Origin of the sequence: Aliiglaciecola lipolytica E3 (genome assembly GCF_000314975.1) — a bacterium.
Taxonomy (GTDB): Bacteria; Pseudomonadota; Gammaproteobacteria; order Enterobacterales; family Alteromonadaceae; genus Aliiglaciecola; species Aliiglaciecola lipolytica.
Map to the genome: position 1 here is coordinate 115,344 of NZ_BAEN01000049.1, position 104,090 is coordinate 219,433.

The 104,090-nt window shown below is 40.1% G+C and carries 96 protein-coding genes and 2 tRNA genes (1 of these 98 only partly in view); 77 read left to right on the forward strand and 21 right to left on the reverse strand.

Annotated features, from left to right (window positions below; translation table 11 throughout):
• The 15 genes from GLIP_RS12530 to GLIP_RS12600 all read left to right on the forward strand — a co-directional run.
• Nucleotides 1-289: the end of a LuxE/PaaK family acyltransferase gene (locus GLIP_RS12530; protein WP_008845009.1), read on the forward strand. The gene continues 797 nt to the left of window position 1, outside the view; only the last 289 of its 1,086 coding nucleotides appear in the window; its start codon lies off the left edge, out of view; the stop codon is at nucleotides 287-289.
• On the forward strand, nucleotides 289-1,461 hold the full coding sequence (locus GLIP_RS12535) for an acyl-CoA reductase (protein ID WP_008845010.1): 1,173 nt from the start codon (nucleotides 289-291) through the stop codon (nucleotides 1,459-1,461). Before GLIP_RS12530 ends, GLIP_RS12535 begins: the two co-directional genes overlap by 1 nt.
• 53 nt (nucleotides 1,462-1,514) lie before the next feature.
• Nucleotides 1,515-3,410, forward strand: a complete 1,896-nt coding sequence (locus GLIP_RS12540) for a sulfatase-like hydrolase/transferase (RefSeq protein ID WP_008845011.1) — start codon at nucleotides 1,515-1,517, stop codon at nucleotides 3,408-3,410.
• Complete coding sequence (locus GLIP_RS21460; RefSeq protein WP_052154981.1) at nucleotides 3,407-5,632, forward strand: glycosyltransferase; 2,226 nt, start codon at nucleotides 3,407-3,409, stop codon at nucleotides 5,630-5,632. The genes GLIP_RS12540 and GLIP_RS21460 overlap by 4 nt, the downstream gene beginning before the upstream one ends.
• The gene (locus GLIP_RS12550) at nucleotides 5,625-6,731 is read left to right on the forward strand and encodes a class I SAM-dependent methyltransferase (protein WP_040522809.1); all 1,107 of its coding nucleotides are present in this window, start codon (nucleotides 5,625-5,627) and stop codon (nucleotides 6,729-6,731) included. The genes GLIP_RS21460 and GLIP_RS12550 overlap by 8 nt, the downstream gene beginning before the upstream one ends.
• Nucleotides 6,697-7,941, forward strand: a complete 1,245-nt coding sequence (locus GLIP_RS12555; protein WP_153886330.1) for a glycosyltransferase family 2 protein — start codon at nucleotides 6,697-6,699, stop codon at nucleotides 7,939-7,941. The genes GLIP_RS12550 and GLIP_RS12555 overlap by 35 nt, the downstream gene beginning before the upstream one ends.
• Nucleotides 7,942-7,987: 46 nt before the next feature.
• Entirely contained in the window at nucleotides 7,988-8,524 is a 537-nt protein-coding gene (locus tag GLIP_RS12560) for an HAD hydrolase family protein (RefSeq protein ID WP_008845015.1), read from the forward strand.
• Between the two features lies 1 nt (nucleotide 8,525).
• Nucleotides 8,526-9,725 (forward strand): class II D-tagatose-bisphosphate aldolase non-catalytic subunit, encoded by a 1,200-nt coding sequence (locus GLIP_RS12565; protein ID WP_008845016.1) that lies wholly within the window; start codon nucleotides 8,526-8,528, stop codon nucleotides 9,723-9,725.
• The gene (locus tag GLIP_RS12570; protein ID WP_008845017.1) at nucleotides 9,691-10,035 is read left to right on the forward strand and encodes a cupin domain-containing protein; all 345 of its coding nucleotides are present in this window, start codon (nucleotides 9,691-9,693) and stop codon (nucleotides 10,033-10,035) included. Before GLIP_RS12565 ends, GLIP_RS12570 begins: the two co-directional genes overlap by 35 nt.
• Nucleotides 10,035-11,159, forward strand: a complete 1,125-nt coding sequence (locus GLIP_RS12575; protein ID WP_008845018.1) for a class I SAM-dependent methyltransferase — start codon at nucleotides 10,035-10,037, stop codon at nucleotides 11,157-11,159. The genes GLIP_RS12570 and GLIP_RS12575 overlap by 1 nt, the downstream gene beginning before the upstream one ends.
• 10 nt (nucleotides 11,160-11,169) lie before the next feature.
• Entirely contained in the window at nucleotides 11,170-12,741 is a 1,572-nt protein-coding gene (locus GLIP_RS12580; protein WP_008845019.1) for a phosphotransferase, read from the forward strand.
• Nucleotides 12,734-13,534, forward strand: a complete 801-nt coding sequence (locus GLIP_RS21465) for a glycosyltransferase family 2 protein (protein ID WP_008845020.1) — start codon at nucleotides 12,734-12,736, stop codon at nucleotides 13,532-13,534. Before GLIP_RS12580 ends, GLIP_RS21465 begins: the two co-directional genes overlap by 8 nt.
• 28 nt (nucleotides 13,535-13,562) lie before the next feature.
• Entirely contained in the window at nucleotides 13,563-15,113 is a 1,551-nt protein-coding gene (asnB, locus tag GLIP_RS12590) for an asparagine synthase (glutamine-hydrolyzing) (RefSeq protein WP_161602053.1), read from the forward strand.
• A gap of 85 nt (nucleotides 15,114-15,198) precedes the next feature.
• Nucleotides 15,199-15,621 (forward strand): adenylyltransferase/cytidyltransferase family protein, encoded by a 423-nt coding sequence (locus tag GLIP_RS12595; protein WP_040522812.1) that lies wholly within the window; start codon nucleotides 15,199-15,201, stop codon nucleotides 15,619-15,621.
• A 2-nt stretch (nucleotides 15,622-15,623) separates the two neighbouring features.
• Entirely contained in the window at nucleotides 15,624-16,760 is a 1,137-nt protein-coding gene (locus tag GLIP_RS12600; RefSeq protein WP_008845023.1) for a CDP-glycerol glycerophosphotransferase family protein, read from the forward strand.
• Between the two features lie 9 nt (nucleotides 16,761-16,769).
• Here the strand turns inward: GLIP_RS12600 and GLIP_RS12605 are convergent, their stop codons facing one another.
• Nucleotides 16,770-20,309 (reverse strand): 6-hydroxymethylpterin diphosphokinase MptE-like protein, encoded by a 3,540-nt coding sequence (locus tag GLIP_RS12605; protein ID WP_008845024.1) that lies wholly within the window; start codon nucleotides 20,307-20,309, stop codon nucleotides 16,770-16,772.
• A gap of 314 nt (nucleotides 20,310-20,623) precedes the next feature.
• Between GLIP_RS12605 and GLIP_RS12615 the strand changes: the two genes are divergently transcribed.
• The 19 genes from GLIP_RS12615 (at nucleotide 20,624) to flhB (ending at nucleotide 39,776) form a co-directional block, all read left to right on the forward strand.
• Nucleotides 20,624-21,424, forward strand: a complete 801-nt coding sequence (locus GLIP_RS12615; RefSeq protein ID WP_008845026.1) for a flagellin N-terminal helical domain-containing protein — start codon at nucleotides 20,624-20,626, stop codon at nucleotides 21,422-21,424.
• Between the two features lie 344 nt (nucleotides 21,425-21,768).
• Nucleotides 21,769-23,235: a sigma-54 dependent transcriptional regulator gene (locus tag GLIP_RS12620; RefSeq protein WP_040522817.1), complete on the forward strand. Its 1,467-nt coding sequence runs from the start codon at nucleotides 21,769-21,771 to the stop codon at nucleotides 23,233-23,235.
• A gap of 169 nt (nucleotides 23,236-23,404) precedes the next feature.
• Nucleotides 23,405-24,583: a sensor histidine kinase gene (locus GLIP_RS12625; protein WP_008845028.1), complete on the forward strand. Its 1,179-nt coding sequence runs from the start codon at nucleotides 23,405-23,407 to the stop codon at nucleotides 24,581-24,583.
• Nucleotides 24,580-25,923, forward strand: coding sequence for a sigma-54-dependent transcriptional regulator (locus GLIP_RS12630; RefSeq protein ID WP_008845029.1), 1,344 nt, complete (start codon nucleotides 24,580-24,582; stop codon nucleotides 25,921-25,923). The genes GLIP_RS12625 and GLIP_RS12630 overlap by 4 nt, the downstream gene beginning before the upstream one ends.
• Before the next feature lie 265 nt (nucleotides 25,924-26,188).
• A complete protein-coding gene (gene fliE / locus GLIP_RS12635) occupies nucleotides 26,189-26,518 on the forward strand; it encodes a flagellar hook-basal body complex protein FliE (protein WP_008845030.1) in 330 nt (109 codons plus the stop codon).
• 19 nt (nucleotides 26,519-26,537) lie between these two features.
• Nucleotides 26,538-28,241, forward strand: coding sequence for a flagellar basal-body MS-ring/collar protein FliF (gene fliF, locus GLIP_RS12640; RefSeq protein WP_008845031.1), 1,704 nt, complete (start codon nucleotides 26,538-26,540; stop codon nucleotides 28,239-28,241).
• Nucleotides 28,242-28,249: 8 nt separating this feature from the next.
• Nucleotides 28,250-29,287: a flagellar motor switch protein FliG gene (gene fliG / locus GLIP_RS12645; protein WP_008845032.1), complete on the forward strand. Its 1,038-nt coding sequence runs from the start codon at nucleotides 28,250-28,252 to the stop codon at nucleotides 29,285-29,287.
• A gap of 28 nt (nucleotides 29,288-29,315) precedes the next feature.
• The gene (gene fliH / locus GLIP_RS12650) at nucleotides 29,316-30,110 is read left to right on the forward strand and encodes a flagellar assembly protein FliH (protein WP_008845033.1); all 795 of its coding nucleotides are present in this window, start codon (nucleotides 29,316-29,318) and stop codon (nucleotides 30,108-30,110) included.
• Between the two features lie 2 nt (nucleotides 30,111-30,112).
• Nucleotides 30,113-31,447, forward strand: a complete 1,335-nt coding sequence (gene fliI, locus GLIP_RS12655; RefSeq protein WP_008845034.1) for a flagellar protein export ATPase FliI — start codon at nucleotides 30,113-30,115, stop codon at nucleotides 31,445-31,447.
• A complete protein-coding gene (gene fliJ, locus GLIP_RS12660) occupies nucleotides 31,447-31,899 on the forward strand; it encodes a flagellar export protein FliJ (protein ID WP_008845035.1) in 453 nt (150 codons plus the stop codon). Before fliI ends, fliJ begins: the two co-directional genes overlap by 1 nt.
• A gap of 106 nt (nucleotides 31,900-32,005) precedes the next feature.
• Entirely contained in the window at nucleotides 32,006-34,228 is a 2,223-nt protein-coding gene (locus tag GLIP_RS12665; protein WP_008845036.1) for a flagellar hook-length control protein FliK, read from the forward strand.
• Between the two features lie 94 nt (nucleotides 34,229-34,322).
• Complete coding sequence (fliL, locus tag GLIP_RS12670) at nucleotides 34,323-34,844, forward strand: flagellar basal body-associated protein FliL (RefSeq protein WP_008845037.1); 522 nt, start codon at nucleotides 34,323-34,325, stop codon at nucleotides 34,842-34,844.
• 31 nt (nucleotides 34,845-34,875) lie between these two features.
• Nucleotides 34,876-35,934, forward strand: a complete 1,059-nt coding sequence (gene fliM / locus GLIP_RS12675; protein ID WP_008845038.1) for a flagellar motor switch protein FliM — start codon at nucleotides 34,876-34,878, stop codon at nucleotides 35,932-35,934.
• Between the two features lie 27 nt (nucleotides 35,935-35,961).
• Complete coding sequence (gene fliN / locus GLIP_RS12680) at nucleotides 35,962-36,381, forward strand: flagellar motor switch protein FliN (RefSeq protein ID WP_008845039.1); 420 nt, start codon at nucleotides 35,962-35,964, stop codon at nucleotides 36,379-36,381.
• Nucleotides 36,341-36,829 (forward strand): flagellar biosynthetic protein FliO, encoded by a 489-nt coding sequence (fliO, locus tag GLIP_RS12685; protein ID WP_193362858.1) that lies wholly within the window; start codon nucleotides 36,341-36,343, stop codon nucleotides 36,827-36,829. Before fliN ends, fliO begins: the two co-directional genes overlap by 41 nt.
• On the forward strand, nucleotides 36,822-37,571 hold the full coding sequence (fliP, locus tag GLIP_RS12690; protein WP_008845041.1) for a flagellar type III secretion system pore protein FliP: 750 nt from the start codon (nucleotides 36,822-36,824) through the stop codon (nucleotides 37,569-37,571). The genes fliO and fliP overlap by 8 nt, the downstream gene beginning before the upstream one ends.
• A 10-nt stretch (nucleotides 37,572-37,581) precedes the next feature.
• A complete protein-coding gene (fliQ, locus tag GLIP_RS12695) occupies nucleotides 37,582-37,851 on the forward strand; it encodes a flagellar biosynthesis protein FliQ (RefSeq protein ID WP_008845042.1) in 270 nt (89 codons plus the stop codon).
• Nucleotides 37,852-37,856: 5 nt separating this feature from the next.
• Nucleotides 37,857-38,639 carry a flagellar biosynthetic protein FliR gene (fliR, locus tag GLIP_RS12700; RefSeq protein WP_008845043.1) on the forward strand — a complete coding sequence of 261 codons (783 nt, stop codon included), beginning with the start codon at nucleotides 37,857-37,859 and terminating at the stop codon, nucleotides 38,637-38,639.
• A gap of 12 nt (nucleotides 38,640-38,651) precedes the next feature.
• A complete protein-coding gene (gene flhB / locus GLIP_RS12705) occupies nucleotides 38,652-39,776 on the forward strand; it encodes a flagellar biosynthesis protein FlhB (RefSeq protein ID WP_008845044.1) in 1,125 nt (374 codons plus the stop codon).
• A gap of 20 nt (nucleotides 39,777-39,796) precedes the next feature.
• Here the strand turns inward: flhB and GLIP_RS12710 are convergent, their stop codons facing one another.
• Genes GLIP_RS12710 through GLIP_RS12720 form a run of 3 tightly spaced genes read right to left on the reverse strand, consistent with a single transcriptional unit; the run spans nucleotide 39,797 to nucleotide 41,435 of the window.
• Nucleotides 39,797-40,654, reverse strand: coding sequence for a PA4780 family RIO1-like protein kinase (locus GLIP_RS12710; protein ID WP_008845045.1), 858 nt, complete (start codon nucleotides 40,652-40,654; stop codon nucleotides 39,797-39,799).
• A 45-nt stretch (nucleotides 40,655-40,699) separates the two neighbouring features.
• Nucleotides 40,700-40,894, reverse strand: a complete 195-nt coding sequence (locus tag GLIP_RS12715) for a YwbE family protein (RefSeq protein ID WP_008845046.1) — start codon at nucleotides 40,892-40,894, stop codon at nucleotides 40,700-40,702.
• A 22-nt stretch (nucleotides 40,895-40,916) separates the two neighbouring features.
• Nucleotides 40,917-41,435: a protein tyrosine phosphatase family protein gene (locus GLIP_RS12720; RefSeq protein ID WP_008845047.1), complete on the reverse strand. Its 519-nt coding sequence runs from the start codon at nucleotides 41,433-41,435 to the stop codon at nucleotides 40,917-40,919.
• A 163-nt stretch (nucleotides 41,436-41,598) separates the two neighbouring features.
• Between GLIP_RS12720 and GLIP_RS12725 the strand changes: the two genes are divergently transcribed.
• On the forward strand, nucleotides 41,599-42,105 hold the full coding sequence (locus GLIP_RS12725; RefSeq protein WP_008845049.1) for a DUF3087 domain-containing protein: 507 nt from the start codon (nucleotides 41,599-41,601) through the stop codon (nucleotides 42,103-42,105).
• Nucleotides 42,106-42,155: 50 nt separating this feature from the next.
• On the opposite strand, the gene GLIP_RS12730 is transcribed toward GLIP_RS12725, so the two are convergent.
• The 9 genes from GLIP_RS12730 to GLIP_RS12770 form a co-directional block, all read right to left on the reverse strand.
• Nucleotides 42,156-42,869: a DUF3379 family protein gene (locus GLIP_RS12730; protein WP_008845050.1), complete on the reverse strand. Its 714-nt coding sequence runs from the start codon at nucleotides 42,867-42,869 to the stop codon at nucleotides 42,156-42,158.
• A complete protein-coding gene (locus GLIP_RS12735; RefSeq protein WP_008845051.1) occupies nucleotides 42,862-43,419 on the reverse strand; it encodes a sigma-70 family RNA polymerase sigma factor in 558 nt (185 codons plus the stop codon). Before GLIP_RS12735 ends, GLIP_RS12730 begins: the two co-directional genes overlap by 8 nt.
• A gap of 164 nt (nucleotides 43,420-43,583) precedes the next feature.
• Complete coding sequence (locus GLIP_RS12740; RefSeq protein WP_008845052.1) at nucleotides 43,584-45,434, reverse strand: DUF885 domain-containing protein; 1,851 nt, start codon at nucleotides 45,432-45,434, stop codon at nucleotides 43,584-43,586.
• Between the two features lie 18 nt (nucleotides 45,435-45,452).
• Nucleotides 45,453-47,195, reverse strand: coding sequence for a BatD family protein (locus GLIP_RS12745; RefSeq protein ID WP_040522822.1), 1,743 nt, complete (start codon nucleotides 47,193-47,195; stop codon nucleotides 45,453-45,455).
• Nucleotides 47,195-49,066, reverse strand: a complete 1,872-nt coding sequence (locus tag GLIP_RS12750) for a vWA domain-containing protein (protein ID WP_008845054.1) — start codon at nucleotides 49,064-49,066, stop codon at nucleotides 47,195-47,197. The genes GLIP_RS12745 and GLIP_RS12750 overlap by 1 nt, the downstream gene beginning before the upstream one ends.
• Nucleotides 49,063-50,067, reverse strand: coding sequence for a vWA domain-containing protein (locus GLIP_RS12755; RefSeq protein ID WP_008845055.1), 1,005 nt, complete (start codon nucleotides 50,065-50,067; stop codon nucleotides 49,063-49,065). Before GLIP_RS12755 ends, GLIP_RS12750 begins: the two co-directional genes overlap by 4 nt.
• Complete coding sequence (locus GLIP_RS21470; protein ID WP_008845056.1) at nucleotides 50,060-50,566, reverse strand: DUF4381 domain-containing protein; 507 nt, start codon at nucleotides 50,564-50,566, stop codon at nucleotides 50,060-50,062. Before GLIP_RS21470 ends, GLIP_RS12755 begins: the two co-directional genes overlap by 8 nt.
• Complete coding sequence (locus tag GLIP_RS12765) at nucleotides 50,563-51,510, reverse strand: DUF58 domain-containing protein (RefSeq protein ID WP_008845057.1); 948 nt, start codon at nucleotides 51,508-51,510, stop codon at nucleotides 50,563-50,565. The genes GLIP_RS21470 and GLIP_RS12765 overlap by 4 nt, the downstream gene beginning before the upstream one ends.
• A 9-nt stretch (nucleotides 51,511-51,519) precedes the next feature.
• Nucleotides 51,520-52,476 carry an AAA family ATPase gene (locus GLIP_RS12770; protein WP_008845058.1) on the reverse strand — a complete coding sequence of 319 codons (957 nt, stop codon included), beginning with the start codon at nucleotides 52,474-52,476 and terminating at the stop codon, nucleotides 51,520-51,522.
• 243 nt (nucleotides 52,477-52,719) lie between these two features.
• On the opposite strand from GLIP_RS12770, the gene fadI reads away from it, so the two are divergent.
• The 3 genes from fadI to GLIP_RS12785 all read left to right on the forward strand — a co-directional run bounded on the left by fadI (nucleotide 52,720) and on the right by GLIP_RS12785 (nucleotide 56,584).
• On the forward strand, nucleotides 52,720-54,030 hold the full coding sequence (gene fadI, locus GLIP_RS12775) for an acetyl-CoA C-acyltransferase FadI (protein ID WP_008845059.1): 1,311 nt from the start codon (nucleotides 52,720-52,722) through the stop codon (nucleotides 54,028-54,030).
• A 10-nt stretch (nucleotides 54,031-54,040) separates the two neighbouring features.
• The gene (gene fadJ, locus GLIP_RS12780) at nucleotides 54,041-56,194 is read left to right on the forward strand and encodes a fatty acid oxidation complex subunit alpha FadJ (protein ID WP_008845060.1); all 2,154 of its coding nucleotides are present in this window, start codon (nucleotides 54,041-54,043) and stop codon (nucleotides 56,192-56,194) included.
• A 192-nt stretch (nucleotides 56,195-56,386) separates the two neighbouring features.
• Complete coding sequence (locus GLIP_RS12785; protein WP_008845061.1) at nucleotides 56,387-56,584, forward strand: hypothetical protein; 198 nt, start codon at nucleotides 56,387-56,389, stop codon at nucleotides 56,582-56,584.
• 76 nt (nucleotides 56,585-56,660) lie between these two features.
• Here GLIP_RS12785 and GLIP_RS12790 read toward each other — a convergent pair whose 3' ends face one another.
• From GLIP_RS12790 to GLIP_RS12800, 3 genes are all read right to left on the reverse strand, one after another.
• Nucleotides 56,661-56,891 (reverse strand): hypothetical protein, encoded by a 231-nt coding sequence (locus GLIP_RS12790; protein WP_008845062.1) that lies wholly within the window; start codon nucleotides 56,889-56,891, stop codon nucleotides 56,661-56,663.
• A gap of 368 nt (nucleotides 56,892-57,259) precedes the next feature.
• On the reverse strand, nucleotides 57,260-61,804 hold the full coding sequence (locus GLIP_RS12795) for an EAL domain-containing protein (RefSeq protein WP_008845063.1): 4,545 nt from the start codon (nucleotides 61,802-61,804) through the stop codon (nucleotides 57,260-57,262).
• A gap of 260 nt (nucleotides 61,805-62,064) precedes the next feature.
• Nucleotides 62,065-64,824 (reverse strand): insulinase family protein, encoded by a 2,760-nt coding sequence (locus tag GLIP_RS12800; protein WP_008845064.1) that lies wholly within the window; start codon nucleotides 64,822-64,824, stop codon nucleotides 62,065-62,067.
• A gap of 352 nt (nucleotides 64,825-65,176) precedes the next feature.
• On the opposite strand from GLIP_RS12800, the gene sixA reads away from it, so the two are divergent.
• Nucleotides 65,177-65,656, forward strand: a complete 480-nt coding sequence (gene sixA / locus GLIP_RS12805) for a phosphohistidine phosphatase SixA (RefSeq protein ID WP_008845065.1) — start codon at nucleotides 65,177-65,179, stop codon at nucleotides 65,654-65,656.
• Nucleotides 65,657-65,751: 95 nt separating this feature from the next.
• Nucleotides 65,752-65,934, forward strand: a complete 183-nt coding sequence (locus GLIP_RS12810; protein WP_008845066.1) for a hypothetical protein — start codon at nucleotides 65,752-65,754, stop codon at nucleotides 65,932-65,934.
• A 65-nt stretch (nucleotides 65,935-65,999) separates the two neighbouring features.
• On the opposite strand, the gene GLIP_RS12815 is transcribed toward GLIP_RS12810, so the two are convergent.
• Nucleotides 66,000-67,298 (reverse strand): HlyC/CorC family transporter, encoded by a 1,299-nt coding sequence (locus tag GLIP_RS12815; protein WP_040522825.1) that lies wholly within the window; start codon nucleotides 67,296-67,298, stop codon nucleotides 66,000-66,002.
• Between the two features lie 79 nt (nucleotides 67,299-67,377).
• Entirely contained in the window at nucleotides 67,378-68,169 is a 792-nt protein-coding gene (locus GLIP_RS12820) for a cytochrome C assembly family protein (protein WP_008845068.1), read from the reverse strand.
• A 186-nt stretch (nucleotides 68,170-68,355) separates the two neighbouring features.
• On the opposite strand from GLIP_RS12820, the gene ffh reads away from it, so the two are divergent.
• The 15 genes from ffh (at nucleotide 68,356) to tyrA (ending at nucleotide 83,132) form a co-directional block, all read left to right on the forward strand.
• Complete coding sequence (gene ffh, locus GLIP_RS12825; protein WP_008845069.1) at nucleotides 68,356-69,759, forward strand: signal recognition particle protein; 1,404 nt, start codon at nucleotides 68,356-68,358, stop codon at nucleotides 69,757-69,759.
• Nucleotides 69,760-70,087: 328 nt separating this feature from the next.
• Nucleotides 70,088-70,648, forward strand: coding sequence for a CHRD domain-containing protein (locus GLIP_RS12830; protein ID WP_153886331.1), 561 nt, complete (start codon nucleotides 70,088-70,090; stop codon nucleotides 70,646-70,648).
• A 548-nt stretch (nucleotides 70,649-71,196) separates the two neighbouring features.
• Entirely contained in the window at nucleotides 71,197-73,368 is a 2,172-nt protein-coding gene (locus tag GLIP_RS21475; RefSeq protein WP_008845072.1) for a hypothetical protein, read from the forward strand.
• 228 nt (nucleotides 73,369-73,596) lie between these two features.
• Complete coding sequence (rpsP, locus tag GLIP_RS12840; protein ID WP_008845074.1) at nucleotides 73,597-73,848, forward strand: 30S ribosomal protein S16; 252 nt, start codon at nucleotides 73,597-73,599, stop codon at nucleotides 73,846-73,848.
• 23 nt (nucleotides 73,849-73,871) lie between these two features.
• Nucleotides 73,872-74,396, forward strand: a complete 525-nt coding sequence (gene rimM, locus GLIP_RS12845; protein WP_008845075.1) for a ribosome maturation factor RimM — start codon at nucleotides 73,872-73,874, stop codon at nucleotides 74,394-74,396.
• Entirely contained in the window at nucleotides 74,397-75,194 is a 798-nt protein-coding gene (gene trmD / locus GLIP_RS12850; protein WP_008845076.1) for a tRNA (guanosine(37)-N1)-methyltransferase TrmD, read from the forward strand.
• Nucleotides 75,195-75,213: 19 nt separating this feature from the next.
• Nucleotides 75,214-75,573, forward strand: a complete 360-nt coding sequence (rplS, locus tag GLIP_RS12855) for a 50S ribosomal protein L19 (protein WP_008845077.1) — start codon at nucleotides 75,214-75,216, stop codon at nucleotides 75,571-75,573.
• 266 nt (nucleotides 75,574-75,839) lie between these two features.
• Complete coding sequence (locus tag GLIP_RS12860) at nucleotides 75,840-76,514, forward strand: hypothetical protein (RefSeq protein WP_008845078.1); 675 nt, start codon at nucleotides 75,840-75,842, stop codon at nucleotides 76,512-76,514.
• Between the two features lie 313 nt (nucleotides 76,515-76,827).
• Nucleotides 76,828-77,454: an OmpA family protein gene (locus tag GLIP_RS12865; RefSeq protein ID WP_008845079.1), complete on the forward strand. Its 627-nt coding sequence runs from the start codon at nucleotides 76,828-76,830 to the stop codon at nucleotides 77,452-77,454.
• Between the two features lie 121 nt (nucleotides 77,455-77,575).
• Nucleotides 77,576-78,373, forward strand: a complete 798-nt coding sequence (locus tag GLIP_RS12870; RefSeq protein ID WP_008845080.1) for a Rossmann-like fold-containing protein — start codon at nucleotides 77,576-77,578, stop codon at nucleotides 78,371-78,373.
• A 104-nt stretch (nucleotides 78,374-78,477) separates the two neighbouring features.
• Nucleotides 78,478-79,047 carry a sugar O-acetyltransferase gene (locus GLIP_RS12875; protein ID WP_008845081.1) on the forward strand — a complete coding sequence of 190 codons (570 nt, stop codon included), beginning with the start codon at nucleotides 78,478-78,480 and terminating at the stop codon, nucleotides 79,045-79,047.
• Nucleotides 79,048-79,088: 41 nt separating this feature from the next.
• Nucleotides 79,089-79,829, forward strand: coding sequence for an enoyl-CoA hydratase-related protein (locus GLIP_RS12880; protein WP_008845082.1), 741 nt, complete (start codon nucleotides 79,089-79,091; stop codon nucleotides 79,827-79,829).
• A 96-nt stretch (nucleotides 79,830-79,925) separates the two neighbouring features.
• A complete protein-coding gene (locus tag GLIP_RS12885) occupies nucleotides 79,926-80,522 on the forward strand; it encodes a DNA-J related domain-containing protein (protein ID WP_052154982.1) in 597 nt (198 codons plus the stop codon).
• Nucleotides 80,523-80,881: 359 nt separating this feature from the next.
• Entirely contained in the window at nucleotides 80,882-81,973 is a 1,092-nt protein-coding gene (locus tag GLIP_RS12890) for a 3-deoxy-7-phosphoheptulonate synthase (protein WP_008845084.1), read from the forward strand.
• Between the two features lie 13 nt (nucleotides 81,974-81,986).
• Nucleotides 81,987-83,132, forward strand: coding sequence for a bifunctional chorismate mutase/prephenate dehydrogenase (tyrA, locus tag GLIP_RS12895; protein WP_008845085.1), 1,146 nt, complete (start codon nucleotides 81,987-81,989; stop codon nucleotides 83,130-83,132).
• A 60-nt stretch (nucleotides 83,133-83,192) separates the two neighbouring features.
• On the opposite strand, the gene pheA is transcribed toward tyrA, so the two are convergent.
• The 3 genes from pheA to yciH all read right to left on the reverse strand — a co-directional run bounded on the left by pheA (nucleotide 83,193) and on the right by yciH (nucleotide 85,660).
• Nucleotides 83,193-84,374 carry a prephenate dehydratase gene (pheA, locus tag GLIP_RS12900; protein ID WP_008845086.1) on the reverse strand — a complete coding sequence of 394 codons (1,182 nt, stop codon included), beginning with the start codon at nucleotides 84,372-84,374 and terminating at the stop codon, nucleotides 83,193-83,195.
• 133 nt (nucleotides 84,375-84,507) lie between these two features.
• Nucleotides 84,508-85,308 carry a response regulator gene (locus tag GLIP_RS12905; protein WP_008845087.1) on the reverse strand — a complete coding sequence of 267 codons (801 nt, stop codon included), beginning with the start codon at nucleotides 85,306-85,308 and terminating at the stop codon, nucleotides 84,508-84,510.
• A gap of 28 nt (nucleotides 85,309-85,336) precedes the next feature.
• Nucleotides 85,337-85,660 (reverse strand): stress response translation initiation inhibitor YciH, encoded by a 324-nt coding sequence (gene yciH, locus GLIP_RS12910; protein ID WP_008845088.1) that lies wholly within the window; start codon nucleotides 85,658-85,660, stop codon nucleotides 85,337-85,339.
• A 211-nt stretch (nucleotides 85,661-85,871) separates the two neighbouring features.
• Here yciH and GLIP_RS12915 point away from each other — a divergent pair, with 211 nt between their 5' ends.
• From GLIP_RS12915 to GLIP_RS13020, 22 genes are all read left to right on the forward strand, one after another.
• Nucleotides 85,872-86,177, forward strand: coding sequence for an STAS domain-containing protein (locus GLIP_RS12915; RefSeq protein WP_008845089.1), 306 nt, complete (start codon nucleotides 85,872-85,874; stop codon nucleotides 86,175-86,177).
• A gap of 13 nt (nucleotides 86,178-86,190) precedes the next feature.
• Complete coding sequence (locus tag GLIP_RS12920) at nucleotides 86,191-87,834, forward strand: ATP-binding SpoIIE family protein phosphatase (RefSeq protein ID WP_040522830.1); 1,644 nt, start codon at nucleotides 86,191-86,193, stop codon at nucleotides 87,832-87,834.
• Nucleotides 87,835-87,837: 3 nt separating this feature from the next.
• Nucleotides 87,838-88,290 carry a GNAT family N-acetyltransferase gene (locus GLIP_RS12925; protein WP_008845091.1) on the forward strand — a complete coding sequence of 151 codons (453 nt, stop codon included), beginning with the start codon at nucleotides 87,838-87,840 and terminating at the stop codon, nucleotides 88,288-88,290.
• Nucleotides 88,291-88,425: 135 nt separating this feature from the next.
• A complete protein-coding gene (locus GLIP_RS12930; protein ID WP_008845092.1) occupies nucleotides 88,426-88,878 on the forward strand; it encodes a tellurite resistance TerB family protein in 453 nt (150 codons plus the stop codon).
• 399 nt (nucleotides 88,879-89,277) lie between these two features.
• On the forward strand, nucleotides 89,278-89,541 hold the full coding sequence (locus GLIP_RS12935) for an EF-hand domain-containing protein (RefSeq protein ID WP_008845093.1): 264 nt from the start codon (nucleotides 89,278-89,280) through the stop codon (nucleotides 89,539-89,541).
• A 200-nt stretch (nucleotides 89,542-89,741) separates the two neighbouring features.
• Nucleotides 89,742-91,148, forward strand: coding sequence for a sensor histidine kinase (locus GLIP_RS12940; protein WP_040522904.1), 1,407 nt, complete (start codon nucleotides 89,742-89,744; stop codon nucleotides 91,146-91,148).
• Complete coding sequence (locus tag GLIP_RS12945; protein ID WP_008845095.1) at nucleotides 91,145-91,717, forward strand: hypothetical protein; 573 nt, start codon at nucleotides 91,145-91,147, stop codon at nucleotides 91,715-91,717. Before GLIP_RS12940 ends, GLIP_RS12945 begins: the two co-directional genes overlap by 4 nt.
• Nucleotides 91,714-93,069 carry a sigma 54-interacting transcriptional regulator gene (locus GLIP_RS12950; RefSeq protein WP_008845096.1) on the forward strand — a complete coding sequence of 452 codons (1,356 nt, stop codon included), beginning with the start codon at nucleotides 91,714-91,716 and terminating at the stop codon, nucleotides 93,067-93,069. Before GLIP_RS12945 ends, GLIP_RS12950 begins: the two co-directional genes overlap by 4 nt.
• A 250-nt stretch (nucleotides 93,070-93,319) precedes the next feature.
• Nucleotides 93,320-95,086, forward strand: a complete 1,767-nt coding sequence (aspS, locus tag GLIP_RS12955) for an aspartate--tRNA ligase (protein WP_008845097.1) — start codon at nucleotides 93,320-93,322, stop codon at nucleotides 95,084-95,086.
• Between the two features lies 1 nt (nucleotide 95,087).
• Complete coding sequence (gene nudB, locus GLIP_RS12960; protein ID WP_008845098.1) at nucleotides 95,088-95,543, forward strand: dihydroneopterin triphosphate diphosphatase; 456 nt, start codon at nucleotides 95,088-95,090, stop codon at nucleotides 95,541-95,543.
• Nucleotides 95,534-96,058: a crossover junction endodeoxyribonuclease RuvC gene (gene ruvC / locus GLIP_RS12965; RefSeq protein ID WP_008845099.1), complete on the forward strand. Its 525-nt coding sequence runs from the start codon at nucleotides 95,534-95,536 to the stop codon at nucleotides 96,056-96,058. Before nudB ends, ruvC begins: the two co-directional genes overlap by 10 nt.
• A 46-nt stretch (nucleotides 96,059-96,104) precedes the next feature.
• A complete protein-coding gene (gene ruvA, locus GLIP_RS12970) occupies nucleotides 96,105-96,728 on the forward strand; it encodes a Holliday junction branch migration protein RuvA (protein WP_008845100.1) in 624 nt (207 codons plus the stop codon).
• A gap of 93 nt (nucleotides 96,729-96,821) precedes the next feature.
• The gene (ruvB, locus tag GLIP_RS12975; RefSeq protein ID WP_008845101.1) at nucleotides 96,822-97,826 is read left to right on the forward strand and encodes a Holliday junction branch migration DNA helicase RuvB; all 1,005 of its coding nucleotides are present in this window, start codon (nucleotides 96,822-96,824) and stop codon (nucleotides 97,824-97,826) included.
• Nucleotides 97,827-98,337: 511 nt separating this feature from the next.
• Nucleotides 98,338-98,748, forward strand: a complete 411-nt coding sequence (gene ybgC / locus GLIP_RS12980) for a tol-pal system-associated acyl-CoA thioesterase (protein ID WP_008845102.1) — start codon at nucleotides 98,338-98,340, stop codon at nucleotides 98,746-98,748.
• Entirely contained in the window at nucleotides 98,738-99,427 is a 690-nt protein-coding gene (tolQ, locus tag GLIP_RS12985; protein ID WP_008845103.1) for a protein TolQ, read from the forward strand. The genes ybgC and tolQ overlap by 11 nt, the downstream gene beginning before the upstream one ends.
• 8 nt (nucleotides 99,428-99,435) lie before the next feature.
• Entirely contained in the window at nucleotides 99,436-99,858 is a 423-nt protein-coding gene (gene tolR, locus GLIP_RS12990; protein ID WP_040522905.1) for a protein TolR, read from the forward strand.
• Between the two features lie 7 nt (nucleotides 99,859-99,865).
• Nucleotides 99,866-100,732, forward strand: coding sequence for a cell envelope integrity protein TolA (gene tolA, locus GLIP_RS12995; RefSeq protein ID WP_008845105.1), 867 nt, complete (start codon nucleotides 99,866-99,868; stop codon nucleotides 100,730-100,732).
• Between the two features lie 3 nt (nucleotides 100,733-100,735).
• Nucleotides 100,736-102,091: a Tol-Pal system beta propeller repeat protein TolB gene (gene tolB, locus GLIP_RS13000; RefSeq protein WP_040522832.1), complete on the forward strand. Its 1,356-nt coding sequence runs from the start codon at nucleotides 100,736-100,738 to the stop codon at nucleotides 102,089-102,091.
• 49 nt (nucleotides 102,092-102,140) lie between these two features.
• Nucleotides 102,141-102,707, forward strand: coding sequence for a peptidoglycan-associated lipoprotein Pal (pal, locus tag GLIP_RS13005; protein WP_008845107.1), 567 nt, complete (start codon nucleotides 102,141-102,143; stop codon nucleotides 102,705-102,707).
• Between the two features lie 12 nt (nucleotides 102,708-102,719).
• Nucleotides 102,720-103,490, forward strand: a complete 771-nt coding sequence (ybgF, locus tag GLIP_RS13010) for a tol-pal system protein YbgF (protein ID WP_008845108.1) — start codon at nucleotides 102,720-102,722, stop codon at nucleotides 103,488-103,490.
• 225 nt (nucleotides 103,491-103,715) lie between these two features.
• Nucleotides 103,716-103,791, forward strand: a tRNA-Lys gene (locus tag GLIP_RS13015).
• Between the two features lie 94 nt (nucleotides 103,792-103,885).
• A tRNA-Lys gene (locus GLIP_RS13020) sits at nucleotides 103,886-103,961 on the forward strand.
• The last annotated feature ends 129 nt before the right edge of the window (nucleotides 103,962-104,090 follow it).

The following is a 104,090-nucleotide window of genomic DNA, read 5'->3' on the forward strand; positions in this document are numbered from 1 at the left end:
AGAATGCGAATATGGTCATTTACATGCGCCGGTTTTTGCAGACGTAATAATACGCGACCCTTTTACCCTGCATGAATGTGGGATAGGAAAGCAAGGAATAGTGCAGGTTCTATCGGCAATCCCAAGTAGCTACCCAGGGCATAGTTTATTAACTGAAGATTTAGGTGTAATCCTAGGAATCGACAACTGCCAATGTGGTCAAAAGGGAAAATATTTTGCTATTCAGGGTCGGTTACCTAAGACTGAAATACGCGGGTGCAGTGATACCCATGCAGCGGAGGTGCTTTAGTGTCTTTAGATTTGCTGGCTCCGCAAGAGGGTAGTTTAGATAAAGTGGGTGATAAAACACAACTCTTAGGTTGTTTTGACCCACAAGTTTTGACGTTTATTGAGGCGTTATCTAACAGCCTGCTAACAAGTAACACCGCAAAATATCATCCAGAATTGGTGGCGTTGGGTTTCTGGTTGCGCGCATCAAACATTAAAAATATGCAAAAAATGAAGCCATCTGGTTTGCTTAAACCGTTAGGTTGGGTTGTGCATTTTACACCTGCAAATGTGGATACCATGTTCATCTATAGTTGGATATGTTCGTTATTGATGGGAAATCACAATGTGATTCGCGTAGCCACAAAAACCAGTGCGTTAAAATCTTGTTTACTCGATATTCTTAAGCAACTTTTTGCTCGACCTGAATTTACCCTGTTAGGGCAGCATAATTTATTTGTGCATTATGATAAACACGCCCATTATTCCGCTACATTGAGTCTGCAAGCGGATGCCAGAGTTATATGGGGAGGGGATGAAAGTGTCAACGCTATCAGACAACTACCCTGTAAACCTCGTAATCGAGACATTAGTTTTGCTGATCGATATTCAGCTGCACTAGTTGCAGGGGAGTCGTGTACTCAGTCTCAGAATGTTGAACAATTAGCTGATCTCTTTTGGCGAGATACGAAACCATACAATCAGCAAGCCTGTTCTTCTCCTAAGGTCATTTTTTGGTTAGGTGAAACTCGCTATCTTCCTGATTTTCTAAACGCATTAGACAACTTGGCGTCAAAGCAAGCTAGCTCTATCACACACAAAAATAATCAACTGATCAATTTACAGTTAGTTAAGAGTCACCAGCAAAATAGCCAAACCTTATTAAATAACAGAATTTGTGCACTAGCGATTAGCTCGTTAGATTCTCAATTAATGGAATGGCATGCTGGAGAAAATGTGATTTATATTCGTCAAATTGACAACCTTGAATCCTTGCAAAATGAATCCTCAGAGAAGCTCCAAACCCTTTCTTATTGGGGCATTGATAAAGATCGACTATTAAAGCAAATAGGTTCTGAGTCGATATTAGGAATAGATAGAATTGTGCCACTTGGTCAAGCGTTAGACTTTGAACCAATTTGGGACAGTTATGATTTATTTAGCCAGTTGTCACGAACCATTAGGTTTAGTTGAGCCAAGGTTAATGTTCTAGCGCCTTTTAGTTAGCGCTAATTTGGAGATTCGTATTGATTGAGTGGGTTGATTTATTAGTAAAAGCACTGCTTTTTCTGATATCAAATCTGTCGTTATTATCGGTTTGCAAAACCTTGCGTGGAAAGCGTGGGGCACTTTATGTTGCAGTAAATTTAGATGATCTCATCATTGTAATGGCAGTTAGCGTATTTGTTGTGACTATGACTATGCTAGCGCCTGTGTGGGTGATGATGATAATTGCCGGTGTACTAGCGCTGTATTGCTTTTTGATTTGGCTTGATGCGTTATTGTTTGTGCAGTATCGAATTGAAATCAACCGACAAACCCTGTCGTGGTTTATTACCGGATCAAAAGGCTTGAGCAAAGGTGTGCCGCATTTAGCTGCAGGTTTGCAGAAACTTCCTTCTGCGATGTGGGTACCTCTGTTTTGGCCAGTGGTGATTTTTTCATTTGCGCTGAACTCAACAATAGAGTGGTTGGTTGTTAGTACCGTGTCAGCTTTTATGTTAGCAGTATTTAATCATAAAAATTGGCTGAAACGCGCTTTACTGGTCACATTTTGCATAGCCACTTTTGGTTTGTTTTATACCTCTCCCGAATTAACAGTGAATATTCTAATGTTCATTGGTTTTGTGGGTGTTGTGTTTACGTTATTATTAATAGCAATGCGAGTGCTATTTCAGTCTCAGCATCCATTTTTAACATCGCCTACCTTGCTAACCAATATTATGTTGGATGACACATTTGAAGCAGACGATGACATTGAAATTCAAGTGCAACATCAAGCCTTTGTAAATCCCGTATTAGAAAAGCCGAAAGCATCTGAGCTACATGGCAAGTTAGCAGGGGCTAATATCATCTTGATTACGGTGGAATCAATGGGGGCTTACGTTTCTCCCTATGCCAAGGATGCTGCACGCTCTCTGTTAGCCGAACGATTTGAAAATTCCTCATGGCTATCAAAGCAACATTTTTGCTTGTGTCCAAATACAACGGTTTCTACTAACCAAATGTATACAGGTAACTATTCGAATAATCCCTATAATAAAGTTGATTCACTTTACCCGGGTAGTCAGCCAAAACATATCGCACATTTAAAAAAAGCAGGTTACAAAACATTGTTTCTAGACAGTGCTGACATTGGCTTATATGACTATCACAAATTACTCAAACGAATTGGATTTGATAAGGTGTGGGGTACGGCAGACATTCCTGCGAATGGTCTAAAGGCAGATTATAGGCTATTAAATATGGTTGATGTTGTTGCCGAAGAAGTGCAACAACAACCATTTTTTTTGCATTTGATAAATGATCAAACGCATATGCCATATGAAGTGATAGATAAAAAACGTTTCAATCGCCACAAAGGCAAAGACGCGAAATCAACCTATTTAAATGCGTTAGAAGAAGTCGATTTTATCTTTAATCAGTTTCTAGACAAATTAGAAGCCAAAATTGATCTATCAAATACCATGATTGTATTTACTGGCGATCACGGTGAATCGTTTGGCGAGTATGGCTATAGTTTTCATAGTAACTCAGTGATTGAGCCGCAAATGCATGTGCCATTTATGTTGAATCATGCCAAGTTAGCCGCTAAAACAATCGAACATTCTTGTCATTTTGACTTATTTCCCACCTTTTTCGATTTATTAGGGATTGATGTTGATTATCCAACTTTAGGTACATCTATTGCTCATGACGATAGAGATTTTGCTTATTTTTTTCATTCAGCAACGCTAAAAGGCAACAGTCCAGCCAATTTTGGTTTCATGTTAAATGGCGAGATGCTGTGGATGGACAGATTATTTAATCAAGTAAATGGCATTTCACCTCAGCAACAAAAATTGAGTTTGCAAGGAGCGGAAAAACGTTACATTAAGAACTTGTTGTATAAAATGCTAGAAAGTCGGTCTATTTTGTCATGACGAAAACCAGCAATTCTACGTCCGATAAATACCCACTTCAGGTTTTGATGCCTTGCTATAACGCTGCTCTTTATTTATCTGAAGCGTTGGACTCGCTCATAAATCAAACTGAAAAACATTGGCAATTGCTAATTATTGATGATGGTTCTACTGATAATTCGTTGGAGTTAATTAAGCACTATGCCAGTGAAGACCCTCGAATAAAGTTTAGGACGCGGGAAAACCAAGGGCTGATCCGCACGCTCAATGAATTGGTTGAGTGGTCAACGGCGCCATTATTGGCAAGAATGGATGCGGATGACATCAGCACTATTGACAGGTTTGAGAAACAGCTAGCGTTTATGCAACGATATCCAGACGTTGATATGGTAGGCTGCTGGGCTGAGTTATTTGGTAATAAACAGGAAGTTTGGCATTTTCGTGAATCTGATAACAACACCAGAATTTTAAGCCTGTTTGGACACTGCTGTATGTTGCATGCATCCGTTATTTCAAAGCGCGCCGTTTTTGAAAATGTACCCTTTAATGTTGACTATCAGCATGTTGAAGATTTTATTTTCTTATCCGACATAATTGCAAAAACCAACTTTAAATTTGGTAATGTCAGACAAGTACTGTATCGCTATCGAATGCATCCTGACTCTGTAGTCCAACAATATCAAACCTTTCGGGAAAACCGATACAAACACACGGTTCTCAGACATTTGCAAGCTATAGGCTTAGATCTTGAAGAAACTGACTATCAAGCATATTGGCATTTCATCGAGGGTAATGAAGCGACCTATAGAGAGTTGCTAATAATGGGTAGGTTGTTAGCGTCAATTCGCAAACAACTAGAACATAAAATGCCAGATGAACACCATGAAATTGCATTGCGATGGCTAAAATATTGTGTCGCAAATGGGCATCCTGAATTGTATTTTCTATGTCGAGCGGACAATCTATGTTTTCTGCAGCAAAAAAATCAAACGTCACTCTTAGTTCCCACCACGCCGACAGATATTTGTAGTCTGGCTGATTTGAACGACAGTCCTTGGGTTATACTCGGCAGCGGCGGCTACGTTAAGTTGATCATTGAGAAGTGTGTACAATTGGGTATTCGTTTACCGGAATATATGCTCACATCATTACCTAACTCTGAAGGGGACTTTTTAGGTATACCTAGCATCGATGAGCAAAACTATAATTTTGCACTGAATCACACCTTGGTGTTTGGGAGTAATGTATATCAAATGTCTATGCTAAGTCGCATAGCGCATCGCTTGCATGACGAACAGGTAATTTATGATTGCAGTAGCGCTATGTGGAGCACTAAAAATAGCACTTATTTTAACACTGAAATTGACACTCACTCAGATGTGAAATTTGTGATTATTTTCGATATTAACCCAGCAGAACATATCGATAACTGGTTAAGCCATTTCGTCCAGAGTCTGGTAGAGAATGACGTTCAAATACTAATTCGTCATCCTCTTCAAGTGGTTTCAGATAATCTATTGGTGAAGGCCAGCCACGTTTTTATCTGGAATGGTGCGACCGCAATTTTTGATTGTTTAAAAATGCGATTGGCACAATTAGACGTTAATTTTGACTTTCTGGAGTGTGGCTTTTTCCCTCAGAAAAAATATTTCTACATCGACAGTCAAGGTATTAACAATCAAAGAGAGCTGGCGCAAAGTAAGTTACAATGGGTCGATGAAGATATACATCGTCAACGTCTAGCACTTCGAGCAGAGTTTTTTAGTGAATATCCTTCAAACGTTTCCGGTGACTTTATTTTCGTACCTTTGCAGTTAGCAAACGATTCTAATGTACAACGCAACAGTCGTTTTACTGATGGCATGCAAGCATTTATTGATTTTATTGAAGATCTTTATCCAAACGAAAAAATTATCGTTAAAAAACACCCAAAGGATCCTGAACAATACACTTCAAAAAGAGCAGAATTTAGCACTGAAGATAGCCGTTTACTGATTAGTTTAGCCAAACATGTACATGGAATTAACAGCACTGTGTTATTTGAAGCTGCTTTAGCTGGCAAAAGTGTGAGTGCAGAAGGAGAATGTTTACTAAATCATAAATATGCCGATAAAGATACGGTTGTAGCTGCCATCATTGCCACACAATATCCGGTGCATGGCCCATTTGGTGATGTTATTAGCAACTTAGCAATGAAAAATATGCAAAATACTAAGGTTAATTTTCAAGGTGTTTATGAATAAAGTTCACATTCAGAGAATCGCAAACGCGATGGCTTTTTTTAAGTGTAATGATCAATCTTTGAGCTGTTCTCCTTGGGAAATCAGTGAGCAGGTAGATTCGCTTGATGAACTTCATTGCGACCAGTCGTTCTGCACTTTAACGACAATGGAAGCAGACGCCACCTTGATCAATTGGTTTAAGGCACTTCGTGTTGGCGGCAAACTATACTTGAATCTGCTCGATAGCGATTATTATGCGCAACTATGGTTGAATGCGCAGTGGGATGAAAAAAGCTTACGTGATGAAAGTTCTGATGCCCGACAAGCGTTTGCTGGATTATTCGGCAGTCAGCAAGGCAGTAATCCAAAATTTGATGACTATTCAACAGATTATACTCATGTACATAAATCTGCTTACAATCGAAAACGGCTCACATTTTTGCTCGAAAGAGCAGGGTTTGTCGATGTAGAGATGATTGCTGATAAAGAAAAGTTGAAAGCAGTTGCGAGCAAGTCGATGAATGTCGGCGAGCGTCAAATTTCAACGAATTATGACAACATCCGTTTAGATCATAAGAATCGCTATCAATTTGCCTGTGATCAATTACAAGAGGAATCTCCTAATACTGTATTAGATTTAGCTTGTGGGATTGGCTACGGCACATTGATGTTGGCAAATGCCACAAATGCCAAGGTAACAGGTGTCGATATTGATCAAGGGGCAATTGATTACGCAAACTCGTATTATTCCAACTCGAATACGCAATTTTTACGTGAAGACGCAAGGCTTTTAACTCTGCCAGATGCAACGTTTGACGCAGTCGTCTCTTTTGAAACGATTGAACATGTTGAGTTTGATTTAGAATTGATAAGCAAGTTTTATCAACTTCTTAAGCCAGGGGGACGATTAATCTGTTCCACGCCTAATGAAGATGTGATGCCATATGATCCCGTAAACTTTAAATATCATATTAAGCATTACACGAACAACGAACTATTAGCATTGCTCAAATCTGCGGGTTTTCTAAATGTAGAACTATTTGCGCAACATGATCCAAACACTGGAGATGTCGTTATGGGTCAAGATGGAAGTTTTATCATTGCCGTTGCAACAAAATAACAGTCCAATATTTTCAATTGTCATTCCGGTTTTTAACCGCAGTGAATCTTTGTTTCGTGCACTGAATTCGGTAATGCAACAATCGTTGCAAGCATTTGAAGTGTTAGTAGTTGACGATGGGTCAAATGCTGATTTTGCCGATAAAATTAGAATAGTTGTTGAAGGGTTTCAAGACTCTCGAGTACATTTATTGCGACATGACGTTAACAAAAATGGCGCTGCAGCCCGTAATACTGGTATAAATGCCGCAAAGGGAAAGTATATTTGTTTTCTCGATTCTGATGACGTCTGGTTGCCTTCTAAATTAGCAAAAACGGTAAATTGTATTGACGCTAATGCACCTACAAAAACCTTTCTAATACATCATCAATATCAAAATAAACTAAATACAGTCTTGTCTTCTCCCATTCCTTTGAAAGCAAAACATACTTCGGAGTCGGTCACGCATTATTCGTTTGTTACCAATCAGGCTGGTGGTATTCAATCCAGTACGATTTGTGTGCCAACTGCATTAGCTAAGGAAATTCAATTTAATGAGACACTCAAAGGCCATCAAGATTGGGATTTCGTATTTAGATTAGCTGAAAAAACCAATGCATTTTGGTTTATAGAAGAACCTTTGACTATCCGCTATTGTGATTCCAATGATAGCGTAGCGAACAGTTTAGACTGGCAGTATTCATTGTGGTTTTATGGTCAATTATCTCGTTGTTTTGACTATCCATCTGCATACAATTATTTTCAACGTGTGATTCTAAAACGTGCCAAGTTCACCACAAGTTATACAAGGTTATTTTGTAACTCGTTGTATTTTAGATTATTAATTCGTCGTCCTGTTGATGTCATTAGGTTTACTTCCGTTTTTATAAAATCTGCTAATCAATACCAAAAGCGATTGCAGGGGTTGTTTAATAAGTTAGCAGAATTAGATGCAAGCCACATTTTAATCTGGGGAGCTAATGATTATGCAAAGTCGATCATTTTGCGCAAAAATAAGCGTTTTTCGGTGTTGAAAGTAATAGATTCAAAAGCGTCAAAATCAAATAATCAATTTTTAGGTGTAAACCTGTCGGCAATTCAGTCGATAAATAGCAAAGACATAGATAAGGTTCAAGCAATTGTGTTGGCAACAGACAGACATGCGGCAAGCATGACAAGTGAATTAACAGAACACTTTTCTGCTGCAGAACATAAGGTTATCCCATTTTGATGTGGATTAAATCTTCGCTTGAGTCTATGTAACAGGAAAAGTAAGTATGGGTTTAACACCATTATTAGACGCTCCATCGGTTTTTATTCTTGATGTAGATGGAGTGATGACCGACGGAAAATTCTATTATTCCGTCGATGGTAAAGTGATGAAAGTGTTTGGCGCGGATGATAGTGATGCGTTGAGCTTATTAACTGAGTTTATCGAAATACAATTTGTAACCGGTGATAAGCGTGGCTTTGATATCAGTAAAGCAAGAATTCAGGATGACATGAAGTATCCATTGAGTTTGGTAAGTACTACCAAGCGAGCGCAATGGATAGCTGAGCGTTGGGATAGTAGCAAGGTCATCTATATGGGAGATGGAATCTTCGATCACTACGTGTTTAGTCAAGTCGCTTATTCAATTGCTCCAGCAAATGCTGATAGTAATTGTTTAAAAAAGGCCGACTTTATTACGCAGAGAACAGGTGCAGAACGCGCAGTTGCAGAAGCGTGCTTGCATATCTTAGCGAAATTTTTTACAGCCTATGAACCAAATTTGCCACCTAAAAATAGTGCTGGCGAAATGAGTGGGGGATAATATGAATTTTAAAAAACAAAGCAAAAATCAGTATACCTTGTTGTGTAGTGGACCAATGAGTAAAAACTGCATTGATGCTAGTCTCAATATTTCAAAAGAACTCAATATACCCCAGGTCTTAATCGCTAGCAGAAGGCAAATTGATTCGGCTGAATTTGGCGGCGGTTACGTGGCTCAATTTGATACTGAAACTTTTAGTCGTTATGTCAAAGATCAAAACGTGACAAACGTTTTCTTAGCCAGAGATCATGGTGGGCCCTGGCAAAGTGAAGTGGAACAGAAATCCAATTTAAATTTATCAGAATCGATGGCAAGTGCTAAGCGCTCGTTTGAGGCTGATATTGATGCGGGTTTTGACTTCATCCATATTGATCCTAGCATCCCAATCCAAAATGAAGATTTGACTTTTAATAAGATCTTGGAGCGCTTATTTGAACTGTATGAGCATTGTTATAACTACGCTCAAAAAACAAAGAAAAATATTCAGTTCGAATTAGGCACAGAAGAACAGAATGGTTATGCGCAAAACCTAGATGAATTTGAATGTTTTCTAAATGAAACTGAAAAGTTCTGTAAAAAGAATAGTATTATTAAGCCAACTTTTGTTGTTGCTCAAACCGGTACTAAAGTGATGGAAACGCGCAATGTTGGGGTCTTCGACAATGGAGACTATAAAGCCCAATTACATTGCATACAGCATATCAAGGATTCGATTCAAATTTGTAATCGTTATGGTATCTGGTTGAAAGAACATAATACTGACTATCTATCAAATGAGGCTTTGAGTTTACGGCCATCATTGGGTGTGCATGCGTCAAACGTAGCACCAGAATTTGGAGTGGTAGAGACGCGAGGTTTATTATATCTAATGGAGAAATTTGGATTCGAAGACGAATTGAATACTTTCTCGCAAGTCGCATTGGATTCTAATAAGTGGAATAAATGGATGCTTCCTGAAACCCAAGCGACCGATTTAGATAAAGTCAGTATATGTGGCCATTACGTTTTTAGTGATCCTCAGATTATTGAAATTCAACAGAAACTTACATTTGCACTACGTAAATATAATATTGATTTAAATGCTTTTTTGATCAATTTAGTGAAGCAATCAATGATGCGTTATGTGCAGTTATTTAATATGAAACCAGTCAGCAGGGGTGCTAATAATGTCTTTAACTGTGATAGAAAAGCCTTGGGGTAAAGAGGAACTTCTTGAACATAACAGTAAATATATGTTCAAGCGGTTAACTATGTTGAAAGGTCACGCATGTAGCCTGCAATATCACGAAGTAAAAACCGAATCCGTTTATGTGTTATCTGGTGTCCTAAAATTATTTTTGGGAGACAATGAGCATGAACTGGAAGAGCGCCTTATGCATCACGGAGATTTTATTACTCTACACCCATTTAAAGTTCATCGAATGGAAGCGATTGAAGATGCGGTCTATCTTGAAGCGTCTACACCAGAGCTAGAAGATGTCGTACGACTTCAGGATCGTTATCAGCGCTAATGAGCATCACATCACGCCCCGAGAGTTTAATCACAGGAAACTGTGACTTAGAGCCTTTAATTAGTCTTAAAGGCTTTCCAGTATTTATTGGTTGCACAAATCAGCCTGCAGAATCTGATATCAAAGCAGATATGAATTGGTCCATTTGCCCGCAAAGCGGGTGTATTCAGCTTACAGAACTCTTACCTGAAGAGTTGGTTTATGCTGAGTATCACTCTGAAGCTGTGGGAGGGGTGTGGCAAGACCATCATGATGAATTTGTCGACTTTTGTGCGAAATACAACTTAACCAATGTACTTGAAATTGGTGGTTCAAACGGCGCGATTGCGAAACGCTACATAGATAAAGTCGGTTCGGTTGGCTGGACGATTGTGGAGCCAAACCCTGGCTTTGCTGGCAATGACGACATTCAGGTTATCAAAGGATTCTTTGATAAGAACATGTTAAATAATCAATACCAGCACGTGGTACATTCGCACGTACTTGAACACACCCTTTATCCACAAGACTTTCTCAAACATATAAATCAGTTTTTGCAAAAAGATGGATTTCATATATTTTCAGTTCCCCATTTATTTGCTTACCTAAAAAATAAGTTTAGTAATACCATCAATTTTGAACATACGTTTTTACTAACCGAGTACTTGGTAGACTACATACTTGAAAAAAATGGCTTTGAAATTATCGAGAAACGCTATTTTCAAGAACACAGTATTTTTTATGCTACTCGCAAAAAGCAGCTACCCACAGAGCTTAAGCTAATCAATAATAAGGTTTACTATAAGCAGCTATTCATTGATTTAATTGATTTTTATAAATTAGAAGTACAACGACTCAATGAGTTAATTGAGTCAATTGATGCCCCTGTATACTTATTTGGTGCGCATATTTTTTCGCAATTTTTAATTTATTTTGGACTCGATGAAAGCAAAGTCGTTGGTATTTTGGATAATTCCGCGCAAAAAAAAGACAAACGATTATATGGAACCAACTGCATAGTGGCATCGCCGCATGCAATTGAAAATTTGCCCAAGGTAGCTGTGATTGTGAAAGCGGGCCAATATCAACGGGAAGTGGTTGAACAATTGTGTAAAATCAATTCCAATACGACGATTTGGGAGTAAGGGGTAACTCATGTCATTCAGAGTTTTTATTCCAACGGCTGGAATTGGTAGCCGACTTAAAGGGTTATCAAAACACATTAATAAAGCGCTAGTGACGATTGCTGATAAGCCAGCCATTTCTCATATTGTTGAGAAATTTCCAATCGACGTGGAAATAGTCGTAGCACTAGGTTACAAGGCTGATTCGGTCAGAGAATTTCTTACTCTGGCTTATCCTGAACGTACATTCTTGTTTCGCCACGTCTCAAAATACGAAGGCGAGGGAAGTGGTTTAGGACTGACTTTATTGGAATGCCAAGATTTATTGCAATGCCCGTTTGTGTTTTGCTCCAACGATACGCTTGTTACCAATGATATCCCGGTCCCCGACAAGAATTGGATGGGCTATTTTAACGCTCAAGACAACAGCCAATATCGCTCTTTACGTATTCGCACAGGGGTTATTGAAGAAATATGTGCAAAGGGAGCTGAAGGCGACGTTAAAACTTATATTGGTTTAGCTGGTATTAAAGATTTTGAACAGTTCTGGCAGGCGATGGTCAGTGATAATTCGGGAAGCGCAATCAATATAGGTGAAAGTTTTGGACTTCGTCACTTATTACCTAAAAAGATTTTTCCGATTGAATTTGACTGGCATGATACCGGAAACTTGCCCGCACTTGAGGTAACTCGTCGCAACTTTAAACGCAAAGTAGACGCCAATATTCTTGAGAAAGAAGAAGAAGCGATTTGGTTTGTAAATGGCAAAGTTATTAAGTTTTCAGTTGATCACCAATTTATCCGCGACAGAGTTTTAAGAGCGCAAACTTTAGTTGGATTTGTGCCAGAAATAAAAGCCTCCACTGACAATATGTATGTGTATGACTTAATCGATGCCGAAGTCATTTCAAAACATCCTTCGCCAACCCAGTTTAATCGACTTTTAGATTGGCTAGTGGACTTTTGGACCCCCGTGTCACTTGATGAGCATGAGCAGTCTAAATTTAACCAACAGTGTATGGGGTTTTATCGAGACAAAACAAAAGAACGTGTGAACCAATACTTTTCCCGATTTGAGCAAATCGACCAAGCCGAAACCATTAATGATTTACGCTTACCAGACGTAATGAGCATGTTAGATATAGTAGATTGGGATTCTCTTGCTCAAGGCTCCGCTTGTCGTTTTCACGGCGATCTGCATTTTGAAAATATTTTGGTAAATAAAAATAGTGATATTCCATTTACATTGATTGATTGGCGACAAAATTTTGCTGGGAACATGATTTTTGGTGATATCTATTATGATTTCGCCAAATTGAATCACGGTTTGATTATGTGCCATGAGTTGGTCGACAAGAACATGTTCAACGTCAGACAATATGCAGATAATATTCAGATGGATTTCATGCGCAAGCACACCTTGGTAGAGTGTGAAAAGTTATTCGAAAATTGGTTGACTGAAAATGGATACGACTATAAAAAAGTTCAGTTATTAACCGCGTTAATCTTCTTAAATATCGCTGCGCTTCATCATCATCCATACAGTTTGTTATTGTTTTACCTGGGCAAACAAATGCTGCATGAGAGCTTGTTAAATGCCTGATTCTAAAACGCTAATTACTATTCCGGTATATAATGCAGAGGACTATATCGCAAGGACATTGGATAGCTGTATTTCACAATCCATCGCGACCTCAATAATTGTTGTTGATAATAATTCAACAGATAGCTCTGCAAAGATCGTGAAAGACTATCAAGATAAATATAAACAAATATCCTTAGTTGAGAATGGCAGTAATTTGGGACGTGTTGGTAATTGGAACCGCTGCCTTGATCTATTTGAACAAAGTGATGCCGAATATTTAAAGTTTGTTTTCGCCGGAGATACGTTGCTGCCACATTGTATTGAGCAGGTAGAAGCCGTATTTGAAAAGGAACCAGGATTAGCAATTGTTGCTTGGCCTTATGTATTTATTGATGCATATAAACAGACTTCTAGGACGCCAAGAATACTGAATGAGGATATTCGCCTCAATTTTAGTCAATTGGTTGAACGTAGTATGTACCCTTCGCAGTTTGCTGGCGCGATTATTTGTCATACGTTTGCGCGTTTTGCAATTCAAGGTGAACGATTTAACGACGTTTTTTTGGGGATGGCAGAATTCACTAACAAAGTCCCTTTGAAGGGCGACTTTTATCACATTAATACGCCATTAAGTGAATTCCATTTGGATTGTCACAGCTCTTATCCTAAACAGTTTGAATATTTATTTGTGTTAGAACGTGCCTACACTAAGGCCATTGGTCTCGAAAATGTCAAAAATAAGATAGATCAAGCTGATTACCTTCGACTTAAGCAAGATTTATTTGAACAACTAACCAAGGCATTTAAGTAGAATGTGTGGGGTCTTAGTTTCAAAAGGCGTGACGCTAAGCCAGACGCAATTTTCTTCAGCGTTGAATGAATTAAATTACCGGGGACCCGATGCCCAAGCTAGCTGTCAAGTTAACGATGTTTGGTTGGGACACACGCGTTTAAAAATTCAAGATTTGAACGACCAATCAAATCAACCTTTTTATTCCAAATGCAAACGTTATGTTATTGTTTTTAATGGCGAAATATATAACTTTAAAGAGTTAAAACTCGCTCATGCATTAACCACAGAAACCACATCTGACACGGAAGTGTTATTGCTACTTTATATGAAGTTGAAGGAAGGCATGTTGCCTTTATTAAACGGCATGTTTGCACTAATAATCTTCGATGTTGTTACTGGTGATCTCTTTGCAGCCAGAGATCGTTTAGGGATAAAACCTCTTTTTTATTCTACTACTGGAAAAGGAATTACGTTTAGCTCCGAACCGTCTGCGATTCTTGCGCTAGGTCAAGCTAGTAACCAAATCGATGACATTGGACTAAGACAATATCAAAAACTACGTACTTTCTTTAATAATCACACAATTTATCGCGACGTCAGCTCTTTCCCGGCAGGCCACTATTGGCTAAATGGAAAGTTTCAAGGTTATTGGTCTTTGCCAGAAACAGAACAAATGCCTCCTTCGGATGAGGAGCTGCGCGAATTGTTGGTCTCTGCGGTTGATTATCGTTGCATTTCCGATGTGCCGGTTGGCAGCTTTCTCAGTGGTGGCTTGGATAGTACGATCATTGCAGGACTAGCAAACAAAGTCAGTACCTATACCGTGGGTACAGCAGACAACAATGAATTCGAATGGGGACAAATGGCGGCAGAGTTTCAACACAGCCAGTTGCATTGTGTTGAGCTAAAAAATAGTGAGTTTGCTCCGCTTTGGCACTCGATGTTAAAACAACGAAAAGAACCCTTATCGGTGCCCAATGAAGTTCTGATCTACGCAATGAGTCGAGAACTGAAGAAGAAGATTACCGTGGTGCTAAGTGGTGAAGGTGCTGATGAACTATTTTTTGGTTATGATCGGATTTTTCGTTGGGCTCATGAAAATGTATGGAATATCAGAGAGTTTGATAATTTGTATAGCTACGGCTCACATCAAGACGATGAGATTATAGACTATGCAATGCAGCCGTTTGCGCACCATAAAACGAATATCAGTCGAATAGCCGCTTTTTTTCAAATCGCTCACCTGCATGGCCTACTAAGACGACTAGACTTCGCCACCATGTTTTGTGGCGTTGAAGCAAGAGTACCGTTTGTTGATCATAGATTAATTGAAAGAATGGCTGGTGTTTCATTTAATTATCGAATGGCCGATAACATTGTTAAAGCACCCTTAAAACGCGTGTTTAAGGACGTTGTACCGAAAGGTATTATCGATAGAAAAAAAGTTGGTTTTCCTGTTTCGTTAGCGCAAGTGATGAATGTTGGATCGAGCGAAAAGCCTATGGACTCGTGGTTGCGTGAAAACCTAAATATGCTGAAGCTTGCAGGTGACTTAACTTACTTGAAAAATGAACAGGTTAGTAAGATAGGCGAGTAATAAATATTTCACCTAAGCTATGGTGGTAAGTACTGCTTTAAATTAAGCAGCAAGTATTGAATTAGACTGAGCTGGAGAGTGAACATTGATTGTTGGATATACTACGGGTGTTTTTGACTTATTCCATGTTGGGCATTTAAACATTATTAAGAGTGCTAAAGGAATGTGTGACCGACTGATCGTGGGGGTAACAACCGATGAATTAGTAAGTCAGTATAAGGATAAAAAAACCGTTATACCCTATGAAGAAAGAAGTGAGATTATTCGCAACATTCAAGGTGTAGATTGTGTTGTCCCCCAATCTAATATGGACAAATTTGAAGCTTGGCAGAAGTATCAATTTGATGTTTTGATAGTGGGTGACGATTGGTATCGTTCAGATAAGTGGAATGCTATTGAAGAGAAGTTGCGATCTGTAAACGTGAGAGTTTTTTATTTACCTTACACTAAAGGGACTTCATCTACCAAAATTAATCAAATCTTAGATCAACATCGGATACCACTGTAAACATGTCGTTAGAACTGGAAATTGGGAAAAGAGATGTCTGGATATTCGGAAGTCGTAAAGGCCAGTTTTACGACGACAACAGTAAATACTTGTTCCAATATATTCTAAAATACAAACCTGAGATTTATCCCGTATGGGTGACCAAAAATCCTGCCGTATTCGAAAAACTTAATTATGAAAATCTGCCAGTTGCCTTGGCTGGAACACCCAGATCTGATGCAATTATGTCTTTGGCTAAATGCGCCTTTATTAACATTATTCAACTAGATGTTGATAAAACTAAATTAAAAAAAGAAACTCAAGTTGTACAGCTATGGCATGGTACCCCCATGAAATTTAACGATATTTCCCAGTTCAAAGAACGTTACGATTTAGTTAGCTTAGCCTCTACTCTTTTCCTTAATGAACAAGCTTTGGGCCCGCACCACCTGTTTGATTTTCAAGTTACTGGGTATCCGCGTAATGATTTTTTGCTTAACGATGATCTCCCCAGTTTTGTAGATAAACAAACCCTAGAAAAGCTGCGAAATAAAAAAGTAATTTCGTTTTTACCCACCTACAATGAAGAAAAAGATGAAACCAAATCGGGGGACAAACGCGGCAAGTCTTACGCAATTTGGCAAGGGTTAGATTTAACTAAACTAAATCAAATTCTTGAGCAAAATAATGCAATTTTTGTTATCAAATTACATCCGTTGCAAAGTCCAAGCGGCTGTGAAGTTCAACAAGCCCTTGAGCATTGTAATAATGTGTTGATCATTGATCCGCTCGATCCGTTTGCGGATGTTTATCAGTACCTTAAATATACCGACGTGATGATCACAGATTACTCAAGTGTACTGTTTGATTATTTATTGCTAAACAAACCGGTGATTTTTTCATGTTTTGATTTAGATACATTTATCCTTAAACGCAACCTTCGATTTGACTACAATCAGATTACACCAGGTAAAAAAACATCTAACTGGTCTGAAGTTTTGGAGCAAATTCAACATATATTTGAATATGGCGGCGATGGATTTGATAAGCAAAGACAAGAGGTCTGTAAAACGTTTAATTTCTATCAAGATAGCCAAAGTTGCGAGCGTATTTATCAGTTAGCTAAAAAGCTGCCAATAGATTCAAGCAAAAATCTTTAACGACGATTATTAGCCATTGTCCTGCAAAATCAAAGATAACGTCTGGTTATCTTTTTCAATCAATTCATCGAGTTGTTCTTGAGAAACGGTTTTAAACACTAAATCATTTAACCTCAATTGACTCAAAACCCTTCTTCCTCGAGACCCACCTGCGGAGAAATTTCCTAATTGTTGGGCATTGTCCAGGGGAAAAGCGCAAATATACAAGGTATGCGCGAAACTAATATATTCATTACATGGAATATCTATCTTTGTTTGGTCAAATATAGCAGGTTCAGAGGTCCAGAATTTAGGCAATATAAACGAGCAATTATGCGCGTTAAATGCTGATCTTACAGCCAAAGTAACCACAAACCTAACACCTTGGAATACGCTATTACCACTAAAGTGAGGTACAATAAGCTGCGTAATATTCTGTTCAGTTTTCAGTTCATTATTTATTTTTTCATTGACTATTATTGTACTTTTAGTCCCTATGAGTGGGGCATAGTTGATGCTTTCTTTTAGATTATAAATGCAGTAAGCAGGTTGCTCTTGTATTTCATCTATCTCATCTGGTGTAATGATTTGCGTATTTTTAACCCATGGATATGCGTTTTTTAATAAATAAAGTAAACAAAGGTTAAAATCAGAAGAGTCGCTCACGACGACTAAATTTTCACCTCTATAATTCGCTTTAAACGTCATCATTTCACGTTTTAAGATACTGTAAGAAGTACTGTCGAAATCGCGATCATAGTCTTCTGATAACTTTGATTTCAATTTGCCTATCGTAGTTAGCCATTTATTTTTTATTTCTGTACAGGCTTCATGAACATTATCCTGATCGGTTTGAATACTCATGAATTTAGTAAAAACGGCATTTACATAGTTGGTCGTGCCATATAAATAATAGAAAAGTAGTGACTTTCCACTCTGATATGACGCAAAAAGCATCTCTTTTTGCTTATTGATAATATATTTAACGTCTTCCTTATTGCGCAGTTCTGCGCTATTTAACTTTTCGATAGCGCCTAACTCATTCATTAGATTTTTATGCGAGTAAGTCTTTTCATAGTTCTCGATGAAGTCACTTATCTGCGCATTAGAAAAAGACCGCGTTTTTACTTCTAATAAAGCCGCTTGTTTTTGACTTTCGGTTGATACAATTAATATGTTGTCTACACGTAGAGGAATTGCACCTTCGATTTTCGCTCCATCACTACAGTTATAAAAGTTTTGCTGTTTAGGCTTCTTATAGATGACTTGTTCTATGATCTGACGCGACACTTTAAATTCATGTTTTGTATTAACAACTGAACGAAAATTTCCCGGAACAACCAAGGAGGTATTATTGTTTGTTGTATAATCCGTAATTTCTTCGCCATCATCTTGATAATATCCAGAGGACAATGAATGATGATGTTTTACATTGATAAAACCGAGATCGACCCCTAATAAATAAAGGTTGCTAAAACCAAGATTACTAAATAAGTCACACACAAAATTACTGACAGTTGGAAAAGCGTGTTGTAAAGATGAGAACTTTTTATTGCCTAAAACGCGCTGTGCAGATACGGTCGATGATTCGCCTTCTTTAAATGCAATTAAGGTATCTTTATATAAATTGCTTGTGTCTGGGTGGATGCCATTACACGAAATCAAGGTAATGTTTTTTAAGAATTCTACATCCCCCACCAAGGTAGCCCAGTCAAAGGTGCTTCGATTTTGCTCAATTTCGGCGTGAAAGTCTGGGGTAATTTTATGCCGATGCAGTGCTTGTAAAGCAGTACCACAACTCACAATTATAGCTTTGTCTTGCCATTCTTTAATTTCGTCAACAGAGCTGTCCAGAGAAGGTCCATTACCGATTATGAAAATTGGCACTTCTTTACTATCGTATGACAGCTTATTTGCTGGTTTGTGGGTTAAAATCGGATAGTTCCGACGCATCCCTTCTTTTGTATGCTCTATACCATAGAAAGCATGATCAAAATATTCACCCATGGAAATAACCACTTGCAGTTGTTCACGAAGTTGTGCAATTGCGGTATTTAACGATGCGTTATAGTAGCTTTGATAAAAATAAGTATCGTTTAAAATATAAGGTCCGATGGAATGAAACTGGTTTAATAAATCTCTAAATAAATTAGTACCGTCATCACCTATATTTAAGTAAATTCTGGCATTACTTTCTTCTACAATCGAAAAGATGGTTTCCCAATCTATCGCAAATAAAGAAGCGTAGAAAAAATCAGTGTTTGGTTCGCATAAAAAAAGCATCTCAACTGAGTGACGCTGGAGTAAGGTCTCGAGTTGATATCCAGCCCCTAAACCAAACAAAATAATAGACGCAATTTTATCTGGTAATTCACTGATCTCTTCTTCAGTTTCAATTAATAGCGCTTCGGTTTCTTTTACAAATTGATAATGCAGATAATGCGCAAGTTTTGTACCGGTATAGCCTAAAACCAAACCGTCTTTGTGTGGTTGCTCACTGAAATTGTCATAATTAAAAATGCAGTCTTGAAGTGGATGTTCACTATACCAAGGGGTAAGGGAATCTTTCTTTATCAGGTTAATCTCACCTTGACTATTCTCAACTGGGAGCCATATTTTGGGCTGATAGTGTTCAAATTCTTTAAAAATATTAGGGTAGTACTTTTTCAGTGCGGCTAAGTTGTTAGTATATCTTTGTGAAGTTAGATCAACTTTTTTTACCTTATTTAGATCAACCGGTGGTGTCCAAGTGGGAAGGTAATGGTTGTAATCAGGCTGCATTGAAAAGCTAATTCCATGCTGAGTCACTTCCTGCCAAGATTTTTCAGTCAATTCTTTATGCAAACTATCAAAAACGGGATGATTATAGTGTTGATATAGGTAAAACCCTGAAATATCTACATGTTCACGCAATTCGGAAATATTATTGGTGAGGTCTCTGCCATCTTTTTCTAGCTGAATAAAGATTTGCGTCCCTTGGCTTTTCGCTAAACTAAAAATTTCATTCCAGTCCATCACTAGTACAGAACATTGAAAATATTGTGGTTCCGGTTCGTAGATGATCAAATTTTTAATTTTACAGGATTGTAATAGCTGCAAAATATGAAAACCTAAACCACACCCTAAAACCACCATACAATCGACTTCTTCACTAAGCTCAGAGAAGGATTGGCGGGTTTTAAAGCTGTTGGTTTGAGTGATATCTAATTTATCAAACTCAGAGCTTTCGATGGTTTGTGATAAGGGAGATGTTGCAGCAGAAAATGAAATATAAGTTGCATGCTGTTTGAATAACGCTAGTTGCTGCAAAACCTCTTGTTTAGGATGAAAGCCGTAAAGGGTTCTGCCAATGCCGTAATCAACAATATTAAATTCACCAAATTTATTACAAAAAATTGAGTGATTTTGTAAAGAAGCAGACTTTATGTATGTGACTAGAGAAGGAATATTGCGCGCAAAACTATTAATATTTTTATGTTGCATCTCGATAATAGTCGATGCCAGCTTCTTCTCTAGAAGCTTTTGTTTTTCTTCGTCTTTTTCTAGATGCAGTCGTATATTTTTAAGCATGATTGTTAATTTTGTTTTGTTCCGAATCTCGGTTTAATAGGATTTGCCATATTCCATCGATATTGATTAACTGACGCTAAATTTTTATTCGGCAACGGCAACTCTGTAAGGTGAGAGATTATTGTCATTTTAGTTGATTGTGACCTTTTGTTGCTGTCAGAGTCAATTGTGTTTGCTTCTAATATTGCTAGTCCGTCATTAATTAATACATAGTTATATCTATCCATACTTTTGTATTGTTGATTCTAATCACTGCTGCTTACTTTATATGCAGAGTTTTGCTAAACTATAAATTGGTATTGGAGGGTAAATTTATGATTAATCTTGATACAAGTAATAATTCATCAATTTTACAGCAGCTACAGCAAAAGCAAGAAACCTTGTTTGAAAAGCTTGCTTCTGGGAAACGCGTTAACAGTGCGGCCGATGATTCTGCTGCGCAACAAATTATTGACCGTTTAACGACGCAAGTTGAAGGCAACAGACAGGCAATTTCAAATGCTTATGATGGGGTGTCTTTATCTCAAGTGGCTGAAGGTGGCTTGTCAGGTATTAGCACCGACGTAAATCGAATTCGAGAGTTATCTGTGCAAGCCGGCAATGGGTTATTGAATGACTCAGATCGTGAAGCGTTACAATCAGAAATTGCACAATTGCAAAGTAATATTACCCAAACCATAGAGCAAACTAATTTTGGCGGCAAATCATTGTTGTCTGGTGACGGCAATATTGAGTTTCAGGTTGGTGCTAATTCGGGACAACGAATCGGAGTTCAAACTCAAGACGTTGGTGCACAACTCGACGATGTATTAAATATTGATGTGTCTACTTCAGCGGGAGCGCAAGAGGCGTTAGAAATTGCTGATAATGCGTTGGAGTTCGTGGGTGGTGCACAAGCTGAGTTGGGCGCGACACAGAACCAATTTGAAAGTGCAGCGCGTAATTTAAGCCAGTCAGATGTCAATCTTTCTGCAGCGCGAAGCAGGCTTCAAGATACTGACTTTGCGCAGGCTACCGCGGATAGTATTGCTTCAGGTATTCAAGGACAAGCTGCATTAACCGTGCAGGCTCAAGCAAATCAACAACAAGGGCAGGTTTTGTCGTTGCTAAGTTGAGTTTAAATGAGCACGCTTTAGTTACCTCGTTTAAATAGGAATCTTAAAAAAGCAGCTTAGGCTGCTTTTATTTTGTTCAATTTACTGATTTTATTCATAAAGGTGGATATTGATTGTTGCTATCCGGCAACGAATGTTTAAAATCATGTCAACAATTTAAAGCGTGTGAGTAATTCATTTTGTGCTTTGCTGACATGAGTAAAAATATACGCTAATCTTCTATAGGTTGACCGCTAGAAATTTGAACGTCACGGTCGTCTTTTAGGTTGGAAGTTTAGTGAATATTTTTCTGGAATCTACCACGCTTGATTAAAATCAATAACAATACCAAACTTGGGGAAGGGATGAGCACTATTCTGATTATCAGCGAGCATGCTTCGCGCGCCAATAATCTCAAAACGATCTTGTCTTTTTTAGGCGAACGTTGCGCAATTGTTCCGTTTTCTCAAGCTATATCATCGTTAAAAAAGCAAGATAGTTTTGAAGCTGTTATCATTGATTTTGAATCCCCAGAACTGACTGATGATGTCGTCAGTAAATTCCCAGCACAACCCTTTATTGTCATTGGAAATGCGCTTGTAGACGCAGAATTCAGAGCGAATATAATTGGTCAACTTGTTGAACCTGTTACCTACCCAGTTCTGACACAAATGTTACATCGCTGTCAGGAATATTTTCGAAAAAGGCCCGCCAAGAGTCCCAATTCAAGCAAAACTAAGTTGTTTCGAAGCTTGGTGGGAAAAAGTGATGAGATACAACACGTTCGTCATTTAATTGAACAAGTATCAGGTTCAGATGCAAATGTTTTAGTTCTAGGCGAGTCTGGAACGGGCAAAGAGGTTATTGCTCGTAACTTACATTTTTTATCAAATAGAAAAGATGGCCCCTTTATTCCAGTCAATTGCGGAGCAATCCCAGCTGAACTTTTAGAAAGTGAATTGTTTGGACATGAAAAAGGCGCTTTCACAGGCGCTATCAATTCTCGAAAAGGTCGTTTTGAACTGGCCGAAGGCGGGACTTTATTTCTTGATGAAATTGGTGATATGCCGTTGCAGATGCAAGTCAAATTATTACGTGTATTGCAAGAACGTCAATATGAAAGAGTTGGCGGTAACAAGCCTATCAAATGTGACGTCCGTATCGTTGCAGCAACTCACCGCGAATTGGAGAATATGATCACGGAAGGGACCTTTCGGGAAGACTTATATTATCGATTAAATGTATTTCCAATAGAAAGCCCGGCATTGCGAGAGCGTAAGGAAGATATTCCCCTGCTGTTGCAAGAACTCGTGTCTAGATTAGAGCAAGAAAATGAAAAGTCCCTGCGTTTTACTGAAAATGCGATTAATTCGCTTGTTGAACATTTGTGGCCAGGTAATGTCCGAGAATTGTCAAATTTGGTTGAAAGATTACTCATCTTGTATCCAAACCAAGTGGTAGATGTCAACGATTTACCTATTAAATATCAATATGTTAATGGCGACAATTTTGAGCCAGATTATCCAGAAGAGTTGTTAGAAAGGGAAGCGCTTATTGCTCTATTTAATGACACTAACGATGACTCGGAAAATGAAGATAATGACGAAAACAACGTCGAGGATCAATCTGATACTCGTGAATTAACGACTAATTCTGCACTGCCTTCAGATGGAATGAATTTAAAAGAGTATTTATCTGAACTGGAAATAAGCATGATAAACCAAGCGCTAGATCAGCAGGATGGTGTTGTTGCAAGAGCTGCAGAGATACTCGGAATGCGTCGTACCACACTAGTGGAAAAAATGCGCAAATATGGCATAGTCCGCGAGTAACAACGCTTTCGATAACTGTACGCAAATTAATCTTTTATCCGCTACTGTCATTTTGTTGACGTTCTTTATTATTAACTATAATTCCTAACCCGTTGATTATAAGAGTAAAATAATTGGCATGCGATATGCTAAATCCTTACTAGTAGTTTATTTTTGACGTGAGGACATTATGGCGCTCAGTAGTGCATTGAACGTATCGTATGAAAGCGATCTAACCGAAGTTAACCATTCTTCTTCGTCAATAAACGAAGAGTACAATGCCTCATCTCGGCTGGCGCAGCCTCTTCACAAAACAACCACCGAAGTGTCAAAACAAGAATTTGAACAATTAAAAAGTCAAGCAACGCGGTTAGAGCATTTATTGCAAGTTATGCCAGCAGGCGTCGTTGTAATAAATGGGCGAGGGCAGGTGAAACAGGCCAATGCGTTAGCCAAAGCACTTTTGGGTGAACCTTTAGAAGGTCAGGCATGGCGTAAAATTATCGCTCGCTCGTTTAAACCACAAGCCGATGATGGACATGAAGTGTCATTACATGACGGTCGTAAAGTGAAATTATCAATTACCCCATTAACGGCCGAGCCTGGTCAATTAATCGTCTTGACCGACCTCACTGAAACCAGACAACTTCAGCAACGTATTAGTCATATGCAACGGCTTTCTTCTTTAGGTAAAACGGTTGCATCTATTGTGCATCAAATCAGAACACCGTTATCCGCAGCTGTGTTATACGCTTCCAATTTAGCAAGTAATCAACTTAGTGATGCTGCTCGCGAACGGTTTGGTGAAAAACTAATGCTGCGCTTAAAAGATTTAGAAAGCCAAGTAAACGATATGTTGTTGTTTGCTAAAAGTGGCGAAGAACAAGTGGTGCAAAATCTTTGTGTAGCTGAATTGATGGAAGAATTAATTCAGTCTTCAGAAAATATGCTGCAGCAGTCAAATACTCAACTTACCCTGTTAGAAGTCGATCCAGCGATTACCATTTTAGGTAACAAACCAGCGCTTTTAGGGGCATTGCAAAACATAATTCACAATGCCATACAGGTGCAGCCGGAAAATTGTGAAATTACCGTTAGCTGTTTGAGTGAAAACCAAAAAGTTATATTGCACATACAAGACAATGGTCCTGGTGTTGATATGGATAATGCAAATAGAATTTTTGAACCCTTTTTTACGTCAAAAAGTCATGGTACAGGGTTGGGACTATCAGTGGTCGCTACTGTTGCCAAATCTCATGGCGGCTCAGTGACCGTTACGAATATGCCAGGCAAAGGAGCATGCTTTACGATCATGCTCCCAATTATTAATTCGAATAAATCTAAACCGGCTTTGGGAGATAAATCGTGAGTCAAACCAGCATACTAATTGTAGAAGATGATGCAGGCTTAAGAGAAGCGTTAGTCGATACATTGCTGCTTGGAGGTTATGAAGTCATTGAAGCAAACTCTGCCGAGCAAGCCATGATAAAGCTCAGTTCACATAAAGTTGATTTAGTGGTGAGCGACATTCAAATGGGAGAAATGAGTGGGTTGACTTTATTGCGTAGTATTAAACATAAATACCCCAACTTACCTACCTTGCTAATGACCGCATATGCAACTATTGACGATGCAGTTCAAGCTATGCGAGATGGTGCGACCGATTATTTGTCTAAACCTTTTAGCCCGGAAGTCTTGCTCAATTTGGTCGGTCGATACGCTCCGGCGCAAATGGTCGAGTCGCGAGATCCAATAGCAGCAGATCCATTGAGCATAAATTTACTTAATCTTGCCAAAAAAGTGGCAGGTTCCGATGCAACTGTAATGGTGTTAGGGCCAAGCGGATCGGGCAAAGAAGTGTTAGCACGCTACATACACGACCAATCAAGTCGTAAAGATCAGCCATTTGTAGCAATTAACTGTGCCGCAATACCCGAAAATATGCTTGAAGCAACTCTATTTGGTTATGAAAAGGGCGCCTTCACAGGCGCACTTCAAGCATCTCCAGGTAAGTTCGAACTGGCTCAGGGGGGCAGTATTTTACTGGATGAAATTACCGAAATGGATTTAGCATTGCAGGCTAAATTGTTGCGTGTATTGCAAGAAAAAGAAGTAGAAAGACTCGGTGGTCGTAAAACGATAGCACTTGATGTGCGAGTGATTGCAACTAGTAACCGAGATCTGAAACAAGTAGTCACTGACGGTAAATTCAGAGAAGATTTGTACTATCGCCTAAACGTATTCCCACTCATGTGGCATCCGTTAGATAAGCGTGCCGGCGATATAGTGCCATTAGCCGAGCACATGATAGAAAGGCACTATAGTGGTAAAAAACACGCACCTAACCTCACTGCTTCAGCGCGTAGTAAATTGATGCAACACCGTTGGCCGGGGAACGTTAGGGAACTTGAAAATGTTATTCAGCGCGCCCTAATTCTTTCCGATGGGGAAACGATTGACGCAAATGATCTTATGATTGAAATTGAAACTGGTCATTCGTTAGTTGCCGACACCTCTTTAACCAGCGAAGTAGATGACAGTAAGCTTGGCAGTGAACTTCGTCAGCAAGAACATCAAATTATTTTGGACACACTTCAGTCATGTAATGGAAGAAGAAAAGATGTCGCTGAACGATTAGGCATTAGCCCCAGAACATTGCGTTATAAATTGGCTCGAATGCGCGAAGTAGGCATTGAATTGCCAGCGTAAATCTGCTGAAAGCATAAACAAAAATAGCCGTAGAAATACGGCTATTTTTTTGTCATTTAAAAATCAATTTATGCCAAACAAAAGACAAAAACGATGAATGAGTTTGCCCGTCAATAAAATGACTAAATTTGTATCTAATTGAATAATAAGACTATTAAAGTTTGGCATTGAGATTGCTTAGTGGAACCATACACCTAAAAAATTAACGCTTTGTTGTATTTTTTGACTATTGCAAAGCGTATGGATTGCACCACTGGAGCAACACATGGAAATCAAAGCACAATCTTTATATCAAGAAATGCAAGCGATGGCTGCAGGTGCGCAAATGGATATAGCGCCACTTGCACAGCAATCAAATCTCAACCCCTCTTCGCAGAATTTTGCTGAGATGCTAGGGCAAGCAATCAATACAGTTAATGACATGCAATTAGATGCCAAAGATCAGCAAATCAAATTTGAGATGGGCGATCCTAATATGAGTTTGGCGGATGTTATGTTAGCAAAGGAAAAGTCCGGAATTGCTTTTGAAGCGACTGTTCAGGTGCGAAATAAAGTCATGGAAGCGTATAAGCAAATCATGAACATGCCAGTTTAAATAAGCGAGAGGATAATTCGTGGCCGAGGCAACAAGTACCGAACTTGCAATTAGTGATAACGACAATTATTCAGATTCTACCGAGTTAGAGCAAAAATCTGGGTTTATGGACGCGTTAGGTAGTGTCGATATCATGCGTCAGATCACCATTGTGATTGCATTAGTGATTTGCATCGCCATAGCTATATTTATCGTAATTTGGGCACAAGAGCCTACGTATCGTCCATTGGGAAAAATGGAAACGCAGGAGCTCATTGAGACCCTTGATTATCTTGATCAGAATTATCCCGATTATATTTTGGAAGGAAATGTAGTCAAAGTACTGGAAAGCGACTACAAAGCGATCAAGCTTAACATGACCCGTCAGGGACTTTCTTCCTCATCTGAAAACTCTGGAACCGACATTATCATGCAAGACATGGGGTTTGGGGTTTCTCAACGGGTTGAGAAAGAGCGTTTAAAACATGCTCGCGAACAGCAAATAGCGCGTACTATAGAAGAAATAAATGGTGTAAAACGCGCGAAAGTCTTGCTTGCAATGCCGGTTGAAAACGTATTCGCAAGACGTGAGAAAAAAGCCAGCGCCACGGTTGTGGTTACATCAGGGCGCGGTGCGAGTCTTTCCAATGAAGAGGTCGATGCGATAATCGATATAGTCGGTTCTGCAGTACAAGGTATGGAACCCAGCCGCGTCACAGTAACTGACAGCAATGGTCGTCTGTTGAATTCTGGTTCTCAAGATGCAGCTTCCGCGCGTTCTCGCAAAGAATATGAATTAGAAAAGCAGCGTGAAAATGCGTATTTAGAAAAAATAGACTCTATTTTGATTCCAGTTCTAGGCTTAGGAAATTACACCGCGCAAGCTGATGTAACAATGGACTTTACCGCTGTTGAACAAACGCAACGCCGTTACAACCCCGATTTACCCGCGGTACGTAGTGAAATGCTAGTAGAAGAAAATAGTGTAGGTGGCGTCGTTGGCGGCATTCCGGGTGCGCTAACTAATCAGCCTCCACTAGATTCAAACATACCAGAAAATGCCACCGGAAGTAGTGCTCAAACCACCTTACCCGGTCGGAATTCCAAAGAAGAGACACGAAACTACGAGTTAGATACTACAATTAGTCATACTAAGCAGCAAACTGGCATTATTAAACGTCTTAGTGTATCGGTAGCGGTGGATTATATTACCCAAGTAGCTGAAGACGGCACAGAATCTATGTCCCCTAGAGCGCAACAAGAGTTGCTGAATATTCGCAGATTGTTGCAAGGTGGGATTGGCTTTGACGTGACGCGTGGAGATTCATTAGAAGTAGTGAGTATTCCGTTTAGCCGAGATAACGAATATGTTCCAGTTGTGGTGCCTTACTATAAAGAAGAGTGGTTTGCGCAAACTGTAAAGGTAGCCGCTGGTGCATTGATCATAATCGTGTTGATTTTCGCGCTAGTTAAGCCCATGCTGAGCCGTCTAATTAATCCTCAAGATACCACTGAAAGTGATGATTTCGATGTGGATAGCGCTTTGGACTTGGGTGATGAAACAATCAGTATGCTATCTCAGGAATTCGATGAAGGGCAGGTTGGGTTTGCTGCCGACGGTTCGTTAATGTTACCTGATTTACACAAAGATGAAGATGTATTAAAAGCGGTTCGCGCGTTAGTTGCTAATGAACCTGAGTTGTCAGCTCAGGTTGTGAAAGGCTGGTTGATGCAAGATGAATAGGACTGGACATGCCTGAAGAAGATATGAATGAATCCAGCGGTTATGACGTTGGAAAATTAGAGGGCGTTGATAAAGCTGCAATTTTGCTTTTAAGTTTGTCGGAAGAAGATGCCGCACAAATTCTAAAACATCTTGAGCCAAAACAAGTCCAAAAATTGGGTCAGGCGATGGCACAAATAGACGACATGACGCAACCCAAAATAACAGCGGTACATAAACATTTTATTGAAGAAATTCAAAATTACAGCACGATCGGCTTCCAGAGCCAAGATTTTGTTAAACGCGCACTGACTGCTGCACTTGGTGAAGATAAAGCGGCTAACTTAATTGATCAAATATTGATGGGAAGTGGAGCGAAAGGTTTAGATTCACTTAAATGGATGGACTCTAAGCAAGTTGCCAGCATTATTCGTAATGAGCACCCTCAAATTCAAACCATTGTTATGTCTTATTTAGATGCCGAGCAATCAGCAGAAATATTGTCGCAATTTCCTGAAAAAGTGCGTTTAGATCTTATGATGAGAGTGGCTAATCTTGAAGAAGTACAGCCAGCAGCATTGCAAGAATTAAACGAAATTATGGAAAAACAATTTGCGGGTCAAGCAGGTACTCAAGCGGCTAAAATGGGCGGCTTGAAATCTGCAGCTGATATCATGAATTACCTTGATACGAATATTGAAGGGCAATTGATGGATGCCATTCGTGAACAAGATGAGGAAATGAGTCAGCAAATCCAAGACTTGATGTTTGTGTTTGACAACCTTGCTGATGTCGACGATCGAGCAATTCAGGCAATACTGCGCGAAGTGCAGCAAGATTCATTACTCAAAGCGATCAAAGGCGCTGATGAAGAGCTGAAGAACAAAATCACTAAAAACATGTCAAAACGCGCAGCCGAAATGTTACTTGATGATCTGGAAGCCTTAGGACCTGTTCGTATCAGTGAAGTTGAAACTGCACAAAAAGAGATTCTTTCTGTTGCACGACGCTTGGCTGATTCCGGTGAAATTATGCTCGGTGGCGGTGGTGGAGAAGAGTTCCTGTAATGCTACATTTTGCTAAACGAGCCTGCTAGTGAACGATAAAGATGACAGCAAAAAAGAGTTAAGCGACGATGATATAGCGGCGTGGGAACTCCCGTTTTTGGAAGAAAGCTTAAATCTTGATAGCACCAAAACCAACGTGTTTAATCGACAAAGCACTTGGAAATACGAGCCCCCCGAAGAAGAAGAAAGCTTTTTACCGCCAACCGCTAAAGAAATTGAACAAATAAGGGAATCAGCCCATAAAGAAGGGTTTGAGCAGGGTAAGAAACAAGGTTTCGAGGCGGGTTATGCAGAAGGAAAAGAATTGGGTCTGCAAGAAGGTAAGGAGCAAGGTTTACTTGCTGGTCACGACGAAGGTTTGGCAAATGCGAAAGAGCAAGTCGATACTCAGACTGACGCGTTTAACGCATTAATGGAACAACTACACCAACCAGTGTCTCAAGTTGAAAATACATTACAGGCAGAACTGGTAAAGTTGGCAGTAGCTTTAGCAAAATCAGTTATTCGGGCTGAGGTTCAAACTAACTCTGAGATTTTGTTTAATGCGTTGAATGAAGCGCTAAAAGCGTTACCTATCCAAGAAGCCCAGTACCAAATTCATATGCATCCAGATGATATTGAGATGGTGAAGCAGCGTTTTACTGCTGAATACATCGATAAACAGGGATGGACGTTTGTAGAAAATCAAAATATGTCTCGAGGGGGCTGTGATATTAGCACGCGTAACAATGCCGTTGATGCTTCGGTAGAGCGAAGAGTCAAAGATGTCCTCAATAAGTTTCTGCTAGAGCAGGGGCTAAGCGATATTGAAAACGAGTCGTAGTTATGTCTCAGCAATTGTTAGATCGCATCAAGTCTTTACAAACTCAAGTTCCCAAAGCTCCAACTGTCGCATCAGGAAAATTAGTACGTGGGATTGGTTTGACACTAGAAGCGGTCGGTTGCCAAATGCCTGTGGGTAGCCAATGCTTAGTGCAAACTGTAGATGGCCAAATTGAAGCCGAAGTGGTTGGATTTGCCGAAGATATTACGTATTTAATGCCTACCGAAGCGGTGAAAGGTATTGTTCCTGGTTCTCGTGTTGAACCTTTAGATCGCGAACCCGGTTTACCAGTTGGCATGTCATTATTAGGACGTGTAGTGGATGGCAATGGACAACCACTAGATGGGCTAGGCGCGATTAAAGCTGAAAAACGTGTGCCGCTTAGTAAACCACCAATCAATCCTCTATCACGCAGACCTATTACCAGCCCTTTAGACGTTGGCGTGCGAGCAATCAATTCGATGATCACAGTTGGCGAAGGTCAGCGCATGGGCTTGTTTGCTGGTAGTGGTGTAGGTAAAAGCGTGTTATTGGGTATGATGACGCGCGGTACCTCAGCTGACGTGGTTGTGGTCGGTCTAGTGGGAGAGCGGGGACGAGAAGTAAAAGAATTTATTCAAGATATTTTAGGGGACGAGGAAAGACAAAAATCGGTTGTTGTGGCTTCACCTGCTGATACTTCTCCTTTGATGCGATTGAAGGGCTGTGAAACCGCAGTGGCAATTGCTGAATATTTTCGAGATAAAGGTTTAAACGTACTACTATTAATTGATTCGTTAACGCGTTATGCCATGGCGCAGCGTGAAATAGCTCTTGCGGTAGGTGAACCGCCAGCAACTAAAGGGTATCCACCTTCTGTTTTCGCTCGCTTGCCTGCATTGGTAGAACGCGCCGGGAATGGTAAAGATGGGCAAGGCTCAATTACTGCTTTTTATACCGTTTTAACCGAAGGTGACGATTTACAAGATCCGATTGCCGATTCCGCCCGTGCAATATTAGATGGACACATAGTGTTATCGAGAAATTTGGCAGAATCCGGACACTATCCAGCGATCGATATCGAAGCCTCGATTAGTCGTGTTATGCCCATGGTAGTAAGCGATGAACACCTAATGGCGAGTAGAAGAATTAAACAAGTGTATTCCAATTATCAGCAAAACAAAGATTTGATTAATATTGGCGCTTATACCAAAGGAACTGACCCGCGTATGGATTTGGCGATTGCCGCTGAACCAGTAATCAATACGTTTTTACAACAAGGAATGAAGCAAATTTTACCCTATGACGAGAGCCTAGAAGGCATGATGTCGCTAACCAAAGGCTTAGGTAACGGCTAATGGCAGAACGTCAGTTAGAGCTTGTGGCAAAGTGGGAAAAAGACAAAGAAGATCGCTTGGCCCGTGATTTTCAGCTAGCCCAGCAACATGTTGAAATGAACAAGCAAAAACTTTCCAGTTTAGAACGTTACCGATTAGATTATCTTCGGCAAACGCAGGCTAAAGACGCCGGTGCATTGAATATCGATAAGTTCAACAAACTGCAGTCTTTTATCGGTAAATTAGACAAAGCTTGTCAGCAACAAATGCAAGTTCATAACCAAGCCATTCTGGTCGCGGAACAGCGCAAAAATCTGTGGCTAGTCCAACAACGTAAGCGTAAAGCGGTAGAAATGCTTTTAGAGAAAAAGCGACAGGCACGCGAAATTAGAAATAATAAAATAGAGCAGCAGTTTATGGATGAACTTTCAACCCAACGTTTTATTCGTAAGCAACGTTCTACTCATAACTAATAAAACTCACAATCTTAGTATCTCCGACAGGTTGGAACAGTCTTTGCTGTGTTCAATCAAGATCATTGATTTAAACCATAAATTAATGCTGTAACGGGAATAAGAGATGCAACATATTGCCACCGCTAAATCAGAACTTGCCGCCTTGTTAACTAAGGTTAATGGCCATGCAAGCAACAATTTTAATCAACAAACTGATTTTCAATCATATTTTAAACAAGCTGATCAAGTTTATTCACAACCCGTTGAGCCGCCTAAAAACCATCCAGATCGAAACATCGAAAAGTCGGTTGATAATGCGTATGACAGGCAAGAGAGTCAGCGTGATAAAAGCAAAACGTTGCGTGATAGAAGCAAAGACAATCAAGCCGAGTTTGCCAAGCCCGTTGAGCAAAAGTCTGCCATACATTCGTCTGAAACTGATAAATCGGCTAAACCAATACAGCAAAGTGACAAAGCGCAAGCACCTCAATACAGTGATGAGGCAAAAGTAGCGGATACTGAAAATCAAATTGCAGATAAAAACGTTAGTAGTGAAACCAGTGAAAAGAAGAACGTAGAGAATGATGCACTTAAATCAGAAGAACAAATAGTCAAACACGCCGAGCAACAAAGTGAGTTTGAAAAAGCTGGCACCTCGGATAATCCAGAAAAAAGCCTTGAGAACGACCTTGTCTCGGCAACTCACATCATGATTGATGATCAAGTGGTAGATTCAGAAGCTACAGTGATAACTGATGAAACGCCACTGATTGACTGGCTAACATTGGTGGAAAAAAGTATAGCTAAGGCAACCAAAGGTGAAACGAGCTCAAATAAAGAGACTGCAAACGAAAATGTACCTGAGTTTTCTATCACAGAGGTTTTACTTGCAAATAAAAGTGATGTTAATTCAATCGAATCTGATCCAGAGTCATCAATCCTAGGCTCCAGTGAGCTTGAAAATATTGATATAAATGTATTGGTTTCTGAAAATCAACAATCAGAAGAATCTGCGCTCAACGGTACGCTTGCGGGGGATGTCAAAACGGATGAATTCATCGCACTTGAGTCTGCGACGACATTAAAATCTCTTAACAATCTGATTGCCGAGTTACAAACACTATTGGACGCTCAAAAACAAAAAGGCAGCGTCGACAATGCCGCTTCTCTTGACCAATTACTAAATCAGATATCTGATGTTTTAGGAGAATCTGATGCCGATGTAATGGCCAAACTGCGAGAGTCATTGAGATTAGAAACGAGCGCGTTAGAAGTTGCTCAATCGCAAGAGCTAGGCACCGTAACCGAAACGGATGTAGCGATCGCTGACGATTTGCGCTTGATGCTTGATTTGTTGATGTCGTCAGCCTCAAATACAAATAAACCAATATCAAATAGTGATACCACGATAAAGCCTAATATTGAGACTACTTCGCTAACGCCTGACAATATGGAGCTAGCTAAAACGGCAGTTAATATCGACCAAAGTGTGGCTGCATTGCTTGATTTGCCTAAAGATAAATTAGATGCGGCATTAGCTAACCTTGCCCAGCGCTTAGATTTGAAAACTGCGAATAATCAAAATTACGCAGGTGATGCAGGGGGTAAATCTGATTTTGTCAGTGCGCTAAAAAGTGGTATTGAAGAAATAAAAGCACAAATTAAACAAGGGCATCAGCCGGCAATTGATCTGTCTGCGCTGGTTAACGATGCAACTGCTAAAGTCAATTTAGTGCCTGTTGTGCCTCAAGTGTTAGATCAAACTATTACGCGATTTAATCAAACCTTAGAAATAACCAGTCAATTAAATGCAAAAGTAGAACAATTGCATGTTGCTTCGATAACCGAAAAGGCCTTGGTAAAAGAAAATAATAATCAAGCGCAACACCTGCAAAATAAACAGGGGCAACAGTTAGCGCAATTTGATAAAGCGGTGAATATCAATCGTCAAGAAGGCTTGCAACAACTATCTGAGAAAGTACGTTGGATGGTAAACCAAAATAACCTTCAGGCTGATATACGTTTAGATCCTCCTGAATTGGGGGCGATGAAAGTGCGCCTAAATATGTCTGGCGATACGGCAAGTGTTAATATAGTTGTTCAGTCTCAGCAAGCGCGCGACGTACTTGAACAAGCAACGCCTAGGCTAAAAGAACTGCTCGAGCAACAAGGCATTGAACTTGGGCAATCCTCAGTGCAGCAAGAACAAAGTGGCAATGCTGAACAACATGGCTCAGAATTTGTTAGTACGGAGGAGTCCGCTGATAATTTGACAACTGACGAGTCCGAAGTAATTGAGCAACGGATTTCGAACGGCAGGATCGGTGGTATTGATTATTTTGTTTGATACTTGCAATTTTGAGGTGTTTGCATTCACCCGTTACAGCAATTTGTTGATACAATCTAATTAACTAGTCACAAATTAATGAATTGAGAAGAAGATGGCAGAAGACGAATTACAAATGGAAGAGGGTGGCAAAGGCAAGATGATGATTATTATCATTGTTGCAGTTGTTCTCATTGGTGGTGGTGCGGCTGCTTATTTTTTGTTGGGCGGCAGTGACGACTCTACAGAAGAGGTGTCGACCCAAATGTCATCCGGCAGCGACGATAGTGGCGTTGCCATGAGCTCTAGCAATAAAGGCACTGCTTTGTATGTTGCTATGCCACGTCCATTTGTTTTTAACGTGCCAGGGCAAGGAAAAGACCGTTTAGCACAAATTAAAGTGCAGTTAATGGTTCGAGGAACCGATAACGAAGAACTGGCAAAGATGCATGTTCCCTTGATAGAAGGGACATTATTAAAAGTGTTTAGTAGTTCAAATGCAGATGATTTAGTCACTGAAGCCGGTAAAGTCTCGTTACGTGACCAAGCCGGAAGAGAAGTGCAAAAAGTATTGAAAGAAACAGTAGGAAGTGAAGTAGTTGAGCAGGTGTTATTCACCGGCTTTGTTATGCAATAACACTTAAGTGTTTATTTAAGCGAGCGAAACATTGAGCGATTTATTATCACAAGATGAAATTGACGCGCTACTCCATGGCGTTGATGATGTCGAAGAAGAGGACAATGAAGATCTCGAATCTGATGGTTCGATGATTGAGTATGACTTTTCTTCACAAGACCGCATAGTACGCGGCCGCATGCCTACGTTGGAAATCGTTAATGAACGATTTGCCAGACATATGCGGGTGAGCTTGTTTAACATGATGCGCCGATCTGCAGAGGTATCGATAAACGGTATTCAAATGATCAAGTTCGGTGAATATATTCATACACTTTTTGTTCCTACAAGTTTGAATATGGTTCGATTTAGACCCCTAAAAGGAACGGGGTTGATCACCATGGAAGCGCGTTTAGTCTTTATTTTAGTAGACAACTTTTTTGGTGGTGATGGCCGTTATCATGCCAAAATTGAAGGTCGCGAGTTTACACCAACAGAGCGTCGTATTACTCAAATGTTGTTGAAACTCATCTTCGAGGATTACAAAGAAGCTTGGGCACCGGTGATGGATGTTTCTTTTGAATATTTAGATTCAGAAGTTAACCCGGCAATGGCTAATATTGTTAGCCCTACGGAAGTGGTTGTTATTAGTTCGTTTCATATTGAACTCGACGGTGGAGGCGGGGACTTCCACGTATCATTACCCTATTCCATGCTAGAACCCATACGTGAGTTGTTAGATGCAGGTGTTCAAAGCGATAAAGAAGATACTGATTTACGTTGGAGTAAAGCGTTAAGAGATGAAATTCTTGATGTAAAAGTGTCAGTGTCAACGCATATGCTAGATATTGATGTGCCGTTACAAAGATTAATGGACTTCAAACCGGGTGATATCATTCCAATTGAGATGCCAGAAACGATCACAGTTTTAATTGAAGAACTGCCGACTTTCAGAGCGAAACTAGGCCGTTCTCGAGACAATATTGCGGTTAAAATTACCGAAAAAATTCCACGACCCACTTCAGTTAAATCTGAATTGCAATTATTAACGAAAGGCGGACGTCGTATAGACAGTGATGCTGAGCTTTCTGTGTTAGAGGAAGACTTATGAGCGTCTGCAAAAACGAGGTAAAGAACAATGAGTGAAGATGATGCAATGGACGACTGGGCTGCAGCAATGGCCGAACAAGCAGAAGAGGAAGAAGCTGCAGCAGGCGACAGTGGTGATCATGAATTAGATGTATCTGTAGCAGAGTTAGATGAGCTATCTGAAGATGCGCCAATTACCCAAAAAGAAAAGAAAAAACTAGATACGATTTTGGATATACCTGTAACTATTTCCATGGAAGTGGGGCGTAGCCATATTAGTATCCGTAATTTATTGCAGTTAAATCAAGGATCTGTAGTCGAATTAGATCGTGTTGCTGGCGAACCTCTCGATGTGTTAGTAAATGGCACGTTGATTGCTCATGGTGAGGTAGTAGTCGTCAACGATAAATTTGGTATTCGGTTAACGGATGTTATTAGTCAAATCGAGAGAATTAAAAAGCTTAGGTAATAAAAACTCATATAAAACATGGGTTTGGATACTTCTGAGCCCACTGTTTGTCCTTTCTAAAAGTGCTTTCGCACAAGTTGAAAGCCTTTCAAATCCCACTTCGATAGTGTCAATTTTTCTATCATTATTATTGGTAGTAGTAATTGTTGTTGTGTTAGCCATGCTGATGCGACGGTTTAATGTCACTGCTACCGGAAATGGTCAGCTAAATGTCGTAGCGTCGATGGTTGCGGGTACGCGAGAGCGGATAATGGTCATTGAGGTGGGTGAAGAGCAGCATTTAATTGGTGTGACCGCCACCAATATAAATCATTTAGCCAAACTGGAACAACCTCTACAAAAGCCCACAAACACTACCGGAGATAACTTTAAAGATAAGTTAACTCAAGCACTTGCGGGCAAAATCAAAACAGGATTAGATAAAGCCAAGGGGCAAAACAATGATTAGATTTTTACTGATTTTGTTGAGCGCCATTTTATTGGCTCCAACAGATGTGTTTGCAGCACCTGGCGTGGATGCGTTAACCGTAACAACGAATCCTGACGGCACTCAGGATTACACTATGACATTGCAAGTGCTGGCAATTATGACCGCATTGAGTCTATTACCTGCGTTTGTCATGATGATGACGTCTTTTACAAGGATCATTATCGTATTGTCGATTTTGCGCCAAGCGATCGGTCTCCAACAGTCACCGTCAAATCAAATATTGATTGGCGTTAGTCTTTTTCTTTCAATGTTTATTATGGCTCCGGTGTTTGAGCAAATTAACGAAAATGCGTTACAGCCATATTTAAATGAAGAAATGACCTCAATTGAAGCTTACGAACAAGCTAAGATACCCATGCGCGCTTTTATGCTCTCACAAACACGGGTCAAAGATTTAGAGACGTTTGTACAACTAGGTGACATGGTGGGTGAGTTTGACGATCCTTCTGAAGTACCAATGAACGTATTAATACCTGCTTTTGTAACCAGTGAACTGAAGACTGCGTTTCAAATTGGCTTTATGTTATTTATCCCATTTTTGATTTTAGATTTAGTGGTGGCTTCCATTCTTATGGCGATGGGGATGATGATGCTGTCTCCGATGATCGTTTCTTTACCCTTCAAACTCATGTTATTTGTGTTGGTGGATGGTTGGAATCTCATTTTTGGTACATTGGCCACAAGCTTTGGCTTAGGGTAGGGGGGCTTCCATGGCACCTGAGATATTCGTCGAAATTCTAAAAGAAGCCTTACAAATGGTAATTTTGTTGGTTTCGGCCATTATTTTACCTAGTTTGTTTGTGGGATTGATTGTAGCGGTATTCCAAGCTGCCACGTCTATCAATGAACAAACCATGAGCTTTCTGCCACGTTTGATTGTTACTTTGTTAGTACTCAGTTGGGGTGGGCATTGGTTGGTTCAAAAAATCATGGATTTCACCTTCACTATGGTTGAACGCATACCAGAAGTGATAGGTTAGCCATTTTGGAATTCGCAGCTTCAACCGTTACTCAATATATGGCAGATATGTTACTGCCATTTATGCGTATTTCAGGGTTGTTTGCTGCCATGGTAGGGATTAGTGCGAAAACGGTCCCCACACCAATAAGAGCATTGTTGACGCTTTTTTTGACACTAGTGATTATGCCAGTTGTTCCACCGGTCGATATCTCTGAAATATTTGCAGTAAGTACCTTTGTACTCGTTATCCAGCAGTTAATAATTGGTATCGCCATTGGGTTTATCTCAGCAATGGTGTTGGATACCTTTGTCATTGCAGGACAAGTGGTGGCGATGCAAACCGGGTTGGGGTTTGCGTCTATTGTTGATCCCGTTAACGGTATTAATGTCCCGGCTGTTGGCCAATTCTATTTGATCCTTGCAACATTGCTATTTTGGGCATTCGATGGTCACCTTTCAATGATAACCATGGTAGTGATGAGTTTCGAAGCATTTCCTATCGGAGAAGCTTGGTTTCAGCCTGAACAATTTAAAGAAATTGCGCACTGGGCTGGCTGGATGTTTGTTGCTGCAGTAACGCTTTCATTAGCGCCAATTGTTTCGCTTTTAATTGTAAACCTTGCGTTTGGTGTTATGACAAAAGCAGCCCCTCAATTGAATATATTTAGTATTGGTTTTTCCATCGCGCAAATCATGGGGCTGGTCATTATTTGGTTGACTATGGATAACTTCACCCATCATTTCGAATTGCAGTGGCACAGGGCTCAACAGCTAATGTGTGATTTATTACAAGTTTGCGGTAATTAAGGGACTTTTTGGATGGCTGATACACACGAAAAAACAGAAGACCCCACGGCCAAAAAAACCAGTGACTCCCGCAAGAAAGGACAGATAGCGCGATCGCGCGAGTTGTCTACAACCCTAGTATTGGTTGCAAGCGCGATAGCGTTTTTACTTATCGGTGAACGAATTGCTTCTGCTTTGTTTCAAATAATGCAACGGACATTTAACCTTTCCAGAGACGAAACCTACGACTTGACCCATATGTTTCAAGCATGGGGATATGCGTTTGAAATAATTAGTATTCCAGTGCTATTTTTTTTACTAATTGCCATGATTGCAGGTATTTACGGCAGTATTGCTTTAGGCGGATATAATTTTACCTGGCAATCCGCTGCGCCAAAAGCTAATAAAATAAACCCCTTGGCAGGTTTCAAACGCATGTTTGGGATTAATGGTTTAGTCGAATTATTAAAAGCTTTAGCTAAATTTATCGTGGTAGCAGGCACTGCATACATTGCATTTATTGTTTTTCAAGATGAAGCTTTACATTTAGATAGAGAAATCTACCCTCTCAACCTTTTTCACGCCATGGAATTAATCTCTTGGGCCTTTTTGTTTTTGTGTTGTGCCTTGATACCCATCGCTATATTTGATGTGCCTTATCAAACTTGGAAACACAACAAAGAAATGAAAATGACTAAACAAGAGGTTAAAGACGAGCGTAAAAATTCAGAAGGTGATCCTCAGGTTAAAAGTCGTATACGCAGACTACAATACCAAGCTGCAGCTAAACGTATGATGCAAGAAGTACCTAAAGCCGATGTCGTAGTGACTAACCCTACTCATTATGCGGTTGCATTAAAATATGATCAAAAAGGCACGACAGCGCCTATTTTGGTGGCGAAAGGGGCGGATGAGTTAGCGATGCATATCCGTAAAATTGCAGGGGCTCATGGCGTGCCGATTGTGTCGTCTCCACCGTTAGCTCGGGCAATATTCCATACCACTGAGCCTGAAAAAGAGATACCCGAAAAACTCTTTATGGCAGTGGCGCAGGTATTGGCTTATGTATACCAATTGAAAACGTTCAAGAGCGGAAAAGGCAAGCGTCCTTCACCATTGAAAAAAGATTTACCCATACCAGAGGATATGCGGTATTAAGTGCATCAAATAGAAGGGGACTATTCACCACTTTCAGCGGCGCGAATTCGTGCAAGACGTTCTTCTTCTTCAGCAAATGCTGCTTTAATTTCTTCAAGCACGGTATCTACGTTTGCGACACTGTCATCAAACTCGAAATGACCCGTCAAAATGGAGTCTGGTGTAAGTTCGCCGGCCTCAAATAAAGCCCACATTTCTTCTGCATAATGAGTATTGTTTAATTCAGGCGCAAACTCGGCGTAATAGTCCGTCATATTGCGCACATCTCGTTGCAACATTTTAAACGCATTATTGTTGGCCGCAGCGTTAACTGCTTGGGGTAAATCGATAATGACAGGGCCGTAATCATCAACCAGTACATTAAATTCAGATAAATCCCCGTGCACAATCCCAGCGCATAACATTAACATCACATACAACATGACCTGAGCGTGGTCTTCGAGAGCTTGTTCTTTAGACATGGAAACGTCATTTAAACGAGGGGCGACTTCACCGGTTTCGTTAGTCACCAGCTCCATCAGAAGCACACCGTCATAACATCCATAAGGTTGAGGTACTCTAACGCCAGCTTTAGAAAGTGTAAAAAGTGCGTCTACTTCTGCATTTTGCCATGCATCTTCTAATTGCTTTCGGCCAAAATTAGAACCTTTCTCCATCGCTCTTGCACGACGGCTATTTTTGACTTTGCGGCCTTCTTGATATTGCGCAGCTTTTTTAAAACTTCGCTTCATGGCTTCTTTATATACTTTTGCGCAGCGTATTTCACCTTGGCTTTTAACCACAAACACCGTGGCCTCTTTACCACTCATCAATTGGTAAAGTACTTCGTCAATTAGGCCGTCATCGACTAAAGGTTGCAAACGCTTTGGAATTTTCATGGCGCGTTTATACAGTACTTAGACGTTTTTTTAAATAACTTGTTTTCATGAATGAATTTCTTTTACTCGGCCGACTTGACCATCTTCCAAGCGTACTTTAATGCCATGGGGGTGTTTAGGTGAGTTGGTAAGTATATCTTTGACCACACCTTGGGTAAGATTACCGCTTCGCTGATCCTGTTTGAGTACGATTGATACTTTTGTACCAATTTTAATGTTTGCACGCGCAGTTCCGTCCACAATAATTTCCTTCATATTTAATTTAGTATTGGGCTAATACATCGTCTATAAAGCGCTGCCACGTTTCATTTGGTTGCCAAATTGCTAGCATTTCTTGCTTTGCTTTTTCTTCTGGCGTCTTGAGATGGGTTATCTGATATAAATACGTGAAAACCGCACCGCGCCAATTTAGACGACAGTGGGTTAAAATTACACCGTCACTTTGTTCATATTGTTGCATGATTGCAACGTAATCCTGAAAATTCTCTAGCGTGGGATTTTCCCATTCTACAGCAATGTTATGGTAGGTCAGTTGCATTGAATTCATTAAACTTCGTTGCTCACTTCTATCTCCTGGGATCAAATCAACCACTTTATTCACTCCCAGTGACTTTAGCTTTTCAAAGTGATTTTTGGTTGGCAGCCCCGAACTTACCATTTTGGAATTGTTCACCTGATAATTTTTTAGTCCAGGTAAAGGCGTATTTAACCCATGATCTGACGCTTGTGCGGTTGTGATAAGCGTTATCAAAGCGACGATAGAAAAAAGCATTTTAGGCATATGTTGCTATCCTTGCGACTATTTGGAAATTTAATATCTGGCAGACAGTATATGTGCTTACTCGCTTATTCTCAAAATAACCTGCATAAAGTTATCTTTTTAACACTGAGCAACTTAGTTACACTTGCAGATACTAAATTGAGAACGACTGTATTAGGAATTTATGCAACTTGAAGAAATAAATAAAGCGCGTTATCGCAAATGCCTAAATCGGGTTATTGTGGCCTGTATAATTGTATTAGTCGTCGGTAGTTTGAGTATTTCGCAATTGCTGATTATGCTGTTTCCCAATGAAAGTGGAAGTCATTTTTTCTGGAATCTGCTTGGTGTTGTTTTGACCTGTATTTGTATCGGTTGGGTACTGAACAAATACCGAACTCATCAGGCTATGACCGAAGTTGTTTATGTGTGGGAACTGAAACAAACATTGAATAGAATCAATCGAAAAATGCCAAAGCTAAAAGCTGCTGCAAACGAGGGCAATATTGATGCATTGCAAACTATTCATTTTTGCTATGCCGGCTCACGGCAACTTTGGCAACTTGATGACAATACCATCACCATGGATGAACTTGCGATTCAACAAGCTGAACTTGATAGTTTAGCTAAGCAATTTAATGTAGAACTAAATTCAAAAGATTTTAAAGAAGAAGTCTTGGCTCAGTTTTAAATCAAATGCGGATTTTAGGCATTAAAAATTGTTACTGAGCCAAGTTAAAACTATGCGCTAAACTGCATGGTTTTTAGTAATTTATCTTTCACTTTATCCACAGAGTTTACCTGTTCTCCTACTATGATTATGTCAGTTTGTTGGCTCTTAAACATTTTGCCGGCCAAATTACTTCCGGTAAAACTGCGCACAGTTCGCATATCATTGGAATGAGGAACAACAAATACTGTTACTTTGTCGCCATTTTCTGACTCCAATACCATATGAAAGCTTCTGATATTCTGAAAATTACAAAAATTAGCATAATAAATTCGGCCAATATCTTGGGTAAACTCTGCGCCCAAGTTTGCTAATTGAAAATTAACATTTTCCAATGAAAAGTCGCCATTAACATTTAACGCATAACCATTTGCCTCTTGTGTTACATGGGCAATGGCATGTTCACCTAAATCAATTTTAGCTGGCTGTTGGAATAGACTAAAACTCAACCCCACAATAAACGCGATAGATGCTGCGCTAGCCAAGTGAATTCGAGTTTTACGACGTTGAATTTTTTGGCTTTGTATAGACTGTTTTAGAATTAACTTCTCAGCTAGATTTTCAGGAACCCTAATGTTACTGGCTTTGATAATTGCATCATCTAATTCTTTAACTTCGCGCCAAAATTTTTGTTTTGCACTGTCTTTTTCGGCGGCTTGTTTAACGTCTTCATCAGCACAATTTGGGTTGGCGTAAATGGTACGACGGAATTGTAAATCATCCATTTTGGTAACCTCTGCTGTTATTTGATTTTTCCAAAGCGTCTTTTAATTGACTGCGAGCTCGGAATAACCGTGTCATTACTGTATTTTTGTTGAGATCCAATTGCTGTGCAATTTCGTCCCCACTGTATCCGAACATGACTTGTAGAATGAGTGGCTCTCGATACTCTTCGTTCAGCCCAGCCATTAGCTGCCTAAGTTCTTGATACTCAATTTCTAATTCGTTTGATAAGCTATCATCTTCCAACGACACGTCGTCCATATCCACCAAGTCAAATTGTTTACGTTCAAAACGACGCGCGTTTTCACGGCGCAATATAGTAATTAACCAAGATTTAGCTGCTTTTTGATCTTTTAATGAGTCCAGTGATTTCCAAGCACGCAGAAAAGTCTCCTGAACAATGTCTTCAGCAATCGCTTTATCTTTAACTAACCAATATGCGTAACGAAATATATCGCCATGAAGGTCATGAACTAATGCTTCGTATCGTTTTTGTTTTGCTATCACATCCTCAGAGACCGAGTCATTGGCCGATCGCTTTCGAAAAAACATAAGTACTTAAACCTTTTTTATTAACTTTATGATTAATATCAGAATTTATTTTAAGAAATTTTTACTATTGGCATACAGTTTAGACTAGAAAGTTCTTTGCTGGTGGTTTAAAAAATCCGGCGAGAGCCGGATTTTTTAGCATTTATGCACAATGAATAGAAATATCAGCGCTGGCTTTCTACCCAGTTTTCAATTTTACTTTGTAAGATATTTAAGGGCACTGGTCCATCTTTTAATACTTCATCATGAAAGCCGCGAATATCAAACTTGTCACCAAGTGACTGTTTTGCAAAATCACGTAGTTCCATAATTTTGAGTTTTCCAATCATGTAAGCAGTGGCTTGGCCAGGCATGGCAATGTAACGCTCTATTGCTTTTACGGAATCACCTTCCGGATTGGGTGTGTTAACAACTAAATATTCGATCGCCTCTTCACGACTCCATTTTTTAGCATGAATACCAGTATCGACAACCAGTCGACAAGCTCGCCAAAGCTCCATGGCTAAACGACCAAAATCTGAATAAGGGTCTACATAGAATCCCATATCTTTCGCTAATTCTTCTGAATATAAGCCCCATCCTTCAGTATAAGCAGTAAAAGATACATACTTTTGAAATTCAGGAATGCCATCTAGTTCTTGTGCGATGGCTCGTTGCATATGGTGTCCAGGGATCCCTTCGTGATAAGCCAACGCTTCCATTTGGTAAGTTGGCATATCTTTCATATCATACAAATTAGCGTAATAACTGCCGGGACGCGAGCCATCTTTCGAGGGACTTTGATAAAATGCTTTCCCCGCTGACTTTTCTCTAAACGGCTCGACTCGTTTTACGATCATGTCCGCTTTCGGTGTCAAACCAAAATACTCTGGAATTTTATTTTCCATTTCATCGATCAAAGCTTTAGCATCAGCAAGATATTGATTTCTGCCTTCATCATTATTGGGATAATAAAACTGGTCGCTATTGCGCATAAATTTGAAGAATTCTTGTAATGTGCCTTCAAATTTAACTTTATCCATAATTTCAAGCATTAAACCGTGAATACGCTCGACTTCTTTTAAACCTATGTCATGTACTTCCTGAGCTGTTAAATCAGTCGTGGTAAACCATGCTAAACGATTGTCATACCACTTATCACCATCAGGTAAACGCCAAACCCCATCTCCTTCAGGTGAAAGTTCACGTTGTATTTCGAGCTCAGCGATCAACGCTTGGTACGCTGGTAAAACTGATTCTTGCAGAGCGTCTCTGGCTCGTTTTTTCAGCCCACTGATTTCAGCGTTAGAAATTTCTAACTTTTCAAGTTTGCTTTGAAAATCCTGCCATATCGTTGAATCTTCTCCCGATTCGACAAAAGGGTTACCGCTGATAACATTTTGTGACGCTTGGATCATTTGGTCGTAAGACCATTTAGGCGGGAAAACGCCTAATTCTTGTCTTATTTTTAATTGCTCGATTACTTGTCCAAAAAGTTCGTCTACTTTGTCTAAACGGGAAATATACGCTTCCGCATCTTCAATACTGTCTACTCTATGGATGTTTACCATAAAGCTAGGTACTACCGTATGATAAGCTCGGAACTGATCCATAATGTAAGTGTGATGTCTGAACTTGTCGTTTTCTAACCTGCGTTGAATATCAACTTTGGCGATTTGCAGACTGATTTTTTCTTGTGGATTTAACTGACTTTGATCAAATGCTTCTAATGTTTGCAAACGTTGCTGAGAAATTTCAATATCTTGGTCAGTTGCAGAGTCAGAAATGTCATCCCATTTGTCATAATCCCACTTGTATCCTAAGTAACTTTGCGACAAAGGGGAGCGTTTAAGATCTTGTTCAAACATATCCGCGAAAAATGTCGCCAGTTTCTGCGACTCTGTTTGCTGTGCAGATTGCTCACTTTTTTGAAGTTGAGATTGGCTGTCTTTTTGAGTTTGTTTAGTTGGTTCTGAACAAGCAAGTAATGTAAGCGTTATAACGCTTAGGGGAACCAATAATTTAGAAGATTTCATGTCTTAATATTCCTGACGTTAATGCGCAACCCTTTGGGATGCATATAATGGCTGCAACGATGGTGGGTTGTTCTTATTTTTTATTATTTTTTGTCTAAAACGAATCAATAGCGCTAACAGAGTATCACTTTTCCAACTTTTGTCACCATGTGCATATTGACTGGCAAACATCAATTTTAATTCGGCTTGAAGTTCAGAATCTGCGATGTCATTTTCATCTAGTAAATTGACGCTGTCTTCTTCTGATAAGCATGCTTGCCAGTTAAGAAGTGCAGGGTAGATGTCATTTACTTTATTGCTACTTAATGCTTTTTTTAACGAATTCCAACTTTCAGACTCTGAACTGTCGACACTTACTTTGTCTGTCGTTGCTTTGGGATTCATTTTACTCGTGATTAACCAAACCAACAAAGTAACTAACCATAAAGCGAGTAAAATCCAACTACTTAAGCTCCAAAATGATGGTACCTCTATGGTTTTAATTGTAGGTGCTATTTGTCCACTCGTGTCGCTTTGTATATTAGTCGGGTTCTCTGTTTCTTGAATTGGATTCGGAATAATCGGAGCCGGATTGCTTTGACTACCAGGTGCTGCTGCAGCAACTTCAACACTGCGAGCAGGTAATTCGGCATATTCGGTTGTTTTTGTTTTGGTATTGAACCACGCCACTTTTACGGGCGGGAGTACAAATTGTCCTGCCCGATTAGGAATAATGGCAATGTTCTCCACTCGCTGCGCGATCACATTATCATCTCGTGTTACTGACGTCGTTGTAGGTTGATCAGGATAAACTTTAAAATCAGGGGGATATTGGCCCGCGATTTCCGGCAATTGTTGCTGTGAAACCCCAAGAACTGACAAAGTTAACGTGCGCGTAATAGGTTCCCCAACTTTCATTTCTGATAGTTCAGGTTGCCATTCTTCATTTAATTGCACAAATTCGCTAGGCAACCAATGCTCACTGTAATTGGCAGGAATCGGTTGTACGTCCAAAACGATGTCTGGCGCAACTCGGTTTATCGGTCTAGTTTGGTTAAAATAGCTAAAACTATTTTGACTACGGTCGATCACTTCAGCTTCAAATAACGGCCCTTTTATTGTGACTTGTCCACTCGATTGCGGAATGATCGCGTAATTTCTTTCTATAATTCGGTAGCGTTGACCATCAACAATTTCAGAATAATCCTTATCCTTACCGATTAAACTGATATCGGCATTTTCTAGCGAAGGTTCGGCCATACTGCCTCGTTGCAGATTGGTCGCTAGGTGTATTTTCACTTTATATTTAACCATTTGCTGAACAAAGGGTTGTCCGCTGTCTACTTCAGCAGTGATAAACGCTTCACGTGCTTTACTCTGACTTGCTGCCGATACTGGTACGATACGTACAGTGATAGGTTGGGTTGACTTATTTCCTACAGTAAATGCAGGAATCTGAAACGTACCTTGTTTACGTGGAATAAGTATTGTGGTCCAAGTAGTTGAACGGGTAGTGTCAAAATTAACAACTCTCGTTTGAGTACTGACTGACGTGCGACCGACAACAAAATTTTCTTCCAACTCAGATGGGTTAAATTCGTCACCTTTTGCACTACCAAAAGCGACTACGGTCAAGACGATAGATTCATCAGCCATCGCCGGATTTTTATCGACACTTGCTGTGACACTGTCTATTTGTGCACTCGCATTAAACATACTTAAACTGCTTATCAGCAATAACATAAATGGTAGTGGTCTGAATTTTATAAATTTAAATAACATTACCAATTCCTACTTGATTGAGTTGGTGTGCGTTGACGACGTCTTTGTTGATTCTCCAAGAGCATTTTACGTTTTAGCAAATATGATGGGTCATCTGGAACTCGGTTAAGTAGATTTTGCATTCGTTGCATTTCTTCTCGTTGTTCGTCAGTCATTGGCTCGTCTGTTTGTTGCATTTGCTCAACAGCTTGTTGTTGCTGCTCTTGTTGCTGTTCTTGTTCTTGTGACTGTTGCTGTTGTTCTTGCTGCTCTTGATTTTGTTCAGTTTCCTCGTTTTGTTCTGGATTATTTTGTTGTTGCTGCTGATCCTGCTCATTTTGCTCGTTATTTTGTTGTTCTTGGTCCTGATTTTGTTGCGATGGATCACTCTGTTGTTGTGAGTTTTGATCTTGAGAATTTTGTTGGTTTGACTGCGAATCTTCGGATTCTTGTTCTTGGTTCTCACCGTCTTGTTGTTCTTGATCTTGATTTTGATCTTGTTGTTGCTCTTGTTGCTGTTTCATTTGTTCTATTATTTGTTTGTTTTTCAGCGCTTCAGCGTGGTCAGGTTGCAGTTCTAATGCTTGTTCATAGGCTTGAATGGCCTTATCTAGTTCACCTAATTGCGCTAAGGCATTCCCCTGATTATATAAAGATTGTGCCCCTGGCACTTGTGAGAATGCGTCTAAAGCAGCCTGATAATTTCCTTGTTTATACAGTGCAGAGCCTTTCCACATGGGGGATTCGAAATGTGACGCCGCCTGTTCATATTGTTGTTTATTAAGCGCGTCTAACCCTTTTTGATCGCTATTTTTGAACCAGTCTTGCCAGCCCGCAGCCAGCGCTGGTTGCGGCACCATCGAACTTGTAAACACGACTACTACAAACATGGCTAAATAGCCTCGACGAAATGCTAAGGCAGCTATCGGTAACAATAGTAGCAATAAATAAGGACCAGCTTCTTGCCATTCATCACCAAATTGTTCGCTGTTATCTTTGTTGCTGTTTGTTTCTCTATTAATCAATTGTTGTCCGGTAAGATAAGTGATATCACTATCGTCAGCTGAAATTGCATAGAATCTGCCACCGCTTTTCCGCGCTAATCCGGATAACATTTGTGGATCCATTTTCGGTATCACGATCGCGCCACGGTTATCTTTTAAGAAATCCCCATCGAGTAACTGAATTGGTGCTCCTTCTGGTGTTCCTACACCTAAAATTGAAATCCGATAAGGAAGATTTTCGATAAAGGTATTTAATTCAGCTAGCTGCGACACTTCAACACCATCGGTGATCCAGAAAATTTCGCCTTCAAAAAATCCTGCATTTTGTAACAATTCTGCGGCTGTTTTGAGCCCTAAATAAGGTTCACTGCCGGATACCGGCATTATTTCTGGGGATAAACTGGGCAGTAAGGCAGTTAAATTTTGTGCATCAGAGCTTAACGGACTAATAGTAAATGCATCTCCTGCGTAGGCCACTAGCCCTACGTCACCTTCTGAAATTTCATTAATCAAATCAATGGCTTTATATTTCGCTCTGGTTAATCTATCTGGTGTTACATCCGTTGCACGCATCGACATTGACATATCGATTACCACCGCTTTTCCGGCGTTAAGCTGAAAAACAGGTTGGGGAAGTCGCTCCCATGTGGGGCCTGCTAATGCTGTCACCGCAATAATCCAACCTATCGCGACTAAACTTAATGGCGGTCTGCGTTTGCGACTACCTTGATCAGAAATGAGGTGTTGATATAAGTGACTTGCCACCACACTCTGCCATCCTGATTGACGTCGATGAATATTCATCAGCAATATCAGTAACAACAGCAGCGGAATAAGCGCAAAAAACCATTCAGGTCGAAGAAAATGAAAGGTATCTAGATTTATCATTTTGACCTCCCTGATAAACGCAACCTAAACCAAGATAACGAGCTGTTGATAGCAATCAATAAACTAGCAATAAGGGCTATTGCCAACGGAAAATAAAACAAAGCCTGTAACGGACGCATTTGTCGGCTTTCTCTTTCGATAGGCTCTAAAGCATCTAGAATCGTATAGATCTGTTGTAATGATTGGGTGTCTTTAGCTCTGAAGTATTGTCCACCGGTTGACTCAGCAAGTTCGGTCAGCATGTTTTCATCTAAGTCTCTAGATGGATTAGTTTGTCGTTGACCAAAAAAGCCTTGGGTGATCATCGAGTCTGCACCTACACCAATGGTATAAACGGTAACTTCATTGTTCACAGCTAACTCATTTGCTTGCGCAGGCGTAATATTTCCTGCTGTGTTTTGCCCATCAGTTAATAAAATAATCACCTTATTTGATTCTTCTCTACTGGCAAAACGTTTTATTGAAAGACCAATTGCATCGCCTATGGCAGTTTGTTCTCCTACAAGGCCAATTTGACTCTCTAACAATAATTGTTCAACGGTTTTTCTGTCGTAAGTGAGGGGAGCTTGCAAATAAGCGGTATCTGCAAACAAGATTAATCCCAATCTGTCGCCAACGCGTCTTTCTATAAAATCACTTAACACACTTTTTATCATGATTAAGCGGTTTACTCTCCGACCGTTTACGATCATATCTTCTTGATTCATGCTGCCTGATAAATCTACTGCAAGCATAAGATCACGGCCCTCTGAAGGAATATTTACCGGCTCACCTAACCATTGAGGACGCGCAGCTGCAATCACCAATGCAATCCACGCCAGTATAGCCAACACAAGGTTGAGACGGCTTGGACGGTTTTTTTTCACACTTTTGTGCATATTGGCTGTGAGTGCAGGTACACGTAACGCGGCGCCTTGTTGACGTTCTTTTTTAGGTATTAATAAAACAAAGAGTGGAAGCGGCAAGAAAAATAAAACCCACCACCAGGCAAACTCAAACATTCTCAGCCTCCACTTCAGTTACATGCTGTGTACTTACATTGCGTGGGGGTAGGGCTGATTTAATCCACAGCTTAGCTAATTGCATATTAGCTTCGGCGTTATTTGTTTGATTTTCTTGATATAAACTTTCAGTAAATTGTCGTATTTTTTGCTGGTAGCTTTGTTGCTGCTTTTTAGGTAATTGACTAGTCAGAAAGTCACACCATTGACTTCCATGTAAAGCGGCAACGTGTTCTTGTTCGAAATAACTTAATGCAGCGCGTTTTAGTACGATGTTAATTTGCGACGCTGCTTTAGGGTGATTAAGGTCGAGTTTACTTAACGCAAGCAAAGCGGCTTTTTTAGCTTTACGTTTTAATATGTAACTACGCACAAAATAGATAATACTGGCAATGGCTATCACCACCATTAAAGCGGAAACCCACCATCCCCATGCCAGCGGCCACATACTGACTTCTTGTGGGAGTTGAATATCGGCTAATTGATCTAACGGATTCACGCTATTCCTCGTCTTTGTTCTACCAATTGTTGTTCTAACGGGGTTGCGGCGCTAACCTGTAAAATTTGCGCTTTACATTGTTGTAAGGTGCGCGAGATTTGCGCAAATTGGTGTTGATGGGAATGTCGATATTGTTGTGACACTGTTTTTTCACCTAACATTAAGGTTTGCTGTTCAAATCCGTCGGTTACCTCAACCGCTTGAAAACCGCTGACTTTAGGTAACTCATGCTCAAACGGATCTGTGATGGAGTAGGCGATCACTTCGCTGTGTCTAGATATTCTGCTTAAATGTTGCTTAGCCGCTTCATTTAAATGCTGAAAATCGCTCAAGACAAAAACTAAACTCCCTGGGTGAACTAACCTTCTAAGGCGTGCACAAGCGTCGGAAAACTGAAAATTGCCTGGATACAAATCGTTAGGCTGATGTACTTCTATAAGTCCATGCAAAAAACCTAAAACCGCTTTTTGACGTGTTAAAGGCTTAAATTCTCGGTGTTGATGTTGGTTAAATACCAATCCGCCAATTCTATCCCCCCGGTTCTTAGCAGACCAAGCAATCAACGATGCCAGATGAGCCGCTTGTACGGATTTGTACAATAGCTGCGTACCAAAATGCATATTAGGCGATAGGTCTGCCAGAATAAAAATAGGGCGTTCTTTTTCTTCACGATACAGCTTGGTATGGGTTTTACCTGAACGCGCAGTCACGCGCCAATCGATTGCCCTGATATCATCGCCCGGTTGATAGTGCCGCGCTTCATCGAATTCCATGCCACGCCCTTTGGTCTTTGCCAAATAGCTTCCAGCCAATTTAGACTGAATGGTTTTGCGCGGTGCTAAATTTAACAGGCTTGTTTTTTTCTGATAATACAATAGCTGCTTAATGTTTAACGCAACACCGTCTGCGCTTAACCGATTCAACCACTTAGTTACATCTTGCATACAATCAGTCTATGGAACGGGAACAAGCGTTAAAATACGATCCAGCAGTTGATTCGCATCAACGCCTTCAGCCTCAGCTTCATAACTCAATAAAATTCTATGTCGTAAAACATTATGGAAAACAGCACGTATATTGTCTGGTCCTACAAAATCCCGTCCCATTAACCAAGCATGTGCTCTGGCACATTTGTCTAGCGCAATGGTCGCACGTGGACTTGCACCAAATTCAATCCAGTTGGCGAGTTGTGGGTCATATTTTTCAGGCGTTCGCGTGGCAATAATCAATTCCACAAGATAATTTTCCAGCGATTCAGCTAAATGAATTTGCAAGACTTCTTTGCGAGCAGCAAAAATATCAGCTTGAGTCATGATGTCGGCATTGACCTGTTGACTATTGATCGCTTCATCGCGGGTTAAGCGCAATATTTTCAATTCAGTTTCTGCGCCTGGATAATCAATTTCCAGGTGCATTAAGAAACGGTCAAGTTGTGCCTCGGGTAATGGGTAAGTCCCTTCTTGTTCAATCGGGTTTTGAGTAGCCATTACTAAAAATAGCTCGGACAACGGATAAGTCTTATTACCTACCGTTATTTGTTTTTCGGCCATGGCTTCTAGTAAAGCCGATTGCACTTTTGCCGGTGCTCTGTTGATTTCATCTGCTAACACTAAGTTATGAAAAAGGGGACCACGTTGAAATACAAACTCACCGGTTTCTGGGCGATAAATATCGGTGCCGGTTAAATCGGCCGGTAATAAGTCTGGGGTAAATTGAACGCGGTGAAAGTCGCCTTCAATACCTTGCGCTAACGCATTGACAGCACGTGTTTTAGCCAATCCTGGAGGCCCTTCAACAAGTAAATGACCATTTGCTAAAAGCGCAATCATAATGTTGTGGGTTAGGTTGTTTTGTCCAATTACCTGCGAGTCTAAATACGCTTGTAATCGTTTAAATTGTTCAACTGCCATTAATTTGTCCTAACTGCGATATTAAAGGTGTTTATCAGTGATTAGCGGGGTTACATAGTGACACATTCTTTTATATAAGGTTCCCTTTTAGAAATACAATGTTACAAATTGCTAATTCGTTATGAATGTATGCGAAAAGTTAATTTGTTAACTAGAATTTGAATTTTGCCTAACAGTCTGTACAATCAAAGCATAACATTACAGGTCAGACCACTCTGACGAGCTAAAATACGAGGACAAACAATGTCAGCAAAACAATCAGTTACTACCCGCAACGGCGATAGAATAGCTATCGTGGCGGGTTTACGAACACCTTTTGCAAAAATGGCGACGTATTTTCACGGCGTTCCAGCGGTCGATTTGGGTAAGTTAGTTGTTAACGAGATGATTACGCGCAACAACTTAGATCCAAATTTAGTTGAGCAATTAGTGTATGGGCAGGTTGTGCAGATGCCTGAAGCGCCAAACATCGCTCGCGAAATCGTGTTAGGCACTGGCATGAACGTACATACTGATGCTTATTCAGTTTCCAGAGCTTGTGCAACTAGTTTTCAAGCCACAGTGAATATTGCCGAATCAATGATGGCTGGAAATATAGCCGTCGGAATTGCCGGTGGCGCTGACTCTACGTCGGTTTCGCCGATTGGCGTGTCTAAACCTTTAGCTCGCGCATTGACAGATTTACAGAAAACGAAAACCCTTGGACAGAAGTGGAACGTTTTCAAAAAATTAAGATTTAAAGATCTATTGCCGGTTCCGCCTGCTGTTGCCGAATATTCTACTGGATTATCAATGGGGCAAACGGCTGAACAAATGGCTAAGACCCACAATATATCGCGTCAAGAACAAGACGAACTCGCTCACCGTTCGCATACATTAGCCGCAAAAAGCTGGAACGAAGGGCACTTGGCTAATGAAGTTATGACAGCCTATGCAGAACCTTATAAAGGTGCGTTGGAAAAAGATAATAACGTTCGATTTGACTCAACTTTAGCGGGCTACGCAAAACCTCGTCCGGTTTTTGATAAAAAGCACGGTACTGTTACCGCAGCCAATGCCACACCGCTTACTGATGGCGCTTCTGCAATTGTTATGATGACAGAAAGCCGTGCGAAAGAGCTTGGGTATACGCCACTTGGTTATATTCGCAGTTATGCATTTGCCGCCATTGATGTGTGGGAAGATATGTTAATGGGTCCCTCTTACGCAACGCCTATCGCGTTAGATAGAGCTGGCATGTCACTGAGCGATCTTACTTTAATCGAAATGCACGAAGCATTTGCTGCGCAAACATTGGCAAATATAAAAATGTTTGCCAGCGATAAATTTGCGCAAGAAAAATTGGGCCGAAGTAAAGCTACAGGCGAAATTGATATGGATAAGTTTAATCAAATGGGTAGCTCAATCGCATATGGACATCCATTTGCGGCCACGGGGACACGTATGATTACGCAAATGCTAAATGACTTGAATCGCAAAGGCGGAGGGACAGGTCTAGTGACAGCCTGTGCTGCTGGCGGTCTTGGTGCTGCTATGATCGTTGAAACTGAGTAAGGGGAATATCATGGAAAAAGCGAATAACGAAACTCAAACAACGGCAGAAAATAACGCCTTTACCTTAGATGTCCATGACAATGGCGTAGCAATCTTAAGCATGGATGTTCCTGGCGAATCGATGAATACCCTGAAAATGGAATTTGCAGAACAAATTTCGGCTATGTTGGATGAAATCGAAAGCAACAATAAGATAAAAGGGGTTGTTGTTATCAGCGGTAAAGATAGCTCTTTTGTTGCAGGCGCAGACATTAGTATGTTGGCGTCTTGTGAAACCGCGCAAGATGTAGAAGCGATTTCAACTGGCGGGCAACAAATTTTTCAACGAATAGAAAATATGCAAGCCCACTTTGTTGCTGCCATTCATGGTCCAGCCTTGGGGGGCGGTCTTGAACTCGCTTTGGCGTGTCATTCAAGAATATGTACGGACGATAAAAAGACCCAAATGGGTTTGCCTGAAGTTCAGCTAGGGTTGCTGCCAGGTAGCGGTGGAACACAAAGATTACCGCGATTGATTGGTATTCAGCAAGCTATGAAAATGATGCTCACTGGCTCACCAGTGCGCGCTAAACAAGCGCTAAAATATGGCATAGTTGATGACATGGTACCACGCTCTATATTAATGGATGTGGCTATCGAACTGGCGCAAAAACCTAAGCCGCAACCGAAACCTGTAAAGTTAAATCTAATGGGGCAGTTTTTAGAAAAAACGCCAATTGGTCGCAATACCATGTTCAAACAGGCTAGAAAACAGACCTTGAGTAAAACCAAAGGTAATTATCCTGCTCCAGAACTGATTATAGATTGTATCGAAACAGGAATTGATAAAGGCATTCAAGAAGGAATGTCAGTTGAAGCGAAGAACTTTGCTTATCTGGTTATGACACCTGAGTCTGAGCAATTACGTAATATCTTTTTCGCAACCACCGAAATGAAAAAAGAAACTGGCGTGACCGGTGTTGAACCAGGTCAACTGAAAAAGGTGGGTATTCTGGGTGGCGGTTTGATGGGCGGAGGTATTGCTTTTGTTACTGCAACTAAAGCTGGCTTGCCTGCCAGAATCAAAGACATTCGTTCTGAAGGGATCGCTAATGCAATGAAATATTCGTTTGATCTTTTAAACAAAAAGGTTAAGCGTCGATTTATTCCCAAATCTGAAATGCAGAAGCAAATGTCGCTATTGACTGGCAGTATTGATTACTCGGGATTTGGCGATGCTGATGTGGTTATTGAAGCTGTTTTCGAAGATTTAGAATTGAAGCAATCCATGGTTCATGACGTAGAAACCCATTGTAATGAAAATACTATCTTTGCGTCTAATACATCATCTATCCCGATTGGACAGATAGCTGAGAAGGCCGCACGACCAGAACAGGTTATCGGACTTCATTACTTCTCTCCAGTGGATAAAATGCCGCTTGCAGAAGTAATTGCCCACGACAAGACGTCTGATAAAACCATTTCTACGACGGTTGAATTAGCCCGCAAACAGGGGAAAACGCCTATCGTAGTCAAAGACGGGGCAGGGTTTTATGTCAACCGAATATTAGCGCCTTACATGAATGAAGCTGCAAATATTTTGTTGGCTGGCGAGCCTATAGAACATATAGATCGTTCTTTGGTGAAATTTGGTTTTCCGGTTGGACCGGTTAAATTGTTAGATGAAGTTGGCATTGACGTTGGGACTAAAATTATTCCAATCTTGATGGCTCAATTTGGTGAACGATTTAAATCCGCAGAAGCCTTCGATAAAGTGCTAGCTGATGATCGCAAAGGCAAAAAGAACAAACGCGGTTTTTATGCCTATTCTGGCAAGAACCCTGGTAAAGAAGTTGACGAAAGTGTCTATGAACTTTTGGATATTAAACCTGAGCAAAGTTTAAGTGGTGTGGAAATTTCTGAACGCTGCGTACTGCTTATGTTGAATGAAGCTGCTATGTGTCTTGATGAGGGAGTCATACGAAGCCCGAGAGATGGTGATATCGGCGCTATATTCGGTATCGGCTTTCCACCGTTTTTAGGGGGACCATTCCGTTATATAGATAAGTTAGGAGCAAAATATGTTGTTGAAAGATTGCAACATAACAGTACGAAGTTTGGAGATAAGTTTCTCCCAGCTCCTAAGTTGGTTGAAATGGCAGAAAAAGGCGAATCCTTTTATTAAGAGTTGATATTTACTACTGCAAAAATGTGGAGTCGTAAAGTTTCACTTTAATTAAATGCATAAAAAATGTAAATAAACTGTAAAAAACCGAGCTTGTCTCGGTTTTTTTATGTGAAACTCATGAAATCTCTAGTTTTGTTGCTGTGGTTGAGTATAATTTGCACGAAATTAATGAGCGGAAGGCGAGCATAAGTGATATTAGCATTGTTAAGTTGTTTGGTGTTTAGCGTATATTATTATGTTGAAGCATTTAAAAGTGCTTTACCTGCCAAAAAGTGGGCGGTGGCTGGTCTGTTTTTGGGGCCAATGGTTTTACCGATGTTTTCTATTTCTCAACGAGTGGCATTGCGCCAGGCGCGTGGGTTCAATAATTCATTTATATTTGTTTAAGATGAAAAAAAGAGAGGATATACCTCTCTCTTCAAATACTGTCCATGTCATCTATAAAAGTCCAACGCACTAGCACTTAAAAACCAATACCACCACCAGGCTTAAGCGCCTTGTTAGTGTCGAATCCGATACCACCGCCAGGCTTAAGTGCCTTGTTAGTGTCAAATCCAATACCGCCACCAGGCTTAAGTGCCTTGTTTGACGCAGTAGATACAGTTTTTTGCTGTTCTGCAGTATTTGCGCCGTCTAAAGTTGCGCTCGCAGGAGTTGTAGTTAGCATTAGTGCTACGGCATACGCTTTTAACATCTTTTGGTTCCTCTTAGGTACTTCATAATTTTATTTTAATTTTATGAATGACAATTTTTTGTCAATCAATACTGTATCTGCGAGGAGTATGCCAACTTTAGGAATTTGTTGAATAAATTTACCATTAAGTTTTTGAATAGCTTTTAAAAACTAAAAAATAGTATATTTATCAATTAGATATGCTTCACCCTATGCTTTAAGGTTTATTATTAAAAAATCTTGATAGTTTATTTGTGTCGCAATTAATCATTCGTCTATTTTCTGACGCATCTGTTGTGGTGGGGAAGCTAAAGGGAGTTAATATCTTTTAAATATAGCCAATACTGAAACGCAAACAGGATTAAACATCCAAACATATTATATTGAAATTAGTTAGCGCCAATTAGTTGACTAATATGAAGATTTTCTGTGAGTAAGCGTTCAAATTTAGTGGAGTTGAGGGGTTTGCTGTACAAATAACCCTGTAACATTTCGCAGTCATAGAGGCGTAATATTTCTAATTGCTTTTCTTGCTCTACGCCTTCTGCTACCACTTTTAGGCCGAGGTTGTGTGCAATATTAATAATTGCTGCGGTCATGTGTTTATCGACGCTGCTAGTTGCTATGTCGTCGATAAATGCTTTGTCGATTTTAAGTGTATTCAGCGGGAACTTCTTCAAATAAGCTAGTGATGAATATCCAGTACCAAAGTCATCCAACGCTAAGTGAATTCCTTTCTCACGCAATCGTTGCATCATTTGCAGCGCTTGATCAGGGTTCTGCATCAAGGTTCCTTCAGTGATTTCACACTCTAAATGCAACGGCGAGAGCCCAACTTTCTGTAAAATACGTGAAATGCGGTCATCCAGGTCTGGTAATTCGAATTGTCTCGCCGAAATATTTACCGCCACACGCCCAGTAAATAGTCCTTGAGAAACCCAGCGTTTAGTGTCTTCACAGGCTTTGCGTAATACTTGCTCACCGATATCAATAATCTGCCCGGTTTCCTCTGCCAGAGGAATAAACTGAGCTGGGCTAACTATGCCTTTTTCGGGGTGCTCAAAGCGCACTAGGGCTTCCATACTGACGAGTTTACCCGATGAAATGTCAACTTTGGGTTGATAAAATACAGTAAATAAATCGTCTTTAAGACCATAGCGGATCAGGTTTTCGATTTGTAGTTGACGAACGGCATTTTGGTTCATTTCGCCGCTAAAGAATTGATATTTGTTACCCCCAGCGTTTTTCGCGAAGTACATTGCCGTATCAGCATTTTTCAATAATTCCTGGGTGGATGTTCCATCTTCCGGATAGAATGCAATACCGACGCTCGCACCTAACACAAACTCTTGTTTATTGATTAGGAAAGGGTGAGCCATTTGATCTAAAATTCGCTGAGCATAATGGTTTATGCGCTGCATATCTTCTTCTCGATCGACCAGAATACTAAATTCGTCGCCACCTAAGCGGTAACATGTTGCATTTGTGCCGGTAATTTTTTGCAGTCTTTTACCTATGTGCTTAATTAAGATATCCCCGGTTTGATGTCCTAGAGAATCGTTAATTTTCTTGAAATTATCCATATCCAGACAGACTAATGCGTGGGGCACATCTTTTCTCACCAAGTTATTGTGGCTAGCTTGGAAAAAAGATCTATTCGGCATTTCAGTGAGTGGATCGGTGTTGGCTAATTTCAATAACTCTTTTTCAGTACTCTTACGTGATGTGATATCAGAAAACACGCCAACATAGTGAGTCGTTTTACCATCTTCACCATGGATAGCATCTACATTTAATTCCATCTCGTAACGCTCGCCATTTGCACGACGTGATTCAACTTCGCCATTCCAATTGCCTTTTTGGCGTAATGCTTTCTTCACTTCTTCTGTGAACGCTTCAGGGTATTGGTTAAACTTGAGGTAACTTGCTAACCCTTGCTCTCGTGTTTCTCCAGTGTATTCGCAGTAGGACTGATTAACTGAAATAAAACGGAAAGTGGTATCAGCAATAAAAACGCCATCGGAAATCGTTTCAATTGAGCGTTCGTAAAGCTTTAGCTGTTCTTCAGCTTGTTTTAAATGACTGATGTTTTTTAGTGTTCCAGTCATGCGTATGGGTTGGTCGTTGTTGTCACGTTTTACTATCATGCCGCGATCTAAAATCCATACCCATTCTCCGTTAAAGGTACGAGCCCGATAGGTAACCTGAAAAAAGTCTGACTTTTTATCGATATGAGTTTGTAGCGCTTCTTGTACGCGCAGCATATCGTTAGGATGAATGTTTGCTTGGTAAGAGCTATTAGAACGGATACCATCTTGAGGAAAGTCCATAGTTCCCCAGGTATTTGCACGATAGACTTGACCGCGGTAAACATCCCAATCCCATAGTTCGTCACCACTGCTCCACAGCGTTAACTTTAATCGCTCTTCACTTTCTTTAATGGCGTTTTGTACGGCAAGCTTGCGCTTGTATTGTCTTAACATTAATAACAACACAAGAATAGCTGACATGCCGTACAACAACATTGCTGGCGTATCTAACCAGAAAGGTGGGGATATTGCGATATTTAGCGTGGCAGATTCAGACCATGGACCTTCGTCTATGCGACCTTGAACTTCAAAAACATGGTTTCCGTAGGTCTCAATTGAAAACGAAGCAAACTGACTTTTGCTGTCATCGTTGCCTGTTTCAATCCAGGTATCTCGCCAACCCAATAATCTATATCGATAATTTAACTTATCTTCATGTAATGAATTGATATGATCAAATTCAATGGAAAACGGAATGTCTTGATAAGATAACGAGATGTTATTAGTTAATTCAATGGGCACTATCAATGGTGAGTTTTCAACGCCTACTAAAACAGGTTTGTTGTGGATTCTAAGACCTGTAATTTTGGGCGCAGGAAAAACCGATAAGGACTGAAATTCAGCGTTAATATTCTGGGCTTTTTGATTGAAATTATCTAATTTTTCTCGATTAAATACGTGGAACCCATTTGTTCCACCAAAAAATAGTAAGCCTTCTTTTGTCATCAAGGTCGCGCCTTGATTCAAATCATTATAATCCAGTGTCTTTCTGGGAATAAATTCAAGTAGTTTTCCCGTTTGTAAGGATATTTGCCAAATTTCTGATTGACTACCTTGCCAAACAGATGTCTGGTCTTGGGTATCTAAAACCGAATTGACAGTGAGTCCTCTGACATTGTAACCACGAGGGTGGATCTGCTCTATAGGTGCATATGTTTGTTTATCTAGCTTGAATATTCCATGTTTACCTGTGGATGCCCAAAATGCGTCATCGGTCTCATGAATATTAAAAACAACAGGTTGTGCCTCATCTAAATTATTCTGCAATAGGATATTTTTGAAATTTAAATAATTTTCGTCAGTAACAACAATGCCTGAATCGGTTTTAAGCCAAATGTTATTTTGACTATCAAATAAAAGTGGGGCAATCACCTGACTTTTTAAATTCTTGAAGGATATTTCACTGCTAGGTTGTTGAAGATCAGTTGCATTGACTTTGAAAAAGCGTTCTTCTCCGTCCTTTATCCAAAACTGTCCACTCATTGGTTGCAATTCAGTTATTGGGATACCGTCAAATAACGTTTTGACATGCGTTAAGGTCCCGTTATTGTGAGCGTATATATGAATACCGGTATCAGTTGCTAACCATAAACGTTTTTTCTCATCGACTTCCAAATCCCAAACTAAATTAGTCGAACCTTGTAAAAATCGTTTGAACTCGCCAGTTTTCGTATCGTAAAGACTAATTCCGCCACTTAATGCGGCTATCCAGATGGCATCGTTTCCATTATCAGCAAATGCCCAAACGCTATTATTTATACTTGATAAAGACTTGGCGTCTATAACTTTGAAATGTTTAATGATCGAAAAAGATTCATGGTACTGAAAGAGACCGGACGTATGCGTACCAAACCAAATTGAATTATTCTGGTCTTTATAAGCCTTTATAATAAATGGGTTAGATAAACCAACATAATGGCCGTTTTCTTTACTGATGGAAAATACAGAGTCTGCGGCGGGGTCAAAAATACTAATACCATTAGTGGTCGCCAACCAAATCTTATTATCTTCTTCAATAATAGATCGCACAACATTACTGACAATTTGTAAATTGTCTTGTCGAAATGCATCAAGTTGCATCTCTAATTGGTAATCTTCAGATAAAACAATGGCACCTTGCATTGTGCCTAACCAATACTGTTGGTCGATTTTAACTATATCAAAAACGGTTCTGGCATCTAAGTTGATATTCCAAGGGTTTTCATCGTTTAAGCTGTATAAATTATTGGTTTTAGGATCTAAACCAAAAATACCGTTTCCTTCAGTGCCCAACCAAATAATATCTTGTTCAACATAAATGGTTCTGACGATATCATTTAACTCTACAGCATTGTTAAATTCGACCTTAGTAAAATCATCCTGCTCAGGATTGTATTGATATAAATACTTATTCCCAGAAAAGAGAAGTTGGCCCTGAAGAGTTTCACCTATTGCCCAAAAGTTATTGGTTCCAATATTAGAGTTTTTAGCGCTATAAACTTGAAATTCGTCTTTTTCAGGTAGGTATTTGCCTATCGCCCCTAGAGTTGTAAACCACAAATTATCGTTCGAATCGATGAATAATTTGCGGAACATTTCGATAGGGAATTGTTTACCTTCGGGCATTCTTGGCGTGTATTGCTTAAATTCACTGCCATTAAAACGGTTTAGACCGTTTATAGTTGCGACCCAAATGTAGCCATTTTTGTCTTGAATGATATCTAAAACAGAACTTTGTGACAGGCCATCTTGCACAGACAAATGCTGCAAATCAATGTCCGCTACATTAGCGTAACTTTTTGAATTGAACAGACTTAATAACGCAAATAATGCGATTAGCCAGTTAGATCGATATAACTGTCTCAAATCGTATTTTCACTTATCAATAATGCATTTTGTTCTATTATTATTATTGTTTTCATAACAAGCAAAGATAACGTGTCGAATTAAGGTAGTTAATATGCCCAAATTAAGCGCGCTGTACAAGGTTTAGGTGTGTTGATTGTGTGGAAAATAACAATTTTTTACGTTTTCGTTCAATTATCGTTCTAAAAACCTTATGTTAATACGTTAACTTAAGTTATTTTACATTTTTATAACATGTGGGCTGCGTTAATTTACATCGTTTAAATTATAAAATTTGCCTTTGCCTTGAACTCGGCTAAGTCGAATATGTTTGTTCCTTTTGCAGGAATGTCATCAGGTCTGTTGCCAGCGCAATATAAGACTAACGTGCCAAAACTTAGGGAATCCGTTATTTGATTACAAAAGCTGATGATGTCATCAAAATTTAAGTTAATTAATGCGTTAGCTATGGCGGTTTGTAAATTAAACTCAAGATCTTTGTTACCAACAGCTAACCATAACCTTTGGGCTTTTGCGGTTAAATTAGTATCATTTCCTTCTAATTGTTTTGCCACACTCGCTCTTACGTGCGTCCACACTTCGCGATAGTCTTCAATGTCTGCCGTGATTTGAGTCAGGAAAGATTGAATTTCAGCTAATATTTGCTGTGAGCTAAAATTGGGGGATTGAGCGTAAAACACCATTCCAGGATGTTGATTCAACGGCAAATAACCACTACCTACAAGATAACCTAATTGTTTTTCGTTGCGAATTTCATGGAAAAAAGGTGAAGCCAATAACTGTTCCACTAAAATTGTTAGCGCGACATCTTTAATGTTTGCGCTGGGGGTTTGCAAATAGAGCACGACCGCAGAATCAGGATGCTGACTTATAACTTCATTTAAATAAAGTTCAGAATGTTTTAAATCTACAACTTCACGTTTAATAGGCGAGCTCGTTTGCGTGGGTTTAGGTAAGGCTTTTAATCTTTGCGCAAACCCATTTGCTTGCTCGATTGTCCAATTGCCAAAAACAAACGCTTCAATCGAGTAGTTTTCAAATAATTGTTGCCTTAACCAATACATATCTTCAATACGCGCATTTTCGATATGCGGCAATAATTCTAGAGGTGCATAGGTATGACGTTGAACTAGTCCCGAAAGACGTGCAAACAACCGGTTGATAGGTTTATTTAATAACGAGTTTTGTAGACTTTGTAGCTGTTTTTGTTTCACTTGTTCAAATAATGGCGTTAAGTCAATATCTGCCAATGTTTGTTTTACAATATTTTCACTAAGTGCTAATTGTTTCTGTGAAAAGCCATTTGTGTGAATTGTAAAACCACCTTGGTGAGCGTAAATATGGTAATGCAAGCCAGCTACCCCAGCATGATAAAACTGGTCATTTAGATGCTCAACCATTAACGCTACCCAAAGGCGCTTGTAGGCAGAAATTTTTGCACCTTGTGTTACGGCAGCACAATCAAAAGAAATAAAACAATCACCTTTGGGTTGTTCAAAATCCTTATCTTGAGCATACCAAACTCGTAAATGCTGGGTATCTATGATTTTAGCCGGAAGTAAAAATCGTTCGTCAACTTCGGCTATTGCGCAGTGTTCGGTGATATAAGGATTAGGAGACGGTAATTGAATGTCTTGAATAGGTTTAGGCGATGCTAAGGTATTCAACAAGTCCTTGTGAAGTGATTCGATCTGATAAGGAGTGTCGTACCACTTCGCTACTTTATTCGTGTTGACATCTTTGCTGATGAGCTTCAATCGCATATTTGCAGGTGTCATGTAACTTAAACACTGTTCAATGGGGGCAATTGAAAAATCCGTAATTAAATACTCCCCTGAGAGTATTTTTTCTTCATCATAAAAAAACATTTGATTGGCATATTGAGTTGCATCGTCAATTGGCTTTGCATTTTCAATATGTTCAAAAGCTAACTCACCCAATATTGCTTTTTCTTTGATTCGCCATGTTTCCAGCGCGTTTTCGCTGATGAGTTGAAGAAAGTAAAATAGGCTGTTCAACACGTCAGAAATATTGTCTTCACCGGCTTTAGTTAGTTGTAGATTAACATTGAAATCTTTAAATCCTTTACCATTTATACCACCGCCGGCGCTAAGGTTAGTTGCCCAATTTTCTCGTTTATAATGAGCCAAAAGGCTGCCATTCCCTTCATCGCCCAAAAGGTGGCTGATAAATTCTAATGGCTTCGAGGCGCAATTAAGCTGAGAGTCGGGTAGGGCAAAACTGACGATTAAACGTCGTGCATCTTTGATTGGTTTGATACTAATTTTTACGCCTAGCTGCTCAGGTAAATATAATGGTGCGGGGAAGGGTCTTATAAATTCATTGCCAGCCTGAAAGTGTGAAAAACTCGCTTCTACTTGGCTTTGTAGGTTTTCTATAGTTTGCGCGCTTATCACACATAATGCGATATTATTGGGCACATAATGTTTTTTGTGGAGTGATTTTAGAGCTTGTTGAATGTCTTCAATTGCATGTTCAGAAAATGTTTGCAGATTACCAACTGAGAATTGGCTAAAAGGATGTTGTGGATTGCAAGTTTCTTTATGTACCTGATATAAACGTCGTAAATCGTCATGAATCTTAAGCTTAAATTCCGCATCTATTGCGTTAATTTCTTTTTGAATGGCCTGTTCTGTAAACAGCGGATTAAAAAGCATGTCTGCAAACTGCGTTAACCCTTCCGCTAACTTCGAATGAACGACATCAAAATGATAATTGGAAAATTCGGTGCCTGTCCACGCGTTTACGCTACCGCCATGTGGAGATAGAAACTGATTTAAACTGTCTGCTTCTGGGAATGATTTACTGCCATTAAATAGCATGTGCTCGAGTAAATGAGATAATCCGTTGATATTATAAGGATCGTCAAAATGTCCCGCTTGAATGCATGCGGCCACTGCAGATTTTCGACAATCGGCGTCATTAATCAATAACACTCGCATACCGTTGGCCAGAGTGACATGTAAATAAGCGCGTTTGTCATTTTTGCTAAGCTGCAACTAAATCACCTATCTAAAAGTTTGATAACAAGCATAACGCATTAAATTATTTTTTAAATAAAGTAGATGATTTTGTTTGAGAAATAAATCTAATTAAGGTGAGTGAACTTTACTTAATCAGAAAAGACCTGCTTATTTGAGTATTTCAAAATTGCAGCTTGGTGTTAGGTAAATGTGTGAATAATTTACCCTTAACAACGCTTTAATCTAAGATAACTTATATTTCTCTAAAACAAATCGTTTTAATTCCTTTTCGGCTCTACAATATAGAAATGATTTCGGGCAATATTGAAATAAATTACGTTTCTAAAAACTAGCGGATTTAGAAACTCACCTAATAGTTGGACCAAATATGTACATTTTTGTGATGCGCCACGGTGAAGCAGCGCCATCATTGCAAAACGACCAGCAAAGGCCGTTGAATGAAAGTGGAGTTGCACAAGCACAACAATGTGGTCACTGGTTAGAATCGTTTTCAAAAAGATCTAAGAAACCAGTTAGCCACGCGATGGTCAGTCCTTATTTAAGAACACAGCAAACCTTTGAACATGTTAGCAAAATTACGAATATTGCTAATGTAAATGAAAACTCAGATATAGTGCCAAATGGAAACTGTCAGGTGATGCACTATTTCATCGATCAGTTTGCAGTCAAAAATAACGATTTAACAGGATTATTGTTGGTAAGTCATATGCCATTCGTTAGCTACTTCATCGACGAGATGTGCGATATCCATACTTCAAAAATATTTTCAACAGGAACAATTGTTTGTCTCGATTATAACGTTGATGAATCAAAAGGTTATATTTACGATTCATTTACTCCGGATTGAATTAGTCAAAAAAATCCGAAATTAGACGTCATTTATTGTTCGCTTTTCCTTTAGTTTTTGAGATTAAGACCGATAAAATTTTTGAGGGGAGGCCTATGTCTAGTAAAAGCTTACCTGCTTATTTAGAGCAGGCTCTAAAACAGCACGTGGAACAATCACAACTGACTCATGACGATGAGTTGGAAACTATTTACGTGCGCTTAGCAAAGCTTAATGAAAATGTAGAAAAAATGAAAAAAGCCATCCTCCTAAAGCGTGCACAACGCAGCCAACAATAACATTCGCAAACCAATTTAAGCACTAAGACGTGAGTGAAATCCAAGTAACTTAATCTCTTTTGATATTATACTTTTGTTGACTCTTCTTCCGGGGGAATACTGTAGTAGGCAGGTAAAATCCGTACTGTTTTCACCATGTTGTCTTTAATTTCAATAATCTCTATTGGATAGCCGTAAATTCTAACACTAATATTAGCATCCGGAATAAATTCTAAATGTTCTAATATCAGTCCGTTTAAGGTTTTAGGGCCTTCAGTTGGAAAATGCCAATCTAATTCTTTATTCAGTTCGCGAAGGTTTGCACTGCCATCAACCAATACACTGCCATCTTGTTGAACATTGGCTTCTTTAGAATGATCTGGCGCAATACTGGTAGTGAAATCACCGATAATTTCTTCAAGTATATCCTCAAGTGTGACTAAACCTTGGATATCTCCGTATTCGTCTACCACTAAGCCAATTCGTTCTTTGGCAGCTTGGAACTGATACATTAACGTGTGCAAAGGGGTAGACTCTGGAGTGTAATAAATCTCTCTTACAGCCCTTAGCAAACTGGCTTTAGTAAATTGGTCTTTCGACAACAATCGTAAAGCATCACGCATGTGCACAAACCCTACAGCATCGTCTATGCTATCTCTGTATAACAACACTCGTGTATGTTGCGCATTAACTAACTGGCGTTGAATGTCTTTCCATTCGTCGTTTATATCAATTGAAACAATTTCACTGCGTGGGATCATAATGTCTTCAGCGGTTACTTTTTCAAGATCAAGAATACCAACTAACATTTCCTGGTGTTTCTGGGGAATCAGTGCACCTGCTTCGTGTACGACGGTACGTAGCTCTTCTCTGCTCAAGTTTTTGCCATCGTTATTGACTGGATTAACGCGCAATACCATAAGCAATCCATTGCATATGCCATTGATTAAATACACTAAAGGATAAAGTAAGAACATCAAGGGCAATAAAACAATAGAACTTGGGAATGCAATTTTTTCGGGGTGAAGTGCTGCTACGGTTTTAGGCGTGACTTCCGCAAATATTAATATGACGAAAGTCAATCCGAAGTTAGCTATTGCTAGTCCCCAAACGTCACCAAATAAGCGTAAACACAAGATTGTTGCAACCGACGCAGCTGCAATATTCACCAGATTATTGCCAATTAGAATAAGTCCTATCAATCGATCTGGACGGTCTAATAATTTGGTAACTCGAAGCGCACCGCTATGGCCTTCATTTTCAAGATGTTTCAGGCGATATCTATTGATCGACATCATTCCTGTTTCAGAACTAGAGAAGTAGGCAGAAAGAAATATCAAAATGCCGAGCATCGTTATTAACGTACTCGTCGAGATGTCATCCAACTAAATGGTTCCTATATTGTGGTTCAGGTATGAATGTATGTGCATATGCTTCAGGATTCAAGTTGAAAATTCAATTACTTTAACTACCTAAGATAACTTCTTTTACAAAACGGCTTCCAAAATAAGCCAAGGTAAGTAAAAAAGCACCTATTAGGGTAGCCGTTATCACGGGTTTTCCACGCCACCCCCATTTCTGATGACCTACTGTTGTTGTTGCAAAAACAGCCCAAGCGATAACCGAAAGTAACGTTTTATGAGCTTGTTCGTTTGCGAGCATATTTTCTAAAAATACAAATCCACTAATTAAAGACAGCGTTAATAGTAACGTGCCGGTAAGAAGCAGTTTGAAAAAAATGGTTTCAACTGTCATTAGAGGCGGTAAAGATGAATGTAATATGGGCGATTTCTTTTGCTTCAAACGTTCGTTAATGTAAGCCAGTTGTAATGCATACAGTACTGCTATGATTAAACACCCATAAGCTAAAAGCGCTAAGGTAATGTGAATCACTAAGTCAGGCTGTAATTGTATCTGCATAATATGGACTTCAGGTATCAATGCACCTAGTAATACGATTAACGCCGAAAAACCAAAGACGACAGGCATTAATATCGCAGTGGCCAATGCAAACGAAGCCACTGTCATTGTGCAAGTTACCAGCCACGCAATAAGAGACGCCACATTAAGCATGCTCATATTAGTACCCGGTGCTTGATTTAACGCTTCGAAAAGCAAATATAAGTGGGTGGTGAGTGCGAAAAAGGCGGGTATCACCATCAATTTCGGATTAGGCCCTTTATGATGAAATAATCGTGACGTCACCCAACCTGCGGCAAACAGATATAAAACGATGCAGACAATTTGAATCAACACTTTTAAATGCCTTATGGTAATTGGTAATAATTCAGTTAGTTAGGGCTTAAAGCAGCTTAAGTCTACCGTACTAATGAGCACGACCCAAATAGTAACATTAAAAAATTCTTATTGAATAGTAAGGTTCTTATATTCAGATACATTAGGTATAATCCTGCGCTATTAGAAATAGGAAGCCATAGAATTATGTTTGAAAACCTCACAGAACGCTTAGGTAAGACGCTTAAAAATATAAGCGGCAAAGGCCGTCTATCCGAAGACAATATTAAAGAAACACTACGCGAAGTCAGAATGGCATTGTTGGAAGCTGACGTGGCATTACCCGTGGTGCGTGATTTTGTTGCTCAGGTAAAAGAGCGCGCAGTGGGGACCGAGGTTACTAAAAGTCTCAAACCCGGTCAGGTGTTTATCAAAATAGTTCAGTCAGAACTCGAATCCGTAATGGGCGCGGCAAATGAAAAGTTAAATTTAGCCGCGCAACCGCCAGCGGTAATTTTAATGGCTGGTTTGCAAGGTGCTGGTAAAACTACCAGTGTTGGTAAGCTCGCTAAATATTTAAAAGAACGCGAAAAGAAAAAAGTGTTGGTGGTGAGTGCCGATGTTTATCGTCCCGCTGCGATAAAACAACTGCAAACACTTGCAGAAGATTTAGATGTTGGCTTTTTTCCTTCTAGTTCTTTGCAACGTCCCATTGATATTGCCAACGGCGCAATTGATCATGCTAAAAAACAATTTTTTGATGTTTTGATTGTTGATACCGCAGGTCGCTTGCACGTCGACAACGAAATGATGGGGGAAATCAAAAACCTTCATGAAGCTGTTAAACCAGTAGAAACCCTATTTGTAGTGGATGCAATGACTGGTCAAGATGCGGCAAATACCGCTAAAGCATTCAACGAAGCCTTACCACTTACCGGTGTTATTTTAACTAAGGCAGACGGTGATGCTCGAGGCGGAGCAGCGTTATCTGTTCGTCATATTACCGGTAAACCGATTAAATTTATTGGTATGGGAGAAAAACTCGATGCCCTGGAGCCTTTCCATCCTGAGCGCATAGCGTCACGTATTTTAGGTATGGGTGATGTACTGAGTCTTATCGAAGAGGTAGAGCGAAAAGTCGATAAAGATAAAGCGCAAAAACTGGCAGCGAAAGTTCAAAAAGGCAAAGGTTTTGATCTTCAAGACTTTAAAGAGCAATTAGAGCAAATGCGTAATATGGGCGGCATGATGGGCATGATGGATAAATTGCCTGGCATGGGCAACATGACCGCTCAGATGAAAGAAAAAGCCAACGATAAGCAGTTCACCCAAATGGAAGCAATTATTAATTCTATGACACCCGGTGAACGTCAACGTCCAGATATTATTAAAGGCTCACGCAAGCGCCGTATTGCACAAGGGTCAGGTACACAAATTCAAGACGTAAACCGTTTGCTTAAACAATTTATGCAAATGCAAAAAATGATGAAGAAAATGTCAGGTGGCGGCATGAAGAAAATGATGCGCAATATGAAAGGTATGATGCCTCCTGGAGGTGGAATGGGAGGACCTGGTGGCGGTATGGGGGGAATGTTCCCACCTAAGCGATAGTTCACCATTACTATGTACTGAGCTGGAGTAGAGTCTCCAGCTCACTTCCTAAAGTCAACTCATTGATGTTATCTAAATAAGTCTATCTCAAAACAATTTATGTGTTTTAGTTGCAATTTTGGCTTAGTGCTTAGTTTTTGCTTACTCCTGAACGTCATAATTTAAAACGTCCTGCCTGTTTACACGCTCGTTAATCCAATAGTTAATAAAATGTGTCAGTAATTTTAACAATTAATTAATCTGCCGTTTACAAGTTGTTAATATGTAAGGTAAAAATATTTGGCTGGTTAATTGCTTAATATTTAATCGAATTCTAACAAGAGGTAATATGATGAAAATTAAGTTCATGAATAAGATCTTTTACGTGTTATTCCTTTCTGCGTTTTCTTTTTTAGCGAATGCGGGCTTCATGTTTTCTACAACCTTAAGCGGGGATCAGGAAGTCCCTCCAGTGGCAACAGCGGCCTCAGGGATGGCGATGGGAGAATTGACAGGTATGTCCGGTTCTTATGTATTTACTTATCAGATTGATTACATGGATTTAAGCTCACCTATAATTGATATTGCAGGTGGTGGCCATTTTCATAATGCCCCCATGGGTTCAAATGGAGGAGTTGTTCACTTATTCGATACTGATGTATTTGCATTTCTCGGCACCACCTCTGGCTCGATAATGGGCGATTGGCGTTTTGATGATGCCACAAATCCGCTTACTGATGCATTGGCTGAACAACTTATCGCAGGGAATATTTATATAAATTTACATACCCAAAATTTTACTGGTGGTGAGTTGCGTGGTCAATTAGCGGTTGTGCCAGAGCCGGCTAGTTGGTTTCTATTCGCCGCAGGAATTATGACGTTAATTGCTCGCCGTTTTAGAAAGGTGTGAATACGGGTGTGAATATCTTCAACAATTAACTAACTGTTATAACGCCGGAGAGGGAATTCCGGCACGCTTCTTATCCACCATAAATAATCAAAACGTCTGTTTTTGGTTATTCTAATCGCCAAATGCTTCAAACAACTTGACCAAGTTACTGTTACTTTCCTTTAGTCATCCGTTAATGTGCCAGCAACTATGGCAATTTAGTATTCAACCGAATAAATGCATGGGCGCAATCGCGCCTAACTATTTAAGGAGAAAACGGGTGGTTAGATTTTTCGGTATTAACTTGGTCGTGGCAAGTACGTTAAGTTAATTGTTATTCTTTGTTCAACTGATCTCTGCCCAGCAAGTTTTATCATATGTTTTGTTGGGACTAGCCACCAGCGTAATCTCTACCTGGCTTTATACCAAATTGAATCAAAGAGCAGAAAAGTCGCACAGTGAACCCGCTCAATAAAAGTTAAGCCGAAACAATCTTTGCATAGTTTATTGCATTTGTGACAATTTCACGGTAGCGTTTGATTTAGTTGACTATTTATCGAGCAAATGAAATGGAGTTCTGGCAGGAGCTTAAAAGACGGAATGTCGTGAAAGTGGCGATCGCTTACCTAACTTTAGGCTGGCTGATCGTGCAATTTACTGCCATTGCTGTACCCGCACTAAATCTTCCCATTAGTCTTAATAGTATCGTATTTTATATTATTAGTATTGGTTTCCCGATTGCCTTGTTTTTAGCGTGGGCATTTGAGTTAACGCCTGAAGGCGTCAAAAGCACGATCAATGTAAAACAAGACGAGTCTATTGCTAAAAACACTGGGCGAAAACTCGACTTTTTAATTATTGGCTTGCTGTCCATCATCATTATTTATTTGGTTGCAGCGAATTATATTTTCGATGGTAAAGAAGACCAGCAACAAACAACACAATCTATTGCAGTATTACCCTTTGTGAATATGTCATCTGACGCAGAGCAAGAGTATTTTTCTGATGGAATATCCGAAGAACTACTTAACTTACTAGCACAAATTCCAGAACTTCAAGTGGCAGGGCGTACGTCTTCTTTTGCGTTTAAAAATAAAAACGAAGACTTAAGGGAAATTGGCGATGCGCTAAACGTTAAGCACATTCTCGAGGGCAGTGTGCGTAAATCTGGAACAAAATTGCGCATTACGGCGCAGTTGATACAAGCCGATAACGGCTACCATTTATGGTCAGAAACTTACGATCGTGAATTGGCAGACGTGTTTAAAATTCAAGACGAAATAGCCCGCAATATTGTCGATGCGCTGAAAGTGAAATTAGGCGCTGACGATATTAAAGTACTTAATAATCAACCCACAACAAACCTTGACGCCCATGATGCCTATTTGCGTGCTTGGCCGCTTTATCATGAAAGAGATAGCAAGGGTTTGTTAACGGCTATTTCACTATTTAAACAAGCCACAAAACTTGATCCGCAGTTTGTGGAAGCCTGGGCAATGTTAGCGGATTCTTATGCAATGCTATATATCTATGGGGAGCAAGAAATTACAAAACAACAAGTTGCCGCTGAAATGGGACGCTGTTTTGTTAAGATCCTGCAAATAGGCAAAACCACTTGGCATGTGCACTCCGCGATTGGCGTTTATTATTCAACCTTTACGGAATATTCCGAAAATGAAAGTTACTTGCATGCGCTGGAGCAAGCACTAGCATTAAACCCTAATTCATCCTTAGTGTTAGCAAGATTGTATAACTCAGTTGAGGTAATGCCGCTAACCGAACTCACTTCGGAAATTGTTGACACTTCCTATGTGCGCGCGCAAAAAGCGTATCGGTTAGATCCGCTCTCTTGGGTGGTGACTGCTAATCTTGTTACGTCACTTATGGCTCAGGAAAAGTATGAAGAAACGGAACAACTGCAGCTAAACGGCAATAATAACATTGATATTGAGGAGTTCTTTTTAGTAAATGTGGATTTGTTAGGGCGAATAAGTGAGCGTCTAGCTATTGATTTGAAAACCAACTCTACTAATATGCGTAATCGCTTTTCAGTGCTTAGAAGGCTAGCGACTTTGCAGCTCTGGGAGTATAGCAATAGAATTCCTAAAGCAGGTATTCCCGATCAATACCTAACTTTCATTAATTTTCAGCAACAACTTAGTCAAAATGCGACTTTTGACATGCAGCGATATTATGAGCAAAGCCGTTGGGAAGTCGATTTAGACGGCTCGTCTATTGCCCGCGACTATTACATATTTTTAGCGCCACAACTAGATGTTGAGTTTATTCAAAAAAATAAACTGCATTTGCAAAATGCGGCTGACGCCTATTTTAAAAGTGGTGCGTATTCTTTCACTCTGAATTTGATTGGGATTGCAAATAGCTTTCGTATCAGTGGATTAGCCGATGAAGTTACGAAAATTAACGGTCAGCTAGAACAAATATTCGACGTCTGGGATGAACTAAATTTTTATCCCACCACTAGAGATACCTTCAAATCAATTTGGTTAGCAGAGCAAGGCAAAACAACTGAAGCGAATACATTATTGAAATCACTAGACATAATAGATTATTACGTGTTGGACAGTTTAAAATCTTTACCTTCTCGATACGCTATTACCGAGACACCCGCCTATAAATTAATAATTGAAAATTATAACGATTTACTTGATGTAGAAAGAGCCGAATTTGAACAGCGTTGGCAAGAGCTAGGCTTAGATATACTCCCAGAGGTTAATTAACCTGAACTTGGCTTATGCAAAGCCTGAAAGCGTTATTTAGTCCTTTTTCAGCTCTTTTACCTTAATCTCTCAACTAATTGTTTAATAAATAGCACTTTTATTCCTTTCTAGGTTGCATTCCAAAGCCATATCAGTATAATTCGGCGGCCTTGATTTTCGGTGTCTATGATATCGAATAACAAGGCAAACAAGTTAACAGTAACGCTATTACGAGTTTGAGGCATTTATATGGTTACTATTCGTTTACAGCGTGGTGGCGCTAAAAAGCGTCCATTTTATCAAGTAGTGGTTGCAGACAGTCGTCGTGCACGTAACGGCAAGTTCATTGAGAACATTGGCTTTTTCAACCCAACTGCACAAGGTCAAGCAGAGCGTTTGCGTTTAGATCTTGAGCGTGTTGAGCATTGGGTAGGACATGGTGCAACTTTGTCTGAGCGCGTTGCTCGCTTGGTAAAAGATGCAAAAGTCGTAGCTGCGTAAGCACTACAAAAATTGAGGTATAGATGAGTCTAGCGTCTGACACAATAGTGATTGGCAAAATCGGAGCACCTTATGGTGTAAAGGGTTGGGTTAAAATCACTACCTATACTGATGAAACACAAGGTGTGTTTGATTATTCACCATGGCTTTTGGGCGATGGTAAAAAAGAATACATTGTTGACCTCTGGCGAACGCACAATAAAGGCGTTGTCGCGAAACTAGTTGGGGTGGAGTCTCGGGATGATGCTGAAAGTATCAAGAATCTGGAGATTTTCATTAAAGCTGAACAGCTACCTGAACTGGCCGATGATGACTATTACTGGCGAGACCTAGTCGGCATGCAAGTGATAACCGAAAATGGTTATGACTTGGGTGTAGTGAAAGAACTGTTTGAAACTGGCGCGAATGACGTAATGTTAGTGAAAGCCAATTCAAATGATGCTTTTGGTCAAAAAGAACGCATGTTGCCATTCTTGCGCGAGCAAGTGATTAAAGTGGTTGATATGCAGGCGAAGACAATCAAGGTTGATTGGGATCCTGGGTTTTAAATGAACCCGCCAAAGCCAGAACAAGAATCAATTTCTTGTGAACAGCGTTGGTTTGGTGTGGTAAGTCTGTTTCCAGAAATGTTTGACAGTTTTACCCAGCAAGGCGTGACAGGACGAGCGGTGAAAAACCACTTGTTAACGGTAGAGTTCTTTAATCCAAGAGACTTTACCAATGACAAGCATCGAACTGTTGATGACCGCCCTTATGGTGGCGGGCCTGGAATGCTGATGATGGTTCAGCCTTTAACAGACGCAATACACGCTGCTAAGAAAGCAGCGGGTAAACAAACAAAGGTGATTTACCTTTCACCTCAGGGAAAGAAGTTAGACCAAGCCGGTGTGAAGGCATTGTCTGAAAATGACAGCCTGATATTTGTCGCCGGACGTTATGAAGGTATCGACGAGCGAGTCATACAATCACAGGTCGACGAAGAATGGTCGATTGGTGATTATGTGCTTAGCGGTGGAGAGCTTCCTGCGATGGTACTAATGGATGCGATATCGCGATTTGTGCCAGGTGTATTGGGGCATGAACTATCAGCAGAACAAGATTCGTTTACTGATGGTTTATTAGATTGTCCACATTATACTCGGCCAGAAAGCTTAGATGGTCGCAATGTTCCTGAAGTGTTATTAAGTGGAAATCACCAAAAAATTAGGCAGTGGCGGTTACAACAGTCGCTAGGGAGAACCTGGTTACGACGCCCTGAATTGTTAAATGACCTAGCTCTGACTGAGGAGCAAAAGCGACTTTTGGAAGCATTTCAAAAATCGTTTTCGCAGCAAGATGACAGTTAATCTAGGATGAGAGGATATGATGAGCAAAATCAATTTAGATATCATCAAGAAAATTGAACAAGAACAGTTAAAAACTGATCTTCCGTCTTTCGGGCCGGGTGACACAGTTGTTGTTAAAGTACGAGTTAAAGAAGGCGACAAAGAGCGTCTTCAGGCTTACGAAGGCGTTGTAATCGCTAAGCGTAACCGTGGCCTACACTCTGCATTCACTGTACGTAAGATCTCTAACGGCGAAGGCGTTGAACGTGTTTTTCAAACACACAGCCCTGCAGTTTCTTCTATTGAAGTTAAACGTCGTGGTGCGGTACGTCGAGCTAAGCTTTATTATCTTCGTGAGCGTTCAGGTAAATCTGCACGTATCAGAGAAAAGCTTAACTAAGATTTTAATTAATGCGTTATTGTTAACTTGTGAAAACCCGCGAAAGCGGGTTTTTTTATGGCAGTAAGAAAGTTTTATTTAGTGAAAAAATTCACTCGTCATGTGTCAAAATACTTAACAGTTTGTATGTTTATTGAACACTTGCGTACCGTAACTTATTGTAAATTATGTATTTTAATTTTGGTTTACTAATTGCTTGAAGTGTTTTTGTAGCAGCGCAGTGCCAAATGCTACTTTTTAAAAATATGTTTTTTAAGGAAAATCTCATGTTAAAAAAACTAAAAGGTTTAGCACTAGTAGGTGCTTTGACGACGAGTATGGGGGCTTTTGCCGTCCCTATAACTTATATCGGTGCAGATGATGCGGTTTCTTCATTTGCAGATATGGTTAATGCACAAGCGGCAGCGTCTGACTTTTTTGATGTTACAGGTCCAATCAATGTTTTTGACTTTGAATCTGCTATTCCTGCAAATTTAACCGTAACCGGCGGTTCAACAGTAAGCTCTAGTTGTGGTGCTGTATGTGGTTTTAATACCACTGCTGGTGGTTCTTTTTGGCGACAAGTGGTAGGTGGTTCAGTAACCTTCACCTTTTCCGATCCGGTAGATGCATTTGGATTTTATGTAAATGGTCTACAAACTGACTTAGTACCTCAACAAACAATAGAATATGTTGATGGCTCTTCAATCCAACAAATTATTGATATGCCTTCAGCAACTGGTGGTGGCGGCGCTTTCTTAGGTTTTGTTGACTTTGGACAATTGATCTCAAGTGTGACCTTTAATGCCACAAATGACGTTTTAGGGTTTGATGATCTGTATTTTGGACGTTCAGCGACTAATCCTGGTGATCCTAATGAGATTCCAGTTCCCGCTACTCTGTTTTTATTCGGTGCTGGTTTGCTGAGTTTAGGTTTTGCGGGACGTAAAGCTAAAAGCTAGTCTTTGAATTAATCTGTTAAATTAATCCTTCGTATTAAAAATCCGACAACGACTTTTGTCGGATTTTTTGAATCTTGATTATCCAACATTTGCACGTCATTTTGTAAAAACCACACATATAAGATTTATGCTAGTCGTTAACCAATAAACTTATTTTTCTTCAAACCTTTAAATCCATTAGGTTTAATAAGCATTACAAAGCCTATAAGTCTCTAGGCATGTTTCCTGCACGGCCATTACCAAGTTCTACATTTTAATTTATTAATTTGATGAAAAATGTACCGGTAACTCAATATATTATTTGGAGAAGTAAATGAAAAAATCAATAATTGCAGTTTCGTTATCCGCTTTGATTATGTCTGGCTGTGCAACTAACGCGAGTAATACTCAAAAAGGTGCTGGAATAGGTGCCGTGGTAGGCGCGATTGCGGGTAAAGGAACCGGAGATAACGACAAGAGCCGCTATGTATGGGGAGCTGCATTAGGTGCACTTGCCGGTGGTGCCATTGGCGCATACATGGATAAACAAGAAGAAGAATTCCGTGAAGAACTCGCTCAAAGTGGTGTGGAAGTGTACCGAGAAGGAGACAGTATTCGATTAGCCATTCCTGGCAACATTACCTTTGAAACGGCCAAGGCGTCAATCGTCACTGATTTTTATCCAGTACTGAATGATGTCGCCAAAGTCATTAATCGCTATGAAAAAACGCGTTTAAGCATTGAAGGTCACACAGATTCAGTAGGTGACGCAAACTATAATCAACAGTTATCCATGCAACGGGCCAATAGTGTGGCAGCTTACTTAGAATCAAACGGAGTGGCAGTGAATCGCTTACAAACGGTAGGTTATGGTGAGTCACAGCCGGTTGCCTCTAATGACTCTGCTAGTGGGCGACAGCAGAACCGCCGTGTAGAGCTGCGAATCATCCCTATAAAATAATTTAGTGTGATATTCGTGAGGTTGACAAAAATCGGTTTCATTTGAAGCCGATTTTTTTTGATGCGTTTATAATAGCGACTGATTAAAATAGGCTAATCAGCTAATAATAATTAGAGCATAAATGTATTTAAATAAAGAATGGAGAATACTGACTATTGGTGATGGTGATCTCTCTTTTTCCTGGTCTATTTTCAATGATATTGGTGCAAAGCATATTTCAGCATCAGTGTTAGACAGCATTCCCGAATTGACTGCTAAATATCAAGATAATCAGTTAGTAAATCTGCATGCTAATCAAATTACAGTATTTGATCAGTTAGATATTTTAAACCCAAGCAGCTTTTCTCCAACTTTGTCTAAGTCGTTTGACCTCGTTATTTTTCAGTTCCCCTTAATTCCTAGTTTTAGCAGTAAAGCAGAATTTGATTCAAAAGGTAAATTCGATAAGAACACATTAAACCGGCAATTGATTTGGAGTTTTTTATATCAATGTTTTGATTTTTTCTTAGATCCCAATGGACAACAACTGGCGTATATTACTTCTAAAGATGTTAAGCCTTATGCCCATTGGAATATCGAAAACCTTAATCCGTTTCCTACTAAGATTGCTTTTCTAGGTTGGATGCCATTCGCTCAAGCTAAATTTCCGAGCTATCAATTGCGCAATGTTGATCGAGACAAGGTGTTGAAGTCAACCGCTAGTAAAACCTACGTTTGGGGCAAGGCAAATCAAGATTATGCAGAGCTGAACCTCAAGCAAAGTCCTAAATTTTTGGCCAACCACTGTGACTTATGTGGCAAAGGTCCTTTTACCCAAGAGATTGATAGGCAAATACATCAAGCGTCATTTGCACATCAACGGTTAGCTAAATATGAGCGGCTCTGGCAAAATTTTTTGGACGATAATCATGTTCAATAATATTAAACTTATTCGCCAGCTTATGCCTATTTATCATTGCCAATGATTCGAACTCAAGAATCAATTCATTTACAGTAATTTTCAGATATACAAGGCGTATCTTTATGAGTGAGCTAGACGAAAAGCAGAAAATGTTAATTGGCATGGAATATTTTCCAAGCAATAAGCTGCTACAAACGCAGCGATTGCATGCAAAAACCCGATGCCACCAATTCAACCAATTAGCTCCCAAAGAATTTAAGCAAGGAATGAGATTGCTCAAGGCGTTATTTGGTAGCTGTTATAACTTTTGGATAGAACCACATTTTTATTGTGACTATGGTTTCAATATTCATTTGGGCAAAAATTTTTATGCAAATCACGGAACCGTTATCTTAGATGCAGCGCCAGTTACGATCGGAGATGATGTGCTTTTTGCGCCAGGTGTACTAATTTCAACAGCCACTCATCCGAAAAATCCGCAGAAGCGTAAAAAAGGCATTGAGACAGCTCATGCCATCACCATAGGTCATGGTGTATGGGTGGGAATGGGGGCTAAAATATTACCCGGAGTAACTATTGGCGATAACGCCATCATTGGGGCTGGGGCTGTGGTCAATAAAGATGTTTTACCTAACACCACTGTGGCCGGTGTTCCGGCTATGATAATTGATTCCAATAACCACTCTGACTAACAAGACTTTTGATAAACGCTAACCGTCAACGGAAATAACCTATGCAAGAAATTATCACTACTTTGGAAAATAATGTGCTAACGATTAAATTTAATCGGCCAGCACAAAAGAATGCCATTAATCAACAAATGTATAGTGAATTAGCCGAAGGTTTGAAACGCAGTCTCACAGATGATCAGATTCATTGTGTACTCATTTGTGCCCAAGGGGATACATTTACCGCCGGTAATGATTTAAATGACTTTTTGCAACCTAACGTAACGCAAGAATCGCCAGTGCAGCAGTTTTTACACGGCCTAACTGTAATGAATAAACCCTTGATTGCCGCTGTAAATGGCCAAGCAATAGGTATAGGGCTAACCATGCTGTTGCATTGTGATATTGTTCTAGCGGCAAAATCAGCCAGTTTTACTGCACCCTTTACTAAATTAGGCTTGGTGCCAGAAGCCGCTTCATCTATGTTACTTCCTAATATCGTAGGGCCCGCTGTAGCAAATGATATTTTGTTGGCAGGCAGAACGCTAAATAGCGCAGAAGCGCTAAGCTTTGGATTGGTATCTAGAGTTACCGATGATGAAAATCTTACCGAATTGGCTTTGCAGGTCAGTCAGCATGTGGCAAGTTTGCCTATCAATGCAATGATGAAAAGCAAACAGTTAATCCGTGGGGCGCAGCGGGACAGCATCAAAGCACAGATGGGCAAAGAAAATATTGAATTTGCTAATCAATTAGCATCAGATGAATTTAAACAAGCGGTTGCAGCTTATTTTAGCCGAGCTTAAAAACTGAAAACCGGTATTATTTAATATCCTTACGTTACAATACCGGTTTAATCAAAACACGAGTGATTACGTATTTTGCTACAGAACCTGAGTTTATTGAGCGCACTTGAAGATATTTTATTAACCGACAACGGTGCGAATATTGAATCTCAACCTATCAGTGAATATAGGCTGATCACTAAGCTCCAAAAGCCTCCTTATTCGTTGTTTGATAGCGAAGCACTGCGCGAACCATTAGCTATGTTTCGTTGCCATTTTGTGTTGTTTCATCATTTATATCAACTTCAAAATAGTTGGATTAAACAAGGCAAGGGCAAGTTAACTATTCATACGACAAAAATAGTACTTACCCCTTTAAAGCCCAGCCAACACGTTATTGAATTACCAGATCCACTGAGAGATTATTATCTTGATTGGCAAAACTTTGATAAAACGAATACACAGGATGTTGAAGATTTACTTGATAGCTTCTGGCAAAAGATGGCCTCGGATCCGCAGATCACTTCCCCTCAAGATAAACAATCGGCACTCTCAATTTTAGAGTTAACTGAACCATTTGAGCTAAAAACTTTAAAGCAAGCATATCGAGCGAAACAACACCAACACCACCCAGACAAAGGTGGAGATGCCGGCAAAAGCAAGCAGTTACAATGGGCTTATTATGTGTTGAAAAGAGAGTTTCACTCCCAATAACGATTTCACAAGATTACATTAAAGTTAGCTCGGATTAATTCAAAAAAATGTTATTTGTGCGTTCCCATAGGGTGCTTTTCTAGTTTGTATTTTATTGCTGCTTATTTGCGATAGTGACTTTTCTCGTTTTTCGGCATGAGTATCTTTTCAGCTAAACAAGGACTAACTATTTAATATAATCGTGTAGCAAACGAGCGAATACTGAGGTTTTTGAAAATACCGGTTGCACTGACCTATAAAGGCTGGTAAAAAGTCAAGCCTGTTTCGAAAATTGATATTTAATCATCTGTATTTAAAAGTTTACACTGTTTTTCTTTTTAAGTATTTCATTTATTAGCTGTAGGTAAACCAAGATAGTTATGCAAAAAGATTTAGTAAATAACGTACACGTTAGTGCCGAAGACGTGTTAGTCACACCAGAGCAATTAGCTCAAGAATTGCCAGTTAGTGCAAAAGCGTTAAAAGCGATTGAAGATTCACGCGCAATTATCAGTGACATTATTCATCGCCGAGATCATCGCTTGTTAGTCATCTCTGGACCTTGCTCTATTCATGACATTGAGTCAGCAAAAGAATATGCGTTAAAGTTGAAAGATTTGCATGAGTCATGCAAAGACACTTTGTATATCGTCATGCGTGTTTATTTTGAAAAACCGAGAACCACTGTCGGTTGGAAAGGTATGATAAATGATCCGGCACTGGACGGCTCATTTAATATTGAGGCGGGACTACGTAAAGCTCGCGAATTACTTATTTGGTTGGCCGATTTAGAAATCCCCTTAGCGACTGAAGCTCTAGATCCTATTAGTCCTCAGTATTTGGCCGAATTATTTAGCTGGTCTGCTATTGGAGCTAGAACCTCAGAATCGCAAACGCACCGTGAAATGGCAAGTGGCCTTTCTATGCCCGTTGGATTTAAAAATGGCACAGACGGCAGTCTTGGTATCGCCATTAATGCATTACAATCTGCTGCTTCTGGTCATAGTTTTATGGGGATCAATAAACAGGGTCAGGTGAGTGTAATTAAGACTCAAGGCAACCCTGATGGTCACATCATTCTGCGTGGTGGTAAACAACCTAACTATGATTCAGTGTGTGTCTCAGAATGTGAAATTGAATTACGAAATGCGAATTTACATGCAGGTTTGGTAGTTGATTGTAGTCATGCGAACTCGAGTAAAGATTACCGTCGCCAACCACTAGTAGCACAGAATGTCGTGAATCAGATTTTAGAGGGTAACCAATCGGTTATCGGTATAATGTTAGAAAGTCATTTGAATGCTGGTAATCAAAAAAGTGACGGTAAGCTGCCGAGTGAGCTAGACTACGGTGTTTCCATTACAGATGGTTGTATTAATTGGGAAGATACGGAAGAATTAATTAACCGTTCCAGAGAAAAGCTCATTACTGTATTGCCAATGAGATTAAATAAATTGAAAGATTCTGCTTAAAGGTACTATTAGCATGCCAGAAACTTCTATTTCGCTTGACGAATTGCGCGTTAAAATTGATCAACTAGATAGCCAATTGGTGGATATTCTAGCTCAGCGGGCGAAGTTAACTACACAAGTGGGTGAATTTAAAAGTCGTACTGGTATGCCTATTTATGTACCAAGCAGAGAAGCGGAACTAATTGAAAAGCGTCGTAGCGAAGCGGATGCTAAAGGTGTTCCGCCTAACTTAATCGAAGACCTATTGCGTAGAATAATGCGTGAGTCATACCAAACACAAAATAACCAATACCTATGTAAAGCCCCACAAATTAACAAGATTGTAGTGGTTGGCGGTGCAGGTGCCTTGGGACGTATTTTTGTTGATATGTTTACACGCAGTGGATACGCGGTGACAGTCTTGGAACAAAATGACTGGTTAAACGCTGCAGAAATATTAGCTGACAGTGAATTGGTACTGGTAGCTGTGCCGATTAAACTCACAGAAAAAATTATTTTCAAGTTGGGACCTTTGTTGCCCAAAGATTGTATTTTGGCGGATGTCACCAGTACCAAGTTAAAGCCTTTACAGGCAATGATGGAAAGCCATCCTGGCCCAGTGGTGGGACTACATCCTATGTTTGGCCCTGATGTACAAAGTTTGGTTAAACAAGTCGTGGTGGTGTGTGAAGGACGTCAGGCTGAGGCTTATCAGTGGCTCGTAGACCAAATTAAGATTTGGGGGGCAATTGTACATGAAAGCACGGCTAAAGAGCATGATGACGCCATGGCATTTATCCAAGTAATGCGTCACTTTAGTAGTTTTGTCTATGGTGCGCATTTAGCTGGCGAAGATCCTGAGCTGACTCAATTGGTGGCGTTTAGCTCTCCCATTTATCGCTTGGAGCTGGCGATGGTGGGGCGATTATTTGCACAGGATCCCGAGCTCTATGCAGATATTATATTTACTAATGCTGAGAGTATCGGTTTACTCAAACGATTCCGAGATCGTTTTGATGATGCACTTACATTGCTTGAAAATGGCGATAAAGGCGAGTTTGTTAAGCAGTTTTTTGCAATCGGTCATTGGTTTGGACCTTACGCCAAACAATGTTTGGTAAGTAGTAAGAAGTTGTTATTGAAAGCTGATGACGACCGAGTAATGAATATCGACGAATAGTGCTTTCACAGTTTCGCCTACAAAGGAGAAACTGTGTCTTTTGATCCCACAATGTCTTCTTTATTCGGCTAAAGCATTAACCGCGGCTACTTTTGTGGCATTTATTTCTTCATTAGGGTAACAGCCCAATACTTTAAAATAACGGGTTGTGGCAGCTAATTCCTCTAAGGCTTTTTGCATCGGTCCATCTTGTACATTGCCCTCAACATCGATATAAAACATTTCTTCCCAAGGATTGCCAGCTATGGGTCTAGATTCTAATTTAGTCATATTGATTTGATTGTTTTTGATGATCAATAGCGCATCAACCAATGCCCCGGGTTTTTGCACTGTAGACATCACTAAGGTGGTTTTTGCTGGCACTTGTAAAGGCACTTTAACTACATTTCTAGCCACCACAATAAAGCGACTGTGATTTTCTTTTTGATTGGCTAAGTTTGATTTGATTGCTGTTAAGCCATATAAACTACCACCGGCTTCGCTACCAATTGCAGCGACAGAATCACTATTGATTTGATTGACTGTTAACATGGCAGCAGAAGTACTCTCACAGGGCTTCACTTCTACGTTACCCAATTCAGCGAGAAAATGGCTACATTGAGCAAATACCTGCGGGTGAGCGTATAACGTACTTATTTTCGAAATATCGGTTTCTTTTGCCACTAACATCGCATGTTTAATTGGATGAGTTAGCTCACCAATAATTGACAAGCTGGTATGTTGCAATAAGTCGTATACTTCATTAATGCTACCAGAGGTGGTGTTTTCTATCGGTAATACAGCATAGTCTGCGTGGTTTGATTCTACTTTTTCAACGATTTCTGCAAAACTTGAACAACCTATTTCTAATACTTCGCCAGCGCGTCTAGAAAAATACTTTTGTGTAGCTAAATAGCTGTAAGATCCCTTGTCGCCTAAAAAGGCAACCCGATTCAAAGGTAAACTGCTTCCAGGATTCGCGCGCTCCGCCAACAATGCTTGTTGATTTAACACTGAATCTTCAATAATTACATGGAATATTTGAGTGACATAGTGCGGATCAAGACCATATTCTTGGCCCTTTTTAATCAATCGAATTAAAAGCTGCTCTTCGCGTTTATGATCTCTTACCGGAATTTGATTACGGATCTTAGTTTCTGCGACGCTATTGGTATACTGTTGGCGCTTAGCTAACAACTCCAACAACTCTGAGTCCAGTGCAGTAATTAGCACCCGTAATTCTTCTAATTCTAAAGTCGACATGTTCTTCACTTCAAATAAACTAAAAACACAAAACCTCCAGTCACTGGAGGTTTTGAACAATGTTTTCGAACTTATAAATTCAATGCAATGTTGTCAATCGCAAGTTGGTATTAGATATTGCAGAATTATATTTTTAGCTGCCTAACAAAGTCGCCAGAATCTTGCGTACTTCTTGCGCCTCGAAAGGTTTATCGCACAGAGCGTTAACGCCGGTTTGTTGAATATTTGCCATGTGTGCACTATCTGCCGCTTCAGAAGTCACCATAATAATGGGAATATGTGATGTATCGGGATTAAAGCGAATGTATTCAGAAAGTTCACGTCCGTCCATTTCTGGCATATTGTAATCAGTGACAACGAGGTCATATACGTTGTCTTTCAAGAATGTCAGTGCCATTGCGCCATTCTCAGCTTCTTGTATATTCTTTAACCCCATCCCTTCTAAAACTCGATGGATATGATTTCTTGCTAAGCGACTATCGTCCACTAATAGCACTCTAACGTCATTGATATCAAACAACTCTAAATCTAATTCTTCTGAATTAATTAAATCCAAAGTTGCGTTCAACGCTCGTGACAAATGAACAGGCTTAAATGGCTTGGGTAAAATCGCTGCAACACCAGCTTGTTTAAATTCTTCTAGTTTAGCCACGCGATTTTCGCTGCTGATAAGCATAAAGGGAATGGTGGCAGTTTCAGCGTCACTCTTAATATGTTTAAGCAGATCTAAACCGGTACCATCTTCAAAATACATGGCACTGACTACGACGTCACTACTATGGGATCTGAGTGCACTTTTTGCCTCGGCAAGGGTGGAGACCGAATCTACAGATCCTACGTTTTCTTTGATTAATAATGACGAAATTATTTTGCGCTGCGTATCCGAAGGTTCAATCAAAAGAATATTAACGTCGGTTAACGATATGTGGTTCATATACGATCCTGATTATGAGTGAGGGTGATTAACCGCCAGCTAGTTTGACTGTTAAACCTTTCTTTTCGAGAAGTAGTTTGATTTTATCGCGGTTATCACCTTGAATTTCAATTAGATCTTGTTTGACTGCACCACCTGTGCCACAACTTTTTTTCAGTTCTGAACACAAATTTTTCAAGCCATCCTGGGGTAAATCAATGCCATCTATAATGGTAACGCCTTTACCTTTTCTGCCTTTAGTTTCTCTGCGGATCCTAACAATACCATCACTTTTTTTGGTTTTCGTTGGGACGTTTTGTTGTGGCTCTATTCGCCCGACACCAGTGCTATATACAAGATTATTTTGCGACATAATTAAACTTATTCATGCTATCTAGACGCTTCAGTTTAGACAAATATTGCTAGCATTAAAACCAATACTCAAGGTTCTTCTCAGACAAATTTAGATAAAGATAACATAATGCCTAATTTTCAACCTAAGCTTGATAATAATAGTTGCCAAATCTTTTCGGTATGCCAAAGTAAGTAACTAATTGAACAATAACTAGTTGATGGAGAAATGAATGAGTTTGGAGACCCGTATCTCTGATGACCAAAATGTGCTGACAATCTACATGGAGGAAAAGTTTGACTTCGGTAAAGTACAAGAGTTTAGAGATGCATATTTACACATATCTGATTCGGTAAAAACAATCGTAGTTGATTTGAGTCATACGGAATACATGGATAGCTCAGCATTAGGCATGTTACTTAATATGCAAAAAATTATGGCTGAGAGAATTGAAACCTTTAAGATTGTAAATTGTCGTCCGCAAGTTGTGAAAATTCTAAAAATTTCACGTTTCGATAAAAAGTTCGATATGAGTTAGTAGAGCTAATACATTGCGTATTCTCATAGTTGACGATGAATCTTTAAATAGATTCTTGTTAGTTCACATGTTAGAAGAGGCTGGTTACACTGACTGTTTCGAAGCAGAAACGGGCAGGGAAGCCTTGCAGCTGGCTGAAAAAATCAAACCTGACTTGGTGCTCTTAGATGTCATCATGTCGGATATGGATGGTTATACCGTAGCGCCTTTATTAAAAAAAATGGCAGGTGACATTTATCTTCCGGTCATTTTTATAACTGCAAAAGACGATCAAACTGCACTGGTTAGATGCCTTGAAGTAGGCGGGGATGACTTTGCTACTAAGCCGTTCGACCGCATAATCCTGACGGCAAAGATTAGAGCTCATGCGCGCACAAGATTATTAAGTAAACGTGCCCACCAACAAAATACTGAGCTTAATTATTTTCGAAATGGGGTCGAACGAGAACACGCAATTGTTGAACATATTTTTGCCAATGCGCTTACCATAAATGATGCTACCAAACAGTTCTTTGACTATCGGTTGGCTCCCGCCAGCACCTTTAATGGTGATTTATTTCTCATCGAGCCTAGCCCATCAGGTGGCATGTATTTTTTGATGGGAGACTTTACAGGTCACGGACTGGCATCGGCTATCGGTGCTCTGCCGGTTGCTAGGGCATTTCAGGCGATGTCAAGAAAGGGTGTTTCAGTTTCTGAAATGTCTAAAACCATTAATAAAACCTTGCTAGCGTTATTGCCAGCGGACATGTTTTTCGCCGCGGTCGTCACGGAAATCTCGGCATCGGGCCATCAATTTGCCGTTTGGAATGGTGGTATGCCGGATTTATCGGTTATTGCACCTGATGGCACAGTCACAAAAAAATTCACTTCCTTGCATATGGCGCTAGGCATTCTCGAAGCAGATGAATTTGAAGAAAACGTTGAATATTTCGATGCAAAGCTAGGAGATCGTTTAATCGGTTATTCAGACGGGATAATCGAATTAACTAACGTCAAGGAACAAATGCTCGGTGAAGAAGCCGTGATGAGTTGGTTGGCATCTGATCCGACAATGACGGTAGAAGAAATTAGCCATCGAACTGAGAAATTTAGAGGCAATGCAGAGCAACTAGACGATATCACACTAATCAGTTATACCTGCCAAAGCCTATCTGAGTTAAAACCCGAATTTGCTACTACTCAGCTACCCTTTGAGATTGCGGTTGACTTAACGGCAGAGCATTTAACCGAGTTTGATCCCGTCTATGACATTGTAGTTATGGTATGCAGTCAATTAGGGCTACACAGCGTGCGTTCCGATTTATCTACAGTATTAAATGAGCTTTTTATCAATTCATTAGATCATGGAATTCTGAAATTAAATTCAGACATTAAAAAAACTACAGAAGGCTTTTTTGAGTATTTCGAATTACGCACCCAACGTTTGTCTGAACTGAATCAGGGGCGCATAACCATAAAGATTAGCTTTGAACCTAAACTTAAAGTGCTAACTATTCATGTTACCGACTCAGGCGTTGGTTTTGATTATGAAAGCATAAAATCAGGACATGACTCAGACGCTTATGGAAGAGGAATCCCATTGATTAGAGAGCTTTGTGAAAGCGTGAATTACTATGCTCAAGGTCGTTCTGTGTGTGTGACTATTAAGGTGTAAATAATGATAACAATTAGGCAAGCTTCAAAAAGCGATGTAAGCGCTTTGGTTGATTTCAATCAAGCAATGGCATTGGAAACAGAAGATAAAAAATTAAATAGTGACGTCCTCACCGCTGGAGTTTCTGCGTTAATACTTGATAAAACCAAAGGGTTTTATTTAGTTGCTGAGCAACAAAATGGAGAAATTGCAGGTAGCTTGATGGTGACTTTTGAATGGAGTGATTGGCGTAATAGTCAGTTTTGGTGGATTCAAAGCGTCTATGTACGTCCGCAAAATAGACGAACAGGTATTTATTCAATGCTGTATGAAAAGGTCAAAATGCTCGCCGAAGATACCCAAGGTGTTTGCGGATTCCGGTTATACGTGGAACATGACAATCAGGTGGCCCAGGAAACCTATAAAAAACTAGGTATGAAGGCTAGTCATTATTATATGTTTGAAACAGAAAATTAACCTAAGTTGGTAACTGGTAGAAATGCTTAATTTTGGTCAGCAAACCGAAATGCTAGGGTACTCAGCCCATAAGTCTTGATTTATTAATTAATGTAATCATAGTTTTAGCAAAGCATTAGCAACATTGGAGCAGATATGTTCAAAGCATTGAATGAATGGTTTCAACAAAATTTACAGCAACAATCCGATACTTCCGAAAAGCACACAGTTGAATTAGCAACCGGCGTATTGTTATTCGAGATCATGCGGGCTGATAATAAATTTGAAGCCGCAGAAAAAGAAGCGTATCAGACACTTCTGAAAAATCAATTTGACTTGTCTGAAAGTGAGTTAAATAGTCTGGTCGAACTGGCCTCTGAACAAGCAGAGCAAGCAGCAGATTTTCACCAATTTACACGAATAATTAATGCACATTGTGACGTGTCAGAAAAGTTACAGATATTAGAATCACTGTGGCAAGTGGCCTATGCCGATAAACATCTTGATGTCCAAGAAATTCATTTAATACGACGTATCTCCGATTTATTGCATATTCCGCATAGTCAGTTCATACAAAGTAAATTAAAAGTCATTGATAGCGCCTCTTGAAACCGCATAAATACTAGGTTGTCATTGATTGAAGACATGCTAACCTATTGAAAGTTATGGAAAATATATTGGCCTCCACAAGGGTGTTGCAAATAAGGAACGGTCGGCTGGCTGCTTCCTTACTGTTTATCATCAATTTCTCGTTAACATACTGAAAACGCTAGTTAAATTAACTCTGGCATAATTCATGTTATAGCAATGTGATGTAACTGTGATGGCTGTACTGGTTCCTACAGCTTATTAAGGATGATCACGGCGAAGATGATTTATGATAACGGTTTTGTTATTGGCTGCGATGGCGTTTGCAACTAACTATAAATCATTCTGAATGCGTTGACGCATTGCATGGCATGGAAGCCACTTCCTTTTTTGCTAAATTGTTCAAATGGAGATTGGTTTATGAAAACGTTTATTTCAATGGGATTAATGTTTGCAGCGGTGATTTTTTTGCAATCTATGCTCGGTACTTCGGCATACGCGCAAACCGATTTGATTGCTGAAATGGATTTAGATGAAGACGGTATGATAAGTATTCGAGAAGCCGTTGCTGACCCAAATTTGTTAGCTGCATTCGGCAAAATTGATACTAATGGTGATGGCAAAATAAGTTCTGATGAGCTGTTAGAAGCGAACTTATCCAGACAGATTGACAAAAAAGCCTAGATTATTGACACCCGTATTAACTAACTTTCCCGTTACGATTTTGCCTCAACATTCTGGTTTCTGTGGCTCTGAAGCCGTGTTACCTCCCCGTGAAACCGCTTGTTGAGGTTCTTTAATTAAATGACTTTATTTCTTTGGTTCCATTTACGCCATTGTCGTAGGATACTGCCAGTTTGAGCGATGTTTTTTGAGATATGAAAATGCAAATTGGTTCGTTGCGACAACTTACTTTAATCAGCTTTCTGATTGCACTGATCCCACTTGCTGTGTTGCTCTGGCACAGCCAAAGTACCCTGACCAAAATGGCGCAAATAGCGGCTAGTGAAGCACAGTTTTCAGTGACAATGGCGCGTCAAATTGGTGATATGGAAAACATCGCTATTGATGTCGAACGATTGATACGCCAATATCACGTACTCAAAAAACCTGAACTAAAACAACTTACCGATAATTATATTGATAGGCTTGAAGAAAAGTTAGTCAATGTATGTGCTGAATTGCCTAGCGAGTATGTGTGTTCAACATTGCAAAAACGTATCGCTTGGTTTGAAAACAATGGTCAAATCGAAGACAAACTATTGTTAGATGCACAACTCGCAGAATTTCGCCGCTCTATTGAAGATTTACAAAAACAAGTTGATTCTCTTTTAGACGAACGAATTAAACAGCAACAAGATTATGTCAACTCGGTACAACAAACCCAAGCCTGGTCAACCGCACTATTAGTGACGTTTTCATTGCTATTAATTATCTTCGCCAGTCAAATTATCCTTTCACCTGTGTCTAAAATTGAACGAATAATCAGTGATATTGCTAAGCAATCAGAATCCCTCCCTAAAATTTCTACTTCCGGACCAAAAGAATTGATTGAAGTAGAGCATAAATTACATTGGTTAGCTGAACGTTTAAATCAATTAGAACACCTTCGCCATGCGCTGTTACGTCATGCTTCTCATGAACTCAAAACCCCCTTGGCAAGTATCAAAGAAGGTTGTTCTTTATTGTCTGAGCAGGTAGTGGGAGCACTTAACGAGCAGCAAAAAGAAGTGATTAGTTTGTTAACTAGCAGTACAGAACGTTTGAATCTACTTATTGAACAATTACTTGACTACAATTTGCTATTGCAACAGGCTAAGCCCGTGTATGAAAAAACAGACACAAGTAGTTTGCTGAAAGCGGCATTGATTGACAATGCACTGGCAATACAACAAAACAAAAACGAAGTGAATGTAGATAATCAAGTGATAAATATTACGGTGGATCCAAATTTATATAGACGAATTATTGATAATCTTTTGTCTAATGCATTAGCCCATGGAACCATGGGGCGACCTATAGATATTAAGCTTTATAAACAAAGGGATATGTTGATTTTGGATGTGGCAAATCGAGGGCGAAAAATACCTGCTGAAATACGAAAATCATTGTTTGAACCGTTCAAACGAGGTGAGCACAGGCGCAACGACAGAGTGATTGGATCTGGATTAGGTTTGTCTATTGTTGCAGATTGTGCACGAATGATGCATGGCACAGTTGAAATAGTTGATGTTGATTATGCAGACGTCTGTATGAGAGTAAGCTTGCCACAAACTGAGGTGGCAGCATGAAAAAATTACATAGCATAATTGTTTCTGGCGTTTTGATGTTAACGGGGTGCGAAATTTTAGCGCCAAAACCTATTCCTGTAACTGAAATCAAACCACCGGAAAAAACACAGTTTTGTTTATTTAACGCGGATATGGCAGTGGAGAAGAATTGCGAGCTGACATATTGGTTGACGTATTGGGTAGAGCATGACGAATTGTCTTGGCCGAAGCGCAAAGAAATGATTGCTCAGCTAGGTAACACATCAGGTGAACTGATGAAAAAGGTGCTGCTTAGCCAGGGAAAAGGAACACCTTATCAAAATCGGTTGCGCGCTCAAGGTTGGGCTGACGAAATACTACCGACGTTAACTGAGCAAATGAAACAACTGTTGTTTGTACTTGTATATAAGCCAAGTCAGGAATTATTGGAATTTGAATCTGCGCTGACAATTCTAACGCGGATAAACACGAATCAGTCAAAAGAGCTCGATATACAGCAGCAAAGATTGTTCGAACAACAGCAACAAATCGATCAATTATTAAAAATTGAGGCATCTATGATGGAGAAAAAAGAGGGGATTAACCAATGAGTAAGTCAGAAGCAAGCGCATTACCACGTATTTTGTTGGTAGATGATGACGAAAACTTGTTGCGTTTGATGACCATCAGATTACAAGGTGAAGGTTATCAGGTCGCCACAGCAGAAGGAGGTAAAGAAGCTTTGCGGTTGCTCAATACACAAAGTTTTGATGTGGTGTTAAGCGACTTGCGCATGCCTGGTTTAGATGGCTTGAGTCTATTTGAAGAAATTGTTTCGCTTCGCCGTGACATTCCAGTCATCCTCATGACTGCTCATGGCACAATTCAAGATGCTGTAGAAGCTACCCAAAGAGGTGTGTTTGGGTTTCTAACCAAGCCCATCGATCATGATGCACTTAGAGAATTACTGGTTAAAGCAGTAAGTCAAAGCCAAAGTGCGCAAAATGGTACTTGGAGCGAAGAAATAATTACTCGCTCTATGCAAATGGAGCAACTGTTAGATCAAGCATTTAGAGTAGCAAAACGCGATGTAAGTGTATTGATAAGTGGTGCTAGTGGTACAGGTAAAGAACTGTTAGCCAAGGCCCTGCACAAAGCTAGCAACCGAGGTAGTAAACCTTTTGTGGCGATCAACTGCGGTGCATTGCCAGAAAACTTGTTGGAATCAGAATTATTTGGACATGCAAAAGGTGCGTTCACCGGCGCGGTAAATGAACATCAAGGTTTGTTTCGTGAAGCTGATGGTGGCACGCTTTTCTTAGATGAAATAGGTGATATGCCTGTGCCATTACAGGTAAAACTGCTACGAGCACTGCAGGAGCAACAAATTAGACCGGTTGGTAGCAGTAAACAAATACCAATCAATGTGCGCGTTATTTCAGCGACACATAAAAATCTCGCCAAAGAAATGCAAGAGCAAAATTTTAGAGAAGACTTATATTATCGACTCAATGTCGTGAATTTAACCTTGCCATCGCTCAGAGAACGCTCCGAAGATATTCCATTGCTTGCGCGTTATTTGTTAGCAAAAAGCGCTGAAAGGCATGGCGTAAATGTTAGTCGCTTCTCTGATGATGCAATGCAGTTATTGGCGACTGCACCTTGGCCCGGAAACGTAAGACAGTTAGTTAACGTGGTTGAACAATGTGTTGCTTTAACACAAACATCAGTTATTGCCGCTCATTTAGTTGAACAAGCACTATCGGCTTCAGAACAAAAATGGCCAACATTAACTGAAGCACGAGATGCGTTTGAACAGAATTATTTGCTCAAACTATTAAAAATGACAGACGGAAACGTTACCCGTGCTGCTGAACTAGCTGGTCGTAACCGAACTGACATGCATAAATTAATGAAAAAACACGACCTACACTCAGGTGATTTCAAACCTGAAGTTGCCTAGCGTGACTCAACCACTCTCTCGTCTTGGCTGCTGAGAGAGTGGCAATTTCCTTCGAATCAATAGCCGAAAGTGCATACCTACTACATTTTTTATAATCTTACAGAGAAATTATGCGTTCATCGCTGTGCATTGGCAGGGATTTGTTTATACTATGCGGCTTTTCAATCCTTTCGGATTTTATCAATAATTTTTAGCTACGCGCCTCAGAGAAACAAAATTTAGGGGGCGGTACAGGCAACAGAGGCTTTTCATGCGCACAGATTATTGCGGCAATATAAACGCAGATTTTATAGGTCAAGAAGTTACATTATGTGGTTGGGTTAATAAACGTCGTGATTTAGGCGGTGTTATATTTCTCGATTTGCGCGATCGTGAAGGCATCGTTCAAGTTGTTTACGATCCTGATTTAGAAGAAGTATTTGCCAAAGCTAACAGTCTGCGCAGTGAGTATTGCGTGCAAATTACCGGTTTAGTTCGCGGTCGACCTGAAGGACAAATTAATCAAGATATGTCTACAGGTGAAATCGAAATATTAGGCAAGGCTTTAACAATCCTGAATAAATCAGCCGTATTGCCGTTAGATTGGAATCAAGAGAACTCTGAAGAACAACGTTTAAAATACCGTTATCTTGATTTACGCCGTCCTATTATGAGTGATCGCTTAAAGTTTCGAGCAAAAGTGACAAGTGCAGTAAGAAGTTATCTTGAGGGTGACGGCTTTTTAGATATTGAAACGCCGATATTAACTAAAGCGACTCCGGAAGGAGCGCGTGATTATTTGGTGCCAAGTCGCACCCACAAAGGTGAGTTTTTTGCGTTACCACAATCGCCACAGTTGTTTAAACAATTGTTGATGATGTCAGGAATGGACCGTTATTATCAAATCGTAAAGTGTTTCCGTGATGAAGATTTACGTGCTGATCGTCAACCTGAATTTACTCAGATTGATATCGAAACCACATTTTTAGATGCATCAGGTGTGATGTCTATCACTGAAGGCTTGATTCGTGACTTATTCCAAAAAATGCTAAATGTTGATCTAGGCGAATTTCCGCATATGACATTTGCTGACGCTATGCGTCGCTTTGGTAGCGATAAACCGGATTTGCGTAACCCGCTTGAATTGGTAGATGTTGCTGACTTAGTAAAAGACGTAGAATTTAAAGTGTTTGCTGGACCTGCGAATGACCCTAAAGGTCGTGTCGCAGTGATTAAAGTGCCTGGTGGCGCTGCTTTATCACGCAAAAATATCGACGACTATGGCAGTTTCGTTGGCATCTATGGCGCAAAAGGCCTCGCTTGGATGAAAGTAAACGATTTATCTGCAGGCATTGAAGGCTTGCAATCGCCAATTCTAAAATTCCTTAACGAAGAAGTGGCTATGAGCATTGTTGAGCGCACCGGTGCAAACGATGGCGATATTATTTTATTTGGTGCCGACAGTGCAAATGTGGTTACCGAAGCTTTGGGGGCATTGCGCCTGAAACTAGGAGAAGATCTCGACTTATTAGAAGGTGAGTGGAAACCACTTTGGGTTGTCGACTTCCCAATGTTCGAGGAAGTGGATGGGCATTACCATGCGCTGCATCATCCATTTACTGCACCTCGTGATTTGACTGCTAGCGAACTAGCCGCTGACCCTGCCAACGCATTATCTAACGCGTATGATATGGTGTTAAACGGTGTTGAACTAGGCGGTGGCTCGGTGCGTATTCACGATCAAGCGATGCAGTCGGAAGTATTCCGTATTCTGGGCATCAGCGAACAAGAAGCAGAATTGAAGTTTGGCTTCTTACTTGAAGCCTTAAAGTTTGGCGCACCACCGCATGCGGGCTTAGCGTTTGGGTTAGACCGTCTGGTAATGTTAATGACAGGCGCAACCTCAATTCGCGACGTTATGGCATTCCCAAAAACGACTACTGCAGCTTGTCCGTTAACGGATGCGCCGTCTGAAGCGAATCCTGAGCAGTTGAAAGAATTGGCGATTGCAACATTAGTTGATAAAAAAGCCGAATAATATGACGTTGAGACGTCCTGAATCCGCTTTGGTGGTTATTTTTGACACTGCATCCAATGTGCTTGTGATGCAACGTCAAGATGACCCCGATTTCTGGCAGAGTGTTACCGGTACGCTTGAGCAAGATGAACAGCCAATGCAAACTGCTATCAGAGAAGTCGCCGAAGAAACAGGCATCAATATAATGCACGGCCAATTATCTTTAATTGATTGTCGCTGTGTTAATCAATATGAAATTCGTGATATTTGGCAACATCGTTATCCCCCTGACTGTAAATTTAATACTGAGCATGTTTTTGCGCTGCAGGTTAATGGTGATGAAAATATCACCCTTACAGAACATCTATCTTTTCAGTGGCTCCCCAAATCCGAGGCCATGGCCTTAGTCTGGTCAGATACTAACCGTGCTGCTATTCAGCAGTTTGTACCAGAACCTATAGAGAACGCATGTCAATAATTCTAGGTATTGATCCGGGCTCACGGATAACGGGCTATGGCGTGATCAAACAAACTGGCAATACGTTTAGTTATCTAGGCAGTGGTTGTATTCGTGTGCAAGGAGATGACCTAGCACCGCGATTGAATCAAATTTACAAAGGTGTCAGTGAGATAATTTGTCAGTTTCAACCGCAGTTTTTTGCTATCGAACAAGTATTCATGGCTAAAAATCCCGATTCTGCATTGAAACTAGGACAGGCACGTGGGGCCGCCATTGTGGCCGCAACTAATGCCGAATTACCTGTGGCCGAATATTCTGCCAGACAAATAAAGCAAAGTGTTGTAGGTAAAGGTAGCGCGGAAAAATCACAAGTTCAGCATATGGTAAGCTACTTGCTAAAACTAACTGCTACCCCGCAAGCAGACGCTGCAGACGCGCTAGCCGTGGCCTTATGTCACGGGCATACAAATCAGAGTTTATTAAAACTTGCCGGGCAAGCCAGTAAAACCGTGCGTGGTAGGTTAAGAAAATAATTTTTTAAAACTTCTCTATCGAGAATTAGCAAAATAGGATATATCGATGATCGGCTTAATCCGCGGCCAATTGCTAGAAAAACAACCGCCCGAAATTTTAATTGAAGCGGGTGGCATTGGTTATGAAGTGCAACTCCCCATGACGAGCTTCTATCAATTACCAGAGATAGGGCAAGAAGCCACAGTTTATATACACTTTGTGGTACGTGAAGATGCTCAGTTGTTATTTGGGTTTGCGGATAAATCTGAACGAGCGTTGTTTAGAGAGCTAATTAAAGTAAATGGTGTGGGACCTAAGTTAGCCTTAACGATATTATCTGGCATGTCGGCATCTCAGTTTATTCAATGTGTTAGTCACGATGATTTTACAGGCTTAGTAAAATTACCTGGTGTGGGTAAGAAAACCGCTGAAAGGTTAGTAGTTGAAATGCGTGACCGCCTGAAAAAACTTGAAGAACAAGGTGAAGGGAAACATCATCTTCCACCAATGCAAACACAAACTTCACAAGAAACCCTGGTTAAACCTACTGATGTAAAAGAAGATGCCTTAAGTGCCATGGTTGCGCTGGGTTACAAGCCTGCTATCGCCGCCAAAACGATTAATTCGGTTTTCAAAGACGGAATCAGTAGTGAAGAGTTAATCCGTGAGGCATTGCGATCGATGATTTAATCAGTTGCTTTGGCTTAACTTGACTATACAGTAATTGATTTTTACTGTATAAAAAAACACTATCCATTAACGTTAATTTATTAAGACTTATGCATGATTGAAGCAGATCGATTACTCCATCCCACCGCAGATACTGAAGATGAAGCAGTAGATCGCGCTATCCGGCCGAAATTGCTGGCTGATTACACGGGACAAGATCACGTTTGTAAGCAAATGGATATTTTTATTCAAGCAGCGAGAAATCGAAGTGATGCGTTAGATCACTTGTTGATTTTTGGACCTCCAGGATTGGGTAAAACCACGCTAGCAAATATTGTTGCTAATGAAATGGGCGTCAATATTAAAACGACTTCTGGACCTGTGTTAGAAAAAGCCGGTGATTTGGCTGCCTTGTTAACTAACCTAGAAGCCCATGATGTGTTATTTATTGATGAAATACATCGCTTAAGTCCCGTGGTTGAAGAAGTTCTGTATCCAGCAATGGAAGATTATCAGTTGGATATTATGATAGGTGAGGGACCAGCGGCACGTTCTATAAAGCTGGAGTTACCTCCGTTTACGTTAATCGGCGCAACCACGCGGGCCGGTTCGTTAACTTCGCCATTGCGTGATCGTTTTGGTATTGTGCAGCGACTAGAGTTTTACAACGTGCAAGACTTAACACAAATAGTAAAACGCTCTGCTAAGTATTTAAATTTAAGTATTAATGAGCAAGGGGCGATTGAAATAGCTAGACGATCTAGGGGGACACCTCGGATAGCTAACCGTTTATTGCGTCGAGTTAGAGACTTTGCCGAAGTTAAAGCAGATGGCGATATCACCCAAGATGTATCAGCCCAAGCCTTAGACATGCTTGATGTAGATAAGGAAGGGTTTGATTATATGGATCGTAAATTATTGTTAACTATCATTGACAAGTTTTTGGGTGGTCCGGTTGGATTAGACAATCTGGCTGCGGCAATTGGTGAAGAAAAAGATACGATAGAAGATGTTATCGAACCATTTTTAATTCAACAGGGATTCTTACAACGAACGCCAAGAGGCCGAATCGTGTCACAACGGGCCTTTTTACATTTTGGAAAAGATTATTCGGAGTAGATTCCGAGACAAAAAAAAGCCCGCGAAATTCGCGGGCAAAGCAACAAGTGTTTGGAAGGAAAATTCCAGGGAACAAATCTATCAATAAGAAATTGACAACATTTTCTGACTACCGCTTCGATTGAGTCGTTGCGTTAGTCCAGAGAACGAAGCGTATTCTATACATTCAAAATATTTCCACAATTGAAAAAAATTGTAATTTCAGATTAGAAAAATTAATGGATAAATTTATTTTGGATTTAATTTGGTTTTTTCTAAGCCTTTGATAGGTTGGTTTTTGACTTGTTATTGTCACATTTAGGTTTTTATGGAGTTTGATTTTGGATTACCAAAATTAGGGGCTGTGTTATTTTTTATGCGCCATAAATGCATGCTTATCTTGAATTGACGTAGTTACCATATACTTAGTCAACGTTCATCACATAACTATGCATTTAAACGGTTTAGAATTGAATTATTTTCATGTTTATTGTACTAACCATTGAAATCTTGTTGAAAGGTATGAAATACGATGCAAAACCCCATCCATCAGTATGATTTTAGAGTCTACTACGAAGATACAGATGCGGGTGGAATTGTATATTATGCCAACTATTTAAAGTTTTTAGAGCGCGCCAGAACAGAATGGTTAAGAAGTTTTGGTATAGAACAACACGGACTTTTGGAACAAAATATAGGTTTTGTCGTCAAACGGGTTGAAATGGACTATATTGCTGCCGCAAAATTCGATGATGTATTGCACGTCAATACACAAATAATTGAATTAAAACGTGCTAGCATGTTGTTCAAACAACAAATAATAAACTCAAACAATATAAGTTTGGTAAGTGCGCAAATCAGGGTTGCATGTGTTGATCTGAAAAAGATGAAACCCATTGCTATACCTGCGTTCATTTTAGGGGAAATCTCAAGTGTCATCTAATTTGTCATTCTTTGATCTGTTTTTACAGGCAAGTCTTCTGGTTCAATTGGTTATGTTGTTGTTATTGGCGACATCCGTTGTTTCATGGGCGTTTATTTTTCAACGCACCAAAGTACTAAAGCAGGCAAGAACAGAAACGAAAAAGTTTGAAGACAAGTTTTGGTCTGGTGTCGACCTGAACAAGTTATATCAAGAGTTGTCCGCTCGACAGTCGGTACAAGGTATGGCAAGTCTATTTTGCGCCGGTTTTAAAGAGTTTGTTAGATTACGTAAAGCCAGTGGAACGTCCTCAGAGGCTATTATGGATGGGACTTATCGAGCTATGCGGGTGTCACTGTCGCGCGAAGTCGATAATCTTGAGGCAAACTTACCATTTCTAGCAACGGCAGGTTCGATTAGTCCTTATATCGGTTTATTTGGTACCGTCTGGGGCATCATGAACTCCTTTATAGCCCTTGGTGAAGTTCAGCAAGCCACATTAGCGATGGTTGCTCCGGGCATAGCAGAGGCACTTATCGCTACGGCGATGGGTCTTTTTGCTGCTATTCCATCTGTTATTGCATACAACCGCTTTAGTAACCAAGTCGAAAAACTGGAAAATAGCTATGGTAACTTTATGGAAGAGTTCTCTAGCATTTTGCATCGACAAACCTTATCTCAAAAAGTTGAGAGCATTTAATTATGATCATGTACGAACGCAAAAGGCGACGTCCAGTATCAGAAATTAATGTGGTGCCTTATATTGATGTGATGTTGGTGTTGCTAATTATTTTTATGGTTACAGCTCCCCTTGTTACGCAAGGCGTTAAAGTCGATCTACCTAAAGCGGAAGCGGAATCTTTATCGGATGATTCGAAACCGCCTATTATCGCTTCGGTAAACGCGGCTGGTGAATACTTTATCAATGTGGGTGATAAGCAAGATGATCCTATGTCAGCAACTGATTTAGCGGTTATTGTTGCTCAGCAAATTCAAAAAGAACCGGCCACGCCCGTTGTCGTGAAAGGTGATGGTGCCGTACCTTATGCAAACGTAGTACAACTAATGGTGTTGTTGCAACGTGCAGGTGTTCCATCTGTTGGCTTGATGACAGAGTCTCCTGAGGAATAGGCTATACATGTTTAAGTCTAACCCTTTGTTGATTTCAATTGCGCTTCATATCTTTTTAGGTGGAGTGTTGGCAATTAGTTTCGACTTTCATACGGTACCTAAACAAATTGATCTTAGTACTCCTAATTTTACGCCTATCGAAGCGGTCGTTGTTGATCAAAAAACGGTAAATGATCAACTTAAGCGTATTCAACAACAGGCCGAAGCTGAAAAACAAAAAGAATTACAAAAAATACGCGATGAACAAAGGCGTAAAGCCGAGGCCGAACAGCGTAAACGCGATATAGCAGCGAAAGAGAAAAAGCGAAAAGAGGATGCTAAGCGACAGCAACAGGCTGCGGCTGAAGCGAAAGAAAAGAAACGCTTAGCTGAGGAAAAGGCGCGCAAAGAAGAAGAACAAAAAAAGCAACGTGAACTCGAACGAAAAGCTGCAGAAGAGCGAGAGCGCAAAGCGCAAGAAAAACGCGAACGAGAAGAACGTGCTAGGCAAGAAGCTGAGCGCAAAAAACGCGAATTAGCTGAAATGCAAGAACAGGAACGGTTAATGCAAGAACAGCTGGAACGAGAGCAAAGTGCTCGTAATCAACAACGCCAGCGACAGGTTTTAACTGAAACTGAAAAATATACTGCTTTGATCAGAGCGAAAATAATTCAGAATTGGTATGTTGACGATGCCATGAAAGGAAAGTCATGCAGAATTAATATTCGTCTGGCATCGTCTGGATTTGTTATTCAGGTTCGTACGTTGGGCGGCGATAAATCTGTCTGTGTGGCAGGTGAACAGGCGATACGTAGGGCAGGAGAATTACCCATGTCAGCTGATCAACAAGTACAAAATAATTTGAAAGATATCACTCTCAACTTTGGTTTTTAATGAATGAATAAAATAAAAATTACATTGCTAACATTTTTTCTAATCTGTTTTTCAGTTGGGTCACACGCGACCCTTGAGATATATATCACAGAAGGTGTTAATAATGCGCGTCCTGTTGGTATTGTCCCTTTTCATATAACCCCAGGAACTGTGCTGCCTAGTAGCATCGATCAAGTGGTTGCAGCAGATTTAACTCGTAGTGGTAAATTCTTTGCGTTGTCACGCCAGCAAATGCCACAGTTGCCAAAATCCGACAGTGAAGTGGATTACAGTGAGTGGGCGGAAGCAGGTGCTGAAGCAGTACTTATTGGTCACATTCAACAGCAAGCCGCTGATGAGTTCAAAATTTCGTTGCAACTTTTAGACGTTATTCGCGGCCAGATCACTGGCGGCCAAACACAAATGTTAAATAATGGTCAGATGGTAACGAGTCGCGACCATATCTTGGATGAGTGGACTTGGGTCATCAAAGGAGCTGATTTCCGACAGTATGCCCATCGCATAAGCGACATCGTTTACGAAAAACTGACGGGTGAAAAGGGCGCATTCCTGACGCAAATAGCATACGTTATCGTGCGAGATTCAGCCACTGAGACCAAGCCATTTCAATTAATAGTGGCTGACTACGATGGCATGAATGAAAATATTTTATTGCGCTCGAATGAACCGTTAATGTCACCTTCGTGGTCACCTGATGGCAGAAAGCTTGTGTATGTGTCGTTTGAAAATAAAAAGCCGCAAATTTTTATTCAAGATATATATACAGGTAATCGTACAATGATGACTGATTTTCCCGGCATTAATGGCGCTCCTGTTTTTTCACCAGATGGTAACCAATTGGCTATGGTACTGTCCAAAGATGGCAATCCTGAAATTTATGTGATGGATATAGCGTCGAAACGATTGCGTCAAATTACCCGAAATCGAGCAATTGATACCGAACCAAGTTGGTCTCCAGATGGAAAACATTTGATTTTTAGTTCAGAACGGGGTGGTAAACCTCAGATTTATCGAGTAAATTTAGCAACAGGTAAGACTCGGCGGGTCACTTTCGAGGGCGATATGAACCTAGGGGGAACGTTTACACCAGATGGCACACAAATGGTCATGGTAAACCGAACCAGAGGGAACTATCATATTGCTAAGCAAGGTGTGGAATCTGGCGATTTGTTGGTATTAACCAAAACATTTTTGGATGAGTCCCCAAGTCTTGCACCAAATGGCAGTATGATAATCTACAGTACTTTGCATGAAGGAAAGCAAGTATTATCATTGGTGTCACTTGATGGACGATTTAAGGCAAGGTTGCCGGTGTCAGAAGGGCAGGTTAAGTCACCTAGCTGGTCACCATTTTTGTAATGTAAATTAAAATCTGTTAGAAATTTCGAAAACGAGAAGGAATAACGAAATGCAACTTAAAAAAGTATTTAAAGGTTTAGTGATTGCACTGCCATTGGTGACCGTGATGGCATGTACGTCAACAGACAATGGTGTTGATGAAGCAGCTGCAAGAGAAGCGGCAGCGCAACAAGCTGCGGCGGATGAAGCAGCGAGACAAGCTGAAGCTGAAAAAGCGGAAGCAATGGCGATGAAACAGCGTCAAGAAATGGAAGCAGAAAAGCGTGCTCAAGAACTAGCTAGTTTAGAGCAAGATCAAGTAGTTTACTTTGATTTTGATACTGCAAACTTATCTTCTTCTGCGCGTGCTATTTTGTCAAAGCATGCTGAATTCTTGTCTGCAAATGCAAGTCAATCAATTGTCATCGAAGGTCACTGTGACCGTCGTGGAACGCCAGAGTATAATATCGCTTTGGGTGAGAGACGTGCAAAATCAGTTCAAACATATTTACTTAATGCCGGCGTAAGCTCTTCACAAATTTCAGTCGTTTCTTACGGTGAAGAAAAGCCTGCAGCAAATGGCACCTCTGAGTCTGCATTTGCACAAAACCGCCGTGGTGTTTTGGTATATCAATAAGATTGAGTGATTATGATTAAACGCAATACAGCGATTAGTCTACTACTTGTATATGGAGCCGCAGTTAATGCGGCTCCTGCGCCTGTAACAGACTTAAACGATAGTTCATTGACTAAGCGTGTGGAAGTCATAGAACGTATCCTAGATTCACGTACAGAGATGCAACATCGTATTCAACAACAGTTAGATGACATGCAAAATGAAGTAAGCGAAATGCGCGGAACTTTAGAATTGCATAATCATCAGCTTGAAAAGATATTAGAACGGCAACGCGAATTGTACTTGGAAATCGATAAGCGTATAGCAGCGGTAAGCTCACAGACAAATCAACAAACGACGTCCCCAAATGCTAACCAAAATGGTGCTGCAGATTCGTCTCAGATTGAAATGCCCGTTGTGACTAATGCTAGTGAAAGTGACGCTTATGATCGCGCCGTTAATCTAATTTTGCGTGATAAGCAATACGATCTAGCGATTCCAGAGTTTCAAGCATTTATCAACACTTATCCTAATTCTACCTATGCGCCCAATGCCCATTACTGGTTAGGCCAATTGTTGTTTAACAAACAACAATGGGAAAAAGCAGCTGAGCAGTTTCAAATTTTGGTTAGCGGATACCCAGATTCGTCGAAGCGCGCCGATGCTTTGTTTAAATTAGGCGTTGTAGAACAGCGAAGAGATAACTTAGCCAGAGCAAGACAATTATTTGAACAAGTGTTATCAGAGTATCCTGATTCAGCGTCAAGTCGTCTTGCAGATTCGCGATTAAAGGCGATGAATTAAGCCATTTTCCATTTATACAGCTTTAAAGCCTAAAAAATTTTTCAGGCTTTAAAGCGTATAATCTCACTTTTAGTGAACAGAATTTATACCGTTTATGTGTCGGTTGCTTAGAATTTCATCGAAAAGGCAAATAGTTTACAAATATCGACAGTTTTAGGTTGCGCCAAGAAGATATTTGAGTATTATATGCCGCCGTTGCAGCAGGTCTGTAACAAAACTGAAAAAGGGTCGTTAGCTCAGTTGGTAGAGCAGTTGACTTTTAATCAATTGGTCGCTGGTTCGAATCCAGCACGACCCACCAATTTTCAGTTAGGGCTAACAATTCTCGATTGATTAATCGAAAGTCCGAAATAATCCAGTAAGCATTACTGGAAAAATAAAAAGCTTCAATAGATGGGTCGTTAGCTCAGTTGGTAGAGCAGTTGACTTTTAATCAATTGGTCGCTGGTTCGAATCCAGCACGACCCACCATCTTAAATACTTCGGCTCTACCCTGTAAACGGGGGATCAGCATTCATCTTAGGCTCTACCCTGTAAACGGGGGATCAGCATTCATCTTACTCGATTGATAACACCATTCCACCCACAATGGGTCATCAC

Bases quoted from the DNA above. Each gene is read 5' to 3' on its own strand.
- GLIP_RS21460 (WP_052154981.1), top strand. From the start codon at position 3,407: ATGACGAAAACCAGCAATTCTACGTCCGATAAATACCCACTTCAGGTT.
- GLIP_RS12550 (WP_040522809.1), top strand. From the start codon at position 5,625: ATGAATAAAGTTCACATTCAGAGAATCGCAAACGCGATGGCTTTTTTT.
- GLIP_RS12555 (WP_153886330.1), top strand. From the start codon at position 6,697: ATGGAAGTTTTATCATTGCCGTTGCAACAAAATAACAGTCCAATATTT.
- GLIP_RS12560 (WP_008845015.1), top strand. From the start codon at position 7,988: ATGGGTTTAACACCATTATTAGACGCTCCATCGGTTTTTATTCTTGAT.
- GLIP_RS12565 (WP_008845016.1), top strand. From the start codon at position 8,526: ATGAATTTTAAAAAACAAAGCAAAAATCAGTATACCTTGTTGTGTAGT.
- GLIP_RS12570 (WP_008845017.1), top strand. From the start codon at position 9,691: ATGTCTTTAACTGTGATAGAAAAGCCTTGGGGTAAAGAGGAACTTCTT.
- GLIP_RS12575 (WP_008845018.1), top strand. From the start codon at position 10,035: ATGAGCATCACATCACGCCCCGAGAGTTTAATCACAGGAAACTGTGAC.
- GLIP_RS12580 (WP_008845019.1), top strand. From the start codon at position 11,170: ATGTCATTCAGAGTTTTTATTCCAACGGCTGGAATTGGTAGCCGACTT.
- GLIP_RS21465 (WP_008845020.1), top strand. From the start codon at position 12,734: ATGCCTGATTCTAAAACGCTAATTACTATTCCGGTATATAATGCAGAG.
- GLIP_RS12600 (WP_008845023.1), top strand. From the start codon at position 15,624: ATGTCGTTAGAACTGGAAATTGGGAAAAGAGATGTCTGGATATTCGGA.
- GLIP_RS12605 (WP_008845024.1), bottom strand. From the start codon at position 20,309: ATGCTTAAAAATATACGACTGCATCTAGAAAAAGACGAAGAAAAACAA.
- GLIP_RS12615 (WP_008845026.1), top strand. From the start codon at position 20,624: ATGATTAATCTTGATACAAGTAATAATTCATCAATTTTACAGCAGCTA.
- GLIP_RS12620 (WP_040522817.1), top strand. From the start codon at position 21,769: ATGAGCACTATTCTGATTATCAGCGAGCATGCTTCGCGCGCCAATAAT.
- GLIP_RS12625 (WP_008845028.1), top strand. From the start codon at position 23,405: ATGGCGCTCAGTAGTGCATTGAACGTATCGTATGAAAGCGATCTAACC.
- fliE (WP_008845030.1), top strand. From the start codon at position 26,189: ATGGAAATCAAAGCACAATCTTTATATCAAGAAATGCAAGCGATGGCT.
- fliG (WP_008845032.1), top strand. From the start codon at position 28,250: ATGCCTGAAGAAGATATGAATGAATCCAGCGGTTATGACGTTGGAAAA.
- fliI (WP_008845034.1), top strand. From the start codon at position 30,113: ATGTCTCAGCAATTGTTAGATCGCATCAAGTCTTTACAAACTCAAGTT.
- fliJ (WP_008845035.1), top strand. From the start codon at position 31,447: ATGGCAGAACGTCAGTTAGAGCTTGTGGCAAAGTGGGAAAAAGACAAA.
- GLIP_RS12665 (WP_008845036.1), top strand. From the start codon at position 32,006: ATGCAACATATTGCCACCGCTAAATCAGAACTTGCCGCCTTGTTAACT.
- fliL (WP_008845037.1), top strand. From the start codon at position 34,323: ATGGCAGAAGACGAATTACAAATGGAAGAGGGTGGCAAAGGCAAGATG.
- fliN (WP_008845039.1), top strand. From the start codon at position 35,962: ATGAGTGAAGATGATGCAATGGACGACTGGGCTGCAGCAATGGCCGAA.
- fliO (WP_193362858.1), top strand. From the start codon at position 36,341: ATGTTATTAGTCAAATCGAGAGAATTAAAAAGCTTAGGTAATAAAAAC.
- fliP (WP_008845041.1), top strand. From the start codon at position 36,822: ATGATTAGATTTTTACTGATTTTGTTGAGCGCCATTTTATTGGCTCCA.
- fliQ (WP_008845042.1), top strand. From the start codon at position 37,582: ATGGCACCTGAGATATTCGTCGAAATTCTAAAAGAAGCCTTACAAATG.
- flhB (WP_008845044.1), top strand. From the start codon at position 38,652: ATGGCTGATACACACGAAAAAACAGAAGACCCCACGGCCAAAAAAACC.
- GLIP_RS12710 (WP_008845045.1), bottom strand. From the start codon at position 40,654: ATGAAAATTCCAAAGCGTTTGCAACCTTTAGTCGATGACGGCCTAATT.
- GLIP_RS12720 (WP_008845047.1), bottom strand. From the start codon at position 41,435: ATGCCTAAAATGCTTTTTTCTATCGTCGCTTTGATAACGCTTATCACA.
- GLIP_RS12725 (WP_008845049.1), top strand. From the start codon at position 41,599: ATGCAACTTGAAGAAATAAATAAAGCGCGTTATCGCAAATGCCTAAAT.
- GLIP_RS12730 (WP_008845050.1), bottom strand. From the start codon at position 42,869: ATGGATGATTTACAATTCCGTCGTACCATTTACGCCAACCCAAATTGT.
- GLIP_RS12735 (WP_008845051.1), bottom strand. From the start codon at position 43,419: ATGTTTTTTCGAAAGCGATCGGCCAATGACTCGGTCTCTGAGGATGTG.
- GLIP_RS12740 (WP_008845052.1), bottom strand. From the start codon at position 45,434: ATGAAATCTTCTAAATTATTGGTTCCCCTAAGCGTTATAACGCTTACA.
- GLIP_RS12745 (WP_040522822.1), bottom strand. From the start codon at position 47,195: ATGTTATTTAAATTTATAAAATTCAGACCACTACCATTTATGTTATTG.
- GLIP_RS12750 (WP_008845054.1), bottom strand. From the start codon at position 49,066: ATGATAAATCTAGATACCTTTCATTTTCTTCGACCTGAATGGTTTTTT.
- GLIP_RS12755 (WP_008845055.1), bottom strand. From the start codon at position 50,067: ATGTTTGAGTTTGCCTGGTGGTGGGTTTTATTTTTCTTGCCGCTTCCA.
- GLIP_RS12765 (WP_008845057.1), bottom strand. From the start codon at position 51,510: ATGCAAGATGTAACTAAGTGGTTGAATCGGTTAAGCGCAGACGGTGTT.
- GLIP_RS12770 (WP_008845058.1), bottom strand. From the start codon at position 52,476: ATGGCAGTTGAACAATTTAAACGATTACAAGCGTATTTAGACTCGCAG.
- fadI (WP_008845059.1), top strand. From the start codon at position 52,720: ATGTCAGCAAAACAATCAGTTACTACCCGCAACGGCGATAGAATAGCT.
- fadJ (WP_008845060.1), top strand. From the start codon at position 54,041: ATGGAAAAAGCGAATAACGAAACTCAAACAACGGCAGAAAATAACGCC.
- GLIP_RS12790 (WP_008845062.1), bottom strand. From the start codon at position 56,891: ATGTTAAAAGCGTATGCCGTAGCACTAATGCTAACTACAACTCCTGCG.
- sixA (WP_008845065.1), top strand. From the start codon at position 65,177: ATGTACATTTTTGTGATGCGCCACGGTGAAGCAGCGCCATCATTGCAA.
- GLIP_RS12810 (WP_008845066.1), top strand. From the start codon at position 65,752: ATGTCTAGTAAAAGCTTACCTGCTTATTTAGAGCAGGCTCTAAAACAG.
- ffh (WP_008845069.1), top strand. From the start codon at position 68,356: ATGTTTGAAAACCTCACAGAACGCTTAGGTAAGACGCTTAAAAATATA.
- GLIP_RS12830 (WP_153886331.1), top strand. From the start codon at position 70,088: ATGATGAAAATTAAGTTCATGAATAAGATCTTTTACGTGTTATTCCTT.
- GLIP_RS21475 (WP_008845072.1), top strand. From the start codon at position 71,197: ATGGAGTTCTGGCAGGAGCTTAAAAGACGGAATGTCGTGAAAGTGGCG.
- rpsP (WP_008845074.1), top strand. From the start codon at position 73,597: ATGGTTACTATTCGTTTACAGCGTGGTGGCGCTAAAAAGCGTCCATTT.
- rimM (WP_008845075.1), top strand. From the start codon at position 73,872: ATGAGTCTAGCGTCTGACACAATAGTGATTGGCAAAATCGGAGCACCT.
- trmD (WP_008845076.1), top strand. From the start codon at position 74,397: ATGAACCCGCCAAAGCCAGAACAAGAATCAATTTCTTGTGAACAGCGT.
- rplS (WP_008845077.1), top strand. From the start codon at position 75,214: ATGAGCAAAATCAATTTAGATATCATCAAGAAAATTGAACAAGAACAG.
- GLIP_RS12860 (WP_008845078.1), top strand. From the start codon at position 75,840: ATGTTAAAAAAACTAAAAGGTTTAGCACTAGTAGGTGCTTTGACGACG.
- GLIP_RS12865 (WP_008845079.1), top strand. From the start codon at position 76,828: ATGAAAAAATCAATAATTGCAGTTTCGTTATCCGCTTTGATTATGTCT.
- GLIP_RS12870 (WP_008845080.1), top strand. From the start codon at position 77,576: ATGTATTTAAATAAAGAATGGAGAATACTGACTATTGGTGATGGTGAT.
- GLIP_RS12875 (WP_008845081.1), top strand. From the start codon at position 78,478: ATGAGTGAGCTAGACGAAAAGCAGAAAATGTTAATTGGCATGGAATAT.
- GLIP_RS12880 (WP_008845082.1), top strand. From the start codon at position 79,089: ATGCAAGAAATTATCACTACTTTGGAAAATAATGTGCTAACGATTAAA.
- GLIP_RS12890 (WP_008845084.1), top strand. From the start codon at position 80,882: ATGCAAAAAGATTTAGTAAATAACGTACACGTTAGTGCCGAAGACGTG.
- tyrA (WP_008845085.1), top strand. From the start codon at position 81,987: ATGCCAGAAACTTCTATTTCGCTTGACGAATTGCGCGTTAAAATTGAT.
- pheA (WP_008845086.1), bottom strand. From the start codon at position 84,374: ATGTCGACTTTAGAATTAGAAGAATTACGGGTGCTAATTACTGCACTG.
- GLIP_RS12905 (WP_008845087.1), bottom strand. From the start codon at position 85,308: ATGAACCACATATCGTTAACCGACGTTAATATTCTTTTGATTGAACCT.
- yciH (WP_008845088.1), bottom strand. From the start codon at position 85,660: ATGTCGCAAAATAATCTTGTATATAGCACTGGTGTCGGGCGAATAGAG.
- GLIP_RS12915 (WP_008845089.1), top strand. From the start codon at position 85,872: ATGAGTTTGGAGACCCGTATCTCTGATGACCAAAATGTGCTGACAATC.
- GLIP_RS12925 (WP_008845091.1), top strand. From the start codon at position 87,838: ATGATAACAATTAGGCAAGCTTCAAAAAGCGATGTAAGCGCTTTGGTT.
- GLIP_RS12930 (WP_008845092.1), top strand. From the start codon at position 88,426: ATGTTCAAAGCATTGAATGAATGGTTTCAACAAAATTTACAGCAACAA.
- GLIP_RS12935 (WP_008845093.1), top strand. From the start codon at position 89,278: ATGAAAACGTTTATTTCAATGGGATTAATGTTTGCAGCGGTGATTTTT.
- GLIP_RS12940 (WP_040522904.1), top strand. From the start codon at position 89,742: ATGCAAATTGGTTCGTTGCGACAACTTACTTTAATCAGCTTTCTGATT.
- GLIP_RS12945 (WP_008845095.1), top strand. From the start codon at position 91,145: ATGAAAAAATTACATAGCATAATTGTTTCTGGCGTTTTGATGTTAACG.
- GLIP_RS12950 (WP_008845096.1), top strand. From the start codon at position 91,714: ATGAGTAAGTCAGAAGCAAGCGCATTACCACGTATTTTGTTGGTAGAT.
- aspS (WP_008845097.1), top strand. From the start codon at position 93,320: ATGCGCACAGATTATTGCGGCAATATAAACGCAGATTTTATAGGTCAA.
- nudB (WP_008845098.1), top strand. From the start codon at position 95,088: ATGACGTTGAGACGTCCTGAATCCGCTTTGGTGGTTATTTTTGACACT.
- ruvC (WP_008845099.1), top strand. From the start codon at position 95,534: ATGTCAATAATTCTAGGTATTGATCCGGGCTCACGGATAACGGGCTAT.
- ruvA (WP_008845100.1), top strand. From the start codon at position 96,105: ATGATCGGCTTAATCCGCGGCCAATTGCTAGAAAAACAACCGCCCGAA.
- ruvB (WP_008845101.1), top strand. From the start codon at position 96,822: ATGATTGAAGCAGATCGATTACTCCATCCCACCGCAGATACTGAAGAT.
- ybgC (WP_008845102.1), top strand. From the start codon at position 98,338: ATGCAAAACCCCATCCATCAGTATGATTTTAGAGTCTACTACGAAGAT.
- tolR (WP_040522905.1), top strand. From the start codon at position 99,436: ATGTACGAACGCAAAAGGCGACGTCCAGTATCAGAAATTAATGTGGTG.
- tolA (WP_008845105.1), top strand. From the start codon at position 99,866: ATGTTTAAGTCTAACCCTTTGTTGATTTCAATTGCGCTTCATATCTTT.
- tolB (WP_040522832.1), top strand. From the start codon at position 100,736: ATGAATAAAATAAAAATTACATTGCTAACATTTTTTCTAATCTGTTTT.
- pal (WP_008845107.1), top strand. From the start codon at position 102,141: ATGCAACTTAAAAAAGTATTTAAAGGTTTAGTGATTGCACTGCCATTG.
- ybgF (WP_008845108.1), top strand. From the start codon at position 102,720: ATGATTAAACGCAATACAGCGATTAGTCTACTACTTGTATATGGAGCC.